Genomic DNA, 114032 nt, shown 5'->3' on the forward strand with positions numbered 1-114032 from the left:
ATAGCGGTGGCTCAGTTGAATATTCAGTGGCTGACACACCGCCTTCGCGGGCAAGCCCGCTCCCACAGGGATCTGTGCCAGGCGCTGATTTTTGTGGGCAATGCATGACCATTGTGGGAGCTGGCTTTCCTGCGATAGCGGTGGCTCAGTTGAATATTCAGTGGCTGACACACCGCCTTCGCGGGCAAGCCCGCTCCCACAGGGATCTGTGCCAGGCGCTGATTTTTGTGGGCAATGCATGACCATTGTGGGAGCTGGCTTGCCTGCGAAAGCGGTGGCTCAGTTGAATGTTCAGTGACTGACACGCCGCCTTCGCGGGCAAGCCCGCTCCCACAGGGATCTGTGCCAGGCGCTGATTTTTTGTGGGCAATACATGACCAGTGTGGGAGCTGGCTTGCCTGCGAAAGCGGTAGCTCAGTTGAATATTCAGTGACTGACACAACGCCTTCGCGAGCAAGCCCGCTCCCACAGGGGAATGTGTTCAGGCCAGCGCTTTCTCGTGGGTTTCAACCAAACTGTAGCGGTTCGCTGGCACTTCCAGGCCGAGATTGTCCCGTAGGGTGTGGCCGCTGTACTCGGTACGGAACAACCCTCGCTGTTGAAGCACCGGCACCACCCACTCAGTGAAATACTGCAGGCCATCCGGCAGTACCGAATTGATGATGAAACCATCGCTGGCGCCGCTCTCGAACCAGATCTGAATGGCATCCGCGACCTGTTCCGGGGTGCCGACAAAGTCGCGCTGGGGTCGCGAGAAACGCAGGGCCACTTCGCGCAGGGTCAGGCCTTCGTCACGGGCCAGTTGCTTGATACGTTCGGAGCCCCCTTTCTGGCTGTTGGCGCCCAGGTCGCCCAGTTCAGGGAAGGGCGCATCCAGCGGGTACTGGCTGAAATCATGGTCGTTGAACGGCCGGCCGAGGGCGACGATGGCGTCTTCCACAGTGACCAGCGCCACGGCTTGCTGGTAGCGGCTTTCCACTTCGGCGGCATCGCGCCCGACAATCGGGCGGATACCCGGCAGGATCGACAGGCTGTCCGGGTCGCGGCCAAAGCCCTTGGCGCGGCGTTTCAAATCGGCGCTGTAGGCCTTGGCCTCGTCGATAGTTTCCACATGCACAAAAATCGCATCGGCGTTTTCGGCGGCAAAGTTACGCCCATCCTCCGAAGTGCCCGCCTGGAAAATCGCCGGTTGGCCCTGGCGCGAACGCGCGATGTTCAGCGGGCCTTTGACCGAGAAGAATTCGCCCTTGTGGTTAAGCGCATGCAACTTGCCCGGAGTGAAGAATTCGCCGCTGTGCTTGTTATAGGCAAAGGCATCGTCCTCCCAGGAATCCCACAGGCCCTTGACGACATTCAGGTGTTCCTTGGCGATGCGGTAGCGCACGGCGTGGGGCGGATGCTCGGCCTTGCCGAAGTTATCGGCGGTGCCACTCAGCCACGAGGTGACCACGTTCCAGCCGGCGCGGCCGCCGCTGATGTGGTCCAGGGAGGCGAACTGACGTGCTACCTGGTAAGGCTCGGTATAGCTGACGGTCACGGTGGCGACCAGGCCGATGTGAGTGGTCAGCGCGGCCAGGGCCGAGAGGATCGTCAGCGGCTCGAAACGGTTGAGGTAATGGGGGCTGGACTTGGGGTGAATATGCAGGCTGTCGGCGATGAACACGAAGTCGAACCGGGCGGCTTCGGCCAGTTCGGTCTGCTGCTTGTAGAAGCCGAAATTCGTGCTGGCGTCGGGTTGTGCCTGCGGGTGGCGCCATTCGCCCCAACCGTGGCCGACACCGTGCACCATGGCACCGAGTTTCAATTGACGTGGCTTGCTCATGTTCTGCTCCTTAGCGCGAGGCTTGTTCGAGGGGGATACGCTTGGCGTTGAAGCTGGAATCGAAGCCCTGGGAGACGTCGATGTGTTGGCTCAGCAGGCCTTCTTTTACATAGGTGTCGGCGGTGGCTTGCAGGCCATGGATCACCGTATCGTCAATCGTGACCGGGGAAAGATGGGTGTCCTGGGCCACTTCGATATGCACGGCCAGTGGCAGGCCAGTGATCTTGGCTTGGGCAGCGGCGTATTGCTCGGGATGGGTATTGGCCCAGGCGTAGGCGCGATCAATGCGGGCGACAAAGTCGTCCAGTTGCACACGCTTGTCGGCAATGGCCTGGCCGGTAGCGGCGAAGTACAGATGATTGCTCAGCAGGTGCTTGCCGCTCACCAGCACGCGAGCATTGCTCTGTGAGGTGACCACGGTGGTGTAAGGGTCCCACGTCGCCCAGGCATCGGCGGTGCCGTTGTCGAGTACCAGCCGGGACTCGGCGGGCAGCAGGAAGATGAACTGCACATCCTGGGTGGTCAGCCCGGCATCGTTCAGGGCCTTGATCGCCAAGTAGTGCCCGATGGAGCCGCGTCCGGTGACGATTTTTTTGCCCTTGAGGTCGGCCGCGGTCTTGATCGGTGAATCCTTGGGCACCAGTAGCGCGGTGGTGTTACGGCCTTCGGCATGGATAATGCTGATCACCTTGATCGAGGCACCGGCGCCGAGGGCGAACACATAAGGGGCATCGCCCAGGGCGCCGACATCCACAGCGCCGGCGTTCAGCGCTTCGCCCAGGGGCGAGGCCGAGGGGAATTCCGACCATTTGATCTCGTAAGGCACGTTCTGGCTTTCGCCCGAGGCTTCCAGCAGTGCCTTGATCGTGGATTTCTGGTTGGCCACGCGCAGCGGTTGCAGGTCGCCAGCCTGGACGGTGGAAAGCAGGCCGAAGGCCAGGGCGGCGCCCCACAGCAGGCGTTTGAATGGGAGGGCATACAGCATGGGAAAAACTCCAGGCGTTGGGTAAAGGGAGATACCTCCGCCTGGAGAAGGGGTCGGTTGGGCGAAATGATGCAGCGCTGAATCAGATCACGTAGAAGCCATGGGTGCCGTCGCGGGCCAGTTGTTCCACGAGGCCGAACTCCCAATCCAGGTAAGCTTGCATGGCTTCCCGTGGGTTGTCGGTGCCTTCGTAGGGGCGGCGGTAGCGGTCGATACGCGGGGAAGCCAGGTGGCTTTCGCCTGACTCAAGGGGCAATTGCGCGTGGACCCAGCCGGCCGTGCCGTCCTGCAGTAAAAAGACCGGCTTGCCGGTGAGGGCCTCGACTTCCGGCACGGCCAGGCGCGCCAGTTGGCTGCTGCCGCAGGTCAACACGTAGCGCTGGGCGCTCGGTACCTTGCTCAGGGCCTCGGGCAGTTGCGCGCGCAGCACCCACCAGGCGCCCGGGATATGACGTTTCACGTAGTTGGCGCTGGCGGTGAAGTCCAGCACCTGCGTGTCGCCATGGCTGAGCCAGTCGGCAAGGGTGTGAGGGCTGATCAGTTCGGCCTGGGGCGGTGGCGGCGCTGGTGCGACCCATGCGCCGCGTTCGCTGAAGTGCGTGGCTTGCAGATCGTCCAGCACCGAGACCTGCCAGCCCAACTGGGCCAGCCATGACGCGGACATATTGGCGCGCACGCCGTCGTCGTCCACCAGTACCAGGTGCGCACCGCGCACACTGGCAACGTGGTCGGTCTCCTGCACCAGTTGCCCGCCCGGGGTGGCGCGGGCGCCCGGCAGGTGGCCGGCTTCGAATTCTTCTACGGTGCGCACATCGAACAGGTAGGTGGTGCGGGTCGCGTCCTGTTGCCAGCGCTGCAGGTCATTGAGCGTTGCACGTTTTACCCCGGCTTTGTCGGCAACACCACGGGCCTCTTGGGCGGCGAGCTGGCGATGGTTTTCCGCGGTCGGCGCAAAGCGGCGCGCCTGGCCATGGGCGAGGGTCTGCCCGGCCAAGGTCCAGCCGATGGTGCCGTTGCGCAGGGCTGCCACCGGGTTGGGAAGGCCGGCGTTGATCAACGACTGGGTGCCGATAATGCTGCGGGTGCGCCCGGCGCAATTGACGATAATGCGCGTGGCCGGATCGGGCGCCAGCTCACGGGCGCGCAATACCAACTCGGCTCCCGGCACGCTGATGCCGGTGGGGATGCTCATGGTCTGGTATTCGTCGAAACGGCGCGCATCGAGCACCACCACATCGGCCTGGCTGTCGAGCAGGGCCTGGACCTCTTCGGCGGCCAGGGACGGCGTGTGACGTTGGTTCTCCACCAGTTCGCCAAACGCCTTGCTGGGTACATTGACGTCGATAAACAGCTCGCCACCGGCCCGGCGCCAACCGTCCAGCCCATCCTCCAGCAGGCTGACCTGGGTGTAGCCCAGTGCAACCAGGCGTTCGGCGGCGCGGTGGGCCAGCCCTTCGCCGTTGTCGTACAGGGTGACCTGGGTATCGCGGCGTGGAATGCGCGCGTACACCTCCAGTTCCAGCTTGGACAAGGGGATATTCGCGGCGAACAGCGGGTGGGCCTCGGCAAAGGGGGCTTCCTCACGCACGTCGATCAGCGCGACTTCTTCACGTGCCAACAGGGCCTGGCGAATCTGCGCAAAGCTGCGGGTCGATAGGGTGGTCATAGGGCAGGGCTCTTTTCTTTGGACAGGTCCCAGATGTTCGGGAGATAGGCGTTGGAATAACCGGAGATAAACAGTTTTTCGCTGCCGTCGGGTTGATACACCGCCCGGCGCACCGCACCGATATTGGCGCCGTATACATGGATGCTGATGGACACCTGGTCGCCGTGGGCATTGCTGACCTGGTGGATATCGCCGACCTTGGGCGACACCGCCTCAACTTGGCCCGGCACCAATTGCACGGGTTCGCCTCGCGCTATCAGGCTGCCGCCCGGCGCCCGGGCAAACCCCTGGGAAACCTCCGCCCCGCGCAACATGCCGATCAGCCCCCACACCCTGTGATCATGAATCGGCGTGCGTTGCCCTGGCCCCCACACAAAGCTGACCACGCTGAATCGCTGGCGCGAATCGGCATGCAGCAAAAATTGCTGGTAGCGCTCGGGGTCGGGTTGGGCGAAGTCATCGGGCAGCCAATCATCGTGGCTGACCAGTTGCGCCAGCAGCTTGCCGCCACGGTGCAGCAGGTCGCCTTCACGCGGGTTGCCGTCGATCAATTCCGCCAGGGCGCCTATGAAGGCTCTGAGTCTCTCGGGGTGTCGGGCCTGGGTCATGACCATTCCATCGGGCTATTGGTATGCTTTTATCTAAGCATAATGTTTATTTTTAATATGCTATTTTTTAATGATTAGCTTATAGCCGGAGGTAATTTAGAACCGCTTTGAATAGTGTTAGACGTTATTGATCACTGGCTGGGCTATCCAGACCTGTGTGCGGCCACTATGCTTCACGCACATCTTAATGACTGATCTGTATGTGCGGCCCAAATGAAAATTGACGATATCGATGCCTTTGTCGAGGTGATTCGTTGCCAGTCCATCAGCCATGCCGCCGCGTCGTTGCAGCTGACCCAGCCAGCCATCACCCGCCGCGTGCAGAACTTCGAGCAGGCTCTGGGAGTGGAGCTGTTCGACCGCAACACCAAGCCCCTCAAGCCAACGCTGATCGGTACCCGTGTCTATGAGCAATGCCGGTTGATCCTGCGCGAGATGGATGCCCTGCGCGAACTGGTGGCCACCGATGCACCGCCCACCGGCGTGCTGCGCCTGGGCGTACCGCAGACCATCGGCGATGTGGTGCTGCTGGACGCACTCAAGCATCTGCGCAGCGAATACGCCGACTTGCGCGCCCAGGTTGCCACCGGCTGGGGCAGCCAATTGGTCGGCAAGATCGAACGCGGCGAACTGGATGCGGCGGTGGCGTTGTTCCCCGCGGGCAAGATCTTCCCGGACAACCTGGTCGGTGAGTCCATCGGCAAGATGGAGTTGGTAGTGGTCTGTGCCAAGGCGCAGTTGCCGAAGAAGCCTTGCAAGCTGGCGGACGTGTACCAGAGCGGTTGGATCCTCAACCCGGACGGTTGCGGGTTCCGTGCGGGGTTGCAACGCACCTTGTCTGACCAGGGCCTGGCGCTGCGGGTGAACCTGGAAACCTTCGGCACCGAACTACAACTTGGCCTGGTGGCCGACGGCCTCGGCCTTGGCCTGGTGCCACGTCCGTTGCTGGAACGCAGTGCTCATCGCGAGCACCTGGCGGCGATGCCCCTCAAGGACTTCAAACCGGTGATGGATTTGTGGCTGATCTATGCGCATTTTCTCGGCAATCTGCAGGGACCGGTGGATGCGTTTGGTCAATGGGTGGCAGATGCTTTGCACAAGATCCGCAGCGCTGCCTGACGCCCTGCCAGCCGACGCCTATCCACCTGACACCTCGCGAACCCAATGTGGGAGCTGGCTTGCCTGCGATGACGGCCTGCCAGCCGATATTTACCTACCTGACACCCCGCGATCCAGCTGTGGGAGCTGGCTTGCCTGCGATAGCGGCCTGACAGCCGACACAGGTTGTCAGACCGAGTGCATATCCATTCCTGCGGTAACGGCCACTTAAGGTTCCGCCCTGACGGCGGCTCACTTTCGAAAAGCGCGAAAGTAAGCAAAACGCTCTTGCCCCACCACTCGGCACCTCGCCTAGGCTCGGTGTGCCCGTAATCCGCCAGTGATTTGGGGGGGCCCAAATCCCTGTCGAATTCCGGCCAGCGTGGTTTAACGGGGCGCCTAAGATCAAAAGCAGATCAAGAGCGGCTCGCTTCGCATTGTGGTTTGTATCACTGCACGTCCACCCGCTGCACTTGCAACCCCAACTGTTCATACGCCTGCACATCCGGCGCGTCCCATTCGGTAATCAGCGTATGAATACGGCTGCAAGGCGCCACCACAAAGGGTTCCACCGCGCCGAGCTTGTCTGAGGTGGTCACGGCGATGACGTGGGACGCGCTGTCGAGCAAGGCTTGCTTGACGGCGACTTCACCAAAATGCAGCGAGGTGATGCCCACTTGCGGATGCAGTGCGCAAACCCCGGTGAACAACAGGTCGGCCTTGACGCTCTGGATCAGCCGCACCGCGTCATGGCCACCGGTGGAGAGCGTGGCGGGGTTGAGTTGGCCGCCGGCCAGGATCACTTTTATATGCGGATGGTCGGCCAGGGCGATGGCGATCATGGGGGATGGCGTGACCACGGTCAGGTGCAGTGCATGGGGCAAGCACTGTGCGATCTGCAAGGTGGTGGAGCCAGAATCGAACAGCACGATCTGGCCGTCTTCAACCCGGCCCGCCGCCACGCGGGCGAGGTGGCGCTTGACCTCGTTGGTTTCCTCGACACGGGTAAAGAAATCCTTGCCGGTGTCCTTGGGCCGGGGCAGGGCGCCGCCGTGTACGCGTTGCAACAGGCCGACGGCAGCGAGTTCGCCGAGGTCGCGGCGGATGGTGTCCTGGGACACGGCAAAATGCTCGACCAACTCGGAGGCGGTGACCTTGCCGTCGCGTTCCAGCAACAACAAGATCTTCTGTTTGCGCAGGGAAGGCAGGTCGATGGCTTGATGAGTGTTATGCATGTTTGTGCGCTTTATTGCGGGTTTGTGCGAGATTAATCGCCGGCCCATCTAAACGCAACGGCTGGTTGCCTACGCTCCTGCCGGTTACTCTCTGCGTTCAGTTCAGGGAGAGGTGACCCGATGCCGTTGATCACAACCATCGAAGACTTACGCAAGCTGGCGCAAAAACGTGTCCCCCGCATGTTCTACGACTACGCCGATTCCGGCTCCTGGACTGAGAGCACCTACCGCGCCAACGAAACTGATTTTGCGCGTATCAAGTTCCGTCAACGGGTGGCGCGCAATATCGACGAGCGTTCGATCCGCGCCAGCATGATCGGCCAGGACATGGCCATGCCCGTGGCGCTGGCGCCGACTGGCCTGGCGGGCATGCAGCATGCCGATGGCGAAATCCTCACTGCCCGTGCCGCTGCCGCGTTCGGGCTGCGCTACACCTTGTCGACCATGAGTATCTGTTCGCTGGAGGACATTGCCGAGCACGTCGGCCAGCCGTTCTGGTTCCAGTTGTATGTGATGCGCGACCGCAGTTTTATCGAGCAGTTGATCGAGCGCGCCAAGGCGGCCGGGGTGGATGCATTGGTGCTGACCCTGGATTTGCAGATTCTGGGGCAGCGCCACAAGGACTTGATCAATGGTTTGTCCGCGCCGCCCAAGCTGACCCTGCCGAACATTCTCAACATGATGACCAAGCCGCGCTGGGTGATGGGCATGCTGGGTACCCAGCGGCGTGGTTTCGGCAATATCGTCGGGCATGTGAAGGGCGTGGCCGACATGAGTTCGCTGTCGTCGTGGACCGCCCAGCAATTTGACCCGCGCCTGAGCTGGGACGATGTGGCGTGGATCAAGCGGTGCTGGGGCGGCAAGCTGATCATCAAGGGCATTCTCGATGTGGAGGATGCGCGCTTGGCGGCCGATTGCGGTGCCGATGCGCTGGTGGTGAGTAACCACGGTGGCCGCCAGCTTGATGGCGCGCCGTCGAGCATCAGCCAATTGCCGGCGATTGTCGAGGCCGTGGGCAACCGAATTGAAGTGTGGCTCGACGGCGGTATTCGGTCCGGCCAGGACGTGCTCAAGGCCATGGCGCTGGGCGCCAAGGGCACCATGATCGGCCGCCCGCATTTGTATGGGTTGGGGGCAATGGGCGAGGCGGGGGTGACCAAGGCGCTTGATATCATCGCCCGCGAACTGGACGTGTCGATGGCGCTCTGTGGCTATAAGGATATACGCGAAGTGAATCGCGAAATCCTGTTGCCCGGTACCTTTCCTGGAAGCACGGCTTGAGCAAAAAAAACGTAAAAATATAAAAAGAGTTGTCCACGAAAACCGTGGGTATCTCTGTGGATAACTTTGCGAAGGCCCGGCAGCGTTGGCGATTTCAGCGAAGATCATTATTTGATCAACTTGTATTTCGGGCCAACATGGCCAGGGTTTGCGCTTGACAGCCAAGCGCGAACCCAGTGCCGAAAAGCATATTTATGAGGCGTTATCGCGGCCTATGGAGTGTGTGACGACCTGGGCGGGCATCTTCGTACGCATCAGGTTTTCCAGCGCCTGCCCATAGCTGCGTCCGGCGAGGTTCATGCTGTTGTTATGGCTGGCACCTGGCACCAGCAACAGGTGTTTGGGTTGCTGCGCGGCTTCGAATAACTGCTGGCTGAAGCGCGGCGGCACGTAGCGGTCGTCAAGGCCGTGGACCACCAGCAGCGGCATGTGGATGTCGGCAATCTTGTCGATGGAATCGAACTTCTGCGACAGCAACCAGCGCACGGGCAATGAGGTGTTGGCAACGGCCGTGGCGACATCCGCCAGGGAGGTGAACGTGGACTCGATCACCAGCCCACGCACCGGCAATGGCACCTGCTTGCCCAACTCGGCAGCAAGATCGATGGCGACCGCGCCACCCAGGGAGTGCCCGTAGATCAGGCGCTTGCCGGGGTCTGGTTGCAGGGTCTGGAAACGCTCCCAGGCAATGCGTGCGTCCTCGTACACCGTGGCTTCCGAGGGCAGGTCGCCCTGGCTTTGGCCAAAGCCGCGATAGTCGATGGCCAGGACCGAAAAGCCCAGGGCATGCAATTGCTCGATGCGAAACAATTGGCCCGTGAGGTTCCAGCGTACCCCGTGCAGGTAGAGGATGGCGGGCGCGTCTTTGTTGGCTGCCGGGTACCACCAGCCATGAATGTTCTGCCCTGCTTTGAAACTGGCGGGCTTGAGTTCGAATTCCTGCACCGCCTTGGGCAGGCCGGTGTACCAGCCGGCGGTTCCCGGCTCGATGCGAAACACAAGTTCGCGCTCCTTGTGTTGCAACACGGCGCAGCCGACCGGCAGGCCGACAATCAACACGGCCATGCACAGCCAGACAAGCCAGCGCAGGCCCCGGCGGGGCATAGAAACAGAAGACATGAAGGTTCCAGAACAAAGGTGAAGCACGGGTTTTACCAGATGGCCTGGGCGGGTAGGCATTAATGCGACGGCCGTGACGGATGAAAGTGTTACAGCATTGAACAATCCTCGTGCGGGTTGATAGGGTGGACGGCTTGAACCTGCCCTACCTGCAAAGGCCCACACATGAACAACAGCCCCGTGCGCATCACCGCCGAAGAAACCCTCTCGGACAACTGGTACCTGCTGAAGAAATACAGCTTCGACCTGCGCCGTCGCGACGGCAGTTGGCAAGCTCAGACCCGCGAGGTATATGACCGGGGCAACGGTGCGACCATCCTGTTGTACAACCGTGAGCAACGCACAGTCTTGCTGATTCGCCAGTTCCGCATGCCCACGTTCGTCAACGATTACCCCGGCTACCTGATTGAAGCGGCGGCCGGTTTGCTCGATAACGCCAGCGCCGAAGAACGCATCCGCCTGGAGGCCGAGGAAGAGACCGGCTATCGCGTCGGGCATGTTGAGAAAATCTACGCGGCGTTCATGAGCCCGGGATCGGTGACGGAGCGGATTCACTTTTTTATCGGCGAATACCAGCCAGGCGACCGAGTGGGAGCGGGCGGAGGCCTGGAAGAAGAGGGCGAGGATATCGAGGTACTGGAGCTGGGCTTTGAGCAGGCACTGGCGATGGTGCAGAGCGGGGAGATTGTGGATGGCAAGACGATTATGTTGTTGCAGCATCTGGAGCTGCGAATGTTGAAAGAGGGGTGGTGAGGTATGCCTTCATGTGCATAGTTATCTACACAACTTCGGCACGACGCTAAATCTGTGGCGAGGGAGCTTGCTCCCGTGACGGCCTGGCAGCCGACAGATATAACTGATGCCCCGCGATCCAATGTGGGAGCTGGCAATTAGCAGACTGACGGTTATTGTCAGAAATTTCCCACAGGAGTACAAATGTACTCCATGACAAACCTGACTCCCCGCCGCACCGCCATCCTGACCTTCATTCGCGAACGCATCGCGCAACAAGGCCAGCCTCCCAGCCTCGCCGAGATCGCCGAGGCGTTCGGCTTCGCCTCTCGCAGCGTTGCCCGCAAGCATGTGGTGGCGCTGACCGAAGCTGGGTTTATCGAGGTCAACCCCCACCAGGCCCGTGGCATTCGCTTGCTCAATCAACCTGCGCGTCCCGAGTGGCTGGATGTACCGGTGCTCGGCCGTGTAGCGGCCGGTCGGCCGATTGGCGCCGATGCCGAGGTGCACAGCCGCTTGCAACTGGACCCCGCCACTTTCGCCAAAACCCCCGATTACCTGCTGCGGGTGCAGGGCGATTCGATGATTGAAGATGGCATTCTCGATGGCGACCTGGTGGGCGTGCGCCGCAGTGCCGAAGCCTTGAACGGGCAGATTGTGGTGGCGCGCCTGGACGGCGACGTCACCATCAAGCGTTTCGAGCGCAGTGGCGACAGGGTTCGCCTGTTGCCGCGCAACCCGGCCTATCAACCCATCGTGGTCGGGCCCGAGCAGGACCTGGCCATCGAAGGCGTGTTCTGCGGCCTGGTGAGGCAAGGCTGATGGGCGCCGTGGTTGCCCTGGACTCGCTGTTCAATGGCGGGCGAGTCTGGAAGGGCCGGCCCGCCGCGCCCCCGGCCAGCGTATATCCTACGGGGCTGGCGGCGCTGGATGCGGTGCTGCCCAGTGGCGGCTGGCCGGAATCGGCCTTGAGTGAAATCCTGATGGCCCAGGACGGGGTGGGCGAGTTGCAGCTGGTGCTGCCTACCCTGGCGCGCCTGTCGGCCCTGGGCGAGCGCATTGTGCTGGTGGCGCCGCCCTATACCCCCTATCCCCATGCGTGGCAGAACGCCGGGGTGGATGTGCGCCAGCTGTCTATCATCCGGGCCGAGGAGCGTGACGCGCTGTGGGCGGTGGAGCAATGCCTGCGTTCTGGCAGTTGCGGGGCGGTGTTGTGTTGGCCGCGCAAGGCCGATGATCGTGCCTTGCGGCGTTTGCAGGTGGCGGCCGAAACCGGGCAGACCCTGGCGTTTGCCTGGCGCTCCCTGAGCGAGGCGATCAATGCCTCGCCTGCCGCCCTGCGCCTGGCGGTCGAGGCCAGGCCCGCGCAAGTGCGGGTGCTCAAGTGCCGTGGCGGGCTGGCCCATCCGGCGCCAATTGCCCTGGCGGGGCATTGAGGTTGCCATGCGTTGGGTGTGTATTGTCTTCCCGCAATTGGCGCTGGACGGGGCACAGCGTGTGCATCCCGAACCCGAGCAGCCGCTGGCGCTGCTGGCCGGCACGCCGCAGCGGCGCGTGTTGCAAACCGTCAACGCCGCCGCCCGCGCCTTGGGCCTGCGCCCCGGGCAGTCGTTGACGGCAGCCCATGCCCTGGTCAAGCAGTTTGCCTGTGTCGAATACGACCCGCTGGAGATCGAGCGCCTGCAGCAGTTTCTGGCCGCCTGGGCCTACCGATTCAGCTCCCAGGTCAGCCTGTATTACCCACGGGCCTTGTTGTTCGAGATCGAATCGAGCCTGGGCCTGTTCGGGCCCTGGCCGCACCTTGAGGCGCGTTTGCGCAAAGAGCTGACCGAGCTTGGCTTTCGTCATCGCATCGTCGCTGCGCCCAACCCGGCGGCGGCGCGGATATTGGCAAACGGCTACGACGGCCTGGCCGTGGCCGATGACAGCGCCCTGATGCAGGCCCTGGCGTCGCTGCCTGTCGACCGTGCAGGCCTTGAACCCCAGGCCGCCACCGCCTTGTCGCGCATGGGCCTGCGCAGCCTGGCCCAGGTGCAGGCCTTGCCCCGGCATACCCTGGCGCGACGTTTTGACGCCAGCCTGCTCAAGCACCTCGACGCCCTGAACGGGCAACGGCCATTGGCCCTGGATTTTTATCAACCACCCGACCAGTTCGATGCACGCATCGAGTTGAATTTCGATGTGCAATCCCACCAGGCGCTGTTGTTCCCCTTGCGGCGCTTGACCGGCGATCTGTCCGCGTTCCTGTGCGGCCGTGACAGTGGTGTGCAGCGCTTTGACCTGCACCTGGAACATGCCCAGGCACAAGACAGCGTGATCAAGATAGGCCTGCTCAGCGCCGAGCGCGAGCCTTCGATGTTGTTCGAACTGGCCCGTGGACGCCTGGAGCAGGTACAGGTCACCGCGCCGGTGCGGGGTGTGCGCCTGGTGGCCGAGGACTTGCCGGTCTTCGTGCCGCAACGCCAGGACCTGTTCGACGACCGCCCGCAACAAACCCTGCCGTGGGAGCAGTTGCGCGAACGCCTGCGTGCACGCCTGGGGGATGAGGCGGTGCAGGGCCTGCGTTTTCAGGCCGACCATCGCCCCGAATGCGCCTGGCAGGCTGCGACCGACCACCAGGCGTGCCCGAGCTTGAACAAGGTCCGCCGCCCAGGCTGGTTATTGCCGCAACCGACCTTGCTGGCCGAACACGGCGTACAGATCCTGATGGGCCCGGAGCGCATTGAATCGGGCTGGTGGGATGGCGCCGATGTCCGCCGCGACTATTACCTGGTCCAGACCCGCGCCGGCCAGCAGGGTTGGGCCTATCGCACGGTGGGGCAAGGCGATGGGTTGTGGTTGCAAGGGTGGTTTGCATGAGCATCCCCTCAGATGGAGCGCACTTACTGTGGCGAGCAAGCTTGCTTGCGCTGGGGTGCGCAGCGCCCCCAATAAAAGCCGGAGACTGCTGCGCAGTCAGCGGGAGCAAGCTCCCTCGCCACAGCAAGCTCGCTCCAACAGGGGGTGGGGACGCATGAATTATGCCGAGCTGCACTGCCTGTCCAATTTCAGCTTCCAGCGTGGTGCCTCCAGTGCGCTGGAGCTTTTCGAGCGCGCCAAGCGCCAAGGCTACAGCGCCCTGGCGATCACCGATGAATGCACGCTGTCAGGCATCGTGCGTGCCTGGCAAGCCGCCAAAGCCGTGGACTTGCCGTTGATTATCGGCAGCGAAATGCACATCGAAAACGGCCCGAAACTGGTGTTGCTGGTAGAGAACCTGAGCGGTTACCAGCACCTGTGCCGGCTGATCACCCTGGCCCGGCGTCGGGCTGAAAAGGGCAATTATCGTCTGCTACAGGAAGATTTCCAGCAACCGTTGCCCGGCCTGTTGGCGTTGTGGGTGGCGCAAGACAGCGACACCCAGGCCAGCCTCGACTGGCTGCGCCGCACCTTCGACCAGCGCCTGTGGCTGGCGGTGCACCTGCACTGTGGGCAGGACGATGCGCGCCATCTGCAACAGCGCTTGCAACTGGCCCACAGCCTGCAAATCCCTGCCGTGGCCTGCGGCGATGTGCATATGCATGCGCGAGGCCGCCGTGCCCTGCAAGACACCATGACCGCCATCCGCCACCATGTGCCGGTAGCCGAAGCCGGCACGCGCCTGCACCCCAATGGCGAACGCCACCTGCGCAGCCTCGACGCGCTGGCGGCGCTGTACCCCCAGGCCTTGCTGGATGAAACCCTCGCCATCGCGCGGCGCTGCACCTTCGACCTCGGCCAGTTGCGCTATCACTATCCACGCGAGCTGGTACCCGCGGGGCATGACGCCCAATCCTGGCTGCGCACCCTCACCGAAGAAGGCATCGCCCAGCGCTGGCCCGAAGGCATCGACGACAAGACCTTGCAGCAAATCCATCGTGAACTGCAACTGATCAGCGAGCTGGGTTACGAAAGCTATTTCCTTACGGTGCATGACATCGTGCGTTTCGCCCGCAGCCGTTCGATCCTGTGCCAGGGCCGGGGTTCGGCGGCTAACTCGGCGGTGTGTTTTGCCCTGGGCATCACCGAAATCAACCCGAGCCTGACCAACCTGCTGTTCGAGCGCTTCCTGTCCAAGGAGCGCAACGAGCCGCCGGACATCGACGTGGACTTTGAGCACGAACGCCGCGAAGAGGTGCTGCAATACGTGTTCCAGCGCTATGGCCGCACCCGTGCAGCCTTGACGGCGGTAGTCAGCAGTTACCACGCCACGGGCGCGGTACGTGATGTGGCCAAGGCCCTCGGGCTGCCGGCGGACCAGATCAACGCCTTGGCCGATTGCTGCGGGCGCTGGAGCGATGAGGCGCCGCCGTTGGAGCGCCTGCGTGAAAGCGGCTTCGACCCGGACAGCCCACTGCTGCGGCGTGTCTTGACATTGACCCAGCAACTGATCGGTTTTCCGCGGCACCTGTCCCAGCACCCTGGCGGCTTTGTGATCAGCGAATACCCGCTGGACACCCTGGTGCCGGTGGAAAATGCGGCCATGGCCGAGCGCACCATTATCCAGTGGGACAAGGACGACCTCGACGCCGTCGGTTTGCTCAAGGTGGACATCCTTGCCCTGGGCATGCTCAGCGCGATCCGCCGCTGCTTCGATTTGCTGCGCCGACATCGCCACCGGGACTTGAGCCTGGCCACGATTCCCAAGGAAGACCCGGCCACCTACGCCATGATCAGCAAGGCCGACACCATCGGTGTGTTCCAGATCGAGTCGCGGGCGCAGATGTCGATGTTGCCCCGGCTCAAGCCGCAGACGTTTTATGACCTGGTGATCGAGGTTGCCATTGTGCGGCCTGGGCCGATCCAGGGCGGCATGGTGCATCCGTACTTGCGTCGACGGAATAATGAAGAGCCCACCACCTATCCGTCGCCGCAATTGAAAGCCGTGCTGGAACGCACCCTGGGCATCCCGCTGTTCCAGGAACAGGTGATGCAAATCGCCATGGTCGCCGCCGACTACAGCCCCGGCGAGGCTGACCAGTTGCGCCGCTCCATGGCCGCCTGGAAACGCCACGGCGGCCTGGAGCCGCATCAGCAGCGCCTGCGCACCGGCATGCTGAAGAACGGCTACACCGAAGCCTTTGCCGCGCAGATTTTCGAGCAGATCAAGGGCTTTGGCAGCTATGGTTTCCCGGAGTCCCACGCCGCCAGTTTCGCCTTGCTGACCTATGCCAGTTGCTGGCTCAAATGCCATGAGCCGGCGGCCTTCGCCTGCGCCCTGATCAACAGCTGGCCCATGGGCTTTTACAGCCCGGACCAGATCCTGCAGGACGCTCGGCGCCATCGCTTGCAGATCCGCCCGGTGGATGTGCAGGCCAGCGACTGGGAATGCAGCCTGGAGCCCATCGACGGCCAGCAACCGGCGATTCGCCTGGGCTTGCGCATGATCTCGGGGTTTCGCGAGGACGACGGGCGGCGTATCGAAGCGGCGAGGCAGCAGCGGCTGTTCAATGACATCGCTGACCTGGACGCGCGCGCCGGGTTGGATACGCGTGCCCAGGCGCTGCTGGCGGATGCCGGGGCCTTGCGCGCCCTGGCCGGCAACCGCCATCAGGCGCGCTGGGACGTGGCCGGTGTGCATCAGCAACTGGGCTTGTTTGCCGGCCTGCCGAGCCCCGATGAAACGCGGGTGGCATTACCCGAGCCCACGGTAGGCGAAGATTTGCACGCCGATTACGCCACCCTCGGTACCACCCTGGGGCCCCATCCCCTGGCGTTGTTGCGCGCCGAGTTACGCCGGCGCCGCTGCCGCAGTTCCCAGGAGTTGCTGACGGTGGAACATGGGCGCAACGTGAGTATCGCCGGGCTGGTCACTGGCCGCCAGCGCCCAGGCACGGCGAGCGGCGTGACCTTTGTCACCCTGGAGGATGAGTTCGGCAACCTCAATGTGGTGGTCTGGCGCGACCTGGCCGAGCGTCAGCGCCAGGCGCTGGTGGGCTCGCGTTTGCTCAAGGTGGACGGCCGTTGGGAGGCGGTGGGTGAGGTGCGGCATTTGATCGCGGGGCGCCTCACCGATTTGACGCCGTTGCTGGATGGAATGGTGGTGCGCAGCCGGGATTTTCATTGAGTTCCAGGGGTTTGTGCATTCCTCTGTGTTCAGGATGAAACCATCCACCGCTGGCGCGCTCCAAAACTTGCGACTGTCTTGTCCCTGCACAGAGCCCAATCATGCAATTTTTATCCAACCCCCATGGCTGTGAAGGCTGGGCCGGCGAAATGGCCCAGCGGATTCGCACGTTTGACTGGTCAAGTACCGACCTTGGCCCCTTGGATCAGTGGTCCACGAGCCTGGCTTGCACCGTGCAAATGATGCTCGCCTCACCCGTGCCGATGGTGATGCTGTGGGGGCGGGCGGGGTACATGATCTACAACGACAGCTATTCGGTATTTGCCGGCGGGCGCCATCCCTACCTCTTGGGCACTCCGGTAGAACTGGGCTGGCCGGAAGTGGCCGAGTTCAATCGGCATGTGGTGGATACGTGCCTGGCGGGCGGTACCTTGTCCTTCAATAACAAGGAGCTGGTGTTATCGCGTCACGGCCAACCGGAAAGCGTATGGCTGGACCTCTATTACAGCCCCGTGGCCGGGGACAACCAACAGCCGGCCGGGGTGCTGGCGATTGTGGTGGAAACCACCGAACTGGTGAAGTCCGAGCGGGTGCGCCAGGAGCTCACCCATAATCTGGAGCAACGCGTAGCCGCTGAAGTGCAGGCGCGGTCTGCCGCAGAAGACCAGTTGCGCCAGTCACAGAAGCTGGAAGCGATTGGCGGCCTGACCGGTGGCGTGGCCCATGACTTCAATAACCTGCTGCAAGTGATCGCCGGCAACCTGCATTTGCTCGCCCGGCATGAGCCGGACAATTGTCAGGTGCAACGTCGCGTCACCGCGGCCATCGCCGCCGTGGAGCGAGGGGCCAAGCTGTCGTCGCAACTGTTGGCCTTTGCCCGTCGCCAGCCCTTGTCTCCGGCGGTGTACAACCCGCAGCGCATCTACGCCGGCCTGGGCGAGCTGTTGCAACGGGCGTTGGGGGAAACCATTCATATCGACGTGCAACTGCCCCAGGACTCCTGGTGCATCAATGTCGACCGCAACCAGCTGGAAAACGCGCTGCTCAACCTGGCGATCAACGCCCGCGATGCCATGCAAGGCGAGGGTGTGATTCGTATCACCGGGGAAAACGTCATCCTCAACCCGGACGATTGCATCGGTAAAAGCATCAAGCCCGGCGAGTACGTGTGCCTGGCAGTGGCCGACACCGGCGTGGGCATGTCCGAGGCGACCCTCAAGCGCGCATTCGAACCCTTCTTTACCACCAAGCGCGAAGGCCACGGCACCGGCCTGGGGTTGAGCATGGTGTTCGGTTTTGTGCGCCAAAGTGGCGGGCACGTGGACATGTGGAGCGAGGAGGGCAAGGGCTCGGTGGTGCAGATGTATTTCCCCCACTGCCTGGAGCCTGAATGCTTCGACGACTACAGTGATGCGGACCTGCAAGGCGGTGGCCAGGAAACCATCCTGGTGGTCGAGGACAACGAAGGCGTGCGCCTGACGGTGGTCGAGTTGCTGCAGCAGTCGGGTTATACCGTACTGACCGCCGAGGATGGCGACCGCGCGATGCAAGTGTTGCAGCGCGGCGTGTCGCCGGACCTGATCTTCACCGATGTGGTGATGCCGGGTCGGGTCAAGAGCACCGACCTGGCCACCTGGGCCCGCGCTCAGAACCCGCCGGTGCCGGTGCTGTTTACCTCGGGTCACACCCGCGACATTCTGTCTTCCAATCATCTGCTCAGCGCCGATATCCACCTGCTGAGCAAACCCTACAGCCCCGATGCCCTGACCCAACGCGTGCGCAGGGTGCTTGGCGCAAGACAAGGTTGCCCATGACATCACAGCGCAACATCCCACCGCTCACCGCCCGGCAAACGGGCTTCGTCAGGGTGCGTGGCGCCCGTGAACATAACTTGCGCAATGTCGATGTGGATATTCCCCGGGACGCCCTGGTGGTATTTACCGGCGTGTCTGGCTCCGGCAAATCGTCCCTGGCGTTTTCCACGGTGTACGCCGAGGCCCAGCGCCGCTATTTCGAATCGGTGGCGCCGTATGCGCGGCGCTTGATCGACCAGGTCGGCGTGCCGGACGTAGACAGCATCGAAGGCTTGCCGCCTGCCGTGGCCCTGCAACAGCAACGGGGTACACCCAGTGCGCGCTCGTCGGTGGGCAGTGTCACCACCTTGTCGAGCTTGATCCGCATGCTCTATTCCCGCGCCGGCCGTTATCCGAAAGGGCAGGCCATGTTGTACGCCGAGGACTTCTCGCCGAACCTGCCCCAGGGCGCGTGCCCGCAATGCCACGGCCTGGGCCGCGTGTATGAAGTGACCGAAGCGCTGATGGTGCCCGATCCGTCCTTGACTATCCGCCAGCGCGCAGTGGCGTCCTGGCCGTTGGCGTGGCAGGGCCAGAACCTGCGCGACATCCTTGTGACCCTGGGTTATGACGTGGACATCCCGTGGCGCGAGCTGCCGAAAAAGCAGCGCGACTGGATCCTGTTCACCGAAGAAACCCCCACCGTACCGGTGTACGCCGGCTTCACCCCGCAGCAGACCCGCGAGGCGTTGAAACGCAAGCTCGAACCCAGCTACCAAGGCACGTTCAGCGGCGCTCGGCGCTATATCCTGCACACCTTCGCCCACACCCAAAGCGCGCTGATGAAAAAGCGTGTATCGCAGTTCATGCAAGGCAGTGCCTGCCCATTGTGCGAGGGTAAACGCCTGAACCAGGCGGCGCTGTCGGTGAAGTTTGCCGGGGTGGATATCGGTGAGCTGTCGCAATTGTCCCTGGCGCAATTGGCCGAGTTGCTGCAGCCGGTGGCCGCGGGGCAGGACACGATGAAGCTGTCGGTGGAAAAACGCCTGGCGGCCCAGCGCATCGCCCAGGACTTGCTCGAACGGGTCAACACCTTGATCGAACTGGGCCTGGGCTATCTGTCCCTGGAGCGCAGCACGCCGACCCTGTCGTCCGGGGAACTGCAGCGTCTGCGCCTGGCCACCCAATTGGGCTCGCAGTTGTTCGGCGTTATTTATGTGCTCGATGAGCCTTCGGCGGGCCTGCACCCGGCGGATGGCGAAGCATTGTTCACTGCGCTTGATCGTTTGAAGGCCGCGGGCAATTCGCTGTTTGTGGTGGAACATGACCTGGAAACCATGCGCCGCGCCGACTGGCTGATCGACGTGGGCCCGGCTGCCGGCGAACATGGCGGGCAAGTGCTGTACAGCGGGCCGCCAGCAGGGTTGGCGGATGTCGAGGCCTCGCAGACCCGCGAATACCTGTTTGCCTCACCTCGCCCGGCCAATGTGCCAAGCCGCGAGCCGGCCGGTTGGCTGAAGCTCAAAGGCGTGACGCGCAATAACCTGAAAGATTTGAACGTGGATTTCCCGCTGGGCCGTTTCACCGCGGTGACGGGGATTTCCGGCTCGGGCAAATCCAGCCTGGTCAGCCAGGCGCTGCTGGAATTGGTGGGCACGGCCCTGGGGCGTGTGCTGGAAAGCGACGACGAACCGAGCCTGGAAGATGCTGCACCGCAAGCCAGTGGCGGGCGCATCAGCGCCGGGCTCGAGCACATTCAGCGCCTGGTGCAGGTGGACCAGAAGCCCATCGGCCGCACGCCGCGTTCCAACCTGGCGACCTACACCGGGCTGTTCGACAACGTGCGCAAACTGTTTGCCGCCACGCCAGCGGCCAAGAAACGCAATTACGATGCCGGGCAGTTCTCCTTCAACGTCGCCAAGGGCCGTTGCCCGAACTGTGAGGGTGAAGGTTTTGTCAGCGTTGAATTGCTGTTCATGCCCAGCGTATACGCGCCATGCCCGACCTGTCATGGCGCGCGCTACAACCCCGACACCCTGGCGATCAAATGGCAGGGCTTGAACATCGCCCAGGTGCTGGGGCTGACGGTGGAGCAAGCGGTGCAGGTGTTTGCCGAGCAGCCGGGCATCCTGCGTTCGTTAGTCGTGTTGCGCGATATCGGCCTGGGTTATCTGCGCCTCGGGCAGCCGGCCACCGAGTTGTCGGGCGGTGAGGCACAGCGCATCAAGCTCGCTACCGAGTTGCAACGCAATGCCCGGGGCGCCACCTTGTATGTGCTGGACGAGCCGACCACCGGGTTGCACCCCAGGGACGTCGATCGTTTGCTCAGCCAACTGAACCAGTTGGTGGATGCGGGGCATACGGTGGTTGTGGTGGAGCATGAAATGCGCGTTGTGGCCCAAAGTGACTGGGTGATTGATATCGGGCCGGGAGCAGGGGACTTGGGCGGGAGAGTCGTGGCGTGTGGGGCGCCGCAGAAAGTGGCCAAGAGCAAGACCAGCCGGACTGCGCCGTTTCTTGCTCGGGAGCTGGTCTGACTGGAGGCTGGCCTTTTGTGGGAGCGGGCTTGCCTGCGATGGTCAGAGGTATCTACACAACTTTGTGGGCTGTAACGGCAGACGGTAACCACGATGCGAAGCGAGTCGCTCTTGATCTGCTTTTGATCTTAGGCGCCCCGTCAAACCACGCTGGCGGATTACGGGCACACCGAGCCTAAGCGAGGTGCCGAGTGGTGGGGCAAGAGCGCTTTGCTTACTTTTGTCTGGGCCGGCATTCCGGCTTTTCGAAAGTGAGCCGCCGTCAGGGCGGAACCCTAAGTGGCCGTTACCGCAGGAATGGATATGTACACGGTCCAACTGTGTTGACTGTCAGGCCGTCTTCGCAGGCAAGCCAGCTCCCACATTTGGATCGTGATGTGTCAGGTAGATCAGCGTCGGTTGGCAGGTCGTCACGGGAGCAAGCTCACTCTCCACAGGCCCAGCGTAGCGCCAAAATTATGTAGATACCTATGCTGCGATGGCGGTGGTTCAGCTGAAGATTCAGTGACTGACACACCGCCTTCGCGGGCAAGCCCGCTCCCACAGGGGATCTGTGCCGGGCGCTGATTCTGTGGGCAATACAAACCCGTATGGAAGCAGTGTTTGGCTCAGCGGATCGAGTCCAGCATGCGCCCCAACATGGCATCACATCCCGCCAATTGCGCTACGCTCACGAACTCGTCCGGCTTATGCCCCTGCTCCATGCTCCCGGGCCCGCATACCACGGTGGGAATGCCTGCCGCATCAAACAGCCCGCCTTCGGTGCCAAACGCTACGGTGCCGAACGCTTGCGAGCCGCAAAACGCCGCAATCAGCTGCGCCGCCTGGCTGTGCTCATCCGTGACCAGCCCCGGGTAGGCCGACAGCTCTGTGAACCGAATGGAGCTCTGCTTGCTGACCGCCTGCATACGCGGCAGTACCTGCTGCATGGCGTACGCTTGCAGTTCTTGAGCAACTTCAGCGGGGTCCGAGGCGGGCAGGGCGCGTACTTCAAAGTCAAAGCGACAATCGGCCGGGACGATGTTCAATGCCTTGCCGCCACTGATCAGGCCGGTCTGTACCGTGCTGAAAGGTGGGTTGAAACGTGGGTCCTGGTGCGAACGCAAGCGCTGGCCGATGCGCCCGAGTTCGCAGATCAGATCGGCGGCATGTTCGATCGCATTCACCCCCGAGGGCGCATACGCCGAATGACATGCTTGACCCTGTATGTCGCAGCGCATCGCCAACTTGCCCTTATGACCCAACACCGGTTTGAGTTCGGTCGGTTCGCCGATGATGCACAGCATGGGTTTCACCGGGCGCTGTTCCAGAACAGCGAGCAATGAGCGTACGCCCAGGCATCCGACTTCTTCATCGTAGGACAGGGCGATATGCACCGGCAGGCGCAACGGTGTTTTGACCAGTTCGGGTACCAACGCCAGCACGCATGCGACATACCCCTTCATGTCGGCAGTGCCGCGCCCGAACAGCTTGCCGTCACGCTCGGTCAACGTGAACGGCGGCAGGGTCCAGGGTTGCCCATCCACTGGCACCACGTCGGTATGCCCCGACAGCACGATACCTGGCAGCTCAACCGGGCCGACGCTGGCAAACAGGTTGGCCTTGGTGCGTTGCGCGTTGTAGACCAACTCGCTGGCGATGCCAAACCCGGCCAGGTAATCGCGCACAAACTCGATCAACTGCAGGTTGGACTCACGGCTGGTGGTGTCGAAGCCCACCAGCGTTTCCAGCAGGTCGCGGCTGCGGCTCATCGCTCGTCTCCGGCCACGCCGTAGCCGGGGGAGCGGTCGGGGGCGAGGGCGCGATCGATATAGTCCTGTACCTGTGGGCGGTAGGCGTCCCAGAGTTTTTGCAATTCGCCAATCGGCGCTTCGTCGGCCCAATCCACGCGCAAGTTGATGATCGGCCAAGTCAACTCGCCCACCACCACCAGCGCGGCGGAATGCACCGGGCCGGCTTCGCCACCGGCGGCGATGGCGGCATGCATCGCTGCCAGCAACCGGTCTGCGAGCTGGCCTTCGCCCTGTTCGAAGGCCGAGACCATCGCGGTGATGACTTCACGGTCGGCGAGCATATTGCCCGCCGCCACGCATTGCTCGCCCGATACCGCGTGATGGGTACCCAGGGTCTGGCTGCCGCTGAAATGCACGCTGCGGCCCAGGTGGTCTATCGCCGTCAGTTGCCGATACTGGCTGTAGCCGTTGCGGGTGAGTGCTTTGTCCACGGCATCGGCTGGGGCCAGGCCCTGTTCCAGCCCGTCGAGCACATCTGGGCCGAGGGCCGGCAAGGTGATGTTCTGGGTCGATACCGCGCCCACGCCGGGCCGCAGCCATGGGCAGCGAGCGCCTACGGCGATACTTGATGAGCTGATGGCGACGCCCAACTGGCCGGTTTCCGCGCAGCGGCCAACGATTGAAAAGGTCATGGTTAGCCTCCTTACTCTGGGATAACCGCGATCACATCGATTTCCATCAGCCACTGCGGCTGGCCCAGGGCCGAGACCACCAGCCCGGTGGAAATCGGGAATACGCCCTTGAGCCACTTGCCCACTTCCTGATACACCGGCTCGCGGTAGCGTGGGTCGATCAAGTAGGTGGTGGTTTTGACGATGTGGCTGAGGTCGCTGCCGGCTTCTTCGAGCAGTTGCTTGACGTTTTTCATCGCCTGCTCGGCCTGGGCCCGAGGGTCGCCGAGGCCCACCAGGTTGCCATCGAAATCAGTGCCCACCTGGCCGCGTACATACACGGTGTTGCCGGCGCGCACGGCCTGGCACAGGTCGTTATCCAGGCTCTGGTTGGGATAGGTTTCTTTGGTGTTGAACATGCGGATGCGAGTGTGAGTAGGCATCAAAAAACTCCAGGAAAAAGTGATCAGGCGCTGACAGGGGTCTGGCGGGCAACCGGCGCAGCTGCGCGGTACTCGAGGTACTGACGCTGGATAGCGATATGGTCGGCTACGTATTTGGCGTCGTGCCACACCCCCCAGATAAACGACGAGCCACGCCGCGATTGCCATGGCAAACCGAGGAAGTAGATGCCGGCTTCGCTGGATACACCGCGTTGGTGTTGCGGCTTGCCGGCGGCGTCGAAAGCGTTCACCTGTAGCCAGCTGTAGTCCACGGCAAATCCGGTGGCCCAGATGATCGAGGTGATGCCCGCTTGGGCCAGGTCCAGCGTCAGGATTGGCTGCTTGATGCATTCAGCGTCTGGAAACACGCGACGTGCTTCGGGCTCCTGGGGCAGGTCGAGACCATTGCGTTCGACATACGCGTCGGCCGCGTCCAGCAGGGCCCGGTAGTTCTCATCCCCGTGTGCCAGGTTTTCCACCAGGTTGGGTTGGAACGTCGCCACCGTGCCGTCGAAGGCTTGGGTCAGGCCAACCAGGGTCATGCCTTGCTGGGCCAGTTCACGGAAGTCGATGGTCTTGCCGCCGTGGGCGCCGCTCACAGCAATGGTCACGTGTTCACGGCCAGGTTTCATCGCCGCCTGGTCCCACTCGCCCAGAACCCCCAGCCACCAGCAGAAATCCCGGTTGCGATAGGCGCGGGGCGGGCGGTCATGGGCGCCTACCGACAGGTAGACCTGGCGACCGGCGCGCTGCAGTTCATCGGCGATTTGTACGCCGGAAGAACCGGCGCCCACCACTAATACGGCGCCTGCCGGCAGTTGCCCAGGGTTGCGATAGTCGGCGGAATGGATCTGGTGCAGAGCCGTGCCTGTAGGCGCTATGCCTGGAATCACGGGCTTCTGGAATGGCCCGGTGGCGGCGACCACGCGGTTGGCTTCGATCACACCTTCACTGGTGTGCACGGTGAAGCCGGGGCGGCCGATGTTACGTACCACTGACGTCACGTCCACGCCAGTGCGGATCGGCGCATTGAATTTGCGTGCGTAGGCTTCAAAGTAATCGGCGACACGCTCTTTTGGCGCGAAGCCATCGGCAGGGACGTCGTCGAATTCCAGACCGGGGAAGCGGTCATGCCAGGCCGGGCCGTTGGCGACCAACGAGTCCCAGCGCCCGGTGCGCCAGCGCTCGGCGATACGGCTGCGCTCCAGCACCAGGTGCGGCACGCCTTGCTTGCTCAAATGCTCGCTCATGGCCACGCCAGCCTGACCTGCGCCCACTACCAGCGTATCTATTTTTGTTATTGCTTGAGTCATGTGTCTGTCCTTGCGTAATGCAGTTGGATTCAGCTTGGGCATGACGTCAAGTTAGGGGGCGGGCGGTGATTAATAAAATATTATTAAGTTGGGAATTGAGCATAAATATCGGATGCAGAGGGGCTGTAGGAGCGAGCTTGCTCGCGAAAAACGTCAACGCTAACGCGTGTTTTCTGAATCAGCGCGGCGCCTGTGGTTTTCTCGCGAGCAAGCTCGCTCCTACAAACAGCTTAGAGCTCTCCGGAGTACTTCACCGCCGCCGCCGCCCGCGATGGTACCTTCAGGCTGCGCAGCAGGGACGACACATGGATGCGCACGGTAAACGGCGAGATATCCAGGGCCTTGGCGATTTCCTTGTTGGTCTTGCCCTGGGCAATCAGGCGCAACACTTCCTGCTGGCGGGTGGTAAGGGTATGAGTGTCCAGCGGCAGCAGGCCCGACGGCGCGAACTTGACCAGCACTTCGCCGGCACGTATCGCCAGCAGCGCCCGGCCGATCTCGTCCGGGGCGATGTTCTTGCCGATAAAACCGTCGACGCCCAAGGCCATGACTTGTTCGATCAGCGCAGGGTCGTCGACCATCGACACCACCACCAAGGTGGTGCGTCGCAGGTGCTGGCGCAGTTCGGCCAGTTGGCTGATGCAGGTCAGGCCGGGAAAGCGCAAATCGAGGATCAGGGTATCGACCTCACCCGCCTCGCGCAGCAGCGTATTCACCGTGGCCAGGTCGCCGGCCTCTTGCACCTGGGCGTCGGGCAGCAGGCGTTGCACGGTGCGCGCCATGCCTTCGCGAAACATGGGGTGGTCGTCGGCGATGATGATCCGGCCGGTCATGGCGAGCTCCTTCCTGGGGCCAGGTTGTGTCGAGGCATGCTACTTTACCAGCGGGCCAAGGGCCCCTTTTCTAAGATGATATGTCAAGGATATGACTATGAGTCCCGAGACCAACTCCGAACTCGATCAGGCTAACCTGCGCATCGTGGTGGCCACCATCGCCATTGTGTATATAAGCCTATTGGGTTTCCTGCCTGGGCAGTCGTTGGACACCTACCTGCCGGTGATCCTGTATATCTTCGTGTTCCTGCTGGCATCCATCGGGTTGCGCCAGGTGATCGCACGCTGGCCCGGGCATTATCCGGCGCGGCGGATCTTCGGCATGATCCACGACTACACGGGCACTTCGTTCGGCCTGGTGGTGGGCGGTGAGGCGGCATTGCCGCTGTATGCGGTGATGGTCTGGGTGAACCTGGGCAACGGCATGCGCTACGGTTCGCGCTACCTGGCAATTGCGACGGGGCTGGCGTTGCTGGCGCTGTTGATCGTGTACCAACTCACGCCGCTGTGGCAGGCGCAACCCTTCATGATGCTGATGCTGATGATCACCAGCACAGTGATCCCGGTGTACGCCCATATCCTGTTGGAGCGCACACGCAAGGCTTCCGAGCAAGCCATCGCCGCCAACCTGGAAAAGTCGCGCTTTCTTGCCCAGGCCAGCCATGACCTGCGCCAGCCGATCCACTCCATCGGCCTGTTCACTGCCTGCTTGCGCGAAGCCCGCTTGGGGGAGGACGAACAGCGCCTGGTAGACAATATCGACCGCTCTTTGCTTAACGTGTCGCAGTTGTTCCGTTCGATTCTCGATCTTTACACCCTCGACAACGGACGCCTGTTGCCCAAATACCAAGTGATTCACCTGGGTGACTTTCTCGCCGACCTGGTTCGCCAGAACGCCGAGGCTGCGCGTTGGGCCGGAGTGCAGTTGCGCTTGCGCGCCTGCGCTCACTGGGTGCTGGTCGACCCGGCCATGTTGGCAACGATGGTGCAGAACCTGCTCTCCAATTGCTTCAAATACGGCGCGCAACGACCAGTGCTGATCGGTGTGCGTGTTCGCGATAACGGCTTGGTGGTGGAGGTGCACGACCAGGGGCGGGGCATTGCCAGGGAGCATCTGTCAAAGGTCTTCGAAGAGTTTTATCGCGTGCGCCAACTGCGTGACAAGGACGTTGAAGGCGTGGGCCTTGGGCTGTCCATCGTCAAGCGCCTGGGGCAGTTGATGGGGTTGCAGGTGAGCCTGCGTTCGCGGGTGGGCCATGGCACCTCAGTGAGTCTGCATGGCCTGGCCCTGGCCACCGCGCCGCGTCAACCGGCAGTGCGTGACGATGCTCGCCAGGCCGGTCTGCTCAGCGGTCTGAAAGTGTGCCTGGTGGAGGATGACTACAACGTGCTGCTCGCCACCCAAGCCTTGCTCGAGCGCTGGGGGTGCGAGGTGCAGGCCGAGTCCACGGGGCAGGGCTTGGTCAGCGACTGCGACATCATCGTTGCCGACTACGATCTGGGCAACCATGCTACCGGCATTGAATGCATCGACCAGCTACGCGAGCAACGCGGCTGGGCGGTGCCAGCGCTGATCCTCACCGGGCACGATGTGGAGAAAATCCAGGCCGCGTTGCATGATCGTCAGATCGCTATCCTCTCCAAACCGGTACGCCCTGCGGAATTGCGCGGCACCCTGCGTGAGCTCAGTCAGGAAAAAATTACTGCATGAACGGCGTCAACCCATTGCCTTTGGCGCCCTTGGGCATGCAGTAGGCCGCGGGCTTCATCAGACCGAAGCTGGCAATTGCGAACGCGCCGCCGCTCGCACCGCTGGGCACGGAGCAGTTGTACTCGCCGGAGGCTGTGTTAGCGACGTAGTAGGTGGTCATGGAGTCGCTGCGCACATTGGAAATACGTTTTACCGGCTCACCCAGATTGGTTTCCGAAAGCTTCTTGAGATGATCTTCGGTGGGCTTGATATTGCTGCAACCGGCGACGCCGATGATCAAGGCGCCCACCAGGGCAAGACGAGTGACAGGGGAGTGGAGTTTCATGGTGCTTCTTCCTTGGGGTTGTTTTGGTTTTTCCAACGCGCAAAGAACCCGCGCGCACTGAGTGCGCGGTGTGGGTGAGAACGTTGGAAGTGCCGCGGAATATAGCGCCGCCGTGGGGTGGGGTCGATTAGCACAAATGGGCTAGTGGCAGTTTGAGGTCATGGAAGGAGCTTGCGATGCTGGAGATAAAACGTGCCACGCCGGATGACGCCGAGCGTGCGTTCGAGATTCGACGCGAGGCCATTCGCGGCCAATGCATTGGCGCCTACAGCGCTGAGCAAATGGCGCTCTGGACCCGAGGTCGCGCCAGCGATGGCTACAGCGTGTTGATGGAAAAACAGTTCTACATGGGCTGGCTGAATGACGAGCCTGTCGTCACCGGTATGCTCGATCTTGCCGACGGTGAAATAGGGGCCTTGTTTGTATTGCCCGCTTACATGGGGCATGGCCTTGGCAAGGCAATGCTTGCTCATCTGGAAGGCGTGGCACGCCAGCAAGCGATTGAACAGGTTGTGCTGGATGCGACCTTGAACGCGGTAAGTTTTTATAGAGCGTGCGGGTATGTAGGCGATGAGCAAGCGGTGTATCGCTCTCCGTCCGGGTTGGTGCTGGCGTGTGTGCCGATGGTGAAGCGGTTGCGGGTTATGAGTCCCGCTTGAATGCAGCGCGCAATTGCTTGATCACCTGTGCCACCTAGCCACCAGATGTTGGATCAGACCGCGTACATATCCGTTATTCGGGTAACGGTCACTTAGGGTTTCGCAATGACGGCGGCTCACTTTGCAAAAGCCGGGATGCCGGCCCAGGCCAAAGTAAGCAAAACGCTCTTGCCCCACCACTCGGCACCTCGCCTGCGTTCGGCTAGCGTGGTTTAACAGGGCGCCTGAGATCAAGAACAAGAGCGGCTTGCTTCGCATCGTAGTTAGCGGGGCGTTATCGCTCTGCCTAGCCGCCGGCTACTGGATTGCGCCAGTCGTCCGAACCGGACGTCCCGGCGACTTCGTGAGTCCAGATGATCTTGCGATAGCTGAAGTGCACGTCCTCCAGATGGGTGAAGTGGGCGTTGTCGGGGGCCTGGCAGTTGGGCATGCGCGATTGGATGTCCACGATGGTCGCGCCTTCCAGTTCAATGGTGAAGTAGTGCTCCAGGGTCCCGGAGTAAGAGCTGCGCAGCCATTCCAGCCGGCAGGACACTTCTTCGCCGGTAGTCAGGGCGCTGAACAGCAAGGGTGAGGATTTATCGAAAACCTTGCTGATCATCAGCGGTTTGTGCACGCGCTGACCGGTTGGCTGGCCGGATTGCGGGTCGCGAGGAATGATCACCTGGTGAGCAAATGCCTGTACCAGTATCTGGTCCTCATGACCTTCCTGATAAATGCTGCCTACCGAGTCCTGAGTAAATGTGCCAGCCGTAATCAAACCTTGTTTGACACCGGTGATGGAGAGATACGCGGGTGTTGGCATGACGGGTTTCCTTGCCTGATTGAGTAGGTATTGCCGAACAGCAAAAGCGCTGAAGGGGCAGAGGCCTATAACAAGAAGCGTGCCTGAAAGTATGAAAGCCAATGAAATAAAGACGAAGGCGGCTCTGTGTTCGTTTGTTCAGAGCTTATTGTCGAACGGTAGGTGGATTTCAGCGCTATTAGTTTCACGCCTGCGCGCACTTAGTTGCTCATGCCCTATAAGTTGTAAATGCGCGGCTGTCGGAGATAAAGCGTGGTTTTTTCCGATGAAGAGGTGCGCAAATAGTTGCGCATTCCTTTATTTGTTGGGTGTGTAGGACGTTTCTTAAGTTCCGTTCCGTTACTTGCTGATTGTTTTTGTCGTGGCTAAGGTTCACTCACTTCGATGAGTTTTGAATGGAAGTTCAAGGGCGTTTCGACAATGGCGTTAAGTCCTCCTATTTACCTCGGACGGATGTGTGCAACTCAAAATGGCTTATTCAGAAGAACTTTATGTTCATTACCGCAAGCTTGCACGGACAGCATGTTGCTCAAGCAGTTTTGTTGGTAGTGACGTGCGTTTTTCGAGCGAGTTTGAAGCGCTGGAGGCCGAGCTTGGCAAAGCCCAGTCTATCCATGTTGCGGGCCAGCCGGATTGGCAGAAGGTCAGCGAAGTCAGCGAGCATTTGCTGCGTGATCACTCCAAGGATCTACGCGTCGCCGTCTGGTTGGTCTGGGCCCTGTATCAACGTGATTCATTTGCCGGATTGCTGGCCGGTCTCGGTTTGCTGCGTGACCTGTGTGAGCTCCATTGGGAGCAGGTTTACCCTGGCAAGCTACGAACCCGTGCTGCGGCGTTTGGCTGGCTGGTGTCGCGCCTTGAGCAAGCGTTTGCACTCAACCCGTCGCTCAGCGATCAACGGCCTTTATTCCAGGCCCTGTTGGAACACCTGGCATGTCTCGACCAGCTATGGGGCGAAAAACTTGGAAGCGAGGCACCTTTGTTGCTGCCGATTCGCCGGCAATTGTCGGAGCGCTTGGCGCAGGGTGTGTCCGAACCTGGCGGTGTCGCGAACGTCATTGCCCAGGTCAAGCAGACGACCCAGTTGCCGAGTCCCGGGCAACCGATCAACAACGAAAAAGACGCGCACAGACTGCTGCGCACTTTACAGGAGCAGGCCCGCCCGTTATGTGCCTGGTGGTTGCGCCAGGACGCAACCGACCTGCGTGCCTTGCGCCTGGGTCGAACCTTGGCGTGGTTGATGCTCGTCAATTATCCCGACGCCAACAGTGAGCGAGTAACGGCGTTGCGCCCGTTGGTCGCGGACAAGCGCAAGCGCTATCAAGAGCGTCTCAGCCAAGGCCATCACGCCGATCTGTTGCCTGAGCTTGAGGTAAGCCTGGCGGGTGCGTTGTTCTGGTTGGATGGTTTGCGCATGGTCTGGGAGTGCCTGGACGCCTTGCATGCAAACCTGGCCATGACTGAACTGGAGATGCATTTGGCTCTGCTGCTGCAGCGCCTGCCGCACCTGCCTGAATATCGGTTCAACGATGGCACCCCCTTTGCCGACCCTGCGACAGGTGAGTGGATCGCGCTGCATGTGATGCGTCACGTGCACAAGCCCGAGCCCTCCCATGTTGTCGCCGACAGTGACACGCAGCCCTGGGAGACCACATTGCAAGCGGTGATGCCTTGTCTGCGAAAGGACGGCCTCAAGGCAGCAGTGGCCGTACTCAAGCAAGGGCTGCAGGCGGCGTGCGGTGATCGAGCGCGCTTTCATTGGCGCCTGGCGCTGGCCAGGTTGTGCGTGGCGGCTGGCAAGCATGAGCTGGCCAGGCTTCAGCTGGAAGAACTGGACCTTCAATTACAGCGCACAGGCCTGGAAAGTTGGGAGCCGGTGCTGACCTTGCAAATCGGCAAGCTTCTGTACCGCTGCTATGAGCTGTTGCCACAAACCCAGCCCATATGCGACTGCAAAGACGCACTGCATCGCAGGCTGTGCCATCTCGATCTTGAAGCAGTACTTGAATAGCGCCTCATCAAAAAGGAAAAGCACCATGGCCAAAGACGGTTCGGTAGCCCCCAAGGAACGTATCAATATTACTTTCAAACCCGCCGTCGGTGGGGCCCAGGAAGAAGTCGAGCTGCCGTTGAAGCTGCTGGTGCTGGGAGATTTTTCCCAGCGTGCGGACCCCCGCAAACTCGAGGATCGCAAGCCCATCGGTATCGACAAGCACACCTTTGACGAGGTGTTGGCCAAGCAAGCCTTGAGCCTGACGCTGAGCGTACCCAATCGCCTGCAGGATACCGCTGATGTGGAGGAGTTGCCGATCCAGGTGCAGATCAACGCCATGAGGGACTTCAACCCCGCAAACCTGGTCGAGCAGATCCCGGCGTTGCAAAAGCTGATGGCAATGCGTGAAGCCCTGGTGGCGCTCAAGGGGCCGCTGGGTAACACACCGAACTTTCGCAAGGCTATCGAGCAGGCATTGGCCAATGACGAATCCCGCGCTCGAGTCCTGGCCGAACTGGGGCTGGACAGCCCTCAAGCATTGCCGTTTCAGTAAAGGGACACTGACACCATGAACACGATTGAACACAGTTCGAAAATCGTACAAACCACCGAAACCTGCAGCATCCTCGATAACATCATTGCCCAGACCTTGCTCAGCGCCGACGATGAGGCTTACGGCATCGCCAAGCGCGGTGTGTCGGCGTTCATTGCAGAGCTGGTGAAGCCACATAACTGTGATGAGCCGGTAAAGAAACACCTGGTCGACCGCATGATTGCCGAGATCGATACCAAGCTCAGCCAGCAAATGGATGAAATCCTGCACCATCCGGACTTCCAGGCACTGGAGGCTTCATGGCGAGGCTTGCAGTTGCTGGTCGAGCGCACCAATTTTCGCGAAAACATCAAGATCGAGCTCTTGAATGTCTCGCGCCAGGACCTTCTGGACGACTTCGAAGACTCATCGGAGATCACCCAGTCCGGGCTTTACAAACATGTCTACAGCGCTGAATACGGCCAGTTCGGCGGACAGCCGGTGGGCGCAATCATTGCCAACTACTTTCTCTCGCCCAACGCACCCGACGTGAAGCTGATGCAGTACGCATCCAGCGTCGCCAGCATGGCCCATGCGCCTTTTATCGCCGCTGCCGGGCCCGGTTTCTTCGGTTTGGAAAGTTTCACAGGGCTGCCGGACCTGAAGGATCTGCGAGATCATTTCGAAGGTCCGCAATTTGCCAAGTGGCAAAGTTTCCGGCAGAGCGAAGACGCCCGTTATATCGGCCTTACCGTGCCGCGCTTTCTGTTGCGTACCCCGTATGACCCCCTTGAGTACCCAGTCAAGACCTTTGCCTACCAGGAGAATGTGGTTAATAGCCACGAGCATTACTTGTGGGGCAATACCGCGTATGCCTTTGCCACCCGCCTGACCGACAGCTTTGCGCGATTTCGCTGGTGCCCGAACATTATCGGCCCGCAAAGCGGCGGAGCGGTCGAGGACCTCCCGCTGCATCACTTCCAGAGCATGGGCGAGATCGAAACCAAGATTCCTACCGAGGTGCTGGTATCGGACCGACGCGAATACGAGTTGGCACAAGAAGGTTTCATCGCCTTGACCATGCGCAAAGGCAGCGATAACGCGGCGTTCTTTTCCGCCAGCTCCGTGCAGAAGCCCAAATCCTTTGGTATCAGTGAGGAGGGCAGGGCCGCAGAGCTGAATTACCGGCTGGGCACCCAATTGCCTTACATGATGGTAGTCAACCGCTTGGCGCACTACCTCAAAGTGCTGCAGCGCGAGCAGTTGGGCGCATGGAAAGAGCGCACAGACCTGGAGCTGGAACTCAACAAGTGGATTCGCCAGTACGTGGCGGACCAGGAAAACCCTAGTGCCGAAGTACGTGGGCGGCGCCCGTTGCGAGCTGCACGCATTGTCGTCAGTGATGTCGATGGCGAACCTGGCTGGTATCGGGTCAACCTGACTGTGCGCCCGCATTTCAAGTACATGGGGGCAGATTTCACTTTGTCCCTGGTCGGTAAGCTGGATAAAGAATGAGCAGAGGCTACGGCACGCCAGAGCACAGCAGCCTTTTCGAACGCCTCGAATGCGGTGCGTCGCCCCCGGAGGGCGGGGCGGCGTCCATTGCTGCCCATCTGGGGAAAATGCTCAGCACTCGCGCGGGCAGTGTCAAGACACTGCCTGATTATGGGCTGCCTGACCTCAATGACATGCGGCTTAGCTTGCATGAGTCCTTGAGCCAGTCGCGTCTACATATCGAGCGCTTTATCCAGGCCTATGAACCGCGGTTGACGAATGCACGTGTCAGGCTGTTGCCGGGGGCGCGTGAATCCCTGGAGTTGGCGTTTGCCATCGAGGCTGAGCGGGCCATTGACGGCATCCTGCAGCCCGTGGTGTTCCACGCCCGCCTCACGGATGCCGGGCGGGTTGAGGTTTTTACCGATGACGCTTGACCGATATTTTCAAAGCGAACTCAGTGCCCTGCGCCAACTGGGTAGGCGTTTTTCAGAGCGTAATCCCGCCCTGGCGCCGTTTCTCGCCGAGGCTGGCCAGGACCCGGATGTCGAACGCTTGCTGGAGGGCTTTGCTTTTTTGACTGCGCGCCTGCGCCAGAAGCTGGATGACGAACTGCCGGAGTTGACGCATTCGTTGATGCACTTGCTCTGGCCTCATTACATGCGGCCGATACCGGCCTTCAGCATCCTGCAATTCGATCCGTTGAAACGCGCTGGTCCCGGTGTTCGAGTGGGTCGGGACACCGCCGTGGAAAGCGCCACCATCCACGGCGAGCGTTGCCGGTTCCGTACATGCTACGCCACTGATGTCATGCCCCTGCAGCTCAGTGGCCTGGAATACCGGAGCCAGGGCGAAGGGGCCCGTCTGGATTTGCACCTGAGTATGAGTGTCGCAGGTAACTTCAGCGAGTTGGCATTTGATTCACTGCGCTTGCACCTGGCCGGAGATCCCTATGTCAGTCAGGGCCTGTATCTGAACCTGTTGCGTCATCTCGATGGGATCTGCCTGCTGCTACTGGATCACGATGGTCTGCCGATCATCGCCAGCGATGGCCAGCCCGTGACGCTACGGCTCGCTGCTGGCCAGGTCCGGCCGGTGGGGTTTTCCAAGGAGCAGGCGTTGATTCCTTATCCGCAAAATGCCCTGGGGGGGTATCGACACCTGCAGGAGTACTTTGCTTTTCCCGAGAAGTACCTGTTTGTCGACGTTGAAGGTCTGGGTGTGCTGCACACGCTGTCTCACGAGCTGCTCCGGCAGGCGCATGGCATGGTAATGCGCTTTGAACATCGCACTCACGGCCGTGAACCTCAGCGCCCCACCCTGGACAACATAAAGTTGTACTGCACGCCCATCGTCAACCTGTTCAAGCAGGATGCGATTCCTATTCGCCTGGATGGAAAGCAGGATGAGTACCTCTTGGTGCCTGGGGAATATACGCCGGGTAATGCCAGCGTCTTTTCCGTGGATCAGGTCACTGGGTGGCGCCCCGGTGGCTTGGGCTATCAAACCTACGTGCCGTTCGAGTCGTTTGAGCATGACTGCGACACTGAGCCCCTGGCGGCACCGCCCAGTTACAGCATTCGCCAACGCTCGTCGGTTCAACATGCCGGGCTCGATACCTGGATGGGGTTTGGCAACCGCCGCGAACGGGGCCATGAAACCCTCTCGGTCGAACTGACCTGTACTAATTGCAACCTGCCGCGCCAACTGCGTGCGGGTGATATCAATCTGCCCGGTGAGCAGACGCCGGAGTCGTTGACGTTCCGCAACATCACCGCGCCAACGGCGAGCTTCGCACCACCACTGGACCAAGACTATCTGTGGAAGCTCATCAGCAACATGTCGCTCAACTATTTGTCGTTGACCGATATCAATGCCTTGAGAGTGATTCTGGAGTCCTACGATTTGCCGCGTTATTACGATCGCCAGGCGCTGAAGGTCAGCCAGAAAAGAGTGGGCGCCTTGCGCTCCATCCGCCAAGAGCCAGTGGATCGCCTGCACCGGGGGCTGCCCATCCGAGGCGTGCGGATCGACCTGACGGTCGATTCCCAGGGCTTTGTTGGCCAGGGCGACCTGTTTGTATTCGCTTGCGTTCTAAATGAGTTTTTTGCGCTTTATGCCAGCCTCAATTCGTATCACGAGTTGCGGGTCATCAGCACACAAGGAGACGTGTATCTATGGCCATCCCAGATGGGACAGCAACCCCTGCTCTGACTCAGCTTTGTCGCGTTATCCGTGAGTACACGTTATTTCAGGCGGTTCTGCAGGTCACCGAGCATTTGCGCGAGGCCCATCCGCTTTTAGATGACGACGCGCTGTACGACCAGTTGGAATTCCAGGCCAACCCTGGTCTCGGGTTTGCCGCGCACGATATTGACCGGGTGGAGTTCTTTATGGATCAGGGCCAATTGCGCGCGCGCCTGCGTCTGAATGTGTTGGGGTTATTCGGTGCGGGGTCACCACTGCCCGCGTTTTATGGTGAGCAGGCATTCGCCGAGCGCTCGGGTGGCAACCCGACTCGGGATTTCCTCGACCTGTTCCACCATCGGCTGCATCGGCTGATGCTGCCGATCTGGCGCAAGTACCGCTATCGGGCGTGTTTCCGGGCAGGTGCCAACGATAGGTTTTCCGAGCAGATGTTTGCCTTGATGGGGCTGGGCGCAGCTGCGATACGGGGCGTTTGCCAAGTCGATTGCAAGCGCCTGCTGCCTTACCTTGGCTTGCTGAGTTTACGGGTGCATTCGGCGGCGTTGATCGAGTCGGTCCTGCGTTACTACTTCATGCACGAGGCGTTGTTTCTAGAGCAATGGGTTGCACGTACGGTCGAGGTCTGCCAGACGCAGCGCAATCATCTGGGGCGGGCCAATAGCGCTCTTGGCGATGACCTGATCCTGGGGCACCGCATCGCTGATCGAAGTGGCAAGTTCAGGGTGCATGTCCGGGCACTGTGCCGGGAGCGTTTCCACGATTTCCTGCCCACCGGAAGTGCCTACCAACCACTGCGTTCGCTGGTGCGCCTGACCCTGCGGGACCCCTTGGACTACGACCTGAGCCTGATGTTGGCGCAGGGCCAGATCAAGGCCTTGCATATTGGTGAGAACACGGTTTGCCGCCTGGGCTGGACCACTTGGCTGGCGCATGAACAGGCCGATGGCGTGGTCACGCTGACCCACAACTCATCAGGGATTAATGACCATGACTAATGCGGACCTGCAACAACTGATCGACGCGCTGTCGGCAAGACCGACACAGTGCTGGCCCTGGCGTGTTTCGACGAGTGCAGCCCATGACCGATAACCTGCTTGGTAAAGAGGCCGACCCGCTGGTTTATGTCGACGCGCTGTCTGCCTGTTTCACACGCTTGGGGTTCGAGCGCGATGAACATTCGTTACTTGAAGGATGCGTTACCGGGGCGGCACGGCTGAGCCAGTGTGAGCTCAGCCAGTTGTATCTGCTGGACGAAGTGTCCGGCCGGCTTGAACTGACCGCTCAACATATGGCCCAGATACCATCGCTCTCCGTTGCGCCTGCGTGTCCCGATCAGTCCCACCAAGGGCTGCTGCACGACACCTTGAACCAGGGCTCTGTCCTGAGTCTGGAGGATGTGCAAGACAGTGGGTATGACACCCGCTTCCTGCCGGCAATGGCGATACCCTGGCGTGCGCTATTGATCGTGCCGCTGCTCAGCCGATGCAAACGTATGACCGGTGTGCTGGTCTTCGCCCGCCAACAGTCGGTCCAGTTGCGAGGCTACGCCTCATCCTTGGGGCATTTGGGCAGCTTCGCCTTGAATCAGTTACTCGCACTGCGCGATATCCAGCCCATCGTTGGCACAAAGCGCAGATGCGACAAACTGTTGGCTGGAACATATGGCTTGATTGGCACCAGTGCGGCAATGGAACAGGCGTGCCGGCTGATCAGTAAAGTACTGCACACGTCTTATACCGTGCTGCTGCACGGTGAGACCGGCACTGGCAAGGAAGTGGTGGCCCGTGCCATCCATGCTGCCGGGCCGCGCAAGGCCAAGGCCTTTGTCGTGCAGAACTGCGCAGCGTTCCCGGAAGGGTTGCTTGAAAGCGAACTGTTCGGCTACCGAAAAGGCGCGTTCACTGGCGCCGAGCGCAATCACGCGGGGCTGTTCGACGCTGCGCATGGCGGTACGTTGCTGTTGGATGAGATCGGCGATATGCCGCTGTCACTGCAAGCCAAGTTGCTGCGGGTACTGCAGGAGGGCGAGGTTCGCCCACTGGGTGCCAGTGCAGCCCATAAGGTTGATGTCCGCATCATTGCTGCCACCCATCGCGACCTCGCGGCGATGGTTGCCGAGGGGCGCTTTCGCGAGGATCTCTATTATCGGCTTGCTCAGTTTCCCATCACTCTACCGGCCCTGCGCGAGCGAGACGGCGATGTACAGCAACTGGCGCGCTATTTCACGGACAAGGTTTGCGAAGCGCTGAAAAGGTCACCTGTCGATTGGTCGAATACCGCCCTTGATCAACTTTCCAGCCACAGCTTCCCCGGCAACATACGCGAGCTCAAATGCCTGGTGGAGCGCGCCGTGCTGTTGTGTGACGACAGCGTGATCCGACCGGAGCATCTGGCGCTGCCAATGACACTGACGCCAGCCGCTACCGATGAAGCGACCCTGCGCCAGCGCATGGAACGAGTGGAGCGCACGTTTTTGCTCGATTGCCTGCACAAGAATCGCGGTAATCGCACCCGTACGGCACGGGAGCTAGGGGTTGCCCGGCGTACGCTGCTCTACCGTCTTGCCCGCTTGAACATTCCCTTTGGCGATGCCAGGGAAGAACGCTGAATGACGCACCTTATTTTCACTATGGGAGAAAGCCGATGCCTGATCGTCCATGGCACATCGTCGTGCTTGTACTGTTTTTGCTGGGTGGCTGTAACGCCAACTATGTATTCGATGACGCTGAGTACCATCCTGTGGGTGACCCACAGGCGATCACTCGTGGCCGCTGAATGGAGGGTCATGAAGATGCAGCTTGTGTTTGAGATCTGCGCGCCCGAGAGCGAAAAGAACGTGCCCCTGGCCCGCAAAGTGTTTGACGTGAGCGGTGGCGTGATCGGCCGCGGCTCGGAATGTGATTGGGTAATACCTGACGCCAGCCGCGTGCTCTCCAGCCACCATGGACTGGTCGCATACCGCGAGGGCCGCTATTTCCTCACGGATATCAGCCGCAACGGAATCAGGGTGGCAGGGAGTCATGAGCGCCTGCGCAAGGGGCACGCGCGATTGATCAGTGATGGCGAAGTGTTCGAGTTGGGAGCGTTGACGATACGTGCGCGCTTGCTGGAGCCACCGCAACCTGCTGGCGGCCTGCAGGCCGCCTCGGCAGTAACGATCCCTGAAGACGCCTTCCTCTCGCTGGGCCCTTCGCATCAGTTGGACCTTGATTGCCGTATGCATGCCTTTTCGCAGGATCTGGAGGCATTGAACGAGTCCGCCGATGAGCAGCAAGTGTGGACGGATCGCTACGGGGCTGACCGGGAGCACGTGGTCTTCCCTCGTCGGGAAGAACCTGCGGTAGAGGTTGCTACGGTACAGGTAGCGATGACTGTGCCGACTGATGAAGAGTTCTGGCCACAATTTGCAGCAGCCTTGGGCCTGGACCTGAATACGCTCGATCAACCGGGTCGGCAAGCACTGGCGATCAAGGTGGCGCGCTTATTTCGCTTGACGATCGAAGGGTTGCAACAAAGTTTGCGCACCCGTGACGAATTGAATAACGAGTTGGATACAGCGCCGTTCGGCAGCCATGGTGTGGGCCTTAATCCCTTGAAAGCGTGTAGCGACATCGATGCTGCGGTAGCTGCGATGTTGGATATAAGTGCGTTAGGTCAGATGCCCGCTGTACAGGCTATTACCCAGGCTCACCGGGAACTGCAAGCGCATCAGATCGCACTGTTGGCCGCCTGTCGAAGCACCTTGCGCAACGCCCGTGCGGCCTTTGAGCCCAGCTATCTGTTGGGATGCTTCGAGTCCTCGGGCAAGTCGGTCGGGTTTTTCTCGGATGGTGGGCATTGGCGTGCATACCAGCGTCATTACCAGCGTCTGGTGGCGCAAGAGCGATTGAATGATCGTCCTTTGGGGGGCGACTTCGCCAAGGCCTATGAGGAGCAGGTGCGCCTGATCTCCAGCCTGCATATTGATTTTCCAGGATAATGCACATGTACCGAGTCACCCTTGCTTTGCTGTTGCTCATGTTCGGGCTATTGGCGGGTTGCAGCGCCGCCTCGCCTTTTTCTAAGCTGACCAAGCTAGACATGGCGCTGACCGCCAGTGAACTCGTCAACCCGGATCTGCATGGCCGCCCCTCGCCAGTTGTGGTGCAGTTGATTGAACTGCGCCAGGGCGTCGCTTTTGAACATGCCGACTTCTTCGGTCTGTATGGCAATGCGCAGCAGACGCTGTCCAAGGACTGGGTAAACAGCGACGAACTTGAATTGCGCCCTGGGGACCGCCTGGGGCTCAAGCTTCGTATCGGACCTGACAGTCGTTTCGTGGGGGTGCTGGCGGCTTATCGAGACCTGCCCAATGTCCAGTGGCGGCTACTGATCCCGCTGACCGTGCAACAACGTAACCGTGCTGATCTGGTATTGGATCAGACGGGTATCCGCGTTGCTGGCTCACTCGCCGGCCTGGAGGCGCAGTGACATGCAGGCTCAGAAAGTTATCTGGCAAGAAGGCATGCTGTTGCGGCCACAGCACTTGCAGCACAACGACCGTTACTATCACCAACAACTCACCCAGACGCGCTTGTTGGGCAGTGATACCTGGGGCTTGCTCACGCTGGAACTCAATTTGCAGTACCTCAAACTGGGCAAGCTGGTGGTCAACCAGGCCAGCGGCGTTTTGCCGGACGGTAGCCTGTTTGAGTTGAACGCCGGGATGGAACCTCTGGTGTTGCAGATACCAACCGACACGCGCAGACAAGGCGTTTTCCTGGCGCTCCCGTTGGCCAGTGGCAGTCACCTTGAAGTTCGCCAGCCAGGACAGAGTGATGTGCTGGCACGCTACGTCAGCTGCGAAGTGGAAGTGGGAGATGCCAATGCGGGTGTGGATACGCGTTGCCGGATCAACTGCGCACGTCCCGACTTACGTCTCCTGTTGGGCGAACAACCGCATGACGAGCACTTCGTCAAACTCAAGATTGCCCAGGTACTGGACGCCACCGGCGAGGGAGGAGTGAACCTGGATACAGCGTTCATCCCTACGTTCATTTTCGTGCAGGAGCATGGGTACGTGGCGTCGTGTCTCAAGGAGGTGATCGGCCTGCTTGTCAGCAGGGGCGATGCCATCGCTGAACGTATTCGTGGCGAGAGCACGACCGCAGGCACACAAATCGCTGACTTCCTGATGCTGCAAGTAATCAATCGTACCGAGCTGGAGCTTCGCCACTGCCTGAGCCAGGCCCGGGTGCGGCCCGAAGCAGTGTTCCGTGCGCTGGTGTCGCTGCTCGGTGAGTTATCAACGTTCGCCAGTGACAGTAAGCGTGCGCAGTTGAACGTTCATTACCAACACGGTGATCAGGGCGCCAGTTTTCGTGGGCTGATGGAGCAGGTGCGCTTGGTGCTGTCTGTGGTGTTGGAGCAACAGGCGATCAAGTTGGCTTTGCAGCCGCGCCAATATGGCGTCCTGGTATGCCCGGTCAGCGAGTTGAAACTGCTTGGTACGGCCACCTTCATTTTGGCGGCCACTGCGCAGTGTGAGGCGCAGGAGCTGCGCCAGCGTCTGCCGGCACACCTGAAAGTCGCGCCGGTTGAGCGCATACGTGAATTGGTCAACCTGCACTTGGCCGGTATCAAGGTCAAGCCGTTGCCAGTGGCGCCGCGACAGATTCCATTTCATGCCGGCAAGACCTACTTCATGCTCGATATGAGCGCCCGTGATATCGCACAACTGGAGCAGTCAGGTGGTTTCGCTTTCCACGTAGGAGGTGAGTTCGCCGGGCTTGAACTTGACTTCTGGGCCATCAGGAATTGAATGCCATGGAAAGTGAATGCACTCAAGATGAAAAAACCGTCCTGCTCGACCGGGAAAGTCATGGGCCAGCCCAAGGCCCCTTAACGGACTTCCCGTCGCCGCCGCGTTATGAGCAGCTGGAAGATCGCATGATCTACGCCGGCCTCAGGCTCGATACGCAAAGCTTCCAGGTTGGGCTCAACCCTATAGTCGACGCGGCCTGGGCGGTATTGTCCGAGGTCGTAGGGCTCAGGCGCTGCTCTGGCCGTGAAAGTTGGGACACGCTCAACGAGCGGTTGTCGTTGGCTGTCAATCAATTTGAAACCCACGCTTTGCAGGGCGGCGTGGAAAGCAGCCAGATAATATCGGCGCGTTATGTGTTGTGCAGTGTGATTGACGAGGCGGTCTTGATAACTCCGTGGGGGGCGCAGAGCGAGTGGTCGAAAAAGAGCCTGTTGAGCCGCTTTCATAACGAAACCTTCGGGGGCGAAAAAGTTTTCCAACTGCTGGAGCGGCTGTCGCGCGACCCCCTCAAGCACCTGGCGATGCTGGAGCTTTTGTACCTGTGCCTGTCTTTGGGGTTCGAGGGCAAATACCGGGTCATGGAGCGGGGCGCGTCACAACTTGAGGCTGTTCGTGATGCCTTGTATCGCCAGATCAGGCATGTACGTGGGGAACCTCTGAAGGCGCCGCTACTGCCTGTCATACAGGGGAAGGACCTGCACAAGCGGATCCGTGTCATTCCCGTCACCTGGTGTGTGGCATTCACCCTGAGCTGTTTGTTGGCTCTGTATACAGGATTTGCCTGGGTACTGAGCAAGGAGCGATCGAATGCACTGCAACCCCTTCAATTCTCGGCGTCGGACCTGATTCGTACGCCCTTGTAAACGCTGGAGCAATGAATGAGCGCATTCTTCAAAAGGATGGGCGCCGTGCTGGGCAGGGTTTGGGTTTGGAGCCTCCTGCTGGCGCTTTCCTGTGCGGCACTCGTGTGGTTTTTAGGGCCGCTGTTGGCAGTGGATGACTATCGTATCTGGCAGGGGACGACTGCTCGCCTGCTTACCATCAGCATCGTGTTTTTACTGTGGGGGCTGGTGATAGCGCTTACGGATACTGGTAGTGCTACCAGGCGCCAAAGGCCCCCGCGTCAGCAGCCGTTGAAGTGGGTTGAGGATGAGCGCCGTCAGGTAAGCGCTCGATTCAAAAACGCTGTGCATCTGCTGAAAACATCCAGCCATTATGGCGTGCATAACGCACGCTGGCGCGATGATCTGCCGTGGTACCTGTTGATCGGCGAGCAGGGCAGTGGCAAAACGCAGTTACTGGCTGCCGCCGGCTTGCCGTTGGCGCTCGACCCTGCCCAAAGTCGGCCAATGGGCAGTAGCGTTCATTGTGATTGGTACTTCGCCGCCGCAGGCGTACTCGTCGACACGCCGGGGCGCTACCTTACCCAGCCTGACAGTTCAGTGGATGCCGCAGGTTGGGCAACCCTGCTCAATCTGCTCAGATGGCGGCGCCGAGTGCGTCCGCTGAATGGTGTGGTGGTGACGCTGTCGGTCGACACGTTGTTGAGCATCAACGAGTACGACCTGGATCATCACGCACGCCGTGTGCACTCACGTTTGCAGGAGATCCAGCAGACGTTGCATGTGGATGTGCCGATCTACCTGGTTTTGACCCAGGCCGATCGGTTGTCGGGATTCGCTGAGTTCTTCGACCTGCCCTACGCAGAGAGTGCTGACAGCTTGCTTGGGCAGCACTTGGACGCCCATGTCGAGGATACTGACACTACGCAGGTTCGCCGGGCGGTCGAGGGATTGTTACAGCGCTTGAATAGTGAGCTGATCGGGCGATTGCACCAGGAGCGCAATGTCGAGCGCCGGGGGCAGATGCTGGGATTCCCCCAGCAGGTGGCACGAATAGGTGAACGCGTGAATCTGTTCGCTGAAATGGCGTTTTCCTCTCATCGCTACCAACCCATCAATGGTCTGCGAGGGATTTTCCTGACCTGCGCCGATGGCCGGCACCCGCGATTTGTGCAGGGCCTGTTCAGCCAGGCAATCTTTGCCGAAGCCGACCTCGCGGGCTTGCAGGCCGAGGAACGACAGCGAATCCGTTGGCGCCAGGGGTTGCAAGCGATGGCCGTAGCCTTGGTTATTGGCGGTGTCGGCGGGCTATGGTGGCACAGTTATGCCGTCAACCATCAACGACTGGCGCAGTTGGCTGCACTGGTAGCACTCCCGCCGCTTGGCTCGCAAGCCAGCGATGACAGCACGGCGCTGTTGGCGCTGTTGGATACGCGGCTGGCGGCGACCCGGGTTTTTCCCAGGTCGGCAGATGTGCGCCTGGTCGAGCACGCTGGGCTGTATCAGGGCGAGCTGAGTCGGCCCAGTGTCGAACACGCCTATGAGCAGGCACTGCACCAGCAATTGCTGCGTTGGATAACCGCCCAACTGGACGAGCAGGTATATGCCAGCCTGGGAGATCGGGACCGGCTATTGGACAATCTGCGCGCGTATTTGATGCTCAACGTGCGCGAGCGCCGTGAGACTGCTTGGCTGGCACAACATATGGCGAGACTCTGGTCGGAGCGTTTTGCCGGGGACCTGTCGACACAGAAGCGCCTGAATGATCACTTTGCGCGGCTGCTTGAGCGCCCGTTTGTCGGGCCGCTCAACGAGGAACGGGTGGCTCAGGCTCGCGAAGCACTGAGGGGCGAGTCATTGGCCGACGTGGTGTATCGGGTACTGCGCGAACAAGCCCGCGACCTGGAACCCTTGCGCCTGGCCGAGGGCAATGTATTCGCTGGTATCGCCCCCTCCGTACCGGGCTTCTATACCAAAAGGTATCTGCAGTACTTTGAGACGCAGGGTCCACGGTTGGTTGACACCATTGCCCGGGATAACTGGGTGCTCGGTGAGGGTACCGACCTGGGCCATCAAGATCTGAGTCGGCTGATGGCGCAATTGCAGCAGCGCTATTTCAGTGAATATGCCGATGCCTGGAGCGATGTTCTCGGCCGTATCACGCTGCAAGAGACCGACAGCCTACGCCAGGACGCCGAGCAGCTCATGAGCCTGACTTCGGCCCAGTCCCCTTTGATTCGGTTGTTGCAACAGCTGCGTGAAAACACGCGTTTGCTGCCAGGTCATGAGCTGCTCGATAAAGCAGTGCAACATCCTGCAGACGTGGCCAAGGCGGCGCTGGTGGCTGGGCCAGTGGCGTTTGCTGATGCTGCGCGGCGGGCGCTGCAACAAAAATTCGAGCCTTTGCATCAATTGCTGGATGAGCAGAACAACCCCGGAGCAGAGTTGACCCAGGCTTTGCGTCAGTTGGATGAACTGCACTTGCAACTGACGGCATTGAACCGTGACAGCGCACCCGAGCAGGCAGCCTTCCTGCGTGCCCGGCAGCGTATGGAGGGGCAGCAGGATGTGCTGGGTAGTCTGCGTGATGCCGCTGCGCGTCTGCCGCTACCCGTTGCCGGCTGGCTTGAGGGCCTGGCCGACGAGAGTTGGCGGCATTTGCTGGAGCAGGCCTATGTGCACGTCAACCAACGCTATCAGAGCGATGTACGTAGCCCTTACGCCAAGGCAATTGGACGACGTTACCCGTTCCATGCCAACGCGAGCAATGACGTAGCCCTTCATGATTTTCAGGAGTTCTTCAAGCCACGAGGGGTGATGGCGCGCTTTTATGAGAACTACCTGCGGCCTTTTATCAGTGTCGACGGCACTCGCTACCGATTGCGTGGGCTGGATGGCCAGAGCTTGCCGGTTTCGCGTTCGCTGTTGGAGCAATTGACAAAAACCCAGGCCATACGCCGCGGTTTTTTTACCGAGGACACGGAGGAGTTATCTGTGCGGTTTACCGTGGCGCCCTACAGCCTGGACCCATCGATCAGTCGTGCGATTCTGCGCGTGGGTGACCAGCAATTGGAGTATCGCCACGGTCCCATCGTACCCGTGGCGTTCCGTTGGCCCACCGATGCAGAGAATGGGCGCAGCAGTCTCGTCCTGGAGAAAGGCACTGAGCAGCGACCCTCGGGAATCGAGAAGAACACAGGGGCTTGGTCACTGTTCCGGTTCCTGGATCAGCTGCAGAGAGAGCCCGCCAGTGGGCAAAATGCTCAGGTTTTCAAGGCAGACCTCGCCGGCCTGCGCGTCAATTACCTGCTGACCAGCCAACGCACGCCTGTCCCGTTTGATGTGGATACATGGCGCACCTTTCGCTTGCCGGAGCAACTGTGAGGATGGCAGCCCCCTGGCGCAGCGCTGGTCGTACGCAGCAGGGGCAGGCGCGGCTGCGCAACGAGGATGCATTCCTGGACGACCCGCGCCGCAGCTGCTGGGCGGTTGCGGACGGCATGGGCGGGTATCGCAACGGGGATGTCGCCAGCCAATGGGTGGTCAGGCAGTTGGCAGCCGTGTCGGCTCAGGGCAACCTTGATCAGCGTATCCAGGCCGTTCGCAGCTGTTTGCAAGGCGTCAACCAAGGGTTGAGGCGTGCATGGACAGAACCTGGCGCACCTGGTGACGCGACGATGGGCAGTACCGTAGTTGCACTGCTGCTGGAGAAAGGCCGGGCGGCTTGTCTCTGGGCGGGGGACAGTCGCTGCTATCTATGGCGCGGGCAGAGTCTCTACCAATTGTCGAAGGACCATTCGTTGCTGCAGCGGCTCATGGACGAACGTCACCTCAGCGTCGCGCAAGCCCAGGCCTACCCCGATGCCAGGGCCTTGACCCGAGCCGTGGGCGCGGGTTCGCGGTTGCACCTTGAGGCATTGGAACTCAGTACCCGCCCAGGGGATGTATTTTTATTATGCAGTGATGGTTTGTATCAGGCCCTCAGCCATGTGGACCTGGGACGGGCGTTGAGTATGCAAACGCCCCAGCAGGCGGTGGATCGGCTATTTGCAGGGGCGTTGCGCAGGCCGGTACACGACGACCTGACTGCGGTTGTCGTGCAGCCTTGAGCGCGTCCCCACAAGCCTTGCGCCTGCTGGTTGGGCGTTATCACCTTGAGCATGTGTTGGGCAGAGGGGGTATGGGCGTTGTGTACCGTGCGCGCGACCTGCTGCACGAGCAATTAGGCGAGCGCTGTTCGAACGTGGCGCTCAAGCTGGTGGACGAATCCATTTCCCAATGTCCCGATGCGCATGTGTTGTTGTACAACGAGTTTGCGTTGACCCGCAGCCTTCGGCACGACCGCGTGGTACGGACGTTCTCGTTCGAAGTCGACACACACAGCCAGGTCGCGTTCTTCACCATGGAGTTGTTGCAGGGGCTGACCCTGGACCGTCTGCTGCTGGAATGCCCTTATGGGTTGCCCTGGCGCGAACTGCAACCCATCGCCTTGCAGTTGCTGGATGCCTTGGTCTACACCCACCAGCAAAACGTGCTGCACGGTGACGTCAAACCAGCCAATGTCATGGTGGGCGAGGAGGGCGTGCGCTTGTTCGACTTTGGGCTGGGCCATGCCGCCGGGCAGGCTGGGGTGGGTTTGCCGAGTGTCAGCCGCAGTCGTTTCAATGCCTGGACACCTGCCTACGCAGCCCCGGAACTGTTGGCCGGCGGGGCGTTGACCGCGGCCGCCGACTTGTACGGCGTGGCCTGCATCCTATACGAACTGGCCCATGGCAAGCGCGTTGGCGAACGCTGCGCAATGGACCGGCTGTCCCGGCCTGCGCAGTTGCCCAGGCATTGCTGGGCGGCATTACAGGCTGCGCTGGCGGTGGACCCGCAGCACCGAAGCATAACGGTCGCCGAGTTGCGCCAAGTCATGGGGCGCAATCGGCCACGCTGGCGCTTGTAGGGTAGAGGTCAAACGGCCAAGCCGTGCAACTGGCAGTACTCCAGCCATTCCATGCCCGCCATCTGTGCGACTTCTTTATGCACTTCACGGCGCTGGGCCTCGAAGGCTTCGGTGGAATCGGCCGTCAGCTTGAGGGTCAATTCCCAGGCGAACAGCTGTTGCTGTTCAGCGTGTGCCTCGAAGGCCTCATGCAGGCGTTCGGCGCGATACTGCGCCAGGGTTTCGCCCCTGGCCTGGGCTACCAGCGGGTTAAGACTGTCCAACTCGGCAGCGACCTGCGGTTGTTCGCGCAGGAACCTGTCCAGTGCAAGCTGATAAGTATCGTTAGGTGCCGACACAGGTAGACACCTTAACGCGAAGGATGAGAGCTGCCATCGGACGTGCGTGCGTTGAGGTGATGGCGGGCACGCTTGCGCGACCTGCGTCGCATCCAGTTCTGCAACGGCGCCAGCAAGAAAAACATCAGGTAGGCGATCAGCACCAGCGTCAGGTCTACCCAGGTTTCAGCCACAGGCCCGGTAAACAATTCAATGACGTTCTTGATCACAAACAGCAACACCACGCTGCACAACCACAGCACAATGGTGACGAATAGAGGACGCATGTTACTTGAGCGCTTGTCTTGCATAGTGAGGTTCTCTCCTTTGGCCTGTTGTCGTTCCAGGCAAGATTCCCTGAGTGCGTACCCATTATCAGACAGGTTGTAACATCGTTTAACACGCACAAACCGTGCGGATGATACCGACTCAGACAGCCTTAGGGGATGATTCAGGTCAGAAAGTTCGTTAAATCTGTAGGGAATTATCCTGGCAGCCCGGCATTCACTGGTAAAAAGCCGGGCTGGGAAGGGGATAAAGGCTTTCGCTTCGGCTATCAGGGCGTGTAGCGTTAGCGGTGTTTCCGGCCGCTGATCTTCAGCGGCAGTCGGTGACAGGCAGAGGACGGCCCATGGCGCACACCCTGTTCAAACTTTTCCTGACTCAGCGCCTGGCGGTCCTGGCCAGCACGGAGTCGTTGCGTGCAATTCGTGAGGGGCTGCTGTGGATTCTGCCGTGCCTGTTGGTGTCCGCCGGCTTCCTGATTCTGTCCGAGTGCGCCCTGGCGCTGGGGTTCGATCCCCAAGTGGTGAGTTTCCTGGCGGGGTTGCATAAACAGATCAGTTCGGTGATCCCACTGCTGGTCGCGGCCTCCATCGGTTATATGTTGGCGATTCAACACCGTCTGCCACAGCTGCCGGTTGCCTTTCTGTGCCTGGCCCATGTGGTGGTCGCCACCTTCGTGCTGCGTGAGTACCCGCGTGCTTCGGCCACATTCCTCCTGTTTATTGCCATTGCTTCGCCCTTGATCAACGTGCCGGCCATTGCCTGGCTGCACCGCTTTCGCTGGACACGCCTGGTCAACCAGGATCTGGTCGGCCATAACCTCAAGGGCACCATCAACATGGTGATACCCGGCGCACTCACGGCCTTGTCGTTGGTGACGGTGTTGTCGTTGCTGCTGTTGATCCCCCATGTGGCGCAAATCCAGGGGCCGCAGGTGCTTGATGCGTTGCAGACGCCTTACGGCAGCGGGTTGTTTGTGACACTGATGAATTCGCTGCTGTGGTTCTTCGGCATTCACGGCGTGTATGCCATGCAGCCGCTATTCGATGCCCTGGACCAAGCCGTAGCGCTCAATGGCGCAGCCTTGGCGGCGGGGGAGCCGGTGCTGTACTTGCTCAATAACGGCTTGCTGGGCAGTTTTGCGTTTATCGGTGGTTCGGGGGCAACCTTATGCCTGCTGCTGGCGATCCTGCTGTTTTCCAAAAGCCAGTCCATGCGCTTGCTGGCGGTGGCGAGTTTGCCGTTGTCGTTATTCAATGTGAGCGAGGTGCTGTTGTTCGGTTTGCCGATCATCCTCAACCCGCGCCTGTTTATACCGTTTCTACTGGTACCGGCGTTCAACGCGATGGTGGCGTTGATGGTGGTGCAACTGGGCTGGGTATCGCCGGCGGTGGCCAGCGTGCCGTTTACCGCCCCGGTGCTGCTCAATGCATACCTCAGCACCCACGGCGACGTGGCGGCGGTGGTGTTGCAGATCGTTCTGCTGGGGGCCGGGACGCTGGTGTATGCGCCCTACGTGAGAGCGATTCATCGCCAGTCCAGCGATGGCAGCACGGTGTATCTCAAATCTTTGGACATGACGTTCCGCGGCCTTGAGGAAAAAGGCCGTCTGCTAGAGTTCGACCCGGTGCTGGCCACCCACCAGACATTGGCCCGCCAGGCGGCTGAGTTGAACCGCATCCAGCAGATCAGCGATTACGAGTTCTATCTTGAGTTTCAACCCCAGGTCTCCACCCGCACCGGTTTATGCACCGGGTGCGAGGCGCTGATGCGCGCCCGGGACAGCCAGGGCACGGTGCATTCGCCGTGGGAGTTCCTGCAATGGCTGGCGCACGCCAGGCTGATGCCGGACGTGGATGTGTGGGTGGCATCCCAGGCCGTGCGCCAGTATCAGAAATGGCAGAAGGTGGGTTTTGAACTGCCGATGACCATCAATATTTCCAGCACCACACTAAAGGATGCCGCCTATGGCGACCGCCTGGTGGAAATTCTGGGCCAGGCCCGTGGGCAAGTTTCAGTGGAAATTACCGAAGACGCACTGGTCAGCGACATCCCGGCCACCCGCCAGACCATCCAGAAGTTGCAAGCCATGGGGGCCAAGGTCTATCTGGATGATTTTGGCACTGGGTTTTCTGCGTTGAGCTATCTGCACCAGTTTCCTGTGGATTTCATCAAGATCGACCGCAGTTTTGTGGTTGCCCAGCACGACCCTAAAGGCGCCCAGGTGCTCACCGGTATGTTGCGCTTCTGCGAGGCCCTGGACCTGGGCGTGGTAGTGGAAGGGGTCGAGACGGCTGAGCAATTGGCGTTCTTGAGTAACGGGCCTGAATTGTTTATCCAGGGCTGGTATTTCAGCAGGGCACTGCCTGGGGATCAGTTGCCGCGCTTTGTGCTTGAGCGCAGGGCGTTGGTCTGATGACCGACCCTCTCTACCTGGCACCCCGATCCAACTGTGGGCGCTGGCTCGCCGGCGACGGCCATAGGTAACTACACAACTTTGGTGCGACGCTGGACCTGTGGCGAGGGAGCTTGCTCCCGTGACGGACTGACAGCCGACGCTGATCTAACTGACGCACCGCGATCTAGATGTAGGAGCTGGCTTGCCTACGAAGACGGCCTGACAGCCGATACAGTTGGATCGTGTACATATCCATTCTTGCGGTAACGGCTACTTAGGGCTCCGCCCTGACGCCATCACCTCCCATCGCTAAGCCTTGAAAGAATTTTCCTACAGGTGTTGACCTTGCCACTACGGGAACCTTTAGGCTTTTTTCCGAGTATGTCCAACCACAAAAACAAGATTCAGGGGTTATCAATGGATACTGCTACCCTGCAACAACGCTCGGATTCCGATCTGTTCACCACCGCCTCGCGGCTGATGACGAATGCCTTGGAACCCGGCGCCAACTACACCCAGGTCACCCGCGCGCTGGAAGCGCTGCTCGCACTGACTCGACAAGGCCTGGCGGGAGACGCTGGCGCCTACGCGCACTATCAGTCAGCCTTGCTGCAATTGCACATTCCAGGTGACCCGCGCACCGAGCCGACCCGGCGCTGGATGGCCAGCGAGGTCTACCGCGTCGAAGATGAGTTCGCCGCCGACGTGCCGGGCTTCACCGCGTTGCCGGTGGAGGAGTTCCGTCAACAGGTCGACGCTGAAATCGCCGCACGTAGCCGGGTCAACCACCCGATGTCGGTACACCTGTTCCAAGGTACGCCGCCGGTGCAGGATGTGCGCTTCTTCCTGGAGCATCACTGGACCCGTTCCTACAACTTCTACAGCCTGCTGGCCGAACTGGCCTTTCGCTTCGAAGCCATCGAGGACGCCTCGGTGTTTTACCGCAACCTGTACGGCGAAGCAGGGGCTGAGACACCGGAGCGTTCGCACCCGGCGATGCTCGCCCATCTGATGGAGTATTTCGATATTCCGCTGGCCATCGACTTCCCCGCGCTGCATCCGCTGGAAAAGGCCTACCTGAATAATCGCATTCGCTGTGTGCGCCACACGGATGTCGCCTGGGGCCTTGCGCTGCTGTATGCGGTGGAGTCTGTCAGTTGCGTCAACCATCGGCGCATCTACGAGCTGTTGCAGCGCCTCGACGTTCCAGAGCAGCCCAGCGAATTCCACCGCTTGCATGGCACCCAGGATGAGATCGACACCGAGGAAATGTGGGCACTGATTGCCAAGTTCGCCAGCGAGGAGGGCTTTCAGCGCACGTTCATGCGCGCACTCAAGCGCCACTTCGAAATCAACAAAGCCTACTTCGACAGCCTGTGGCAGCAGATGCAGGCCCAACGCCTGTCTGCCTGAACGACCTGCGATCCGAAAACAAAAATAATGGAGCACATGATGAGCCCGCATAATTTTTCCCTGCCGCAATTGCAGAATATTCACACGGCCGAAGCCCGTCTGTTGGCGGAAGCCTTGAAGCCGGACGCGACGTTCAATCGCATCGAAATTGCCGCCAATATGCTGCGCGCCCTGTGCGAGACCGGCCAACGTGGCGACGCCGCGAATGCAGCGCAGTGCCAGCAATTGCTGTACATCCTGTCGCTGAGCGATGACGTGGCCACCGCCTCGACCCGGCGCTGGCTGGCCAATGCCGTCTATAGCGTGCAAGAGCGTTTCATGCCGTCAGCCGACCTGGCATCACCGTTGTCCGAGGCTGGTTTCCAGCAACGCCTGGAAGAGCAGATTGCCGCGCAGTCGCGGGAAAACCATCCGATGTCGCAGTATGTGTTTGAAGGCAAAGCCTCTCGCGCGCAATTGCAGGTGTTTCTGCGTCACCAGTGGTTCCGCACGTACCGCTTGTACCGGGATGCCGCCGACCTGCTGGTCAACCTGACCGACGTGGACGAAGCGGCCGCCCTGGCGCGTTATCTCTACGGCGAGTTGGGCGAAGAAGACGAGCGGCGCTCCCACCCCCGCCTGTTGGCCAAGCTGCTTGCCGCCGTGGGCCTGAATGCCGATTTCGAGGCGCTCTCGACGATGCCCGAGGAAATCGCCTACCTCAACAACCGCGCACGCTGTTTCCGCAACCCCGATGTCGGCTGGGGCCTGGCGGTGTTCTACATCACCGAACTGGTGGTGCCGGGCAACCACGGCAAGCTGTACAACGCCCTGCGCAACGCGGGCTTGAGCCAGGATGATGCGGAGTACTACGAAGTGCATATCAGCCTGGTGCCGCCGCGGGCCAAGCGTGAATGGGCACTGATCTCACGGCGTATTCCGGACCTCGGGTTCCAGAACGCGTTCCTGACGTCTTTGGCCGAGCACTTCCGGCTGGAGCGGGCTTACTACGATGCAGTCTGGGAAGAAGTACAGCGCGTGAAGTAGCCCTCCCTGGACAACCCGAGTAACTCGACATGCCAAGTCATATCACTGAATCCCGTATCCACGGGGGCGCTTACTCGTCCCCGGAATTTGCTGCGATCTTCTCTGATGCCAATCAGGTGCAGAAGTGGCTCGATGTTGAAACAGCGCTGGCGGCGACCCAGGCGCAGATGGGCCTCATCCCCCACGAGGCCGCCCGGGAGATTGCCCGGGTAGCCAGCGTGGAACTGCTGGACCTCGACGCGTTGGGGCGCGAAGGCCTGGAAACCGGGCACATCCTGGTGCCGACCCTGCGCGCATTGCAGGGGTTATGCGCCGATGGGCTGGGCGAATACGTGCATTACGGCGTGACCACCCAGGACATCCTCGACACCGGGCTGATCCTGCAAATCCGCGATGCCTGGGGCCTGGTGGTGCAGCGCTTGCGCGGGATCCGCGGGCATCTGCTCACGCTCGCCCTGCGCCATAAGCACACGCCGATGGTTGCCAGGACCCATGGTCAACACGCATTGCCCACCACGTTCGGCTACAAGGTGGCGGTGTGGGTCGATGAGATTGATCGACACCTTGAACGCTTTGAAGAAGCCTACGCCCGGGTGATGGTCGGCAACCTGACCGGCGCCGTGGGCACCCTGGCCGGGCTTGGCCCGCAGGGTTTGGAAGTGCAGCGCCGTACCCTGGAAAGCCTCGGCCTGTCGGCACCGTTGAGCAGTTGGCACAGCGCCCGCGACCGAATCCTGGAAGCAGCGTGGTTGCTGGTGCAGGCGTCGGCGACGTTGGGCCGTGTCGCCAATGAGATCTACCACCTGCAGCGCACCGAGATCGACGAAGTGCGCGAGGGGCGGCGAGCAGGGCAAGTGGGGAGTAGCACCATGCCCCACAAGCAAAACCCATCGACGGTGGACCTGATCAGCGCGCTGTCGCGGCTGGTGCGCGCGCAGATGGTTGCGCTGACCGACGCCGCTTTCCAGATGCACGAGCGTGACGGCACCACCTGGCGCATCGAATGGGCGGCCTTACCCGAGCTGTTCATTTACGCCGGTGCGTTGCTCGCTCGTATGGAAGGCTTGCTGCAGGCTGGGCTGCAGGTGCGTGAAGCGCGCATGCGCAGCAACCTGGACTTGCTGGGCGGGCTGATCCTGTCGGAGCGCGTGATGCTTGCGCTGGCGCCTCGGTGTGGCAAGCAGACGGCCCATCATCTGGTGCACGACATCGCCCTGCAGGCCCAGGACGCGGGCGTTTGCTTTCGCGACGCGCTGCTTGGCGACCCTCGGCTGCGCGGTTGTTTCAGCGCGCAAACGCTCGATGACTTGCTTGACCCGACAGCCTACACAGGGCTGGCGGCCGAGATGGTCGATCTGGTGGCAACTAAAGCACGACCTCGCGCTTCAGGCGATGGCGCTGAAGCAGTGATGGCAACCCAAGGCAATACCAGTCAGTCCCTGTACGCTACGGAGGGTATGTGATGGATGCGCAAACATTGGAAAAGACAGCCCGTGCGTCTTGCACCGCACGTTCGGACCACCCGGGCTTTGATCATGACGGCGAGCAATGCCGCCACGAACACAGCCACATCCTCGATTCGAAAACCCACGGTTCGGGTTATGCCGGCCCGCAGAGCCGCAAGATCTTCTGCAGTCATTGTCGCCTGCAACGTTGGCTGGACGTGGAAGCTGCGCTGGCCATGGCCCAGGCCGATGTCAACATCATCCCGCGCGAGGCGGCCCTGGAGATCGAAAAGGCCGCGTTGCTATCGGGCATCAATGTGCGCCAACTGGCCGAGGGCGTGGCTGCCACTGGGCATTCGCTGATGCCATTGCTGAGCGCCCTGCAAAAAAATTGTAGCCCCAGTGCCCGTGAATACGTGCATTACGGCGCTACCACCCAAGACATCCAGGACACCGCCCAATCCCTGGAGATGCGCGATGTGCTTGATGCGATGGATCAGGCCCTGGAGACTTTGCTGGGCAAGTTGTCGACCCTGGCCGATGCGCACCGTGACTCGCTGATGGTCGCCAGGACCCACTCGATTCCCGCTTTGCCGACCACCTTCGGGCTGAAGGTCGCCGGCTGGATCGATGAGCTGTTGCGCCACCGGCAGCGCTTGGCCGAAGCCCGCCAGCGTGTACTGGTGGTGCAACTGTTCGGCGGGGTCGGCACCATGGCGGCGTTCGGCCCGGACGCCATGCCGATGCTGGAGCGTTTTGCCCAGCGGTTGTCGCTGCAAGTGCCCCTGACAGGCTGGCATGTGTCCCGTGACCGCGTTGCGGAGTTCGTCAGCACCCTGGCCATGGTCACCGCCTCGCTGGCCCGCGTAGCCGATGAAATCCGTACGCTCAATCGTTGGGAAATCGCTGAAGTGGAAGTGGGCTGGAGCGACCAGCAGATCGGCAGCAGCACCATGCCGCACAAACGCAACCCCGAAGGCTGCGAGCAGGTGGTGGTGTTGGCACGGCTGGCCAAGGCCCAGGTCATGCTCGCGCTGGACGCGATGATTCTTGAGCATGAGCGCGATTACCGCGGTACGCGCTTGGAGTGGTGCGCGGTCGCGGACGTCTCCCACTATGCGCTGATGGCGCTCTCGATTCTGACCGAGACCATCGATGGGCTCACCGTGAATGTGCAGAAGATGGAAGGCACCGCCCAGGCCTATGGCGATGCCATCTGCACCGAAGCGGTGGTGTTCGAAATGGCGCGCAAGCTGGGCAAGAGCAGCGCCTACCAGATCATCTTCGAAGTATCCCAGGCCAGCCAGCGCAATCACGTGTCGATCCGCGAGGCAATCGAGGCCGATGCGCGGGTGCTTGCGGTCATGAATGACGGCGCCCTGGCCCGGCTGTTCGAGCCCCGTACGCACCTGGGCATGTCCGGGCGCATCGTTGACAACGTGCTGGCCAAACTCGCTGGCCACTAACCATTGATCTCTGAACAGATTCGCAAATTCATCAAGGAGCGACAGATGTCCAACGTTATGGAAGTTGATAAAGCCAAGGTCCAGCAGTTTTCGGCGCGCATCATGGAGGATTACGGCAACACGCTGCGCGGCGCCATGCTCTACATCGGCGACCAGCTCGGTTTGTTCAAGGCTTTGGCCGACGGCCAGGCGGTGACCCTGGAAGAGTTGGCGCACAAGACCGGCTACAACGCACGTTACTTGCGCGAATGGCTGGGCAGCATGGCCACCGGCAATTATGTGACCTACGACGCGCAAACCCGCCGTTACCAAATGCCCGCCGAGTTTGTGCCGGTGCTGGCCGATGAAGACTCGCCGTATTTTGCCGGTGGCATTATCCAGCTGAGCGTGCCGTTCGTGAGCATGGCGCCCAAGGTCATCGAGGCCTTCCGCCATGGTGGTGGTTGCGCTGAAGAGGCGTTCCCGCTGGAAACCTGGAAAGGCATGGAGCGCATGACCATGCCCTGGTACAAGCACTACCTGGTCCAGCACTGGATTCCATCCCTGGACGGCGTCGAAGAGAAGCTCAAGACCGGCGGCAGTGTGCTGGATTTCGGCTGCGGTGCGGGCCTTGCAGCGATCACCATGGCCAAGGCCTACCCCGAGGCGCGCATTGTCGGCTGCGATTTCCACCTGCCTTCCATCGAGTTGGCGCGGGCCAACGCCGAGGCGGCTGGCGTGGGTGACCGGGTGCAATTCGAGGTGAACGACTCCGATGCCTTGCGCGGCCAGCAATTCGACTTCGTGACCACCTTTGTGGTGATCCACGATGCCACCGACCCTCAGCAGATGCTCAAAGATTTGCGCGCCGCCACGGCCGAAGACGGTACCTACCTGATGGTGGAGCTCAACCTGTCCGAAGAACTGCACGAGAACATGAACTTGTTCGGGCGCGTCATGTACCCGCAGAGCACGCTCTATTGCATGACCTGTTCGCTGTCCCATGGTGGGGCAGGGCTGGGGGCATTCATGGGCGAGAAGCGTGCCCGCCAGATGGCTGAGGCAGCCGGGTTCAGCCGCTTTCGTAAAGTGCCTTCGCAGTGGCCACCGATGCCGGCGCTCTTCGAACTCAAGCCTTGATAGGAAGCATCCACGAGTCGCTTTGCGCAGTAAGGCAATTTAATGGCCCCTTTGTAACAAAATCCTCGCCAAAATCACTTTTATTTTCAGGTGGTTAGGTGAGGATGCAAATGCGCTCTGTGGGAATGATGCTGATTGCCTGCTCCCTGGCCGGCGGCGCGACTGTCGCGCAGGCCAGGGAATTGCGCGAGGGTGACAAGTACATGTGCAGTTGGGGCGCAGGCACGGCCGCCAGGGCCCAGGAGCTAAAGTTATCCGGCGTTTCGCTATACGCGGCCCGGCAGAAGATCCAGACCCTCAAGTTCAGCAAATCGTGGATGCGCATGATGGCCATGGGCATCACCGAGCAGACCTATGACAGCCGCTCAAGGCTCAAGCCCGAGGCGATTCGTCAAAGCTTTTACCAGGATTGCCTGCGCTACAAGGTCGCGCGCAAGTAATCCGTAGCCCGCACCAGCCGTGGGGCCTTTACAAATCCACGACAAACCCCGTGTGAGTATTTGCATACAATTGCGCACTTCTTGATGGAGGCGGGTATGCAAGTGCTGATTCGAACGGCGACACCTGATGACGTCGACACGCTGTGCGCGATTCGCACCTCGGTAGTGCAAAACCACCTGAGCCTTGAACAGATGGCTGGCCTGGGGATTACCCCGCAGGTATTGAGCGATACGTTGCGCGCAGCACCTTGCGGCTGGTCCGTTGTGGGGCCTGTCGATGGTGATGACGTTCGTTATGAAAAGCGCAGGGCGCCATAAGGCCATGAATGCCCCGGAGCCTCCATCATCCAACAGCTTGCGCTACCTCGCGGTGGGTGTGCTTGGCGTCGCCGTGCTGCTGGGGTTCTATTTCATTCAACTCAACGCCAAGGTCGACCGCCAGCGCGAAGAGGCGGCTGAACGCCTGACGCTGTGTCGTCATCTGGAGGCCGTGGTGGGCGCCACAGCTTCCAGTCGTGAGGCCCTTCAAGAAACATGCAAGCAGTTAAGTGAACAGTTAATTGAAAGCGCTGCGCCCGATTGATAACCATTTTTTCTACAGGGACTTACTGTCGTTACTTGCACCAAAAAGTAGCACGAGTACTGCATTCCACCTTAAAAAACATGTGGTTATTGAATGACTTACGACGCTTTCAATCCGACGAAAGGATTAAAATAATCTTGTTACATGTTTTTACAATCGCTACTATAGCCGGGCGTTCACCTCCCACGGTTTATGCATTTTTAAATCCCAAGTTTCCATCAGCTACTTGGGATTTTTTTTGCCCGCGATTTAATCTCGGCCTGTCGTTCATGGCCGGTGACGCCCTACAAAGTGAGGGCTGGCTAACACTTTTGCATTAATTGTCCGGCGGCCGGCAAAACCTTATCTATGCTGCTTGCATCACCTCAATCGGGTAGAACCCAGGGACGGGGGGCTGATCATGATTTCCATCACCGAATTCAACCGCATCATGGCCTCAGGCTTCCTGCCGCTTGCGTGCGAGTGCTGCCTCAACAGCGACGGCTCGCTGCGCATCAGCGTGTTCGAGCCCACGTCCGGTCGTGTCGACTTGCTGTTGACCCGTGTATCGCCCGAGGGCCTGGACAGCATCCGTGCCATCTCCAACCTGATTGGTGAGTTGCGTGCCGAGATAAAGGCCGGGCGCCGTGGGTTTGCTGCGGTAGGTTAGCGGCCGTCCAGCGCGTCAGAGGCGCCGCAGGAAGGATTTGACGATGTGGCGGGTGGCGTCCGTGGTGTCCAGCTCATCCAGGGCGCTGTAGGCATACCACTGGCAATCGACAATCTCGTTGCACGGCCGTGCCTCGTCGATATTGACCACCGAGGCCTCGAACACATGGTGGACGGTGTCGCGGGCCTTGAGCTCCTGCAGGTACAGCAAGCCGTCCACGTTTAAACCGGTTTCCTCTTCCAGCTCGCGTTCCGCCGCGCCTACCGGGCGCTCGTGCGCTTCTACTTTCCCGCCGGGCAATGCCCATTTTGATCTGGCTTTACGCACGAAGAGGATGTGCCCCTCATGTTCGCAAATGACAGTCGCCCTAATTTTCATCGGATGTGCCCCCGCGCCGGATGAATGTCATAAAAGTGTAATGCAAATGTCATGCTAAGTGGTTATGGCGCGCCAGGGCCGGTATGTGGATACTGCCCGATTGACGAATACGACCGAGGACATTAGATGAAGACCATACGCTGGGGCATGATCGGCTGTGGCAGTGTCACTGAATTGAAGAGTGGACCGGCTTTCTATAAAGCGCCAGGTTCGGCATTGGTCGCCGTGATGGGGCGGCGTGCCGAGGCGGTGCGCGATTATGCGGCGCGCCATGGCATTGCTCGTTGCTATACCGATGCCCAGGCCTTGATCGATGACCCCGAGGTGGATGCGGTCTACATCGCCACTCCGCCCGCCAGTCACCTTGAGTACGCCCTGAGAGTGGCCGCGGCGGGCAAACATTGTTGCGTCGAAAAGCCGATGTCGCTGAATGCTGAACAGAGCGCGTTGATGCAGCGCACATTCGAGCGCGCCGGGCTGCACCTGTTTGTCTCCTACTACCGGCGTTCATTGCCACGCTTCCAGCAAGTGCGCACCTGGCTGCAGGAAGGCCGTATCGGTGAGTTGCGCCACCTGACCTGGACCTTGTGCAAACCCGCTGCCGTAACAGACTCCGACGCCACCAATTGGCGCACCGATCCGGCCATTGCCGGTGGCGGTTACTTTGCCGACCTGGCGAGCCATGGGTTCGACCTGTTCCAGTACCTGGCCGGGGACATCGTCGAGGTCTCAGGCTTTTCGGCGCGACAGGCTGGGCGCTACGCGGCAGAAGATGCCGTGACGGCCTGCTGGACATTTGCCAGCGGTGCATTGGGCATGGGCTGCTGGAATTTTGTGGCGGACCGACGCGAAGACCGGGTCGAACTGATCGGCAGTCGCGGTCGTATTCAGTTTTCGGTGTTCGAGGACCAGCCGCTGCGTCTTGAAGGCGAGACCACCGAGGTGTTGGACGTGCCGTGTCACATCCATATTCAATGGCACCATGTCATGAACATGAACGCGCATATTCGTGGCCAGGCCGAGCATCCGTCGCTGGGCATCGAAGCGCTGAAGACCGATATCATCCTGGACAAGGTGTTACACCGTTACTCCCAGCATCCCTAGGCGTGGCGATAGCGTAAGGCTTTACTCTTTTAAAGGAATACCGGGATGAAATACTGGATGGTGGTGTGGCTGCTGATGGCCACCGCGGTAACGGCGGCGCCACGCAGCCAAGGGCAGGCGGGTGAGTTTGATTTCTATGTGCTATCGCTCTCGTGGTCACCCACGTTTTGCCTCACGCACCCAGGCAACGAGCAATGCTCAGGTAAAGGCTACGGCTTTGTGCTGCATGGTTTGTGGCCGCAATACGCGCGAGGAGGGTGGCCTGCGTCCTGCACACCGCAGACGCGCTTGAGCGAGGCAGAAATGGACAAGGGCGCGGCGCTGTTTCCCACCCGCACGCTGCTCAAGCATGAATGGGCCAAGCATGGCACCTGCAGTGGGCTGGAGCCGTTGGAGTATCTGGAGAAGACCGATGTGGCGCTCGGTGCGGTTGCCATTCCGCAGCAACTGCAGCCGTTCAATACGCCGCCGTCATTGCAGGCCCACGAGATCGAGGCGCTGTTTCGCGAAAGCAACCCACGCATGGGCAACCACGGTATGGCGGTGATCTGCAAGGGCAAGGTGCTGTCGGAAGTGCGGGTGTGCCTGACCAAGGATCTCGCGTTTGCCGGTTGCCCGCGCAGTGTGAAGAGCCAATGTCGGAGGGGCGATATTCGTATTCCCACCCAGCGCTGAGAGATGCCCTGGATCCCACTATGAAAGCTGGCTTGTTGGGTCGCCGTATCGCGGCGATGGCGGCGTGCCAGCCGATGGCTATCTACCTGACGCCTCCGCGATCCAACTGTGGGAGCTGGCTTGCCTGCGATAGCGGCCTGACAGCCAACACAGCTGGATTGTGTACATATCCATTCCTGCGGTAACGGCTACTTAGGGTTCCGCCCTGACGGCGGGTCACTTTCGAAAAGCGCGAAAGTAACCAAAGCGCTCTTGCCCCACCACTCGGCACCTCGCTTAGGCTCGGTGTGCCCGAACACAGGCTTGAATCCGTGGGCCGCCGCCACGCGCCATCCATGGCGCGGGGCGGCTAACCCGGCGTCCTGCCGGGTTACCCACGAATTCAAGCCTGCGTTCGGCCAGCGTGGTTTAACGGGGCGCCTGAGATCAAGATCAAAAGCAGATCAAGATCAAGATCAAGAGCGGCTCGCTTCGCATCGTGGTTACCTGTGGGCGGCACATTCGACATCTCTGTCGATTGAACGGCCGCCATCGCAGGCAAGCCAGCTCCCACAGTTGATCGCGGGGGCACTAATCAGATCAGCGTCCGTTTCTGAAGTACCCAGGGGCATTTTCTTCAATACCCTCGTGTCCCTGCGCGGTACCGTGATCTAAACCTCGTTTGGGATCACAAAAGGAACTGCAATGAGCTTGATTCTCTCCATGGCCGCCTTTGCCCTGGCCACGTCCATCACGCCGGGACCGGTGAATGTGGTCGCTTTAAGTTCTGGCGCACGTTTTGGTTTCGTCGCCAGCCAGAAACATGTCTTCGGCGCCGCCGTGGGTTTTACCTTGTTATTGGTGTTGATCGGCCTGGGGTTGCATGAAGTATTGGTGCGCTGGCCGATCCTGATTCAATTGATCCGCTGGGGCGGCGTGGCGTTTTTGTTGTATATGGCTTGGAAGCTGGCGGTGGATGATGGGCGGCTGGACGCTGACGGTGCGCACACCGCGCCGTCGATGTTGTATGGCGCGATCATGCAGTGGCTCAACCCGAAAGCCTGGCTGGCGTGTGTGGCAGGCATGGGGTTGTTCGTGGCCGATGGCGATGCGGCGCAGGTGTGGTTGTTTGCCGCGCTTTACCTGGTGATCTGCTACCTGTCGGTGGCGTGCTGGGCGTATGCGGGGACGTTTTTGCGCCGCTACTTGAACAACCCCAAAGGTGTGCGGCTGTTTAACCGCTCAATGGCCGCGTTGCTGGTGGCCAGTGTGGGTTATTTGCTGATGGCTTGAGGTTCTCGCGGTATTGCCCCGGCGTGGCCGCGAAGTGTTGTTTGAAGGTGCGCTGGAAGTGTGCCTGGTCGGCAAAGCCCGCGGCCAGGGCGACGTCGGCAATCAGTGCGCCATTGCGCAGTTGGCTGCGGGCGAACTGGATGCGGCGGTTGACCATGAAGGCGTGGGGCGTCAAGCCGTAATAGTGCTTGAATGCGCGGATCAGATAAGACGGCGACAGCTCGGCGGCCTGGCAGATGTCTTCGAGTTTCAAGGCCTGCGTGCAGTGGGCGCGGATGTAGTCGGCGGCGCGTTCCAGTTTGTGGTTGACCTCGCGTACCGGCGTCAACGAAGGATTCAGGCGCTGTTGCACCTCGGTGAAGTAACTCACCAGCGTGCTCTGTTTTTGCAGCAGTTCGGCCTGTTCATCCACTAGCGTGCGGTACAGGTCGAGCAAGCCGTGGTACAGCCCGGTGTCGCGAGTATGGGGTGTGTCGAATGGCCGGTAGCCCTGGTCGGTACTGAACCCCAGCTGGTATTGCAGGTCGGTCAGCCAGGGCGTGTCGAGGTACAGCATGTGGTAGGACCAGGGCTGGTCATGGATGGGGTTGCACGCATGCACATCGCCTGGGTTCATCAGCACCACGGTGCCGGCGCTGATTTCGAAGGTGTGCGCGCCGTAGTGGTAATAGCTGCAGCCCGTGGTGATCGCGCCGATGGAAAAATGCTCATGGGCGTGTCGGGTATAGGTGACCTTGCGCCCGTCGGCGATGCTGCGGGCTTCGATGAACGGCAGGCGTTCGTCGCGCCAGAAGCGCGGCGTGTCTGCGGGACGGGCGATTGGGCTGAGCGACATGGCGTTATTTCTCCTGCATTTTCACCCGCGTTACGTCAGGCCGGTACCAAAAAAGCGGCCTTGAGCAACTGCCGGGTATAGGCATGTTGCGGGTCGGCAAAAATAGCCTGGGCATCGCCTTGCTCCACCACCTGGCCTTGCTTGACCACCATCAATTGGTGACTCAGCGCCTTAACCACCGCCAGATCATGGCTGATAAACAGGTAGGTCAGGTTGTACTTGGCCTGCAAGCCGCGCAGCAACTCTACCACCTGGCGTTGTACCGTGCGGTCCAGGGCCGAGGTGGGTTCGTCCAGCAGGATCAGGCGCGGCTTGAGCACCAGCGCTCGGGCAATGGCGATGCGTTGGCGCTGGCCGCCGGAGAATTCATGGGGGTAGCGATGCCGGGATTCGGGGTCCAGGCCCACCTCCTTGAGCGCCGCGATAATCGCCGCTTCTCGTTCGGCGGGCGTGCCCATCTTGTGGATACGCAGGCCTTCGCCAACGATCTCGCTGACGCACATGCGCGGGCTCAGGCTGCCGAACGGGTCCTGGAATACCACCTGCATTTCCCGGCGCAACGGGCGCACCTGCTGTTGGCTGAGGCGGTCCAGTTGCTGGCCTTCGAAGCGAATCCCGCCCTGGCTGCCGATCAGGCGCAAAATTGCCAGGCCCAGGGTGGACTTGCCCGAGCCACTTTCGCCAACGATGCCCAGGGTTTGCCCCTGGGGCAGGCTGAAGTTGATGCCGTCCACGGCCTTGACGTAATCCACGGTATTTCGCAAAAAGCCTTTCTTGATCGGAAACCAGACTTTAAGGTCATCCACTTCCAGCAGCGGTGGGCCGACCGCGTTGTTGGCCGGACCGCCACTGGGCTCCGCCGCGAGCAGTTCCTGGGTGTAGGGGTGTTGGGGCGACTGGAACAGTGTCTCGCAATCGGCCTGTTCAACGATGCAACCTTGCTGCATCACGCACACACGGTGGGCGATGCGCCGTACCAGGTTGAGGTCGTGGCTGATCAGCAACAGCGCCATGCCCAGCCGCGCCTGCAGCTCCTTGAGCAATTCCAGGATCTTCAACTGCACGGTGACATCCAGCGCCGTGGTCGGCTCGTCGGCAATCAACAACTCCGGCTCGTTGGCCAGGGCCATGGCGATCATCACCCGCTGGCGCTGGCCGCCGGACAGCTCGTGGGGCAACGCCTTGAGGCGTTTGTGTGGCTCGGGGATACCCACCAGCTCCAGCAATTCCAACGTGCGCTCGGTGGCGACCTTGCCGGTCAGGCCCTTGTGCAGGCCGAGCACTTCGTTGATCTGTTTTTCGATGGAGTGCAGCGGGTTCAACGAGGTCATCGGCTCCTGAAAGATCATCGCAATGCGGTTGCCGCGTATATGCCGCAGGGTCTTCTCTTTGAGCGTCAGCAGGTCTTGCCCTGAATACTCGATAGTGCCCGACGGATGCCTGGCCAACGGGTAGGGCAGCAGGCGCAGGATCGAATGGGCGGTGACCGATTTGCCCGAACCGCTTTCGCCCACCAGCGCCAGGGTTTCGCCGCGCTTGATGTCGAAGCTCACGTGGTTGACCACCCGGTGATGATGCTCGCCGGTGACGAACTCGACACTGAGGTCGCGGATTTCGATCAGGTTGTCCGGATTCATCTCATTTCCTCGGGTCGAACGCATCGCGAGCGGACTCGCCGATAAACACCAGCAGGCTCAACATGATCGCCAGCACCGCAAAGGCACTCATGCCCAGCCACGGCGCTTGCAGGTTGGATTTGCCCTGGGCCACCAGCTCACCCAGCGACGGCGAACCTGCCGGCAGCCCGAAGCCGAGAAAGTCCAGGGCGGTCAGGGTGCCAATGGCGCCGGTAAGGATGAAGGGCAGGAAGGTCATGGTCGAGACCATCGCATTGGGCAGGATGTGGCGAAACATGATGGCGCCGTTCTGCATGCCCAACGCCCGCGCAGCCCGCACGTACTCCAGGTTGCGTCCGCGCAGGAACTCGGCGCGTACCACATCCACCAGGCTCATCCAGGAAAACAACAGCATGATCCCCAGCAGCCACCAGAAGTTGGGTTGCACGAAGCTGGCCAGGATGATCAACAGGTAGAGCACCGGCAAGCCGGACCAGATCTCCAGGAAGCGTTGCCCGGCCAGGTCGACCCAACCGCCATAGAAGCCCTGCAAGGCGCCGGCAATCACGCCGATGATTGAGCTGAGTATGGTCAGGGTCAGGGCGAAGAGCACCGACACGCGAAAGCCGTAGATCACCCGCGCGAGCACATCACGCCCCTGGTCATCGGTGCCCAGCAGGTTGACCGAGGACGGCGGCGCCGGGGCCGGGACTTTCAGGTCGTAATTGATGCTCTGGTAGCTGAACGGAATCGGCGCCCACAAGGTCCAGGCGTCCTTGGCTTTTAGCAGTTCCTGGATGTACGGGCTCTTGTAGTTGGCTTCCAGCGGGAATTCACCGCCGAAGGTAGTCTCCGGGTAGCGCTTGAGCGCCGGGAAGTACCAGCCGCCGTCGAAGTGCACCGCCAGGGGCTTGTCGTTGGCGATCAACTCGGCGCCCAGGCTCAGCACGAACAGCACCAGGAACAGCCACAGCGACCACCAGCCACGCTTGTTGGCCTTGAACCGCTCGAACCGGCGGCGATTGAGGGGGGACAGGTTCATCTCAATGCTCCCGGCTGGCAAAGTCGATACGCGGATCGACCAGGGTGTAGGTGAGGTCGCCGATCAGTTTCACGATCAGCCCCAGCAGGGTGAAGATAAACAGCGTGCCGAACACCACCGGGTAGTCACGGTTGATCGCCGCTTCAAAGCTCATCAGGCCCAGGCCGTCGAGGGAGAAGATCACTTCCACCAGCAACGAGCCGGTAAAGAAGATACCGATGAAGGCCGAAGGGAAACCGGCGATCACCAGCAGCATGGCGTTGCGGAACACGTGGCCATACAGCACGCGCCTGTTGGTCAGGCCCTTGGCCTTGGCAGTGACCACGTACTGCTTGTTGATCTCGTCGAGAAAACTGTTCTTGGTCAGCAGGGTCATGGTCGCGAAGTTGCCGATCACCAGGGCGGTGACGGGCAGCGCCAGGTGCCAGAAGTAATCGAGGATCTTGCCGCCCCAACTCAACTCCTCGAAGTTGTTGGAGGTGAGCCCGCGCAAGGGGAACCAGTCGAAATAACTGCCACCGGCAAACACCACGATCAGCAGAATCGCAAACAGGAACGCCGGTATCGCATAGCCGACGATGATCGCCGAGCTGGTCCACACATCGAAATGGCTGCCGTGGCGCGTGGCCTTGGCGATCCCCAGGGGGATGGACACCAGGTACATGATCAGGGTGCTCCACAACCCGAGGGAAATGGACACCGGCATCTTTTCCTTGATCAGGTCGATGACCTTGGCGTCTCGGAAAAAGCTGTCACCGAAGTCCAGCTGGGCGTAGTGCTTGACCATGATCCACAAGCGTTCCGGCGCCGACTTGTCGAAGCCGTACATCTTTTCGATTTCCTTGATCAGCGCCGGGTCCAGGCCCTGGGCGCCACGGTAGCTGGAACCGGCCACCGCGACTTCGGCGCCGCCACCAGCAATGCGGCTGGTGGCGCCGTCGAAGCCTTCGAGCTTGGCAATCATTTGCTCCACCGGGCCGCCGGGAGCGGCCTGGATGATGACAAAGTTGATCAGCAAGATCCCGAACAGCGTGGGGATGATCAGCAACAGGCGGCGAACAATATAGGCCAGCATTTAATCGCCTCCGCTCGCCGTATCGGCGCGTGTGTCCAGGGGGACGGCAGGTGTGACGTCGGGTTTGCTCCACCAGGTCGCGGTGCCGACGTCGTAGCGTGGCGAGACCTTGGGGTGGCCCAGGTGGTCCCAGTACGCCACGCGGAAGGTCTTGATGTGCCAGTTGGGAATCACGTAGTAACCAAACTGCAGCACACGATCCAGCGCCCTGGTGTGGGCGATCAGGCTTTGGCGCGAACCGGCGTCGATCAACTCTTCCACCAACTGGTCGACCGCAGGGTCCTTGAGGCCCATGTAGTTGCGGCTGCCGGGCTTGTCGGCGCTGGAGGATTTCCAGAACTCGCGCTGCTCGTTACCCGGCGAGGTGGATTGCGGGAAGCTGCCCACCAGCATGTCGAAGTCGCGCGAGCGCAGGCGGTTGACGAACTGTGAGACGTCCACGCGACGAATCACCAGATCGATGCCCAGGTCTGCCAGGTTGCGCTTGAACGGCAGCAGGATGCGCTCGAACTCGGTCTGGGCCAGCAGGAACTCAATGGTCACTGGCTTGCCGGTACTGTCTACCATTTTGTCGTCAACAATCTTCCAGCCCGCTTCCTGCAGCAGTTGGTAGGCCTCGCGTTGCTGGGTGCGGATCATGCCGCTGCCGTCGGTGTGGGACGGTTCGAACGCCTGGGTGAAGACTTCGCCAGGGATCTTGTCGCGCAGCGGCTCGAGAATCGCCAGCTCGTCCGGACCGGGTAGGCCGGTGGCGGCCATTTCCGAGTTTTCGAAATAGCTGCGGGTACGGGTGTAGGCACCGTTGAACAGCTGCTTGTTGCTCCATTCGAAATCCAGCAACAGGCTGATGGCCTTGCGCACCCGCACGTCCTGGAACATCGGCTTGCGCATGTTGAACACAAAACCCTGCATGCCGGTAGGGTTGCCGTTGGGGATTTCTTCCTTGATCAAGCGGCCTTCTTTCACCGCTGGAATGTTGTAGGCATTGGCCCAGTTCTTGGCGCTGAACTCCAGCCAGTAGTCGAACTGCCCGGCCTTCAAGGCTTCCAGGGAGACAGTGCTGTCGCGGTAGTAATCGGTGATGCGGGTATCGAAGTTGTAGAAGCCCTTATTGACCGGCAGGTCCTTGGCCCAATAATCCTTGACCCGCTCGTAGCGAATCATGCGGCCCGGCTTGACCTCGGCCACTTGGTAAGGCCCGCTGCCCAGGGGGATTTCCAGGTTGCCCTTGGAAAAATCCCGGCTGGCCCACCAGTGTTTGGGCAGTACTGGCAACTGCCCAAGGATCAACGGCAACTCGCGGTTGTTGGTGCGCTTGAACTTGAACAGCACGCGCAACGGGTCTTCGGCCACCACCTCATCGACGTCGGCGTAGTAGTTGCGGTACAGCGGGTTGCCTTCCTTGATCAGGGTCTGGAAGGTAAACACCACGTCTTCGGCGCGTATCGGGTGGCCGTCATGGAAGCGCGCTTCGGGGCGCAGATAGAAGCGCACCCAGCTGTTGTCCGGGGCTTTTTCGATCTTGCCGGCCACCAGTCCGTATTCGGTGATGGGTTCGTCCAGGCTCTGCATGGCCAGGGTGTCGTAGATCAGTGGCAGGTTGTCTGCCGGTACGCCCTTGCTGATATAGGGGTTGAGGCTGTCGAAGCCGCCCATGGCCGATTCGCGAAAGGTGCCGCCCTTGGGGGCGTCGGGGTTTACGTAGTCAAAATGCTTGAAGCCGGCGGGGTACTTGGGGGGCTCGTTGTAGAGAGTCAGCGCATGTTGTGGCGCGGCGTGCGCCGCAGTGCACAGCAACAGGCTGGCGAGCAGGGTAGTACGCAAGGACATCATTGGGCTTTCTCCGAAGCTTTCAGCCACCACGCGCTCAGACCCAGGCTGTAGGGCGGCGTGGTGACGAAGGCGAACCGGTTGCGGTACGCCAGGCGATGATAGTTGAGGTACCAGTTGGGAATGCTGTAGTGCTGCCACAGCAGCACCCGGTCCAGGGCGCGGCCGGCAGCCAGTTGTTCTTCGCGGGTCTGCGCCGCCAGCAGTTGGTCCAGCAGGTGGTCGACCACCGGGTTGGCGATACCGGCGTAATTCTTGCTGCCTTTGATTGCGGCCTGGCTGGAGTGGAAGTACTGCCACTGCTCAAGGCCGGGGCTCAAGGTCTGGTTGAGGGTCATCAGAATCATGTCGAAATCGAATTGATCGAGGCGCTGTTTGTACTGTGCGCGGTCCACGGTACGCAAGCGGGCGTCGATGCCGATGCGGGTCAGATTTTCGACATAGGGTTGCAGGATGCGCTCGAGGTTCGGGTTGACCAGCAGGATTTCCAGGCGCAGCGGTTGCCCGTCCTTATCCAGCAGGCGCTGCCCCGACAGTTTCCAGCCGGCCTCGCTGAGCAGGGCCAGGGCCTGGCGCAGGGTTTCGCGGGGGATGCCGCGGCCGTCGGTGTGCGGCAGGCTGAACGGCTGGGTGAACAGCGCGGCCGGCAGTTGGTCGCGGTAGGGCGAGAGCATCAACCACTCATGGCCCACGGGCAGGCCGGTGGCCGAGAACTCACTGTTGGGGTAATAGCTCACCGAACGCTTGTAGGCGCTGCTGAATAGCGTGCGGTTGGTCCATTCAAAATCGAACATCAGCCCCAGGGCTTCACGCACTTTGGCCTGGCTGAACGCCGGTCGCCGGGTATTCATGAACAGGCCCTGGCTCTGGGTGGGGATCTGATGGGCGATCTGCGCCTTGATCACATCGCCGCGGTTGACCGCGGGGAAGTTGTAGCCTGTGGCCCAATTCTTGGCCTGATGCTCGATATAAATATCGAATTCGCCGGCCTTGAAGGCTTCAAAGGCCACGTCGCTGTCGCGATAGAACTCCACTTCGACCTTGTCGTAGTTATAGAACCCCTGGTTGACCGGCAGGTCTTTGCCCCAGTAATCCTTGACCCGTTCAAACACCAGTTGCCGCCCAGGCGCAACCTTGGTGATGCGGTAAGGCCCACTGCCCAGGGGCGGCTCGAAGGTGGTGGCCTTGAAGTCACGGTTTTTCCAGTAATGCTGGGGCAGCACCGGCAACTCGCCCAGGCGCAGGATCAGCAAGGGGTTGCCGGCGCGCTTGAACACAAAGCGGATACGGTGAGGGTTGAGGATATCGACCCGGGCCACTTCCTGCAGGTTGGTGCGGTACTGCGGGTGGCCTTCGGTCAGCAGGGTGCGATAGGAAAACGCCACGTCATCGGCGGTGATCGGCTTGCCGTCGTGAAAGTGCGCTTCGGGGCGCAGGTTGAACACCACCCAACTGCGGTCCTCGCTGTATTCCACCGATTGGGCAATCAGGCCATAGCTTGAGGTGGGTTCATCGCCGGACGGCGCGTATTGCCCGGTGCCCACCATCAAGGGTTCATTGAGCTCGTTGACGCCGTACTGCAGGAAATTGGCGGTGGAAACCGGGCTTGAACCTTTGAAGGTGTAGGGGTTGAGCGTATCGAAGGTGCCAAATGCCATCACCCGCAATGTCCCGCCTTTGGGCGCTGCAGGGTTTACCCAATCGTAATGGGTGAATTTGGCCGGGTACTTGAGTGTGCCGAACTGCGCATAACCGTGGCTTTCGGTGATCGTCGCGTTCGCTGCAAAGCTCAAGGCCAGACTTATTAGTAGAAGGAGGGGACGCTTCAAGTCAGAGATCCGATCCAGGCGGCTTGGGCTTTATGATCGGTACAGTAACAGCTTGTTCCGGTTGGAAAAAGGCTGTCGGGAAGGCCATTTTGCGGACTGCAAGCTATTGGACGGTGTGAAGGTCAAATGTGGGAGCTGGCTTGCCTGCGATAGCATCACTGCGGTCTGACTGATAGACCGAGGTGCCTGCATCGCAGGCAAGCCAGCTCCCACACAAGCCAGCTCTCCCCGAGGTATTAGCGCGGCCCGGAAACCACCAGCATCTGCCCTGGTTTCAATGCCTGGCCGGTGCGCGGGTTCCAACGCTTGAGATGTTGCATCTCGACATTGAAGCGCTTGGCCACCATGTACAGCGAGTCACCTTTCTTGACCTTGTACTGCACCGGTTTTTTCGCCGCGACTTTACGCGTGTCCTGCATTACCAGGGTCTGGCCGACCTTGAGGGCCTGGCCGTTGAGCTTGTTCCAGCGCTGCAGGTCATGCACATCGACCTTGTTGGCCTTGGCGATCAGTGTGAGGTTGTCGCCACTGCGTACCTTGTAGCTGCGGGTACGCCCGGCAACCGCCTTGGTCTCGACTTCGTCGAACACCGGCTTCTTAGGGCGCATGCTCAGCAACTCTTCCGGCTTCATCGTCGAAAGGGTGCTGGTCAGCAGTTGGGCCTTGGAGGTCGGCACCAGCAGATGCTGGGGGCCGTCCAGGGTGGTGCGTTGTTTCAAGGCCGGGTTGAGCTGGAACAGTTCGTCTTCGTCGATCTCGGCCAGCGCGGCAACCCGTGACAGGTCCATGCTTTGCTTGACTTCAACGACCTCGAAGTACGGCGTGTTGGCAATCGGGTTCAGGTTGACGCCGTAGGCTTCGGGCGCCAGTACTACTTGGGACAAGGCCAGGAACTTGGGCACATAGTCCTTGGTTTCCTGGGGCAGAGGCAGGTTCCAGTAGTCGGTGGGCAGGCCGAGCTTTTCGTTGCGCTCGATCGCCCGGCTGACGGTGCCTTCGCCGGCGTTATAGGCCGCCAGGGCCAGCAGCCAGTCGCCGTTGAACATGTCATGCAGACGCGTCAGATAGTCCAGGGCGGCGGTGGTGGAAGCGGTGATATCGCGGCGGCCATCGTAGGCGCGGGTCTGGCGCAGGTTGAAGTAGCGCCCGGTGGAGGGAATGAACTGCCACAAGCCCACCGCATCGCTGCGCGAATAGGCCATTGGGTTGTAGGCACTTTCAATCACTGGCAGCAGCGCCAGTTCCAGGGGCATGTTGCGTTCTTCAAGGCGTTCGACGATGTAATGAATGTAGAGGCTGCCGCGTTCGCCGGCATTCTCCAGAAAGGAGGGGTTGCTGGCGAACCACAGGCGCTGTTGCTCGATGCGCGGGTTGACGCCGACACCGTCCTGCAATTGAAAGCCCCGACGCATGCGTTCCCAGACGTCCTGGGGTACTTCGGGGCTGGGCTTCTCTGATAGCCAAATAGGTTTTTGCTTGATCTTGGCAGCAAGATTCGGTTTGGGTTGCACGGTGGATTGTGCAGCGTAATGAGTCGATTGGCAGCCCGCCAGAGTTGCGGAAACGGCCACCGCCACGGCTTGAGCCAGGCGGGTCAATGCGTCTGAAGAAATGGATTTACGAATAGATGACGACATTGGCTGGAAGTAAGTTCCGGGCAAAAATGTCGGGCGATTCTAGAAAGCGCTTTGGTTCCGGTCAACCATTCAGAAATTACGTATCAGATTGCATCTGGTTAGAACTTATCTTTCCAAGCCCTCAAGCTAGCAAACACCTCGGCCCCAGAGCGGTTGTCGCGGCCGTTCCGTTCGTCCGCTTTTTGTTTAACGGATGTTTCAGCGGTGCGCAGAAAAGGGTTAGTACGTTTTTCCAAGGCCAGGTTGGAGGGCAGCGTCATCTCGCCACGGGCGCGAAGTTGGGCGACATTTTCCACACGTTCGGCGATGTCGGCATTGTGCGGTTCCACGGCTTGGGCAAATTTCAAGTTACTTTGCGTGTATTCATGGGTGCAGTACACCTGCGTATCGGCGGGCAGGGCGGCCAGGCGTTCCAGAGAGTTGTACATCTGTTCGGGTGTACCTTCGAACAGGCGACCGCAACCGGCGGCGAACAAGGTATCGCCACACAGCAATACGCCTTGGTGATAAAAGGCGATGTGGCCGAGGGTGTGGCCTGGCACGGCGTACACGTCGAAGTCCCAGCCCAGCACGCGGATATGGTCGTTATCGTGCAAGGCCACATCCCGCGCCGGGATCTTTTCGTTGGCAGGGCCATAAACCTTGGCGCCGGTGGCATTTTTCAGTTGCTCGACACCGCCTACATGATCATGGTGATGGTGGGTAACCAGTATGTCGCTGAGGCGCCACTCGGCATTCTGCTTGAGCCAGGCCAGCACTGGCGTGGCATCGCCGGGGTCGACCACGGCGCAGCGCTGGGTCGTAGGGTCTTGTAACAACCAGATGTAGTTGTCGGTAAAGGCGGGTAGGGCACTGATCTGTATCATTCTTCGATTCGCCAAGCTGAACACATTGGTGCATCTTAGAACGTCTAGGCGAGTTGGAGAATGCAATGACTGATAAAGCGTTCGCCCAGGCCGATCCTGAGTGGCTGGCCCTGATCAGCGCGGCCCGCGAATGGTTGTCCGGGCCGATTGGGCAGTTTTTGCTGGAAGAAGAGCGGCGCATGCTCGAAGACGAGCTGGGCCGGTTCTTTGGTGGCTACCTGGTGCATTACGGACCGTCGGCCGACACGCCTCCATCGGCGCCGCAGGTGCAACGCAATGTGCGCCTGGGTGCACCGTTGCCGGGCGTCGAGATCGTCTGCGAGGAACAGGCCTGGCCCTTGAGCGAACACGCCGCCGATGTGGTGGTGTTGCAGCACGGCCTGGATTTCTGCTTGTCACCCCACGGTTTGTTGCGCGAAGCGGCGAGCAGCGTGCGCCCTGGTGGCCATTTGCTGATTGTCGGCATCAACCCCTGGAGCAGTTGGGGCCTGCGCCGTGTGTTCGCCCATGACGGACTGCGGCAGGCGCGCTGCATCGCGCCATCACGGGTGGGCGACTGGCTCAACCTGCTGGGTTTCGCGCTGGAGAAACGCCGCTTCGGGTGCTATCGTCCGCCGCTTGCGACTGCCAAGTGGCAGGGCCGTCTGGCTGGTTGGGAACGCCGGGCAGGAGCCTGGCAGCTGTCGGGTGGCGGCTTCTATTTGTTGGTTGCACGCAAGATCGTGGTCGGGCTGAGACCGTTGCAGCAAGTGCGCCGCGAGCCGATCGGCAAGCTCGTGCCGATGCCGTTGGCCAAGGTCAACCGCGAACAAGGCGAACCGTAAAACCTCTTTTTGATTTCAGGCCGAATAACCGATGACCGATAGCGTAGAACTCTTCACCGATGGCGCCTGCAAAGGCAACCCGGGCCCAGGCGGCTGGGGCGCCTTGCTGGTGTGCAAGGGCGTGGAGAAGGAACTGTGGGGCGGCGAAGCCAATACCACCAATAACCGTATGGAATTGATGGGCGCCATTCGCGGCCTCGAAGAACTCAAGCGGCGTTGCAACGTACTGCTGGTGACCGACTCGCAATATGTGATGAAGGGCATCAACGAGTGGATGGTCAACTGGAAAAAACGCGGCTGGAAAACGGCGGCAAAGGAGCCGGTCAAGAACGCCGACCTGTGGCAATTGCTCGATGAACAGTGCAACCGTCACGACATCACCTGGAAATGGGTACGCGGGCACATCGGCCACCCTGGCAACGAGCGCGCCGACCAGTTGGCCAACCGTGGCGTGGATGAAGTGCGCGGGTACAAGCAGAGCTGAATCAACGACATCGCAGCGGCCGCTCGAGCCGCTGCTTCAACGCCGCCATCGCATGTGGCGAATCCACTTTGCTAAACCTTGTAAATAACTGTTGGGTGTCCACCGGTGGTTGGGGGCCATGGGCGCTTCGTTTACAGGGCGTGCTAATATCCCGCCCCTTGAACTGTACCGAACCGTTGAGAGCTGAACCCTGATGGCCATCCGATCTGTTGTACTCGATACCGAAACCACCGGCATGCCGGTGACCGATGGTCACCGGATCATCGAAATCGGCTGTGTCGAACTGATGGGGCGCCGCCTGACCGGCCGCCACTTCCACGTCTACCTGCAACCGGACCGCGACAGTGACGAGGGCGCGATTGGCGTCCACGGCATCACTGACGAATTCCTCAAGGGCAAACCGCGCTTCGCCGAAGTGGCCGATGAGTTCTTCGAATTCATCAATGGCGCCCAGTTGATCATCCATAACGCGGCGTTCGACATCGGCTTCATCAACAACGAATTTGCCCTGATGGGGCAGACTGACCGTGCGGACATCTCCCAGCACTGTACGATCCTCGATACCCTGATGATGGCCCGCGAGCGTCACCCGGGCCAGCGCAACAGCCTCGATGCCTTGTGCAAGCGCTATGGCGTCGACAACTCCGGCCGTGAACTCCACGGCGCCTTGCTTGACTCCGAGATCCTGGCCGACGTTTACCTGACCATGACCGGCGGGCAGACCAGCCTGTCCCTGGCCGGTAATGCATCCGATGGCAGCGGTTCGGCGGAAGGGTCGGGCAACCGCCCTTCGGAAATCCGCCGCTTGCCAGCTGATCGCAAGCCGACGCCGATCATCCGTGCCAGCGAGCAGGACCTGGCCGAGCATGCGGCAAGGCTGGAGGCGATTGCCAAGGCAGCCGGTGCGCCGGCGTTGTGGACTCAACTCACTCAGCAATAACCGCTCATGTAGGATCAGGCTTGCAGCCATGGGTACTTACACAGTTGCATCTGTGGCGAGGGAGCTTGCTCCCGTGACGGCCTGCCAGCCAACACCTATCTACCTGACGCTGCGCGATCAAACTGTGGGAGCGGGCTTGCCTGCGATAGCGGCCTGCTAGCCAACGCCTATCGACCTGACGCCCCGCGATCAAATTGTGGGAGCGGGCTTGCTCGCGAATGCGGCCTGACAGTCAACACGGTTGGATTGGGTACATCTCCATTCCTGCGGTAACGGCCACTTAGCGTTCCGCTCTGACAGCGGGTCACTTTGGAAAAGCCGGAATGCCGGCCCAGCCCACCCACATTTGGATTGCGGAGCCTCAGGTAGATAAGTGTCGGCTGGCAGGCCGCATTCGCAGGCAAGCCAGCTCCCACAGTTTGATCGCGGGGTGTCCGGCAGGTATGGCCCGGCAAGCGGGCCGTCACGGGAGCAAGCTCCTCGCGACTTATGTAGATACCTCTCGACCACCTGTGAAATCTTCATTCGCCACTTTTGCTTCCAGCTTCTACCCTTGTGCAAAGCCTCCGGAGTAAGAGTGCTCATGTACAAAGACCTGAAGTTCCCTGTTCTGATCGTGCACCGTGACATCAAGGCCGACACCGTTGCCGGTGACCGGGTTCGAGGCATCGCCAGGGAGTTGGAACAAGAGGGCTTCAGTATTTTTTCTGCGGTGGACTACGCCGAGGGGCGGCTGGTGGCCGCTACCCATCACGGTCTGGCCTGCATGCTGATTGCCGCCGAAGGCGCCGGGGAAAACACTCATCTGTTGCAGAACATGGTGGAGTTGATTCGCTTGGCGCGCCTGCGCGCACCCAACCTGCCGATCTTTGCGCTGGGCGAGCAAGTCACCCTGGAAAACGCCCCCGCCGATGCCATGAGCGAGCTCAACCAGCTGCGCGGCATCCTTTATCTGTTCGAAGACACCGTGCCGTTTCTGGCGCGCCAGGTCGCCCGCGCCGCACGCACTTACCTGGATGGCCTGTTGCCGCCGTTCTTCAAGGCGCTGGTGCAACACACCGCCGATTCCAATTATTCCTGGCACACCCCCGGTCATGGCGGTGGCGTGGCCTATCGCAAAAGCCCGGTGGGGCAGGCGTTTCATCAGTTCTTCGGGGAAAACACCCTGCGCTCTGACTTATCGGTATCGGTGCCCGAACTGGGCTCGCTGCTCGATCACACCGGGCCCTTGGCCGAAGCCGAGGCCCGCGCCGCGCGCAACTTTGGCGCCGACCATACGTTCTTCGTGATCAACGGCACTTCCACCGCCAACAAGATCGTCTGGCATTCCATGGTGGGGCGCGATGACCTGGTGCTGGTAGACCGCAATTGCCACAAGTCGGTGTTGCATTCGATCATCATGACCGGCGCGATCCCGCTGTACCTGTGCCCGGAGCGCAACGAGCTGGGGATCATCGGCCCGATCCCCCTGAGCGAATTCAGTCCTGAGTCGATCCGCGCCAAGATCGACGCCAGCCCCTTGACCCGTGGGCGACCACCGAAAGTGAAATTGGCGGTGGTGACCAACTCCACCTATGACGGCCTGTGTTACAACGCCGAACTGATCAAGCAGCAACTGGGCAACAGTGTCGAGGTGCTGCATTTTGATGAGGCCTGGTATGCCTACGCCGCCTTTCACGAGTTCTTCGCCGGGCGTTATGGCATGGGTACCTCGCGCACGCCGGACAGCCCCTTGGTGTTCACCACCCACAGTACGCATAAGTTGCTGGCGGCATTCAGCCAGGCGTCGATGATCCACGTGCAGGACGGCGGCGCACGGCAACTGGACCGTGACCGCTTCAATGAAGCCTTCATGATGCATATCTCCACCTCGCCGCAATACAGCATCATCGCGTCGCTGGATGTGGCCTCGGCAATGATGGAAGGCCCGGCCGGGCGCTCGCTGCTCCAGGAAATGTTCGACGAGGCCTTGAGTTTTCGTCGTGCCCTGGCCAACCTGCGTCAGCATATCGCGGCCGAAGACTGGTGGTTCTCCATCTGGCAGCCACCCTCGGTCGCGGGCATCGACCGGGTCGCCACGGCGGATTGGTTGTTGCACCCTGGGGATGAGTGGCATGGCTTTGGCGACGTGGTAGAGGACTACGTGCTGCTGGACCCGATCAAAGTCACGCTGGTGATGCCTGGCCTCAACGCCGGTGGGGCCTTGAGCGAGTGTGGGATTCCCGCTGCAGTGGTCAGCAAGTTCCTCTGGGAGCGCGGGCTGGTGGTGGAGAAGACTGGGCTGTATTCGTTTCTCGTGCTGTTTTCCATGGGCATTACCAAAGGTAAATGGAGCACCTTGCTCACAGAGCTGCTGGAGTTCAAGCGTAGCTACGATGCCAATGTCAGCCTGGCCACTTGCTTGCCGTCGGTGTATGCCCAAGGCCCGGCACGCTATCAAGGCCTGGGCCTGCGCGACCTTTGCGACCAGTTGCACAGCTGTTACCGTAGCAATGCCACGGCCAGGCACCTCAAGCGTATGTATACGGTATTGCCGCAAATCGCGATGAAACCCGCCGATGCCTACGACCAGTTGGTCAGGGGCGAGGTGGAGGCGGTCTGCATCGATGCCTTGGCAGGACGCATCGCCGCTGTGATGCTGGTGCCTTACCCGCCGGGCATACCACTGATCATGCCCGGCGAACGCTTCACCGAGTCAACCCGTTCAATCATCGATTACCTGGCATTTGCCCGCACGTTCGATAGCAGTTTCCCCGGTTTTGTCGCGGATGTGCATGGGCTGCAACACGAAGATGACGGCAGTGGCCGTCGTTATACCGTCGACTGCATCAAGGGTTAAGGAAGTCTATGCAAGCTGTAATGAACCCGAAGTATCCAGGGCTCAGTGTGCGAGTCGCCGACGAAGGTTTTGATGCCTATGTGTGGGGCAATGATTTCAGCTTTGAAGTCAGTGCCTATGGGGTGCCGCAAATGGGCCAGCGCGTCGAACAATGGCCGGTGGAAAAAGTGCTGCCGTACCGCAAGTGCTATGGCATCGACCCGGAAGAGTTCGCCAGTTTCCGTGATGCCGCCGACAGCTCGATCTTCATGGCGTACCTGGATGACCGCGCAGTGGGGCATATCGTGGTCAGCACCAACTGGAACGGTTTCGCCCATGTTGACGAGTTGGCCGTGGCGTTACCGGCGCGCCGACATGGCGTGGCCAAGTCGTTGTTGGACGTGGCGCAGTTCTGGGCTCGCAAGAAGAACCTGCCGGGCATGATGCTTGAGACCCAGAACAACAACCTCGGCGCCTGTCGCCTGTATGAGCGTTGTGGCTATGTAATGGGCGGCATTGATCAACTGCGTTATCGCGGGATTGACCCGCAAACCCGCGAGGTCGCGATTTTCTGGTATCGGTTGTTCAAGGCGCAGGTGGAGGCTGTCTGACCCCTGTAGGCGCGAGCTTGCTAGCTCCTACAGGGGCTTGGTGTCGTTGCCAAGCAGGCTTTCGGCTTTCTGGATGACGATTTCCAGCAGCGCATTCAATGCCGGGGAGGGTGCAGCGTCTTTCAAGGTCAGCGCATACAGGCTGACCACTATCGGTGGCGACACCGGGCACGCATCAAGCCCGGACTCGCGTGCACCCAAGGCGGTGAACGGGTCGACAATCGCCAGGCCTTCTCCGGCCTCCACCAGGCCGCGCATCATCGGGTAGGTTTGCACCCGCGTCTGCACCACGGGCAACGGCCGCAGGGCGTGCAGCTTGGCATCCAGCAAGCGACTGAGCGGGTCATGGCCTTCAAGGCCGATCAACGACTGGCCGGCCAACTCCTGCAGCGCAATGTATTTTTGCTTGGGCTTGAGCCAGCCATGGGGGGCCAGCAACTGCAATTTGCCTTGGGCCAGCACCGTGCTTTGGATGTGTGGATGCTCAGGGTCATGCAGGCTAAGGCCCACATCGGCTTCATGCAACAGCAGGCTGTTGATGATCTCGCCAACTGGCTGGCTCGACAGGTTGCACGGCATGTCCTGGAAACGTCGACGCAGCGCAGCAATGCTCTGCGGCAACAGTTGGTTGGCCAGCGGCGGCGTGCAGAGCGCGCGCAGGGGCGGCGCATGATGGTGTTTCAAGCGGCTGGCAAGGCGTTGCAGCGGCTCCAGGGTTTCGTACAGAGCAGTGATTTGTGCCTGCAATTCCAGGGTTTCCCGGGTGGCCTGCAAGCGCCCGCGCACGCTGGCGAACAGCATGAAGCCCAGTTGCTGCTCAGCGTCCTTGAGGGTGGCGTCTACTTCGCCCACGGGGAGTTGCAACCACTCGGCGGCGGTGCCGAGGTGGCCGGTCTGCAAGATGGCCTGAATCACTTCGATATGACGTAAACGCATGGCCGGAGTCTATGTGCAGTGCGCAGGGGATTCAATGGCGCAGGCCTTCGTGCGCAAAAAAGACTGCCGGGGTCGTCCCGGCCTATGGCGCTCAGCCAGGACCCCATTAGAATGGCGGGTCTGATCAGCAACGACCCCTGCCGGTTTCCCGGTACTTAAAATAAAAAACAGGTCTGGTCTCATATGCCTCTACCCTCGACGTTCTTCGGGGTAACGGCCAAGCAACTCGTGGTCCTGGTGACCGTGGGAGGCCTGGCGGCTTACTTCTTCAATCATCAGGATGAACCGACGCCGGACAACCTCGCACTGGAAGCCTTTATTCGCTCCCAGCAACAGGTGGGCGAGCAGGTGGGCGCAGTCGTGGGGATCACCCTGGTCAGGGAGGTGGAGGCTTACCCCGCGTACAATGCGGCAGGTTACAAGCGCTCGATGTTTACCGTGCAAGGGGAACACGGCCAGGTGCTGGTGACGCTCAAGCAAGACGAGCAGGGCATAGAGGTGACGCAGATCCGCCGCCCATGAACGTCCCCAGCCCAGTCGCCAGGACTGAGCAGGTGAACAAGGCAAGCGCTTACGATGCCAGAGTAGTTTCGGACTCGCGCACGAGAATGGTGCCCGACTGGATCAGTTTGAATTCATCACCTTCCAGCTTTTCTACACGGTCGCCAATGGCCAGCTTGTAGGTCGTGGTGGGCGTCGATCCGGCCACGTCGCCTTGCGCCGGGTTGGATTCCTGGAACTCATGCACCGAATACACGCGGCCTTCCGCGTCTCTGGCATGAAACTGTCCAACAAGTACTGCAGCCATCTGTTTAGAACCTCTGGAGATAAACACTCGATTTGCGGTTCTGTAGACCGTCAGGGAGCGGGGTAGTTTACCTATAAGAAAAAAATACTATTCGCTGATATTTTCAGACGCTTCCTACGCAAGTGCTTGCAAGGAAAACGGCGAGGAAATCCGCAAAACCCTCTGGTGAACGCGTCGCGAAGCCTCTATAACTACAGGCTCCTTTATTCAGAAGTCGGGAAACCTCAATGAGCAAGGTCTACACGATTGCCGTCCTGGTGGGCAGCTTGAGAAAAGAGTCGATCAACCGCAAGGTCGCCCTGGCCCTGGCCGAACTGGCCCCTGCCAATCTCAAGTTGAACATTGTTGAAATCGGCGACTTGCCGCTCTACAACGAGGACATCGACGGTGCAACACCGCCCGCAGCCTACAGTACTTTCCGCAAACAAGTGAGTTCATCCGACGCGGTGCTGTTCGTCACCCCCGAATACAACCGCTCCGTGCCGGCGGCCTTGAAAAATGCCATCGACGTGGGTTCGCGCCCATACGGGCAAAGCGCCTGGAGTGGCAAGCCGGGGGCGATCATCAGCGTGTCGCCGGGTGCCATTGGCGGCTTTGGCGCCAACCACCATTTGCGCCAGTCCCTGGTGTTCCTGGATGTGTGGTGCATGCAACAGCCGGAAGCCTACTTGGGCGGGGCAGGCAGTGTGTTCGATGAGGCGGGGAGGGTGTCGGAAAAGACTAAGCCGTTCCTGCAGGCATTCATCGATGCCTACGGCAAGTGGGTGGAAAAGCAGAAAGGCTGAAATTAGCCCGGCACCTGTAGGAGCGAGCTTGCTCGCGAAAAACTCGACGACAACGCGTTCATTCAGGATGTCAGCGTTACCGTTAGCGATCTTCGCGAGCAAGCTCGCTCCTACAGTAGGGGGTTATCGCAACCAGTTGGTGCGTGCCAGTTCGATAACCTCATCGCCACGCCCGCTCATCACCGCCTTGAGCATGTACAGGCTGAACCCCTTGGCCTGTTCCAGCTTGATGCTCGGCGGCATCACCAGTTCCTGAGTCGCGGTCACCACGTCCACCAACACCGGGCCATCGTGGGCCAGGGCACGGCGCAGTGCCGGTTCCAGGTCTTCGGATTGCTCCACACGTATGCCCAAAATGCCCATGGCATTGGACATGGCCGCGAAGTCCGGGTTTTTCAGCTCGGTGCCGGTGTCCAGGTAACCCGCAGCCTTCATCTCCATGGCGACAAAGCCCAGGGACGAATTGTTGAACACCACGAGTTTGACCGGCAATTGCAGCTGCGCAAGGGAAATGAAATCCCCCATCAACATGGTGAAACCACCGTCCCCGGACATCGAGATCACCTGCCGTCCAGGGAACGCCGCCTGGGCGCCGATAGCCTGAGGCATGGCGTTGGCCATCGAGCCATGGTTGAACGAGCCGATCAGCCGGCGCTTGCCGTTCATCTTCAGATAGCGCGCTGCCCACACGGTGGGTGAGCCGACATCGGCGGTAAAGATCGCATCATCATCGGCCAGTTCGCTGAGCAAGCGCGCCACATACTGGGGATGAATCGGCCGGCCGGCTTTGGACGGTTGCGCCAGGTCATCCAGGCCTTGGCGGGCTTTTTCGTAGTGCTTGAGGGAGGTCTCGAGGAAGCTGCGATCAGCCTTGCGGGTCAGGCGCGGCAACAGCGCGTCGATGGTTTCACTGACATCGGCGGCGATGCCCAGGTCCAAGGTCGCACGCCGCCCCAGGGCTTGGGGGTTGCGGTCCACCTGGATGATCCTGGCGTCGGTCGGATAGAACTGGCGATAAGGGAAGTCGGTGCCGAGCATGACCAAGGTGTCGCAATCGAGCATGGCGTGGTAGCCGGAGCTGAAACCGATCAGGCCGGTCATGCCGACGTCGAACGGGTTATCCCACTCCACGTGCTCCTTGCCCCGCAGTGCGTGAACCACCGGCGCGCCGAGGGCGTCGGCCAGCGCCACCACTTGATCGTGGGCACCGGCACAGCCGCTGCCACACAGCAGGGTGACTTTCTCGCTGCTCTGGAGCATGTCGGTGAGGCGCTGCAAGTCCTGCTCAACCGGCACGGTGCGCGGTGCGTGCAAGGCCGGCCACGGCTTGAGCTTATCTTCCACCTCCAGCAGCGACACATCCCCCGGAATCACCACCACCGCCACGCCTCGGTTGAGGATCGCCGAGCGCATGGCACGGTGCAGCACTTGAGGCATCTGTTCAAAGTTGCTCACCAGCTCGATAAAGTGGCTGCATTCCTTGAACAGTTCCTGGGGATGGGTTTCCTGAAAGTAATTCAGGCCAACCTCCGAGGACGGAATTTGCGCGGCAATCGCCAGCACCGGCACATGGTTGCGATGGCAATCGAACAAACCATTGATCAAATGCAGGTTACCCGGCCCGCAACTGCCAGCGCACACCGTCAACTCGCCGGTGGCCGCCGCTTCGGCACCGGCGGCGAAGGCGGCAACCTCCTCGTGGCGCACATGCATCCACTCGATGCTGTCCATGCTGCGCAGGGCGTCGGTCAGGCCATTCAGGCTGTCGCCGGTCAGCCCCCAGATACGCTTGATACCCGCTTGTTCCAGGGTGGTCGCCAACTGCTGGGCCAGGTTGATTTTCGCCATGAGGAACTCCAATCGTCAGTGAGGTTGAAAAACTGCTGATCAGTAGGGGACAGTTCAATCACGGCGAATGCTCCGCCTTTAATGTGAAGATTGCGTCATGCTTGCGCGGTATTGCCGCGTACGCCGCGCGATAAACCACTGGTCACAGGCCAATGCCAGCCAGGGCGCAACGTTGGGGTTGGGCAGACGGCCGCGGCTCAGGCGACGCATCTGGTCGCGCACCACGGCGAGGGTGGCGAGGGCGGCCAGCGGTTTGCGCTTCCATTCCATGGGCCGCAGTTGTGGGTTGAGGTCGCGACCTTCACGCCACTGTTTGATCAGTTGCGGCTCCAGGGTCAGGGCGGTGGCGATGCCGGCCATGGCGATGCCGCTGTCCAATACTTGCTGGACCACCGGTAAGCGGCGAATACCTCCGGTCACCATCAGTGGCATGGTGGCGATGCTCGCCATTTGCGTGGCGAAATCCAAAAAGTAGGCTTCACGGGCCAAGGTTCGGCCGTCTCGCGCCTCACCTTGCATGGCCGGCGCTTCATAGCTGCCGCCGGACAACTCAAGCAAGTCGATCTTCAGCGTATTGAGCATCTCCACTACAGCGCGTGCATCGGTCTCATCGAAGCCGCCGCGCTGGAAGTCTGCGGAATTGAGCTTCACCGACACACAAAATGATGGGCTGACGCTGGCACGTACGGCACGGACGACCTCCAGCAGCAGGCGTGCGCGGTTTTCCAAGGGGCCGCCCCAGCGGTCGGTGCGGTGGTTGCTCAAGGGCGAGAGGAACTGACTCAACAAATAGCCATGGGCGCCGTGGATCTGCACCCCGGTGAACCCGGCTTGCTCGGCCAGGCGGGCGCTGGTGGCGAAGCGCTTGATGACGTCCTGGATGTCATCTTCGGTCATGGCCTTGGGCTTGGCGAACATCTTGGAAAAACTGCCCACATCCAGCGCAATAGCCGAGGGTGCCAATGCTTGTTGACCGAGGTTGGCCATGGTCTGGCGGCCTGGATGGCTGAGCTGTACCCAGAAGTGCACACCTTTGGCCCGGGCTACGTCGGCCCATTCACGAAAACTGGCCAGGTGTTGCTCGTTTTCCAGCGCGACACCGCCAGGGCCGGTCATGGCGCGGCGGTCGATCATCACGTTACCGGTCAGCAGCAGGCCAGGCTCGCCGTCGGCCCAGGTCTTGTACAGCTGCTTCAAGGCTTTGGACGGTGCCTGATGCAGGTCCGCCATATTCTCTTCCATCGCGGCCTTGGCGATGCGGTTGGCGATGACTTGGCCGTTAGGCAGTTGCAGCGATTCGAACGGTGACATGGGTTAACTCCTGAGCAGGGGAGGTCTCAGGCTAAGCTTAAAGTTAACTTTAATGTCAAGCGGCAGTCGATCACACAGGATTGACGGGCGATGGAGCTGTAGGAGCGAGCTTGCTCGCTCCTACAAGGTGTCAGCGGCGGCGGAACAGCGGCAGTGGTTCATCGGTGGCCGCTTGATACGTCACCGAGAAGTCCTTGAGACTTTCCAGCGCTTCGTACGGGTCTTTGTCCGCGCGCAAGGCGAAGGCATCGAACCCGCAGCGGTGCAGGTAGAACAACTGGTCACGCAGCACGTCGCCAATGGCGCGCAATTCACCCTTGTAACCATAACGGTCACGCAGCAGGCGTGCGTTGGAGTAGTTGCGCCCGTCGGTGAAGGCCGGGAAGTTCAGGGCGATGACCTGAAAATGCTGCACGTCATCACCGATTTCTTCGGCTTCTTCATCGGCGTCCAGCCACACGCCCAGGCCGCCATCGCGGGCCTTGAGGGCATGGCCGTGCTCGCGCCACAGTGCCAGCGGCACGATCAGGTCGTCGCAGTTGGAGATGCCGTCGAAGCTCGCGTCCTTGGGCAGCAGGTGCCAGGTTTCGTCGACGACTGCGTTGTTCTTAATGATTCGCTGCATAGACACGCTCCTTGAACAGGTCGATGCCGATGCGCTGGTAGGTGTCGATGAAGCGCTCATCTTCGGTACGCTGTTCGATATACACATCGATCAGCTTGCCGATCACCTCCGGCATGGCTTCCTGGGCGAAGGATGGGCCGAGGATCTTGCCCAGGCTCGCATCGCGGCTGGCGCTGCCACCCAGGGACACTTGATAGAATTCTTCGCCTTTCTTGTCCACGCCCAGGATGCCGATGTGGCCGACGTGGTGGTGACCACAGGCGTTCATGCAACCGGAGATGTTCAGGTCCAGCTCGCCGATGTCGAACAGGTAATCCAGGTCGTCGAAACGGCGCTGGATCGACTCGGCAATCGGGATCGACTTGGCGTTGGCCAGGGAGCAGAAGTCGCCGCCCGGGCAGCAGATGATATCGGTCAGCAGGCCGATGTTCGGCGTAGCAAAGCCGCCTTCGCGCAGTTCGCCCCACAGGGTGAACAATTGGCTCTGTTCAACGTCCGCGAGAATGATGTTCTGCTCGTGGGAGGTGCGCAGTTGGCCAAAGCTGTAGCGCTCGGCCAGGTCGGCGACGGCATCCAGCTGCTTGTCGGTGATATCGCCAGGTGCAACGCCGGTGGGCTTGAGCGACAGGGTCACTGCCACGTAGCCGGGCTTCTTGTGCGCCAGGGTATTGCGCGTGCGCCAGCGGGCGAAACCTGGGTGTTGCTGGTCGAGTGCGGCCAACTCGGCGTCCTGATTGCTCAGGGCCTTGTACTCAGGGTCGACGAAGTGCTTGGCGACGCGGTGCACTTCGGCTTCGGTCAGGGTGGTCTGGCCGCCGCGCAGGTGTTCCATTTCGGCATCGACTTTCTGGGCAAACACCTCAGGGGTCAGCGCCTTGACCAGGATCTTGATCCGGGCCTTGTACTTGTTGTCGCGACGGCCATAGCGGTTGTAGACCCGCAGGATGGCGTCGAGGTAGCTCAACAGGTCCTGCCATGGCAGGAACTCGTTGATGAACGCACCGACCACCGGCGTACGACCGAGGCCGCCACCCACCAGCACACGGAAGCCCAGCTCGCCTGCAGCGTTGTACACCGGCTCCAGGCCGATATCGTGGACTTCGATGGCGGCGCGGTCCGAGGTCGAGCCATTGATGGCGATCTTGAACTTGCGTGGCAGGTAGGCGAACTCAGGGTGGAAGGTAGTCCACTGGCGCACGATTTCGCACCACGGCCGTGGGTCGATCAACTCGTCGGCAGCGACGCCGGCAAATTGGTCGGTAGTCACGTTGCGCAGGCAGTTACCGCTGGTCTGAATGGCGTGCATCTGCACGGTAGCCAGTTCAGCCAGGATATCCGGCACATCTTCCAGGGCCGGCCAGTTGAACTGCACGTTCTGGCGGGTGCTGATGTGGGCATAGCCTTTGTCGAAGTCGCGGGCGATCTTGGCCATCATTCGCGTCTGGCGCGACGTCAGTTGGCCATAGGGCACGGCCACCCTCAGCATCGGCGCAAAGCGCTGAACGTAAAGGCCATTTTGCAGGCGCAGAGGGCGGAACTCTTCTTCGCTCAGTTCACCTGCTAAGTAGCGTCGGGTCTGATCACGGAACTGCTTGACGCGGTCCTCGATGATGCGCTGATCGTATTCGTCGTATACGTACATATAGGTCCTGTTCTCGGCAAATCTGCGCGCACGGCCGCGCACTCCCAACGGAGCCGGCGCACGATACCAGTTTGCGTATATGCGCAAAAGTGATGTTTGGGTATATGCACATAACCAAACTGACTAATGAGAACAGTTATCGCGATACCCACATTTGTCATGGGGGCAAGACTGGTCTTTACTGTGGACGAGTCTTAGTGCAGTCACCTATAAAACCGACAAGAGGCGATGCGATGAGTAATTCCACCAAAGCCCGTAAACCTGACAGTACCGTTGATGCCTGGGCCATTTTGTTTCTGATCATTCTTGTGGTCGGCACCGCTGTATTTTGGGTCAGCCACCAGTAATAAAACCGTTGATTGAGCAGCGATTGGTTGTCGAGCAGCCAAGATGATGGCGGTCGATATTCAAGGTTCATCTGAGCGCCTGCAGTTGTCAGCGCCGCCAGCGCCGGTGGATTCCGTGCGCTGGCGGTCGTTGGCAAACCGGCGTCCTGTTTATGCGTTCAGTCTGCATCGGCGGCTGCGTTAAACACCGGCCAGGTACAGCACCAGCTTGACGATGCCAAACAGCGTCAAGGCAAACACCACCGTGAACGCAATGCCCAGGATCACAAAGTGGCTGGGTTTGCCATGGGTGAAATCGCGGGCGCGATTCTTGCCGCTTTGCACACCGAACGCGGCGGCCGTCACGCTGTGCAGCATCTGCCAGAAGGTCGGTGGTTTGTTATCGATTGGATCGTCCATAAACCCCTCGTCAACATGGTTCTCGTGCAGAGTATAGACAGTCTGTCGAGGCTCATTTGGAACCCAGTACCTCCAACCCCAGGAATAGCCGCTGATCAAGCGGTGGCTTGATCTCGGCTTTCTCCAGATTGACCACGGCGCGGTTGTCGGCACGCGCCTGTTCAATCAGTTCCCGGCGCGTATATCGCTGCTCACTCGGGGTTTTAAGGTGGCCGAAATCAGGTTGGGAGGGCGGTTGATCGGCGGATGAATAATGGAAATGGGCGTACCACAAAACATTGCCCTTACCCTTTATACCCGCCCTGATTTTGCTTTTGTCGCGTACTGCATACTCGGTGAGAAAGTCACCGGCCTTCAACGGCACGCGGCTGCTGACCAGGTTGATATCGACAAAGCCGTGCTGCCACAAATACTCGACGTTGGCCGCCTTGGGGCGTTGTAACTTGTACCCCTCGCTGCAACGTTCGCGGGCCTGCTGCGTCGCTTCGGCTGCCTTGGCGCGGTATTGCCCGATCAGCGCCTGAGCGCGGGGGGCTGTGGCGTGATCGCGCTGGAGCTCTTCGGCAAGGGCTTCAAGCTTTTCCGCGTGCTGGGTGAGCATCACATCCCATTCGTGAGGGGCGACCTCGTTCAGCCGGTCGGGTTGTTGCAGCTTGCGTTGTTGGAAGCGAATGCTTGCATCAATACTTGCCCGCTCCTCCAAGGCAGTTCGTGCGAGTGTTTCTATCGTCTTTAATGATCGCACGGCACGCGGCGCAGGTTTTACCTGCGCACGAGCCTGTACAACTTCGTTCCACAGGCCCTCGTTGGCGTGTTCATGATAAGTAGCGACGGTTTGCCCGGTGATTTCGTCCTTGATGTCGACGAACTCGCCTTCAACGCCCTCCTCGCGGGGGCGCAGTTCACCCACCAGCGTCTCCTGGTTGCGGGTCTTGATAACCTTGCGGGTGGCGGGTTTCTGTCGGGCGCTCCGGTGGGGGCGGGGCGCAGGGGCAAAGCCCTCTTCAGCGAGAATCAATTGGGCCAGTTGTGCTTCCAGGTCTGTTCGCGACTTGCCGAACTGTTCCATGAACGGTCCACGATACTGCTCTCGCAAAAGCGTGGAACCCATTTCAGCTAATGAGTTAACGGCGTTTTCCAGCCGATCGTACTGCTGGAGCGCATCCTTGAGGATGTCAATTTGTTCGGTCGGTGAGTAACCGCTGGTGGCACGCATTTCGGTGTGAGTGAGTATAGCGGTGGTGGCTCTGCGATCAGTGAGTACCTCCAGGAAAGGACGCTCCTCTGGCTTACCGGTATCAAGAGCACGATTAACTATCAATTCAACGAACGCTAACAGCATGTGCTGTTCTACGATGACGGAAGAAATAGTGCTGGAGGGCGTAAGCTGTCTCATCAGTTGCTCGCGCAACGCCTTACCCGCCTGCTGCAGAAAGTCTTCGACTTTTTCTGCCACGGTGAACATTTCCTTGAGCAGTTCCAATCGCTGCGTCGCGCCGTTGATGAATTCCTCATAGGCGTCGGTGATTTGGTCGGCAAGTTCATTGTCAAAACGGCGCAGGAGTTCGGCAAGGCTTTCGCCGCGTCCGGTTTCCAGCGTGTTGGAGATTTTTTGATGTAGATTCGAATATAACAACAATAAGTGAGTGTAGATGTTGGTGGCTGCGATATCGCGTCCTTCTTTGTATGAAGCTTGGGTTCGGTCTATATCCAGCAGCTCTCCAGCCAGGGCCAGGGTCCTTTCCTGCGTGGAAATAAATGCCTGCGTGTTTGCCTCGTAATGCTCGACCGCGACGGTCCACGCGTTTTTGGCGCGAATGGCTGAACGTTGCCTTTGGGCATAACGCTCTGCGATTCTGGGGCGCAGTGCGGGAAGTAACTCAGGGCTGGCAAGTCTGACCCAGTCCTCTCTCAAGGCCCGTTTGTGTTCTATCAGTTGTTCCTTGGCGCTTTTCAGTGCAGCGCTAAGCTGTCGCGCCTGCGACTCCAATGACTGTGCTTCAATGCGCAGGATTTCCAATCCTGAACTCAATTCCTGCAAGCGTTCCTGTCGTGTTGTGTTCCATTTGCCCAGCCGCTCTCTAGGCATACCACCTTCCAGCCGAGCCTGTCGGTCCAGCCGCCAATGACCCTGCCCATCGCTCACCAGCCTGAAGCCAGGATGATGAGGGTGCCGCGGATGCACCAGGTAGACTTCATCGAACCCAGGTACAACGCTGACCTGGAACAATAGCCCGCCCAGGCTGGCATGCCAGATGTCATCAATGCGGTAGAGGCCTTTAAGTGAACCGCTGGACTGCGGGAGCGGCAAAGGCTCGGGCCAAGGCACGTTGATATCAAGCAGTGCCCTCAGCCGCTCGCTGGCTTGAGCGCTTGCCAGCGAATGACTGAAGTCCAGGGCCGTGTGGCCCGAAGCCGGTGGCTCTCCGGGCAGCGAGACCGCGCCGGGGCGGATCGCTGGTAATTCGTGCGGCACGGCCAGGCCAGGCATACGACGCCAGGCTTGAAGGTGCAGGGCGCCTTCGTCTGCGCGCTGAGGCGACCACGGCTTGCTGGAAGGCGATGCGCCATGCAGCAACACCATCGCAGTATTGAGCAGCAGATCAATCAACGCCAACTCGCGGGTGGTGGGATCGCTGCTGTCCAGGCCTGCCAAGTCCTGCTCCAGGCTGGCAACCAGCACCAGGAACCAGCCGGCCAACATGGCTGGGCCCTGTACCAAGGGCAGCAGCAATGTATTGAACAACAGCCAGGCACCCTCCATCACAATGGCCCATCGGCTTTCGGTGTTGGAGATCGACTCGCGGTCCGCCAGGTCGACCAGTGCCCGTGCGGTGCTGCCGAACAGATGGTTGGGCAGTTGGCCGTTGAGCTGGGACTGGAGCCATTCACCGGCGCCGTCATCGACGGCCAGGGTCGCGGGCGCTGGTTTCTCGGGTCGGTTGAACTCGTCGCCGGGCAAGAAACGGATGATGTGCGGCTCTTTGATGCCGCCGTGTGCATAGATGGGGCGCGCCTTGTCCGACAGCCAGGTCAGCACGCTGTCCTGCAACACACCCGGTTCGGCGATGGCCTCCAGCAGCGCCTGGCGCGTGGGGTATTCGTAGAGGGACTCGGCGTACAGCGGTCGGTACAGCAAGTGTGGGCCGACCTGGGAGTCGCGAGGCTCAATGATAAACATATTATTTACTTCGTCCGGCGTGGCCCCGGCTTTGCGGCACAACGCCAGGGGGCGCAGGACGATTTCCTGATCGTTGACGAGTCTGAGCGAAGGCGTTTCTCCCATGAGCGCCTTGACATACTGATAACCCGTCACGGTCATGCCATGCTGCTGGCGGACCTTGAATTCCAGCGCCTGCATCGGCAGATGAGCCTTCAGTTCGCGAGTAAACAGCACCTCGCGGCGACGTGCCTCGACGGTATCGGACAGCAGCAGCTCTTTGAGGGCATTGGGGTAGGTGGTGCCGATATCGACGCGCTGGATCAGGCCGTTGCTGCCCATCAGATAGTCTTCATTCAACCAGCCAGGCAGTGGCGTGGCTGTTGTGGAAGACAGCTTCAACGTACCTTTGGGCTTGCCGGCCAGATTCTTCAGGGCCAGCTCCGTCAGGGACATGCGCACGTGTTCGATGATCCCGGCGCCGCCCGGATAACCCGCCGCTACCGCAAAGTCCAACTGCACCGCATCAGGGTCGAAATCGCCGTGATCAGCTTGCATTTGCTTGCGCAAGGCGACGCGGCTGAATGTGTGGATGTTTTCAATGCCCTCGTTGAACGATCGCCCCTGGTTTTTTTGCAGCACTTGCGCCATATCCTGCAAGTGGCGGTGATAGGCGAAACGATCCGCGGGCTCGGCTTGCTTGAGCCATTGCGGCAGTTGCTGGCTCACGGTGCCAAGGCGCTTGGTGTCGGGCAACTTGATGTCGGTAAAATACCTGGCCGGGTTGGTGATCATGTCCAGGCGTTGATCAAGTTCTTTTTCGTCTTGCCCCTGGAACGATAGGGTTGCCAGGTCTTCGAGTTGTTGGTTGAGGATCAGCCCGGCCTGTTGTTCAAACACGTTGGCGGCAGGTTCATTGCGGTGCCAGGTAAGGCTGTCGAACTCAAACTCGCGTTGCATCCTGCTCCCCCAGGCCTGGCTGAACGCCTCCAGCGAATCAAACGCCTGGATTGCGCCGGCTACGCTGTAGAGCAACACCTGTTTATCGCGTACCAATAACAGGTCCGGGGTCAATACCCGCACCGTCTTGCCGACGCGGGTGAGTGTGCTCTCGATGAAATATACGTAGGTGGCGGGTGAGGAGCGGGGCAGGCGCTCACGTTGCGCCGGCCAGGCGGCGACTACCGCCAGCATATCGCGCTGCACGTCGCTCAGCGGTGACTGGCTGGCCGCTGCGGCAATCATCTGACCATTGAGGAACTCTGCAAGCCACTGCCAGCGGCTGTTGCCATGATTGTCGACCTGGCTCCAGTAGTCGGCCAGATCGTGTTGCATGTACAAGTAAAGGGACGCGGGAAATTCGTCAAGAATCTGGGCGACCACCTGCATGTCGAGCGGCTGGCCATCCCCGGTCTTGAGCACGGCGGGGGGCTGTGTCGTGAGGAAGTACGGGCGCTCGCGGACGGTATGCAGGTCAAGTGGCTGTGGGTTCAGTACATGGGCGATAGCCACCTCCATGAGTGCGGGGTAGGTGTATTCACCATTGGCCTGAGGGCTGGCCAGTTTGACCGCGAGCAAGTCGAGGTTCAGCGACGGATATCGCTCCAGCATACGGCTGCGCAATGCTTTGAAGACGACGGAATACAGCGCCGGCCGCGTAGCGAAGCGCTCATGCACTGCCAGGGCGGGTAGTTGGCGAAAGGCTGAGTTTGACGAGGGAGTATTGGGTTCGGTCATGATGACATGCGTTTCCTGTGTAAAACCGGTTGTGCTGAGCTGCCGGTTCAGCGGACCGAGAATCGGTCCGACACAGGAAATCGCATTGAGTCATCGTAGGTGCGGTAAACGGTTACCGCAGCCAGTAGCAGCGTTACCTCAGTTGTCGTAGCCCAGATTCGGCGCCAGCCAACGCTCCGTCACGCTCAGGTCCTGGCCTTTGCGTGCCGTGTAGCTGGTGACCTGATCCTTGTCGACCTTGCCCACGGCGAAGTACTGCGCCTGGGGGTGGGCAAAGTACCAGCCACTGACCGCTGCCGCCGGGAACATCGCGTAGTGCTCGGTGAGAAACACGCCGCTGCGGCCGGCGTGCATTTCGTGGGCTTGGGGGTCGAGCAGTTGGAACAGTTGGGCTTTTTCGGTGTGATCCGGGCACGCCGGGTAGCCGGGGGCAGGGCGGATGCCGCTGTATTGCTCCTTGATCAGCGCCTCGTTGTCCAGTTGCTCGTCCTTGGCGTAGCCCCAGTGTTCTTTACGCACTTGCTGGTGCAGCCATTCGGCGCAGGCTTCGGCCAGGCGGTCAGCCAGGGCCTTGACCATGATCGAGTTGTAGTCATCGCCCGCGTCCTGGTAAGCCTTGGCCACTTCCTCGGCACCGATGCCGGCGGTGGTGATGAACCCACCGATGTAATCGGTCACGCCGCTGTCCTTGGGCGCGACGAAGTCAGCCAGGGAGAAGTTCGGCTTGCCGTCGGTCTTGATGATCTGCTGGCGCAGGTGGTGCAGCCTGGCAATAGGCTGGCCGTCGTCGCCGTAGACTTCCAGGTCGTCATCCTGCACTTGGTTGGTCGGCCAGAAACCGAACACCGCCCGGGCGCTGATGAGTTTCTCGTCGATCAACTTCTTGAGCATTTCCCGGGCATCGGCATACAGCGCGGTAGCCGCTTCGCCGACCACTTCATCGGTGAGGATGCGCGGGAACTTGCCGGCCAGGTCCCAGGAGATGAAGAACGGCGTCCAGTCGATGTACTCGGCCAGCACGTTGAGGTCGATATTGTCCAGCACCCTGGCGCCGGTAAAGGTTGGCACCACCGGGGTGTAGCTGCTCCAGTCGAACTGCGGCTTCTTGGCGATGGCTGCCGGGTAGCTCAGGCGCTCGGTGCGCGCACTGCGGTTGGAGGTGCGCTCACGTACATCGATATATTCCAGGCGGGTCTTCTCGACGAAACCGGCCTTCAGCTCCTTGGACAGCAACTGCGTGGCCACGCCCACGGCGCGGGAGGCGTCGGTGACGTAGATCACCGCGTCATTGCTGTACTTGGGCTCGATCTTTACCGCCGTGTGCGCCTTGGAGGTGGTGGCGCCGCCGATCATCAGCGGCAGGTGGAAATCCTGGCGCTGCATTTCGCGGGCCACATGCACCATTTCATCCAGGGACGGCGTGATCAGGCCGGACAGGCCGATGATGTCGCACTTCTGCTCCTTGGCCACCTGCAGGATCTTCTCCGCCGGCACCATCACGCCCAGGTCAACAATGTCATAGCCGTTGCAGCCGAGCACCACGCCGACGATGTTCTTGCCGATGTCATGCACGTCGCCCTTGACCGTGGCCATCAGGATCTTGCCCTTGGCTTCGGGCTTGTCGCCTTTTTCCAGCTCGATGAACGGGATCAAGTGCGCCACGGCCTGTTTCATCACCCGGGCGGATTTCACCACCTGGGGCAGGAACATCTTGCCGGCGCCAAACAGGTCACCAACGATGTTCATGCCCGACATCAGTGGGCCTTCGATCACTTCGATCGGGCGTGCGAACGACAGGCGCGATTCTTCGGTGTCTTCGACGATGTGCGTGGTGATGCCCTTGACCAGCGCGTGTTCAAGACGCTTGTTGACCTCCCAGCCGCGCCACTCTTCGGTCTCGGCTTCCTTGACGCTGCCGTCGCCCTTGTACTTGTCGGCAATGGCGAGCAGGGCGTCGGTGCCTTCGGGTGTGCGGTTGAGTACCACGTCTTCGACGGCGTCACGCAGCTCGGCGGGGATCTGGTCGTAGATCTCCAACTGGCCGGCATTGACGATACCCATGGTCAGGCCCGCACGGATCGCATGCAGCAGGAACACCGAGTGGATCGCTTCGCGCACCGGGTTGTTGCCGCGGAACGAGAACGACACGTTGGACACGCCACCGGAGGTCAGCGCATACGGTAGTTCGTCGCGGATATAGGCACAGGCATTGATGAAGTCGACGGCGTAGTTGTTGTGCTCCTCGATACCGGTGGCGACCGCGAAGATGTTCGGGTCGAAGATGATGTCTTCCGGCGGGAAGCCGACTTCGTTGACCAGGATGTCGTAGGAGCGTTTGCAGATTTCTTTCTTGCGCGCTTCGGTGTCGGCCTGGCCGGCTTCGTCGAACGCCATCACCACCACGGCCGCACCGTAGCGCTTGCACAGCTTGGCGTGATGAATGAACTGCTCCACGCCTTCCTTCATGCTGATGGAGTTGACGATGCCCTTGCCCTGGATGCATTTGAGGCCGGCTTCGATCACTTCCCACTTGGAGGAGTCGATCATGATCGGCACGCGGGAGATGTCCGGCTCGCCGGCGATCAGATTGAGGAAGGTCACCATGGCCTTCTTCGAATCCAGCATGCCTTCGTCCATGTTGATGTCGATCACCTGGGCGCCGGCTTCCACCTGCTGCAGGGCGACTTCGAGGGCTTCGGTGTAGTTGTCTTCGCGGATCAGGCGGGCGAACTTGGCCGAGCCGGTGATGTTGGTACGTTCGCCGACGTTGACGAACAACGAACTGCGGTCAATGGTGAACGGCTCCAGGCCCGACAGGCGGCAGGCCTTGGGAATGTCCGGGATCGGGCGCGGCGCGTAACCGGCCACGGCCTTGGCGATGGCTTCGATATGCCCCGGCGTAGTACCGCAGCAACCGCCGACGATGTTCAGGAAGCCGCTCTGGGCGAACTCTTCGATGACCTTGGCGGTTTGCGATGGCAGTTCGTCGTACTCGCCGAATTCGTTGGGCAGGCCAGCGTTGGGATGCGCCGACACATGGGTGTTGGCCTTGTTCGACAACTCCTCCAGGTAGGGGCGCAGTTCGCTGGCGCCGAGGGCGCAGTTCAAACCGACCGAGATCGGCTTGGCGTGCGCCACGGAGTTCCAGAACGCTTCGGTGGTCTGGCCCGACAGGGTACGGCCGGACGCGTCGGTGATGGTGCCGGAGATCATGATCGGCAGTTCCACGCCCAGTTCCTCGAACACCCCTTGCACGGCGAAAATCGCGGCCTTGGCGTTGAGGGTGTCGAAGATGGTTTCGATCAGGATCAGGTCGGCGCCGCCTTCGATCAGGCCCTTGGTGGCTTCGGTGTAGTTTTCCACCAGCTCATCGAAGGTCACGTTGCGGTAGCCGGGGTTGTTCACGTCCGGCGACAGCGAGCAGGTGCGGCTGGTCGGGCCCAGCACGCCGGCGACGAAGCGCGGTTTGGCCGGGTTCTCGTGGGTTTTGGCGTCGGCCACCTTGCGCGCCAGGCGAGCGCCTTCCACGTTCAGTTCATAGGCCAGTTCTTCCATGCCGTAGTCGGCCATGGAGATACGCGTGGCGTTGAAGGTGTTGGTTTCAAGGATGTCGGCGCCAGCGTCCAGGTACGCCTTCTCGATGCCGCCAATCACGTCGGGACGGGTCAGCACCAGCAGGTCGTTGTTGCCCTTGACGTCGCTTGGCCAATCGGCGAAGCGTTTGCCACGGTAGTCCTGCTCCTCGAGCTTATAGCTCTGGATCATCGTGCCCATGCCACCGTCCAGGATCAGGATACGTTCCTTGAGGGCTTGGTGAAGGGCTTGCAGGCGAGCGCTACGATCGGGCATGGGACTACTCTGGTCAGGCATTACGGAGGGCGTGAATCATAGCAAACCTGTGCCGATTTGGAGCATGTCCGGGTTGTGCATGAATATCGCTCATGTTGCTGGCGGTCATGGCCCGGTAGAATCACCGCCATTTCACAGACCGCACGCCTTGAATCGGGACCCGATACATGTCACTTCGTTTGATCGTCAGCGCCGTCCTGGCCTTGATAGCCAGTACTGCGCAGGCAGAGGGTCCCGCTTCGGCGATTTCCTATACCCGCGATATCCAACCGATCTTCACCGAGAAATGCGTGGCCTGCCACGCCTGCTACGACTCCGCCTGCCAGCTCAACCTTGGCAGCGCCGAGGGCGCCGCGCGCGGGGCAAGCAAAATGCCGGTGTATGACGGCGAGCGCAGCCAGGCCACGCCAACTACGCGGTTGTTTTATGACGCATTCGGTAAGCAGGCGTGGCAGCAGAAGGGCTTCTATTCGGTGCTGGACGCCCAGGGCAGCCAGGCTGCGCTGATGGCGCGCATGCTGGAGCTGGGGCACAACGCGCCGCTGGCGCCCAATGCCAAGCTGCCCGACAACATTGTGCTGGGGCTCAACCGCGAAAATATGTGCGCAACGCCCGGCGAATTCAATGCCTATGCTGGCGCTCACCCCAAGGAAGGCATGCCGTTGGCGGTCACCGGCCTGACCGATCAGCAGTACCAGACTTTGCAACGCTGGCTGGCCTCCGGCGCGCCGATTGACGAGCAGGGCCTGGCGCCGAGCGCCAGGGAAGCGTTGCAAGTGCAACAGTGGGAAAACCTGTTCAACCAGCCGGGCGCCCGGGAAAGCCTGGTGGCGCGCTGGCTGTTCGAGCATTTGTTCCTGGCGCATATCTATTTCGAGAACGGCGAGCCGGGGCATTACTTCCAGTGGGTGCGTTCGCGTACGCCCAGTGGCCAGCCGATTGACCTGATCGCCACCCGTCGCCCCAACGACGACCCGGGCACCCAGGTGTACTACCGCCTGTGGCCGGTGCAGGGCGTGATCGTGCATAAAACCCACATCACTTACCCCTTCAGCGCGGCGAAGATGGCGCGGATCAAGGCATTGTTCTACGCCGGCGACTGGCAAGTCACGGCCTTGCCAGGCTACGGCCCCGGCAGCCGCGCCAACCCGTTCGCGACATTCGAGGCGATCCCGGCCAAAGCGCGTTACCAATTCATGCTCGATAACGCTGAGTACTTCGTGCGTACCTTCATTCGCGGGCCGGTGTGCCGTGGGCAGATCGCTACGGACGTGATCCGCGATAACTTCTGGGCACTGTTCCAGGACCCCGACCACGATCTGTACATCACCGATGCGCGTTATCGCGGCCAGGCCACGCCGTTGCTGGCCATGCCTGGGCAGAATGACGACGTGGGCAGTGTGCTGAGCCTGTGGCTGGCCTATCGCGACAAGCGCAACCAGTACGAAGCCTTGCGCCGTGACAACTATGCAGACCTGCCTGCGCCGAGCTGGTCGACATTGTGGGCGGGCAATGACAACGCCTTGTTGAGCATTTTCCGCCATTTCGACAGCGCCTCGGTGACCAAGGGCCTGATTGGCGAGGTTCCGCAGACGATGTGGCTGTTCGACTACCCACTGCTGGAACGCACCTATTACCAGTTGGCGGTGAATTTCGATGTGTTTGGCAACGTCTCGCACCAGGCCCAGACCCGCCTGTATTTCGACCTGATCCGCAACGGCGCCGAGCAGAACTTCCTGCGCCTGATGCCTGCCGACACCCGCGAAGACTTCATGGACGACTGGTACCAGAACAGCGGCAAGCTCAAGCTGTGGCTGGACTACGAAGCGATTGACGATGACAAGGCCAGTGGTTTGCACCTGAGCGAGAAAGCCCCCAAGCGTGACTTCGCCAACCAATTACTGACCCGCTACGGCCATCTGAACGCCAGCCCCGACCCGATCAACCGCTGCAGCGGCGCGTTCTGCTCCCGCGACGGCATCGACCCGGCCTTGCAGGATGCCGAACAAGCGCTGAGCCGCCTGACCTCGCGGCCGGCCGCGGGGCTCAAGGTGATCGAGCAATTGCCCGAAGCCACGATGCTGCGCATCGAAACTGCCAGCGGCAAGCGCGAGGTCTACAGCCTGCTGCGCAACCGTGCCCACAGTAACGTGGCGTTCCTGCTGGGTGAGGCGTATCGCTATCAGCCGGGCCTGGACACTGTGACCATTTACCCTGGCGTGCTCAGCAGCTACCCGAACTTCATGTTCAATATCCCGGCCCGGCAAGTGCCTGAGTTTGTCGCGCAGATGGAACAGGCCAGGGACGCCAAGAGCTTCGAGAAAATCGTCGACCGCTGGGGTGTGCGGCGCAGCCATCCGTTGTTCTGGCAGTATTTCCACGACTTGTCGCAGTACATCCGCGAAACCACGCCGGTGGAAGAGGGTGTATTGGACATGAACCGCTATGAGAACCTATAACGAAGTGCATTGATCCGGTCATTTCTCCATGTGGGGCTGAAGCAGTCGGATATTTACCTACAGATTGGAAAGGGGTAGGCCGATGCTGATTTCAGTGCAGTTGTTGCGCGCGTTGGCTGCATGGGTGGTGGTGGGTCACCATGTCATGCAGCTGTTTTTCAACTTCGAGGCCCACAACGCCTTCGAGGACCTGTTGGTCGAAAAGGGCGGCGCCGGGGTGGACGTATTCTTCGTCATCAGTGGCTTGGTGATTTTCCTCGCGAGCGCCGATAAAGCGCTCACGCCCTGGCGCTTCATGCTGATGCGCGTGGCCAGGATTGCTCCGGCGTACTGGTTCTATACCGTGCTTTTGGCTGTGCTGGTCACGGTCATGCCCTGGATGTTCCCAGACGTTCAGCTAGAACTGGGTCATGCGCTCCTGTCGATGCTCTTTATTCCCGCGCAAAACCCGGCGGGCTACGGCGTGTATCCACTGCTGGATGTGGGCTGGACGCTGAATTTCGAGATGCTGTTCTACTGCCTGTTTGCTGTTGCGCTGCTGGTGCGTGAAGCCTATAGGCTGTGGGTGGTGGCGGTACTGCTGTATCTGCTGTGCTACGTCATTGGCCCCGCCTTTGACTTGGCCGATGGGTTTTACCGTAATGACATTGCTCTGGAATTTCTCATGGGCATGGCAATCGGCATACTTTACCGCCGCGGTCTGTGCCGAGCCAGGCCTTGGCTGGCGTTGCTGGGTGTCGTCGCGGCATTGGCAGCGATTTACCACGGCGCGGATGTACCCCGAGTATTGGAATGGGGAGTGCCCAGCGCCGTGTTAGTGATCAGTTGCGTGGCGCTGGAGCCTTACTTCCATGGTTCGCGCTTGATAAAACTGCTGGGGGACTGCTCCTACTCGGTCTATCTGCTACACGTACTGGTGCTGTGTGCTGGGCGCTGGGCCATCGAGCACAGGGCAATAGACCCCTATGCAATGATACCGGTGTGCATCGCCGTCATTGCGCTGGGCGCCTTGGCCAGTTACCAAGTTTTGGAGAAGGCTACGCATCGCAGGCTCAAACATTGGTTTGGCATTGATGATGCGTTACCCACAAGGCAAAAGCATTAGGACTGCCGTTTGGCGGCTCAAGGCGTCATGTATTTCCAGTAGGCTTTCCCATAGTCCATCAGCAACTCGGTCCCGGCAGGGATGTCCCGCCAAGCGACTATAAACACCATGTATTTGCCTACATACAAGGCACCGACATTTTCGATGCCGACGTCGGGCAGGTTGGGCACCTTGACCGCATTGATCAGGCTCAGCGTATTGCTGTTACCGTGGCCGCTGATAGTCGCGCCATGAGTGTGGGTTTGGAATAAGTACGTGCCGACGGCCGCTTCACCTTTTTCCAGTATCTCGGTATTGAGCGAGGCTTGATTCAAGTGCACCTTGCCGGTGTACGGCCCAATGACATCAAAACGTTTTATATCGGTTCGGGCCACCACCGACAGACCACGCTCCGGGCCCTCGGCCAGTTTCCTGACCTCCAGCAGTCGATCGAGTCTGCGATGATGGTTGCCTTCTTTAGAGATCCAGTCGCGGATACTCTTGGTTGCAGCCTCTTTGACTTCTACGTGTTGCAGGCCGGTGAACTCGTCGAAAAACTGGTTGGCGTCGGTGATCTCTATGTTTTGCAACGGACCTTCAAGTTCAAGGGTCAAGCTGCGCCTGACGTCGTTGGGGTCTTGCAGAATTGGCGCATTATTGTTGATTTTATGATCAAAAGACGCGGTGATTGAAGTGGATCGGCGCCGCGTGGTTGCGGTGTCTTCCTCCAGGCGCGGACGTTTTGAGCTGCTTGCGGTGGGCGGCGCAGGCCGCTTCCTGGCCACAGGCTCGTCCAGCGGGCTTCTTTGTCCGAACAGCCACCTTTCTCTACCGGCGCGGGTCATGCTGCCATTGTCATTGACGTAGTTGCTCCAGATAACCGGATTGAGGTTGTTCTGCTCGACAAATGCGTGCATGGACACCCTTGAATTGGGGGCGTTGTAGTGCTTGTTCCACTCTTGCAGGTGTTCGGGCTTCAGGTCGTCGAATTGTTCACCCCTGGCGTATTTGGCCAGTACCTTGCCTGCCGCTCTATAGGTGCCATCAAGGTTTACATGCTCGGCAAGGGCCACCGGGTCCAGGTTATGGTCGGCGGCGAAGCCCTCAAGGGTGAGGCTGTTGCGCTCGCGCTGGGACGCCTTGCTCCAGTGCTCCATATGCTCGTAAGTGACGCTGGTGCGGGCGGTTCCCGCGCGGTCTAGCATCTTTTGCCCCCGAGGTGTCAGGGTGTTGCGGCTGTTGACGAACTGCCGAAAGGCGCTGGGGTCCAGGTTGTAAGTGCTGACGAAGTTGTCCATGGTTTTTTTCAGGGCGTCTTCACTGGCTTCGGTCCATTTCAACAGCACTGAGGGCGTTACAACGCTTGGCGCATCCGGCGCGCCGCCCGTGAGCTTGATCGGGCCTGAATACCAATGACCGGGTTCCACCGACGACAGCGTGATCGACAAATCCCGGTTGGTCCTCGGATTGACCAGCACGATAGAAAAGCTGTTGTCGGCGCCTGTCGCGGCCTCCTGAATGAACCCATAGGAGTTGTCGCGGATCTGGTACACCGCGATTTTGCCCTTGTCATCGACATTACAGATGAACTTCTGGTTGTAGTCCGCCCGGGAGAAGATACCGCGCGCGTCGGGCTTGAGGCCTCTGATCAACTCCGGGTCAACGGCGTACTGACGGATCAACGGGCTGCCGTTGCTGATGACCGTGATCGGTTCTCTAAAGCGCGGTCCGAAGGCTTGGTTGGAGGCGGTATCGATCAAGCGATAATCCGGCGCGTCGAGGCTGCCGACGTTACGCATCGGGACATTGGCGAAGCCGTCCACGGTAAACAGTTGATCGCCCGCCTGCAGCGGCTTCCAGCTGTCAGGGTCGACCGAGCGCATATGCCTTGCGGCGATCGTCCCATCGCGCAGCTGGGCGATACCCCGTTTTGCCTGGCGCATCAGTTTGTGGCTCAGCTTGAGCAAACCAAAGCGCGCGAGCCTGAGCAGGCTTGGGAGGGCGGCCAGGGGGTTGAGTTCCTGGAGTGTAGCGATCACCAGTTTTCCGGTCAGTTTCGCCAGTTTGGGCAATGCCAGGCGCAGACCGGTTTTACCCGCCTGGATGAGCAAGCGAGTCGAGCCAGCCACATACCGGCCCACCGGCAGCGCGAAAGCCACGATGTCGATGAACAGGCTGGCGACACCGGATTTGATGCGCTGGGGATCGCCGGAAGCGATGTCGTCGATGCCGCCCCAGAACGGCACAAATATCTTGCCCCAGAACGCCAAGTCTTCGAGTACCTCAGCGGGGATGTCCACTTCCCGCGTGTCTTTACGGGTTTTTTCCAGCAGGGCCTGTTCGTCGCAGAAGAACAGCTCGCGGGCAATCATGCTCGCCAGGGTTTCACTGCGCGGCGCATACAGCGTGTTGGGCGCGAACGATTGGATACGCGGCCCTGCGTCGATGGCAGGCAGTGTCTCGCCGACTTGTTCAACGATCAACTCGGCTTTTTTGCCTGGTCTGGGCGCTTTGTTCTCGCGGTAGGCCTCGCGATCAAATGGCACGTCGGTGGCCAATCGGTATTTGCACCAGCTCATGGCGTCGCGTAGCTCTACCACTTTGCCGTTCAGCGGTAGGCTTTGCAGGTCTTTACGTCGACGCAGCAGACCGGCGAAGGGGAATACCTCGATGTAAATGGCATGGAAGGGCGAGCGGGGCTTGACGATGCGTAGGATAAAACCTGTCCGGTAGCGAATGGCATCGGTCTTGGCTTTGGTTTCATATTCGATGGGCACCTTGTTCAGGGCTTCTCTTAATGAATACACGGTGATCTCGTCCTGATCCACATTCAGAGTCGCGCTGCCCAGGTGGGCAAGCAATGATTGGATTAAGGTCTTATAGGCGTTTCTCGGCACCTGGAGGGCTTCGTGAAAGGCTTTGTCGTACTCCGTGTCCGAGGCAAAGCGCCAACGGCTGGGCAGTTTGAGTTTGAGGTTCTGAACCGCGTTGAACATCTCGGATTCATGCTGCTCCAGTGCAGTGACGGCCTGGGTGAGCTCGTCGCGGGAGGGGCCCGACGATCGGTTGGCGATCAGGCCGTTGGCCTGCGCCCATTGCACGGTGGGGCCCAATTTGGCCGCTGCGACCAGTGCCTGTTGTTTGATGTCATCGCCACTGGCGCGAAAGTGTTCCGCCGCCAGGTTGAGCAATTGTTCGAAACTCATGTGGCGCGATGAGCCAGGTGCAATCGTTTCGGCCAGCAGAAAGCCGCTTCTGAAATTGACCCAGGTACTGGTGGCAGCGTAGGGCAGGTCATCGGGAATATCGGCCACCCACACTTCACTGGCGACATTGGCCTTGATCACGCACACGGCCAATAGCGCTGCGTCAGTGCTGATCGACAAGTCGTGGTGATAGCGGCTGATCAGGTTTTGGCGGATCGCCTTATAAGATGCCCCCGGCGAGATGAATAACTTCAATTCGTTATCCACCGGCGAATCGGGGTTGGGGATGATCGTCAGCCACAGCGCGCGCCACAGTAATTTCACCCGTACCGGGTCTGGGCAGATTTCGTCCTTTTGGCTGCCATACCAGTCCAAGGCCTTGGCGATCCGTTCGCCCAGCGCCAGGTTATCGGGGCTATTGAGCAATTGCTCAAGCAGCACGGTGGGGGTGGTGGTGAGCATGTCCTGCTGTGAGGCGGTAAATGTTTCGGGCAATACATGACGGAACAGCGATTGACGTGTTTGTGTTTCGATCTGGCGGATAACCTCTTTGATTTTCTGGTCGGCAGGCGCATCCAGCAAGTGCTGCAAATCGCTGAGGTCGCCTTCGTGTCCGAGTTTTCTCAGGGTGTGGTGTTCCTGCAAGCCAGCGAGAACCGCTTTCCACTGTTCGCGGGTTTTGGGCTGTGACGGGATGATCGAGTAATACTTGAGCACCAGGTCAAACCGCACCGAGCCATCACTTTTAAGGCCGTTCCCCACACGCCGGTTGATATCCAGCAACACGTCGGCGTCGATGTACCAATAGGTGGGTATATGGCGCAGGATCACCGAATGGTCGGCGATGCTGAACGTCTCGGCAGGGTCGGGTATCGGTGCGCGCACGCTGCTGAGCATGGTGGAGAGCAGGTCGTAAAGAAAGTCCCGGCCGAGAATGGAAGCATCTGGTTCGGGCTTTTCCCGCAGGAACTGCTGAAAGTCTTCATCGGCTTCCAGCTTTGCCAAGACACGAAAGGCTTCCTTGCATTCGCGATGCAGTTCGCTGTTGTGCGGCGGGGAGTAGTACACCTCGGCGGCGGATGCCGTCAGCGAGCTTTGTGCCGTCACGAAATCAATCAGATGGTCCAGATGCGCTTGCTGTTCCGGCAAACCCTTGAAATAGAAACTCTGCAACGCGTTATTCATTCAATCCTCACAATCCGTAGTCGAAGAGGATTCACTCTATTGAGCCGGGTTTTGCCGGGGGGGCTATATAGGTAGGCACAGGTTTTTGCAGAAATGGCCAGGTGTCACGATGCGTCAGGTCAACAGAGACAAGTCTTTCCCGACAAAAATACTAGGACTTTGTACCTGCGTAATAATTTGGCGTAAACTGCGGGCAAGCCTGTGAGGAGTTTCCATGACTGCCATAACCATTACCGACGCCGCCCACGATTACCTGGCTGACCTGCTGTCCAAGCAGAACACCCCGGGTATCGGCATCCGCGTCTTTATCACCCAGCCCGGCACCCAGTACGCAGAGACCTGCATCGCGTATTGCAAGCCCGGCGAAGAAAAGCCTGAAGACACCGCCCTGGGGCTCAAAAGCTTCACCGCGTATATCGACGCCTTCAGCGAAGCCTTCCTTGACGACGCAGTGGTCGACTACGCCACCGACCGTATGGGCGGCCAGTTGACCATCAAGGCCCCCAACGCCAAGGTGCCGAACGTCAATGCCGACAGCCCGGTCAATGAGCGCATCAACTACTACCTGCAAACCGAGATCAACCCGGGGCTGGCCAGTCATGGCGGCCAGGTAAGCCTGATCGACGTGGTGGATGACGGTATCGCCGTGTTGAAGTTCGGCGGTGGTTGCCAGGGCTGCGGCCAGGCGGACGTGACCTTGCGCGAAGGTATCGAGCGCACCCTGCTCGAACGCATCCCGGAGCTCAAGGGTGTACGTGATGTGACCGACCACACGCAGAAAGAAAACGCCTACTACTAAGTAAGGTGTTCACTGCGAACATAAAAAACGGCGCCCCGTGAGCGCCGTTTTTTATTCTCTAAATTCAGTAAGTTATAGGGTATATCTAACAAATAAGATCAAGTGTGGGAACATTGCTTCAGGGGCGATAGAGGTGCGTATGCCCTGCGCGGTACAGCGACGACTCGCTGAAACTGTCACTGGCCAACACCCGGCCCACCACAATCAGCGCTGTACGCCGAAACCCCTTCGCCGCGACTTTCTCGGCAATGTCGCTCAGCGTACCTAGCACCCAATCCTGATCCGGCCAGGTGGCACGGTGTACCACGGCAATCGGGCAGTCCGCGCCGTAGTGCGGCAGCAGTTCGGCGACGATCTTTTCCAGATGATTGACCCCCAGATGAATCGCCATCGTGGTGCCATGCCGCGCCAGGCTGTCGAAGTCTTCACCGCGGGGCATGCTGGTTTTATCGGCGTAACGGGTCAGGATCACGCTTTGGGCAATGTCCGGCAGGGTCAGTTCGGTCTCCAGCAAGGCCGCGCACGCCGCGACCGCCGTGACCCCTGGAATGATCTGGAAAGGGATGCCCAGCTCACGCAAATGGCGTATTTGTTCACCAATCGCCCCATACAGGCTGGGATCGCCGGAGTGCACCCGCGCCACATCCTGGCCTTTGGTATGGGCCGTCTTGATCAACTCGATGATCTGTTCCAGGTGCAGCTCGGCACTGTTGACCACCTGGAGCGCCTGATGACCTTCCAGTACGGCGGCGGGCACCAGCGAGCCGGCGTAGATGATCACCGGGCAACTGCGGATCAGCCGCTGGCCTTTGACGGTGATCAATTCCGGGTCGCCGGGGCCGGCGCCGATAAAGTAGACGGTCATGGAGAAGTCCTGTTCAAAAACGGGCGAGCATGAACACAGCTCATGCTCAAGAGCGGCAATTATCGGAATTTTAACCTGCGCAGGCCAATGCAAGGGTGGCCTGTGCGCTTTTCTGGCGGGTGATCAGCAGGCGCGCGGGGCCATTGGACAGGTGCTCGGCCAGGGCCAGCGCGGCGCTTTCGGCCACCCCATAACAGCCGGTATGGGCAAACGCCAGTGTTGAGCGATGGCTCAGCCGATGTTCATAGCCTGCCAGTTGCTCGGCGCTGAAGCACTGCAAGGGCAGGTTCAACCGCTGGGCCAGCGCCAGCAGCCCAGGTTCATCGCGCTTGCGATCAATGCTTGCCAGCGCAGTTATGCGTGAGCGATCAATGCCTGCCGCGGCCAGGGCTCCGTCCAGCAACGCCAGCAGGCTGTGAACCTCACAGCCACGCTGGCAGCCCAAACCGACAACCAGGATCATGCCGAGTATTGGTCGTCGCGGTTGCGGCGGAACAACCAGGCGCTGATCAGGCCCAAGGCCAGCCAGAAGGCGACGTTGGTCAATTGCGAGGCGATCTTGAACTGCGCTTCGAGCGCCTCAGGGGCCAGCATCGAATGTACCTCAGGTTGCGGCGCGCCGATGACGTGGGGTACGGCAAGGATCGCCAGCCCAAGGCCTTTCAACAGCCAGTTGCGGCCGAACACGATCAGCGCCAGGCCTGCAGCGGTGGCGGCTGCGGTGCCGATCCACCAGGTCTGACGCAGTGTCAGGTCAGCCGCCGCAGTGCCCGGCAGTTCCGGCGGCAGGCCCAGGGTGGGTGCCAGTACAAAGGTCGCGTAGCCGGCCAGGCCCCAGAGCAGGCCTTGGGCGGTGCGGGTCGGCGCACGTAGCGTGTAGAGGCCGGCGAGCATCAGTGCAAAGCCTACGGCCACCACCAGGTTGCCTCCAGTGGTGGACAACACACGCTGCCAGCCATCTTCCGGCTCCCAGGCTTGGGCATCGTGGCTGTGGGCAGCAGCGCCAGCGGCGTGCTCGTGCACCACTTCAGCGGCTGGCGGGGCTTTTTCAAAGCTTTCCGCCTGCAGAATCAGCGGTGCCACCCAGAAACTTTGCAGCAGGGTCAGCAGCAAGGCAGCCAAAAGCCCAGTGAACCCTGCGGTTTGCGCAATACGCTTGATCATGTCGGCAGCTCTCAATGGCACGGGAACGCGGCGCTGTGGCGGGTATCGTGGGCGGCGTTGTGCACCGCCTCAATATGCGAGAACCCGGCGAAATACACCAGGCACGCACCGAGGATCGACGCACCGATGGCGGCGGTCAGGCGTTGGCTGAGGGTGGCGGTGCTAGTGGCGGTGTGCGAAGTGCTGCTGATGATCGACATGGCGCGTCCCTTTCAGGTGTCAGGGTGAAACGAGCGCATGAAAACCCCACGCGCCAGGCACGCAGGGTTCTGAACAGCGCCCGCCCACCGCGGGTTTGTTATCTGAATTTTTCGGGCCGGTCTCCGGGCTTGCGAGGGGCGGCTCTGGAAAGAGTCCTCCTGAAAGCATCGCCTTCCCATGCAAAAGCACAGTGGCCGTGACGCTTCGCTCGCTTACCGTTGCGGGGGCAGCACCGGACTGGTCATAGGTCTATGACGCACCGGTTTCCCGTTTCACCCTGTGAAGGGCACCCGAAACAAGGCGTGTAGGAGAGCATGGGCCGGGACGGTAGTCAAATGCTGCAAGCCCCTGTAGCCTTGCACCTTCGAGGTTCTTCGGCCCAGGCCGAAGCTAAGAAGGGAACGCGGTTCAAGCCGCGGCTGCCCCCGCAACTGTGAAGGGTTCAGTTGACTGCCACGCCACTGCCGATAGGGCGGGAAGGCGCAGTCAGCGTTGGTCGCAAGACCTGCACACCCCAAGCCAGGAGACCTGCCTCGCAACCGATTTTCCAATTCAACCGGGCGGGGTGATCCGGTGACGAAATCCGCTGCTGCGCGCCGCCGCAGGGCCTGTCGTCCCGTATGCCCGCCCCAAAGGGCATCCGATGAAAACACTGGCCAAACTTCCCGTCACCATCGTTACCGGCTTCCTTGGCTCGGGCAAAACCACGCTGTTGCGCCATATGCTCGACAACGCCCAAGGCCGTCGCATTGCGGTGATCGTCAACGAGTTCGGCGAGCTGGGCATCGACGGTGAAATCCTCAAGCAGTGTTCTATCGGTTGCACCGAAGAAGAAGCCAATGGCCGCGTCTACGAGCTGGCCAACGGTTGCCTGTGCTGCACCGTGCAGGAAGAGTTCTTCCCGGTGATGCGCGAACTGGTCGCCCGTAGCGGTGACCTGGACCATATCCTCATCGAAACCTCGGGCCTGGCCCTGCCCAAGCCGTTGGTGCAAGCCTTCCAGTGGCCGGAAATCCGCAGCGCCTGCACCGTTGACGCGGTGATCACCGTAGTCGACAGCCCAGCCGTGGCCGCCGGTACCTTTGCCGCCTTCCCGGACCAGGTCGACGCCCAGCGCAAACTCGACCCTAACCTGGACCACGAATCACCCTTGCACGAACTGTTCGCCGACCAACTGGCCAGCGCCGACCTGGTGATCCTCAACAAAAGCGACCTGATCAGCGCCGAAGACCTGGCCCGCGTGCGCCTGGAAGTCGCCGAAGAACTGCCGCCCGCGGTGAAGATCATCGAAGCCAGCAGCGGTCGCCTGCCCCTGGACGTGCTGATCGGCCTGGGCGCCGGTTCCGAGGAGCATATCGACGGGCGTCACAGCCATCACGACCATCACCACGAGGGTGAAGACGACCACGATCACGATGCCTTCGACTCTATCTCCATCGACTTGCCCCAAGCCGATGAGGCGCTGCTGCTCGACGCCCTGACCCAATTGGTGGTGCAGCACGGCATCCTGCGGGTGAAAGGGTTCGCCGCGATCCCCAACAAACCGATGCGCCTGCTGATTCAGGGCGTGGGCACGCGCTTTGACAAACACTTCGACCGTGCCTGGGGCGCTGACGAAGCACGCACCACGCGCCTGGTGCTGATCGGCCAGGAACTGGACGCCGCCGGCCTCGAAGCGCAATTGCGCGCTGCCCTCAGCGTTTAACCATGCACCTGCTCAGGACCCAACCCGGTGGTTTCGTCGCGGACGACAATATTGCCGACCTTGGCCAGACCCCCGCTGAACTGGTGATCCTGTGCAGCGGCGATTCCAGCCTGGCGCTGCTCGCCGAAGCCGCCCAGCAATTGCCCGAGGATTACCCCAGCCTGCGCCTGGCCAACCCGATGCAAGTGCAGAACCATGCCTCGGTCGACCTGTACGTGGACGAGGTATTGCGCCACGCCAAGGTCATCCTGCTGTCATTGCACGGCGGTATCGGGTATTGGCGCTACGGCATCGAGCGCCTGGTGGAGTTGGCCGAACGCGGTGTCACCCTGATCCTGGTGCCGGGTGACGACCGCCCGGACCCGGAACTCAGTGGCCTGAGCACCGTTGCTGCCGAACACCGCGAGCGCCTGTGGCACTTCCTGCGCCAAGGTGGCCTGGGCAATGCCCTGGATTTTTACCATTGCCTGGCCAGTGCCCATCTGGGCTGCGACTATGCCTGGGCCGAGCCGCAAGCGCTGCCGCGCACGGCGATCTATCACCCGCACTCCGCCAATGCCCGCCTCAATGACTGGCAGGCCGATTGGCACGCCGATTGGCCCGTGGCTGCGGTGCTGTTCTATCGCTCCCATTTACAGGCGGCCAATACCGGTTTTATTGATGTGTTCTGCCAGCGCTTACAGGCGGCGGGTCTCAACCCGTTGCCTGTCGCGGTGGCCAGTTTGAAAGAACCCGGCTGCCTCTCGGTGGTCGAGGACCTGCTGGATGACGTGCAAGCCGCGGTAATTCTGAACACCACCGGCTTTGCCCAATCGAGCCCGGAAGCGCCGCATTTGCGCCCGTTTCGCCGTAATATCCCGGTGATCCAGGCGATCTGCGCCCAGGACAACCAACCCGGCTGGCAGGCCAGCGAACAAGGCCTGGGGCCCCGCGACCTGGCGATGCACATTGCCTTGCCGGAGTTGGACGGGCGCATCATCAGCCGGCCGATCAGTTTCAAGGACCTGGCCTGGCGCAGCGAGCGCAGCCAGTCGGACGTGGTGTGCTACCGCGCAGCGCCCGAACGCATGGATTTTGTCGCTGAGCTGGCACGCCGTTGGGTCGAGTTGGCGCGGGTGCCCAATGCCCAGAAAAGGATTGCGTTGATCCTCGCCAACTACCCGACCCGCGACGGTCGCATCGGTAACGGCGTGGGCCTGGACACCCCGGCGGCAGCGCTGAATATCCTGCGCGCCTTGCAAACCGAGGGCTACCCGGTGGCGGAGCGGCTGCCCGACAGCGGCACCGCGCTGATCCACGAACTGCTCGGCGGCGTCACCAACGACCTCGACAGCCTCGACCTGCGCCCCTGCCATCAAAGCCTGGGCCTTGTGGAATACCAGGCGATGTTTGATCGCTTGCCAGCGTCCAATCGTCAGGCCGTGCTGGCGCGTTGGGGCGCCCCGCAAAACGATCCGATGTGCCGCGATGGCCGCATGATGATCGCCGGCCTGCGCTTGGGCCTGACCTTCGTCGGCATCCAGCCGGCCCGGGGTTACCAGGTAGATGCCAGCGCGGTGTACCACGACCCGGACCTGGTGCCGCCCCATGGCTACCTGGCGTTCTATTTCTGGCTACGCCATACCTACGGCGCCCACGGCGTGATCCATGTGGGCAAGCACGGCAACCTGGAGTGGCTGCCCGGCAAAGGCGTGGGCCTGTCGGAGCACTGCTGGCCGGATGCATTGCTGGGGCCGCTGCCGAATGTCTACCCGTTTATCGTCAACGACCCGGGTGAGGGCGCCCAGGCCAAGCGGCGCACCCAGGCCGTGATCATCGACCACCTGATGCCGCCGCTGACCCGCGCCGAAACCTACGGCCCGCTGCGTGACCTTGAGTTATTGGCCGACGAATATTACGAGGCGCAATTGCTCGACCCGCGCCGTGCGCTGGAGCTGCAAAAAGACATCCTCAAGCTGGTGCGCGAAACCCGTATCGACCAGGAGCTTGAACTGGGCAGTGAGGCGGACGCGGCGGTGTGGCTGCCGCGCCTGGATACCTACCTGTGCGACTTGAAGGAATCGCAGATCCGCGATGGCCTGCATATCTTTGGCGAGTCGCCCGAGGGCCGTTTGCGTATCGACACCTTGCTGGCGCTGTTGCGCATTCCCCGTGGCGATGGCCGGGGCCCGCAGTCGAGCCTGCTGCGTGTGTTGGCCAAGGCATTCGACCTGGGGTTTGATCCGCTCGATTGTGCACTGGCCGAGCCCTGGACGGGGCGGCGCCCGTTGGTGTTGCAGAAGATTGACGATCAGCTGTGGCGTACGGCCGGGGATACCCGTGAGCGTCTGGAATTGTACGCGGCGCGCTTGATCGAGCAGGCATTGGAAGGCCCCATCGAACAGTTGGAAGAGCCCGGCTGGCAGGAAGTGAAGTCGGTGATCGAAAGCCTGCGCATTGTCGTCGCGCCACGCCTGGATGCCTGCGGCCCCGCGGAGATGCGCGGCTTGCTCGATGCCTTGAGTGGGCGCTTTGTCCCGGCAGGGCCCAGCGGTGCGCCGAGTCGCGGTCGGCTGGATGTGCTGCCTACGGGGCGTAACTTCTTTACCGTGGACGTACGCAACCTGCCAACCACCACGGCGTGGCGTCTCGGTTTCCAGTCGGCCAACCTGATTCTTGAACGGCACCTGCAAGACCATGGCGACCACCTGCGCCAGCTCGGCCTGTCGGTATGGGGCACCGCGACCATGCGCACCGGCGGTGACGATATCGCCCAGGCCATGGCACTGATGGGCGTGCGCCCGGTATGGGCCACTGGCAGCCAGCGGGTGGACGATTTCGAGATCCTGCCGATCAGCTTATTGGACCGCCCGCGGGTGGACGTGACCCTGCGCGTGTCCGGGTTTTTCCGCGATGCGTTTGCCAACCTGATCCGCCTGTTCGATGCGGCGGTGCAAGCGGTGGCGGCCCTGGATGAACCCGACGACATGAACCCGCTGGCTGCCAAAGTGCGCAGTGAACGCCAGGCATTGCTTGAGGCGGGCCTGGATGAAGGTGCCGCGGCCAAGCAGGCCGGCTGGCGCATTTTCGGCGCCAAACCGGGTGCCTATGGCGCGGGCGTGCAGGGCGCGATTGACGGGCGCTTGTGGCAGAGCCGCGAGGACTTGGCCGAGGTCTACCTGAACTGGGGTGGCTACGCCTACGGGGGGGCTGACGAAGGCACTGCGGCCCGCGAGCAATTTGCCCAGCGTTTGAGCCAGGTGCAGGCGGTGTTGCAGAACCAGGACAATCGCGAGCACGACTTGCTCGACTCCAACGACTACTACCAATTCCAGGGCGGCATGCTGGCCGCCGTGGAAACCCTGAGCGGCGAAAAGGCCGCCAGCTACCATGGCGACCACAGCCAGCCGGACGTGCCGAAAATCCGCACCTTGAAGGAAGAGCTCAACCGGGTGATCCGTTCCCGTGCGGCCAACCCCAAGTGGATCGAGGGCGTGAAGCGCCATGGCTATAAAGGCGCGTTTGAAATGGCCGCGACCGTGGACAACCTGTTCGCCTTCGACGCTACCACCGCGCTGATTGACGATCACCAATACGCCTTGCTCGCCGATGCCTACCTGCTGGACCCTGACACCCGTGCCTTTGTGCAACAGCACAACCCCGATGCCCTGCGCGACATGACCGAGCGCATGCTCGAAGCCCAGCAACGTGGCTTGTGGCAGGCCCCGGGGGCGTACCGCGAAGCCTTGGAAAACCTGTTGCTGGACATAGAAGAAGACAGCTGATGACTGATACTCCGCATTTCCCACTGTCCGCGGTGGTCGGCGCTGATGACTTGAAGCTCGCGCTGTGCCTGGCCGCCATCGACCCGAAGGTCGGCGGCGTGCTGATCGAAGGGCCACGGGGCATGGCCAAGTCGACTCTGGCCCGTGGGCTGGCAGACCTGTTGGCCAGCGGGCAGTTTGTAACCTTGCCCCTGGGCGCGACCGAAGAGCGCCTGGTCGGCACCCTGGACCTGGATGCCGCGCTGGGCGAAGGCCGCGCGCAATTCTCCCCGGGTGTGTTGGCGAAGGCTGACGGTGGGGTGTTGTACGTGGATGAAGTCAACCTGCTGGCCGACCACTTGGTGGACCTGCTGCTGGACGTAGCCGCCAGCGGCACCAACTTGATCGAACGCGACGGGATTTCCCATCGCCATGCGGCGCGCTTTGTACTGATCGGCACTATGAACCCGGAGGAGGGCGAGCTGCGCCCGCAGTTGCTCGACCGCTTCGGCTTCAACGTGGCCTTGAGCGGGCAGACCTTGCCCGCCGAGCGTGGGCAGATCATCCGACGTCGCCTGGATTTCGACACCGACCCGGCGGCGTTCTGCGCGCAGTGGGCGCCAGCGCAAGCTGCCTTGCGCGAACGCTGCACCCTGGCACGGGCACGGCTAGACAGTATCGCCCTGGATGACCAGGCGTTGGCCCGCATCACCGAGCGCTGCTTTGCCGCTGGGGTCGACGGCCTGCGTGCCGACCTGGTCTGGTTGCGTGGCGCCCGTGCCCATGCGGCGTGGCGTGGCGCCGTCGCTATCGAGCAGGAAGATATCGACGCGGTGGCGGAGTTCGCCTTGCGCCATCGACGTCAGCAGCAAGCGCCGATAGGCGCGCCGCCCCAGCCGGATGACGGGCCGTCATCGTCACCCTCTGACACCTCGCCTGGCCAAGGCCAGTGGGGCGATATGCCCGCACCTGGCTTGCCCACGGGCGCACGCCGCGATGTACCCACCTGGCCAAAAAAGCCCTAGGCATCCGCCCCCGACCTGACGCGGGGGCGGATGCCCGGCCCCAGGCGGGGCGATTGAACACCGGCCGGCAGGGCAAGGCCCGCAGCGCACAGCGCGGGGCGATCAATTGGCCGGGCACGTTGCTGGATGGGCGGCCGCAATGCCGTGAGGACCTGCTGTTCCACCTGCGTAGCCGGTCGGCTCCCGAACTGTGGTTGGTGATAGTCGATGCCTCGGCATCCACGCGGCGCCATCGGGCGTTGACCGATGCCAAGGGGTTGTTGGCCCAGCTGTTTGACGACGCTTATCGGCAACGGGCGCGCATGGCGTTATTGACGGCCAGCGGGCAATCGCCGAAGTGGCAGGTACAAGGCTTGAAGGCGGCGAAAGGCTTGGTCGACTGGTTGGGGCAGTTAGGGGCAGGCGGGGGCACGCCGCTGCTGGCTGCGCTGACCGAGTCGGGGCATTGGTTGGCGGCACGGCGCAAGCGCTATCCCGCCGAGCAACAGAAGTTGCTGGTGGTGACCGATGGGCGGCTCAAGGCGATTGGCGCGCTGCCGCGATTGGAGTGCCCAGGCATGTTGATTGACATCGAGCGTGGGCCGATCAGGTTGGGGCGGGCTGAGGCATTGGCGGTGGGGTTGCAGTTGGAGTATCAGCACATCGATAAGCTGTAGCGCCTGGGCTATCGCCATCGCAGGCAAGCCAGCTCCCACAGGGATAGGCGGCGCGTCAAACGGTGTGGCTTCAGTTGGATTATCAGCACATCAATAAGCTGTAGCGCCTGGGCTGTCGCCATCGCAGGCAAGCCAGCTCCCACAGGGATAGGCGGCGCGTCAAACGGTGTGGCTTCAGTTGGATTATCAGCACATCAATAAGCTGTAGCGCCTGGGCTGTCGCCATCGCAGGCAAGCCAGCT

The 114032-nt window shown here is 60.7% G+C and carries 92 protein-coding genes and 2 riboswitches; of the genes, 53 read left to right on the forward strand and 39 right to left on the reverse strand.

Annotated features, from left to right (window positions below; all coding sequences use genetic code 11):
* Window positions 1–481: 481 nt before the first annotated feature.
* The 4 genes from GIV35_RS07925 to GIV35_RS07940 all read right to left on the reverse strand — a co-directional run bounded on the left by GIV35_RS07925 (window position 482) and on the right by GIV35_RS07940 (window position 5081).
* Window positions 482–1822, reverse strand: coding sequence for an LLM class flavin-dependent oxidoreductase (locus tag GIV35_RS07925; protein WP_236265841.1), 1341 nt, complete (start codon window positions 1820–1822; stop codon window positions 482–484).
* A 10-nt stretch (window positions 1823–1832) separates the two neighbouring features.
* Window positions 1833–2807: an ABC transporter substrate-binding protein gene (locus GIV35_RS07930; protein WP_236265842.1), complete on the reverse strand. Its 975-nt coding sequence runs from the start codon at window positions 2805–2807 to the stop codon at window positions 1833–1835.
* 82 nt (window positions 2808–2889) lie between these two features.
* A complete protein-coding gene (locus GIV35_RS07935) occupies window positions 2890–4473 on the reverse strand; it encodes a rhodanese-related sulfurtransferase (protein ID WP_223024642.1) in 1584 nt (527 codons plus the stop codon).
* A complete protein-coding gene (locus tag GIV35_RS07940; RefSeq protein ID WP_105227097.1) occupies window positions 4470–5081 on the reverse strand; it encodes a cysteine dioxygenase in 612 nt (203 codons plus the stop codon). Before GIV35_RS07940 ends, GIV35_RS07935 begins: the two co-directional genes overlap by 4 nt.
* A gap of 213 nt (window positions 5082–5294) precedes the next feature.
* Here GIV35_RS07940 and GIV35_RS07945 point away from each other — a divergent pair, with 213 nt between their 5' ends.
* Entirely contained in the window at window positions 5295–6200 is a 906-nt protein-coding gene (locus GIV35_RS07945) for a LysR family transcriptional regulator (protein WP_236265255.1), read from the forward strand.
* Window positions 6201–6628: 428 nt separating this feature from the next.
* On the opposite strand, the gene GIV35_RS07950 is transcribed toward GIV35_RS07945, so the two are convergent.
* Window positions 6629–7414 carry a DeoR/GlpR family DNA-binding transcription regulator gene (locus GIV35_RS07950; protein ID WP_236265256.1) on the reverse strand — a complete coding sequence of 262 codons (786 nt, stop codon included), beginning with the start codon at window positions 7412–7414 and terminating at the stop codon, window positions 6629–6631.
* A 120-nt stretch (window positions 7415–7534) separates the two neighbouring features.
* On the opposite strand from GIV35_RS07950, the gene GIV35_RS07955 reads away from it, so the two are divergent.
* On the forward strand, window positions 7535–8695 hold the full coding sequence (locus tag GIV35_RS07955) for an alpha-hydroxy acid oxidase (RefSeq protein ID WP_014718172.1): 1161 nt from the start codon (window positions 7535–7537) through the stop codon (window positions 8693–8695).
* Between the two features lie 192 nt (window positions 8696–8887).
* Here GIV35_RS07955 and GIV35_RS07960 read toward each other — a convergent pair whose 3' ends face one another.
* Entirely contained in the window at window positions 8888–9814 is a 927-nt protein-coding gene (locus GIV35_RS07960; protein ID WP_198716144.1) for an alpha/beta hydrolase, read from the reverse strand.
* A 165-nt stretch (window positions 9815–9979) separates the two neighbouring features.
* On the opposite strand from GIV35_RS07960, the gene GIV35_RS07965 reads away from it, so the two are divergent.
* From GIV35_RS07965 to uvrA, 7 genes are all read left to right on the forward strand, one after another.
* Window positions 9980–10567 (forward strand): NUDIX domain-containing protein, encoded by a 588-nt coding sequence (locus GIV35_RS07965; protein ID WP_034125680.1) that lies wholly within the window; start codon window positions 9980–9982, stop codon window positions 10565–10567.
* 183 nt (window positions 10568–10750) lie between these two features.
* Window positions 10751–11368, forward strand: coding sequence for a transcriptional repressor LexA (gene lexA, locus GIV35_RS07970; protein ID WP_236265258.1), 618 nt, complete (start codon window positions 10751–10753; stop codon window positions 11366–11368).
* Window positions 11368–11982 carry a translesion DNA synthesis-associated protein ImuA gene (imuA, locus tag GIV35_RS07975; protein ID WP_236265260.1) on the forward strand — a complete coding sequence of 205 codons (615 nt, stop codon included), beginning with the start codon at window positions 11368–11370 and terminating at the stop codon, window positions 11980–11982. Before lexA ends, imuA begins: the two co-directional genes overlap by 1 nt.
* Before the next feature lie 7 nt (window positions 11983–11989).
* Complete coding sequence (locus tag GIV35_RS07980) at window positions 11990–13405, forward strand: Y-family DNA polymerase (RefSeq protein WP_236265262.1); 1416 nt, start codon at window positions 11990–11992, stop codon at window positions 13403–13405.
* A 154-nt stretch (window positions 13406–13559) separates the two neighbouring features.
* On the forward strand, window positions 13560–16631 hold the full coding sequence (locus GIV35_RS07985; RefSeq protein WP_236265263.1) for an error-prone DNA polymerase: 3072 nt from the start codon (window positions 13560–13562) through the stop codon (window positions 16629–16631).
* A gap of 101 nt (window positions 16632–16732) precedes the next feature.
* The gene (locus GIV35_RS07990; RefSeq protein ID WP_223024558.1) at window positions 16733–18445 is read left to right on the forward strand and encodes an ATP-binding protein; all 1713 of its coding nucleotides are present in this window, start codon (window positions 16733–16735) and stop codon (window positions 18443–18445) included.
* Window positions 18442–20961 (forward strand): excinuclease ABC subunit UvrA, encoded by a 2520-nt coding sequence (gene uvrA / locus GIV35_RS07995; RefSeq protein ID WP_105227090.1) that lies wholly within the window; start codon window positions 18442–18444, stop codon window positions 20959–20961. The genes GIV35_RS07990 and uvrA overlap by 4 nt, the downstream gene beginning before the upstream one ends.
* Window positions 20962–21569: 608 nt before the next feature.
* Here uvrA and argE read toward each other — a convergent pair.
* From argE to GIV35_RS08020, 5 genes are all read right to left on the reverse strand, one after another.
* Entirely contained in the window at window positions 21570–22712 is a 1143-nt protein-coding gene (argE, locus tag GIV35_RS08000) for an acetylornithine deacetylase (protein ID WP_236265238.1), read from the reverse strand.
* Window positions 22709–23386 carry a DUF1028 domain-containing protein gene (locus tag GIV35_RS08005; protein ID WP_200648947.1) on the reverse strand — a complete coding sequence of 226 codons (678 nt, stop codon included), beginning with the start codon at window positions 23384–23386 and terminating at the stop codon, window positions 22709–22711. Before GIV35_RS08005 ends, argE begins: the two co-directional genes overlap by 4 nt.
* Before the next feature lie 11 nt (window positions 23387–23397).
* Window positions 23398–23808, reverse strand: coding sequence for a RidA family protein (locus GIV35_RS08010; protein ID WP_014718154.1), 411 nt, complete (start codon window positions 23806–23808; stop codon window positions 23398–23400).
* A gap of 23 nt (window positions 23809–23831) precedes the next feature.
* Complete coding sequence (locus GIV35_RS08015; RefSeq protein WP_419789563.1) at window positions 23832–25163, reverse strand: flavin-containing monooxygenase; 1332 nt, start codon at window positions 25161–25163, stop codon at window positions 23832–23834.
* A gap of 188 nt (window positions 25164–25351) precedes the next feature.
* Complete coding sequence (locus GIV35_RS08020) at window positions 25352–25954, reverse strand: LuxR C-terminal-related transcriptional regulator (RefSeq protein WP_236265235.1); 603 nt, start codon at window positions 25952–25954, stop codon at window positions 25352–25354.
* 97 nt (window positions 25955–26051) lie between these two features.
* On the opposite strand from GIV35_RS08020, the gene GIV35_RS08025 reads away from it, so the two are divergent.
* Window positions 26052–27665 carry an ATP-binding response regulator gene (locus GIV35_RS08025; RefSeq protein ID WP_105227085.1) on the forward strand — a complete coding sequence of 538 codons (1614 nt, stop codon included), beginning with the start codon at window positions 26052–26054 and terminating at the stop codon, window positions 27663–27665.
* Here the strand turns inward: GIV35_RS08025 and GIV35_RS08030 are convergent.
* Window positions 27655–27990, reverse strand: a complete 336-nt coding sequence (locus GIV35_RS08030) for a hypothetical protein (RefSeq protein WP_198716135.1) — start codon at window positions 27988–27990, stop codon at window positions 27655–27657. The two genes, GIV35_RS08025 and GIV35_RS08030, sit on opposite strands and share 11 nt — an antisense overlap.
* Before the next feature lie 176 nt (window positions 27991–28166).
* Between GIV35_RS08030 and GIV35_RS08035 the strand changes: the two genes are divergently transcribed.
* The gene (locus tag GIV35_RS08035; protein WP_213153098.1) at window positions 28167–28649 is read left to right on the forward strand and encodes a GNAT family N-acetyltransferase; all 483 of its coding nucleotides are present in this window, start codon (window positions 28167–28169) and stop codon (window positions 28647–28649) included.
* 286 nt (window positions 28650–28935) lie between these two features.
* Here the strand turns inward: GIV35_RS08035 and GIV35_RS08040 are convergent, their stop codons facing one another.
* Entirely contained in the window at window positions 28936–29454 is a 519-nt protein-coding gene (locus GIV35_RS08040; protein ID WP_236265234.1) for an Hcp family type VI secretion system effector, read from the reverse strand.
* Between the two features lie 469 nt (window positions 29455–29923).
* Between GIV35_RS08040 and tssA the strand changes: the two genes are divergently transcribed.
* The 15 genes from tssA (at window position 29924) to GIV35_RS08115 (ending at window position 47274) form a co-directional block, all read left to right on the forward strand.
* Entirely contained in the window at window positions 29924–31465 is a 1542-nt protein-coding gene (gene tssA / locus GIV35_RS08045) for a type VI secretion system protein TssA (protein WP_236265232.1), read from the forward strand.
* Between the two features lie 25 nt (window positions 31466–31490).
* Window positions 31491–32000 (forward strand): type VI secretion system contractile sheath small subunit, encoded by a 510-nt coding sequence (gene tssB / locus GIV35_RS08050; RefSeq protein ID WP_105227081.1) that lies wholly within the window; start codon window positions 31491–31493, stop codon window positions 31998–32000.
* A 15-nt stretch (window positions 32001–32015) separates the two neighbouring features.
* Entirely contained in the window at window positions 32016–33494 is a 1479-nt protein-coding gene (tssC, locus tag GIV35_RS08055; protein ID WP_223023014.1) for a type VI secretion system contractile sheath large subunit, read from the forward strand.
* The gene (tssE, locus tag GIV35_RS08060) at window positions 33491–33910 is read left to right on the forward strand and encodes a type VI secretion system baseplate subunit TssE (RefSeq protein ID WP_105227079.1); all 420 of its coding nucleotides are present in this window, start codon (window positions 33491–33493) and stop codon (window positions 33908–33910) included. Before tssC ends, tssE begins: the two co-directional genes overlap by 4 nt.
* A complete protein-coding gene (gene tssF, locus GIV35_RS08065) occupies window positions 33900–35687 on the forward strand; it encodes a type VI secretion system baseplate subunit TssF (RefSeq protein WP_236265231.1) in 1788 nt (595 codons plus the stop codon). Before tssE ends, tssF begins: the two co-directional genes overlap by 11 nt.
* Window positions 35651–36676 carry a type VI secretion system baseplate subunit TssG gene (gene tssG / locus GIV35_RS08070; protein ID WP_236265229.1) on the forward strand — a complete coding sequence of 342 codons (1026 nt, stop codon included), beginning with the start codon at window positions 35651–35653 and terminating at the stop codon, window positions 36674–36676. The genes tssF and tssG overlap by 37 nt, the downstream gene beginning before the upstream one ends.
* Window positions 36677–36759: 83 nt before the next feature.
* On the forward strand, window positions 36760–38289 hold the full coding sequence (locus GIV35_RS08075) for a sigma-54-dependent Fis family transcriptional regulator (RefSeq protein WP_236304268.1): 1530 nt from the start codon (window positions 36760–36762) through the stop codon (window positions 38287–38289).
* Between the two features lie 35 nt (window positions 38290–38324).
* Window positions 38325–38456, forward strand: a complete 132-nt coding sequence (locus GIV35_RS08080; RefSeq protein WP_034126102.1) for a hypothetical protein — start codon at window positions 38325–38327, stop codon at window positions 38454–38456.
* A 10-nt stretch (window positions 38457–38466) separates the two neighbouring features.
* Window positions 38467–39660, forward strand: a complete 1194-nt coding sequence (gene tagH / locus GIV35_RS08085) for a type VI secretion system-associated FHA domain protein TagH (RefSeq protein ID WP_236304269.1) — start codon at window positions 38467–38469, stop codon at window positions 39658–39660.
* A 5-nt stretch (window positions 39661–39665) separates the two neighbouring features.
* Window positions 39666–40151, forward strand: coding sequence for a type VI secretion system lipoprotein TssJ (tssJ, locus tag GIV35_RS08090; protein WP_105227074.1), 486 nt, complete (start codon window positions 39666–39668; stop codon window positions 40149–40151).
* Window position 40152: 1 nt separating this feature from the next.
* Complete coding sequence (gene tssK / locus GIV35_RS08095; RefSeq protein ID WP_213153102.1) at window positions 40153–41481, forward strand: type VI secretion system baseplate subunit TssK; 1329 nt, start codon at window positions 40153–40155, stop codon at window positions 41479–41481.
* A 5-nt stretch (window positions 41482–41486) separates the two neighbouring features.
* A complete protein-coding gene (icmH, locus tag GIV35_RS08100) occupies window positions 41487–42347 on the forward strand; it encodes a type IVB secretion system protein IcmH/DotU (RefSeq protein ID WP_200648938.1) in 861 nt (286 codons plus the stop codon).
* 15 nt (window positions 42348–42362) lie between these two features.
* Entirely contained in the window at window positions 42363–45710 is a 3348-nt protein-coding gene (tssM, locus tag GIV35_RS08105; protein ID WP_236265007.1) for a type VI secretion system membrane subunit TssM, read from the forward strand.
* Between the two features lie 2 nt (window positions 45711–45712).
* Window positions 45713–46435, forward strand: a complete 723-nt coding sequence (locus tag GIV35_RS08110) for a PP2C family protein-serine/threonine phosphatase (protein ID WP_105227070.1) — start codon at window positions 45713–45715, stop codon at window positions 46433–46435.
* On the forward strand, window positions 46432–47274 hold the full coding sequence (locus GIV35_RS08115) for a serine/threonine-protein kinase (RefSeq protein WP_105227069.1): 843 nt from the start codon (window positions 46432–46434) through the stop codon (window positions 47272–47274). The genes GIV35_RS08110 and GIV35_RS08115 overlap by 4 nt, the downstream gene beginning before the upstream one ends.
* An 8-nt stretch (window positions 47275–47282) precedes the next feature.
* On the opposite strand, the gene GIV35_RS08120 is transcribed toward GIV35_RS08115, so the two are convergent.
* A complete protein-coding gene (locus GIV35_RS08120; protein ID WP_198716125.1) occupies window positions 47283–47612 on the reverse strand; it encodes a DUF6388 family protein in 330 nt (109 codons plus the stop codon).
* An 11-nt stretch (window positions 47613–47623) separates the two neighbouring features.
* Window positions 47624–47878 carry a hypothetical protein gene (locus GIV35_RS08125; RefSeq protein ID WP_232914494.1) on the reverse strand — a complete coding sequence of 85 codons (255 nt, stop codon included), beginning with the start codon at window positions 47876–47878 and terminating at the stop codon, window positions 47624–47626.
* Window positions 47879–48222: 344 nt separating this feature from the next.
* Between GIV35_RS08125 and GIV35_RS08130 the strand changes: the two genes are divergently transcribed.
* The 10 genes from GIV35_RS08130 (at window position 48223) to GIV35_RS08175 (ending at window position 58415) form a co-directional block, all read left to right on the forward strand.
* A complete protein-coding gene (locus GIV35_RS08130; protein ID WP_198716124.1) occupies window positions 48223–50292 on the forward strand; it encodes an EAL domain-containing protein in 2070 nt (689 codons plus the stop codon).
* Window positions 50293–50691: 399 nt separating this feature from the next.
* A complete protein-coding gene (locus tag GIV35_RS08135; RefSeq protein WP_096144279.1) occupies window positions 50692–51687 on the forward strand; it encodes an HOASN domain-containing protein in 996 nt (331 codons plus the stop codon).
* Window positions 51688–51726: 39 nt separating this feature from the next.
* Window positions 51727–52713 carry an HOASN domain-containing protein gene (locus tag GIV35_RS08140; protein WP_236265011.1) on the forward strand — a complete coding sequence of 329 codons (987 nt, stop codon included), beginning with the start codon at window positions 51727–51729 and terminating at the stop codon, window positions 52711–52713.
* A gap of 29 nt (window positions 52714–52742) precedes the next feature.
* A complete protein-coding gene (gene purB, locus GIV35_RS08145; protein ID WP_054920866.1) occupies window positions 52743–54176 on the forward strand; it encodes an adenylosuccinate lyase in 1434 nt (477 codons plus the stop codon).
* Window positions 54176–55624 (forward strand): class-II fumarase/aspartase family protein, encoded by a 1449-nt coding sequence (locus tag GIV35_RS08150; protein WP_105227063.1) that lies wholly within the window; start codon window positions 54176–54178, stop codon window positions 55622–55624. The genes purB and GIV35_RS08150 overlap by 1 nt, the downstream gene beginning before the upstream one ends.
* Window positions 55625–55669: 45 nt before the next feature.
* On the forward strand, window positions 55670–56743 hold the full coding sequence (locus GIV35_RS08155) for a class I SAM-dependent methyltransferase (RefSeq protein ID WP_014718237.1): 1074 nt from the start codon (window positions 55670–55672) through the stop codon (window positions 56741–56743).
* Between the two features lie 110 nt (window positions 56744–56853).
* On the forward strand, window positions 56854–57183 hold the full coding sequence (locus GIV35_RS08160; RefSeq protein WP_003191756.1) for a hypothetical protein: 330 nt from the start codon (window positions 56854–56856) through the stop codon (window positions 57181–57183).
* A 96-nt stretch (window positions 57184–57279) separates the two neighbouring features.
* The gene (locus tag GIV35_RS08165) at window positions 57280–57501 is read left to right on the forward strand and encodes a hypothetical protein (RefSeq protein WP_105227062.1); all 222 of its coding nucleotides are present in this window, start codon (window positions 57280–57282) and stop codon (window positions 57499–57501) included.
* A 4-nt stretch (window positions 57502–57505) separates the two neighbouring features.
* The gene (locus GIV35_RS08170; protein WP_105227061.1) at window positions 57506–57766 is read left to right on the forward strand and encodes a hypothetical protein; all 261 of its coding nucleotides are present in this window, start codon (window positions 57506–57508) and stop codon (window positions 57764–57766) included.
* Window positions 57767–58166: 400 nt separating this feature from the next.
* Window positions 58167–58415: a DUF1652 domain-containing protein gene (locus tag GIV35_RS08175; RefSeq protein WP_198716117.1), complete on the forward strand. Its 249-nt coding sequence runs from the start codon at window positions 58167–58169 to the stop codon at window positions 58413–58415.
* 15 nt (window positions 58416–58430) lie between these two features.
* On the opposite strand, the gene GIV35_RS08180 is transcribed toward GIV35_RS08175, so the two are convergent.
* Window positions 58431–58793, reverse strand: a complete 363-nt coding sequence (locus GIV35_RS08180) for an NUDIX hydrolase (RefSeq protein WP_014718243.1) — start codon at window positions 58791–58793, stop codon at window positions 58431–58433.
* Window positions 58794–58919: 126 nt separating this feature from the next.
* Here GIV35_RS08180 and GIV35_RS08185 point away from each other — a divergent pair, with 126 nt between their 5' ends.
* From GIV35_RS08185 to GIV35_RS08195, 3 genes are all read left to right on the forward strand, one after another.
* The gene (locus GIV35_RS08185; RefSeq protein WP_236265013.1) at window positions 58920–59897 is read left to right on the forward strand and encodes a Gfo/Idh/MocA family protein; all 978 of its coding nucleotides are present in this window, start codon (window positions 58920–58922) and stop codon (window positions 59895–59897) included.
* Window positions 59898–59942: 45 nt separating this feature from the next.
* A complete protein-coding gene (locus tag GIV35_RS08190) occupies window positions 59943–60572 on the forward strand; it encodes a ribonuclease T2 family protein (RefSeq protein ID WP_105227058.1) in 630 nt (209 codons plus the stop codon).
* A gap of 684 nt (window positions 60573–61256) precedes the next feature.
* Complete coding sequence (locus tag GIV35_RS08195) at window positions 61257–61844, forward strand: LysE family translocator (RefSeq protein WP_054897493.1); 588 nt, start codon at window positions 61257–61259, stop codon at window positions 61842–61844.
* Here the strand turns inward: GIV35_RS08195 and GIV35_RS08200 are convergent.
* The 8 genes from GIV35_RS08200 to gloB form a co-directional block, all read right to left on the reverse strand.
* The gene (locus GIV35_RS08200; RefSeq protein WP_236265281.1) at window positions 61786–62679 is read right to left on the reverse strand and encodes an AraC family transcriptional regulator; all 894 of its coding nucleotides are present in this window, start codon (window positions 62677–62679) and stop codon (window positions 61786–61788) included. The two genes, GIV35_RS08195 and GIV35_RS08200, sit on opposite strands and share 59 nt — an antisense overlap.
* A gap of 35 nt (window positions 62680–62714) precedes the next feature.
* On the reverse strand, window positions 62715–64316 hold the full coding sequence (locus GIV35_RS08205; RefSeq protein ID WP_200648876.1) for an ABC transporter ATP-binding protein: 1602 nt from the start codon (window positions 64314–64316) through the stop codon (window positions 62715–62717).
* A gap of 1 nt (window position 64317) precedes the next feature.
* Entirely contained in the window at window positions 64318–65337 is a 1020-nt protein-coding gene (locus tag GIV35_RS08210) for an ABC transporter permease (protein WP_003190688.1), read from the reverse strand.
* Window position 65338: 1 nt separating this feature from the next.
* Window positions 65339–66412 (reverse strand): microcin C ABC transporter permease YejB, encoded by a 1074-nt coding sequence (locus tag GIV35_RS08215; protein ID WP_236265282.1) that lies wholly within the window; start codon window positions 66410–66412, stop codon window positions 65339–65341.
* On the reverse strand, window positions 66413–68245 hold the full coding sequence (locus GIV35_RS08220; RefSeq protein WP_236265283.1) for an extracellular solute-binding protein: 1833 nt from the start codon (window positions 68243–68245) through the stop codon (window positions 66413–66415).
* Window positions 68242–70071, reverse strand: a complete 1830-nt coding sequence (locus GIV35_RS08225) for an extracellular solute-binding protein (RefSeq protein ID WP_223024516.1) — start codon at window positions 70069–70071, stop codon at window positions 68242–68244. Before GIV35_RS08225 ends, GIV35_RS08220 begins: the two co-directional genes overlap by 4 nt.
* Before the next feature lie 236 nt (window positions 70072–70307).
* Window positions 70308–71708 (reverse strand): transglycosylase SLT domain-containing protein, encoded by a 1401-nt coding sequence (locus GIV35_RS08230; RefSeq protein ID WP_003190692.1) that lies wholly within the window; start codon window positions 71706–71708, stop codon window positions 70308–70310.
* Window positions 71709–71806: 98 nt separating this feature from the next.
* Window positions 71807–72574, reverse strand: coding sequence for a hydroxyacylglutathione hydrolase (gene gloB, locus GIV35_RS08235; RefSeq protein ID WP_034126075.1), 768 nt, complete (start codon window positions 72572–72574; stop codon window positions 71807–71809).
* Window positions 72575–72639: 65 nt separating this feature from the next.
* Between gloB and GIV35_RS08240 the strand changes: the two genes are divergently transcribed.
* From GIV35_RS08240 to GIV35_RS08260, 5 genes are all read left to right on the forward strand, one after another.
* Window positions 72640–73398 carry a class I SAM-dependent methyltransferase gene (locus GIV35_RS08240; protein ID WP_034126074.1) on the forward strand — a complete coding sequence of 253 codons (759 nt, stop codon included), beginning with the start codon at window positions 72640–72642 and terminating at the stop codon, window positions 73396–73398.
* A gap of 31 nt (window positions 73399–73429) precedes the next feature.
* Window positions 73430–73882: a ribonuclease HI gene (rnhA, locus tag GIV35_RS08245; protein WP_003173571.1), complete on the forward strand. Its 453-nt coding sequence runs from the start codon at window positions 73430–73432 to the stop codon at window positions 73880–73882.
* A gap of 199 nt (window positions 73883–74081) precedes the next feature.
* Window positions 74082–74822 carry a DNA polymerase III subunit epsilon gene (dnaQ, locus tag GIV35_RS08250; protein WP_164692278.1) on the forward strand — a complete coding sequence of 247 codons (741 nt, stop codon included), beginning with the start codon at window positions 74082–74084 and terminating at the stop codon, window positions 74820–74822.
* 583 nt (window positions 74823–75405) lie between these two features.
* On the forward strand, window positions 75406–77661 hold the full coding sequence (locus GIV35_RS08255; protein ID WP_054897499.1) for an Orn/Lys/Arg decarboxylase N-terminal domain-containing protein: 2256 nt from the start codon (window positions 75406–75408) through the stop codon (window positions 77659–77661).
* A gap of 20 nt (window positions 77662–77681) precedes the next feature.
* Entirely contained in the window at window positions 77682–78251 is a 570-nt protein-coding gene (locus GIV35_RS08260) for a GNAT family N-acetyltransferase (protein ID WP_019820276.1), read from the forward strand.
* 27 nt (window positions 78252–78278) lie between these two features.
* Here the strand turns inward: GIV35_RS08260 and GIV35_RS08265 are convergent, their stop codons facing one another.
* Window positions 78279–79187, reverse strand: a complete 909-nt coding sequence (locus GIV35_RS08265; protein ID WP_236265832.1) for a LysR substrate-binding domain-containing protein — start codon at window positions 79185–79187, stop codon at window positions 78279–78281.
* Between the two features lie 183 nt (window positions 79188–79370).
* Between GIV35_RS08265 and GIV35_RS08270 the strand changes: the two genes are divergently transcribed.
* Window positions 79371–79709 (forward strand): hypothetical protein, encoded by a 339-nt coding sequence (locus tag GIV35_RS08270; RefSeq protein ID WP_014718262.1) that lies wholly within the window; start codon window positions 79371–79373, stop codon window positions 79707–79709.
* A 49-nt stretch (window positions 79710–79758) separates the two neighbouring features.
* Here GIV35_RS08270 and GIV35_RS08275 read toward each other — a convergent pair whose 3' ends face one another.
* Window positions 79759–79995 (reverse strand): hypothetical protein, encoded by a 237-nt coding sequence (locus tag GIV35_RS08275; RefSeq protein ID WP_105227050.1) that lies wholly within the window; start codon window positions 79993–79995, stop codon window positions 79759–79761.
* A gap of 227 nt (window positions 79996–80222) precedes the next feature.
* Here GIV35_RS08275 and GIV35_RS08280 point away from each other — a divergent pair, with 227 nt between their 5' ends.
* On the forward strand, window positions 80223–80780 hold the full coding sequence (locus GIV35_RS08280) for an NADPH-dependent FMN reductase (RefSeq protein ID WP_105227049.1): 558 nt from the start codon (window positions 80223–80225) through the stop codon (window positions 80778–80780).
* A 123-nt stretch (window positions 80781–80903) separates the two neighbouring features.
* Here GIV35_RS08280 and poxB read toward each other — a convergent pair whose 3' ends face one another.
* The 8 genes from poxB to metH all read right to left on the reverse strand — a co-directional run bounded on the left by poxB (window position 80904) and on the right by metH (window position 95698).
* Window positions 80904–82628 (reverse strand): ubiquinone-dependent pyruvate dehydrogenase, encoded by a 1725-nt coding sequence (gene poxB / locus GIV35_RS08285; RefSeq protein ID WP_236485854.1) that lies wholly within the window; start codon window positions 82626–82628, stop codon window positions 80904–80906.
* Between the two features lie 78 nt (window positions 82629–82706).
* Window positions 82707–83939: an NADH:flavin oxidoreductase/NADH oxidase family protein gene (locus GIV35_RS08290; protein ID WP_223024518.1), complete on the reverse strand. Its 1233-nt coding sequence runs from the start codon at window positions 83937–83939 to the stop codon at window positions 82707–82709.
* Between the two features lie 130 nt (window positions 83940–84069).
* A complete protein-coding gene (locus tag GIV35_RS08295; protein WP_003190711.1) occupies window positions 84070–84564 on the reverse strand; it encodes a DUF934 domain-containing protein in 495 nt (164 codons plus the stop codon).
* Window positions 84548–86206 carry a nitrite/sulfite reductase gene (locus GIV35_RS08300; protein ID WP_003190712.1) on the reverse strand — a complete coding sequence of 553 codons (1659 nt, stop codon included), beginning with the start codon at window positions 86204–86206 and terminating at the stop codon, window positions 84548–84550. The genes GIV35_RS08295 and GIV35_RS08300 overlap by 17 nt, the downstream gene beginning before the upstream one ends.
* A 178-nt stretch (window positions 86207–86384) precedes the next feature.
* Complete coding sequence (locus tag GIV35_RS08305; protein WP_236265775.1) at window positions 86385–86690, reverse strand: hypothetical protein; 306 nt, start codon at window positions 86688–86690, stop codon at window positions 86385–86387.
* Window positions 86691–86733: 43 nt separating this feature from the next.
* Window positions 86734–86952 carry a DUF2970 domain-containing protein gene (locus GIV35_RS08310; protein WP_057702850.1) on the reverse strand — a complete coding sequence of 73 codons (219 nt, stop codon included), beginning with the start codon at window positions 86950–86952 and terminating at the stop codon, window positions 86734–86736.
* A 52-nt stretch (window positions 86953–87004) separates the two neighbouring features.
* A complete protein-coding gene (locus GIV35_RS08315) occupies window positions 87005–91849 on the reverse strand; it encodes a dermonecrotic toxin domain-containing protein (RefSeq protein ID WP_213153112.1) in 4845 nt (1614 codons plus the stop codon).
* Between the two features lie 138 nt (window positions 91850–91987).
* Window positions 91988–95698 (reverse strand): methionine synthase, encoded by a 3711-nt coding sequence (gene metH / locus GIV35_RS08320; RefSeq protein ID WP_236304425.1) that lies wholly within the window; start codon window positions 95696–95698, stop codon window positions 91988–91990.
* Between the two features lie 167 nt (window positions 95699–95865).
* Between metH and GIV35_RS08325 the strand changes: the two genes are divergently transcribed.
* Window positions 95866–98157, forward strand: coding sequence for a fatty acid cis/trans isomerase (locus tag GIV35_RS08325; RefSeq protein ID WP_236265300.1), 2292 nt, complete (start codon window positions 95866–95868; stop codon window positions 98155–98157).
* An 82-nt stretch (window positions 98158–98239) separates the two neighbouring features.
* Window positions 98240–99262, forward strand: a complete 1023-nt coding sequence (locus GIV35_RS08330; protein ID WP_105227044.1) for an acyltransferase family protein — start codon at window positions 98240–98242, stop codon at window positions 99260–99262.
* A 17-nt stretch (window positions 99263–99279) separates the two neighbouring features.
* Here the strand turns inward: GIV35_RS08330 and GIV35_RS08335 are convergent, their stop codons facing one another.
* Window positions 99280–103632: an SET domain-containing protein gene (locus GIV35_RS08335; protein ID WP_236485860.1), complete on the reverse strand. Its 4353-nt coding sequence runs from the start codon at window positions 103630–103632 to the stop codon at window positions 99280–99282.
* 214 nt (window positions 103633–103846) lie between these two features.
* Here GIV35_RS08335 and nfuA point away from each other — a divergent pair, with 214 nt between their 5' ends.
* Window positions 103847–104431, forward strand: coding sequence for a Fe-S biogenesis protein NfuA (gene nfuA, locus GIV35_RS08340; protein ID WP_003190728.1), 585 nt, complete (start codon window positions 103847–103849; stop codon window positions 104429–104431).
* 118 nt (window positions 104432–104549) lie between these two features.
* Here nfuA and cobM read toward each other — a convergent pair whose 3' ends face one another.
* From cobM to GIV35_RS08360, 4 genes are all read right to left on the reverse strand, one after another.
* Window positions 104550–105296: a precorrin-4 C(11)-methyltransferase gene (cobM, locus tag GIV35_RS08345; protein ID WP_236265297.1), complete on the reverse strand. Its 747-nt coding sequence runs from the start codon at window positions 105294–105296 to the stop codon at window positions 104550–104552.
* A 70-nt stretch (window positions 105297–105366) separates the two neighbouring features.
* On the reverse strand, window positions 105367–105759 hold the full coding sequence (locus tag GIV35_RS08350) for a cobalamin biosynthesis protein (protein WP_105227041.1): 393 nt from the start codon (window positions 105757–105759) through the stop codon (window positions 105367–105369).
* The gene (locus GIV35_RS08355) at window positions 105756–106460 is read right to left on the reverse strand and encodes a CbtA family protein (protein ID WP_223024524.1); all 705 of its coding nucleotides are present in this window, start codon (window positions 106458–106460) and stop codon (window positions 105756–105758) included. Before GIV35_RS08355 ends, GIV35_RS08350 begins: the two co-directional genes overlap by 4 nt.
* An 11-nt stretch (window positions 106461–106471) precedes the next feature.
* Complete coding sequence (locus GIV35_RS08360; RefSeq protein WP_003190735.1) at window positions 106472–106660, reverse strand: CbtB domain-containing protein; 189 nt, start codon at window positions 106658–106660, stop codon at window positions 106472–106474.
* A 97-nt stretch (window positions 106661–106757) separates the two neighbouring features.
* Window positions 106758–106970: riboswitch (cobalamin riboswitch) on the reverse strand.
* Between the two features lie 41 nt (window positions 106971–107011).
* Window positions 107012–107211: riboswitch (cobalamin riboswitch) on the forward strand.
* 93 nt (window positions 107212–107304) lie between these two features.
* Between GIV35_RS08360 and cobW the strand changes: the two genes are divergently transcribed.
* The 4 genes from cobW to GIV35_RS08380 are packed head-to-tail and all read left to right on the forward strand — an operon-like array spanning window position 107305 to window position 113790.
* Complete coding sequence (gene cobW / locus GIV35_RS08365; protein WP_236265296.1) at window positions 107305–108366, forward strand: cobalamin biosynthesis protein CobW; 1062 nt, start codon at window positions 107305–107307, stop codon at window positions 108364–108366.
* A 2-nt stretch (window positions 108367–108368) separates the two neighbouring features.
* Entirely contained in the window at window positions 108369–112130 is a 3762-nt protein-coding gene (cobN, locus tag GIV35_RS08370) for a cobaltochelatase subunit CobN (RefSeq protein WP_236304421.1), read from the forward strand.
* Entirely contained in the window at window positions 112130–113134 is a 1005-nt protein-coding gene (locus tag GIV35_RS08375; RefSeq protein ID WP_105227037.1) for an ATP-binding protein, read from the forward strand. Before cobN ends, GIV35_RS08375 begins: the two co-directional genes overlap by 1 nt.
* 53 nt (window positions 113135–113187) lie before the next feature.
* Complete coding sequence (locus tag GIV35_RS08380; protein ID WP_105227036.1) at window positions 113188–113790, forward strand: vWA domain-containing protein; 603 nt, start codon at window positions 113188–113190, stop codon at window positions 113788–113790.
* The last annotated feature ends 242 nt before the right edge of the window (window positions 113791–114032 follow it).

The sequence above is a fragment of the Pseudomonas sp. PA-1-6B genome (assembly GCF_021609545.1).
Taxonomy (GTDB): domain Bacteria; phylum Pseudomonadota; class Gammaproteobacteria; order Pseudomonadales; family Pseudomonadaceae; genus Aquipseudomonas; species Aquipseudomonas fluorescens_BV.

Bases quoted from the DNA above. Each gene is read 5' to 3' on its own strand.
- GIV35_RS07925 (WP_236265841.1), bottom strand. From the start codon at position 1,822: ATGAGCAAGCCACGTCAATTGAAACTCGGTGCCATGGTGCACGGTGTC.
- GIV35_RS07930 (WP_236265842.1), bottom strand. From the start codon at position 2,807: ATGCTGTATGCCCTCCCATTCAAACGCCTGCTGTGGGGCGCCGCCCTG.
- GIV35_RS07935 (WP_223024642.1), bottom strand. From the start codon at position 4,473: ATGACCACCCTATCGACCCGCAGCTTTGCGCAGATTCGCCAGGCCCTG.
- GIV35_RS07940 (WP_105227097.1), bottom strand. From the start codon at position 5,081: ATGACCCAGGCCCGACACCCCGAGAGACTCAGAGCCTTCATAGGCGCC.
- GIV35_RS07945 (WP_236265255.1), top strand. From the start codon at position 5,295: ATGAAAATTGACGATATCGATGCCTTTGTCGAGGTGATTCGTTGCCAG.
- GIV35_RS07950 (WP_236265256.1), bottom strand. From the start codon at position 7,414: ATGCATAACACTCATCAAGCCATCGACCTGCCTTCCCTGCGCAAACAG.
- GIV35_RS07955 (WP_014718172.1), top strand. From the start codon at position 7,535: ATGCCGTTGATCACAACCATCGAAGACTTACGCAAGCTGGCGCAAAAA.
- GIV35_RS07960 (WP_198716144.1), bottom strand. From the start codon at position 9,814: ATGTCTTCTGTTTCTATGCCCCGCCGGGGCCTGCGCTGGCTTGTCTGG.
- GIV35_RS07965 (WP_034125680.1), top strand. From the start codon at position 9,980: ATGAACAACAGCCCCGTGCGCATCACCGCCGAAGAAACCCTCTCGGAC.
- lexA (WP_236265258.1), top strand. From the start codon at position 10,751: ATGTACTCCATGACAAACCTGACTCCCCGCCGCACCGCCATCCTGACC.
- imuA (WP_236265260.1), top strand. From the start codon at position 11,368: ATGGGCGCCGTGGTTGCCCTGGACTCGCTGTTCAATGGCGGGCGAGTC.
- GIV35_RS07980 (WP_236265262.1), top strand. From the start codon at position 11,990: ATGCGTTGGGTGTGTATTGTCTTCCCGCAATTGGCGCTGGACGGGGCA.
- GIV35_RS07985 (WP_236265263.1), top strand. From the start codon at position 13,560: ATGAATTATGCCGAGCTGCACTGCCTGTCCAATTTCAGCTTCCAGCGT.
- GIV35_RS07990 (WP_223024558.1), top strand. From the start codon at position 16,733: ATGCAATTTTTATCCAACCCCCATGGCTGTGAAGGCTGGGCCGGCGAA.
- uvrA (WP_105227090.1), top strand. From the start codon at position 18,442: ATGACATCACAGCGCAACATCCCACCGCTCACCGCCCGGCAAACGGGC.
- argE (WP_236265238.1), bottom strand. From the start codon at position 22,712: ATGAGCCGCAGCCGCGACCTGCTGGAAACGCTGGTGGGCTTCGACACC.
- GIV35_RS08005 (WP_200648947.1), bottom strand. From the start codon at position 23,386: ATGACCTTTTCAATCGTTGGCCGCTGCGCGGAAACCGGCCAGTTGGGC.
- GIV35_RS08010 (WP_014718154.1), bottom strand. From the start codon at position 23,808: ATGCCTACTCACACTCGCATCCGCATGTTCAACACCAAAGAAACCTAT.
- GIV35_RS08015 (WP_419789563.1), bottom strand. From the start codon at position 25,163: ATGCCCAAGCTGAATCCAACTGCATTACGCAAGGACAGACACATGACT.
- GIV35_RS08020 (WP_236265235.1), bottom strand. From the start codon at position 25,954: ATGACCGGCCGGATCATCATCGCCGACGACCACCCCATGTTTCGCGAA.
- GIV35_RS08025 (WP_105227085.1), top strand. From the start codon at position 26,052: ATGAGTCCCGAGACCAACTCCGAACTCGATCAGGCTAACCTGCGCATC.
- GIV35_RS08030 (WP_198716135.1), bottom strand. From the start codon at position 27,990: ATGAAACTCCACTCCCCTGTCACTCGTCTTGCCCTGGTGGGCGCCTTG.
- GIV35_RS08035 (WP_213153098.1), top strand. From the start codon at position 28,167: ATGCTGGAGATAAAACGTGCCACGCCGGATGACGCCGAGCGTGCGTTC.
- GIV35_RS08040 (WP_236265234.1), bottom strand. From the start codon at position 29,454: ATGCCAACACCCGCGTATCTCTCCATCACCGGTGTCAAACAAGGTTTG.
- tssA (WP_236265232.1), top strand. From the start codon at position 29,924: ATGGCTTATTCAGAAGAACTTTATGTTCATTACCGCAAGCTTGCACGG.
- tssB (WP_105227081.1), top strand. From the start codon at position 31,491: ATGGCCAAAGACGGTTCGGTAGCCCCCAAGGAACGTATCAATATTACT.
- tssC (WP_223023014.1), top strand. From the start codon at position 32,016: ATGAACACGATTGAACACAGTTCGAAAATCGTACAAACCACCGAAACC.
- tssE (WP_105227079.1), top strand. From the start codon at position 33,491: ATGAGCAGAGGCTACGGCACGCCAGAGCACAGCAGCCTTTTCGAACGC.
- tssF (WP_236265231.1), top strand. From the start codon at position 33,900: ATGACGCTTGACCGATATTTTCAAAGCGAACTCAGTGCCCTGCGCCAA.
- tssG (WP_236265229.1), top strand. From the start codon at position 35,651: ATGGCCATCCCAGATGGGACAGCAACCCCTGCTCTGACTCAGCTTTGT.
- GIV35_RS08075 (WP_236304268.1), top strand. From the start codon at position 36,760: ATGACCGATAACCTGCTTGGTAAAGAGGCCGACCCGCTGGTTTATGTC.
- GIV35_RS08080 (WP_034126102.1), top strand. From the start codon at position 38,325: ATGCCTGATCGTCCATGGCACATCGTCGTGCTTGTACTGTTTTTGCTG.
- tagH (WP_236304269.1), top strand. From the start codon at position 38,467: ATGAAGATGCAGCTTGTGTTTGAGATCTGCGCGCCCGAGAGCGAAAAG.
- tssJ (WP_105227074.1), top strand. From the start codon at position 39,666: ATGTACCGAGTCACCCTTGCTTTGCTGTTGCTCATGTTCGGGCTATTG.
- tssK (WP_213153102.1), top strand. From the start codon at position 40,153: ATGCAGGCTCAGAAAGTTATCTGGCAAGAAGGCATGCTGTTGCGGCCA.
- icmH (WP_200648938.1), top strand. From the start codon at position 41,487: ATGGAAAGTGAATGCACTCAAGATGAAAAAACCGTCCTGCTCGACCGG.
- tssM (WP_236265007.1), top strand. From the start codon at position 42,363: ATGAGCGCATTCTTCAAAAGGATGGGCGCCGTGCTGGGCAGGGTTTGG.
- GIV35_RS08110 (WP_105227070.1), top strand. From the start codon at position 45,713: ATGGCAGCCCCCTGGCGCAGCGCTGGTCGTACGCAGCAGGGGCAGGCG.
- GIV35_RS08125 (WP_232914494.1), bottom strand. From the start codon at position 47,878: ATGCGTCCTCTATTCGTCACCATTGTGCTGTGGTTGTGCAGCGTGGTG.
- GIV35_RS08130 (WP_198716124.1), top strand. From the start codon at position 48,223: ATGGCGCACACCCTGTTCAAACTTTTCCTGACTCAGCGCCTGGCGGTC.
- GIV35_RS08135 (WP_096144279.1), top strand. From the start codon at position 50,692: ATGGATACTGCTACCCTGCAACAACGCTCGGATTCCGATCTGTTCACC.
- GIV35_RS08140 (WP_236265011.1), top strand. From the start codon at position 51,727: ATGAGCCCGCATAATTTTTCCCTGCCGCAATTGCAGAATATTCACACG.
- purB (WP_054920866.1), top strand. From the start codon at position 52,743: ATGCCAAGTCATATCACTGAATCCCGTATCCACGGGGGCGCTTACTCG.
- GIV35_RS08150 (WP_105227063.1), top strand. From the start codon at position 54,176: ATGGATGCGCAAACATTGGAAAAGACAGCCCGTGCGTCTTGCACCGCA.
- GIV35_RS08155 (WP_014718237.1), top strand. From the start codon at position 55,670: ATGTCCAACGTTATGGAAGTTGATAAAGCCAAGGTCCAGCAGTTTTCG.
- GIV35_RS08160 (WP_003191756.1), top strand. From the start codon at position 56,854: ATGCGCTCTGTGGGAATGATGCTGATTGCCTGCTCCCTGGCCGGCGGC.
- GIV35_RS08165 (WP_105227062.1), top strand. From the start codon at position 57,280: ATGCAAGTGCTGATTCGAACGGCGACACCTGATGACGTCGACACGCTG.
- GIV35_RS08170 (WP_105227061.1), top strand. From the start codon at position 57,506: ATGAATGCCCCGGAGCCTCCATCATCCAACAGCTTGCGCTACCTCGCG.
- GIV35_RS08175 (WP_198716117.1), top strand. From the start codon at position 58,167: ATGATTTCCATCACCGAATTCAACCGCATCATGGCCTCAGGCTTCCTG.
- GIV35_RS08180 (WP_014718243.1), bottom strand. From the start codon at position 58,793: ATGAAAATTAGGGCGACTGTCATTTGCGAACATGAGGGGCACATCCTC.
- GIV35_RS08185 (WP_236265013.1), top strand. From the start codon at position 58,920: ATGAAGACCATACGCTGGGGCATGATCGGCTGTGGCAGTGTCACTGAA.
- GIV35_RS08190 (WP_105227058.1), top strand. From the start codon at position 59,943: ATGAAATACTGGATGGTGGTGTGGCTGCTGATGGCCACCGCGGTAACG.
- GIV35_RS08195 (WP_054897493.1), top strand. From the start codon at position 61,257: ATGAGCTTGATTCTCTCCATGGCCGCCTTTGCCCTGGCCACGTCCATC.
- GIV35_RS08200 (WP_236265281.1), bottom strand. From the start codon at position 62,679: ATGTCGCTCAGCCCAATCGCCCGTCCCGCAGACACGCCGCGCTTCTGG.
- GIV35_RS08205 (WP_200648876.1), bottom strand. From the start codon at position 64,316: ATGAATCCGGACAACCTGATCGAAATCCGCGACCTCAGTGTCGAGTTC.
- GIV35_RS08210 (WP_003190688.1), bottom strand. From the start codon at position 65,337: ATGAACCTGTCCCCCCTCAATCGCCGCCGGTTCGAGCGGTTCAAGGCC.
- GIV35_RS08215 (WP_236265282.1), bottom strand. From the start codon at position 66,412: ATGCTGGCCTATATTGTTCGCCGCCTGTTGCTGATCATCCCCACGCTG.
- GIV35_RS08220 (WP_236265283.1), bottom strand. From the start codon at position 68,245: ATGATGTCCTTGCGTACTACCCTGCTCGCCAGCCTGTTGCTGTGCACT.
- GIV35_RS08230 (WP_003190692.1), bottom strand. From the start codon at position 71,708: ATGTCGTCATCTATTCGTAAATCCATTTCTTCAGACGCATTGACCCGC.
- gloB (WP_034126075.1), bottom strand. From the start codon at position 72,574: ATGATACAGATCAGTGCCCTACCCGCCTTTACCGACAACTACATCTGG.
- GIV35_RS08240 (WP_034126074.1), top strand. From the start codon at position 72,640: ATGACTGATAAAGCGTTCGCCCAGGCCGATCCTGAGTGGCTGGCCCTG.
- rnhA (WP_003173571.1), top strand. From the start codon at position 73,430: ATGACCGATAGCGTAGAACTCTTCACCGATGGCGCCTGCAAAGGCAAC.
- GIV35_RS08255 (WP_054897499.1), top strand. From the start codon at position 75,406: ATGTACAAAGACCTGAAGTTCCCTGTTCTGATCGTGCACCGTGACATC.
- GIV35_RS08260 (WP_019820276.1), top strand. From the start codon at position 77,682: ATGAACCCGAAGTATCCAGGGCTCAGTGTGCGAGTCGCCGACGAAGGT.
- GIV35_RS08265 (WP_236265832.1), bottom strand. From the start codon at position 79,187: ATGCGTTTACGTCATATCGAAGTGATTCAGGCCATCTTGCAGACCGGC.
- GIV35_RS08270 (WP_014718262.1), top strand. From the start codon at position 79,371: ATGCCTCTACCCTCGACGTTCTTCGGGGTAACGGCCAAGCAACTCGTG.
- GIV35_RS08275 (WP_105227050.1), bottom strand. From the start codon at position 79,995: ATGGCTGCAGTACTTGTTGGACAGTTTCATGCCAGAGACGCGGAAGGC.
- GIV35_RS08280 (WP_105227049.1), top strand. From the start codon at position 80,223: ATGAGCAAGGTCTACACGATTGCCGTCCTGGTGGGCAGCTTGAGAAAA.
- poxB (WP_236485854.1), bottom strand. From the start codon at position 82,628: ATGGCGAAAATCAACCTGGCCCAGCAGTTGGCGACCACCCTGGAACAA.
- GIV35_RS08290 (WP_223024518.1), bottom strand. From the start codon at position 83,939: ATGTCACCGTTCGAATCGCTGCAACTGCCTAACGGCCAAGTCATCGCC.
- GIV35_RS08295 (WP_003190711.1), bottom strand. From the start codon at position 84,564: ATGCAGCGAATCATTAAGAACAACGCAGTCGTCGACGAAACCTGGCAC.
- GIV35_RS08300 (WP_003190712.1), bottom strand. From the start codon at position 86,206: ATGTACGTATACGACGAATACGATCAGCGCATCATCGAGGACCGCGTC.
- GIV35_RS08310 (WP_057702850.1), bottom strand. From the start codon at position 86,952: ATGGACGATCCAATCGATAACAAACCACCGACCTTCTGGCAGATGCTG.
- GIV35_RS08315 (WP_213153112.1), bottom strand. From the start codon at position 91,849: ATGACCGAACCCAATACTCCCTCGTCAAACTCAGCCTTTCGCCAACTA.
- metH (WP_236304425.1), bottom strand. From the start codon at position 95,698: ATGCCCGATCGTAGCGCTCGCCTGCAAGCCCTTCACCAAGCCCTCAAG.
- GIV35_RS08325 (WP_236265300.1), top strand. From the start codon at position 95,866: ATGTCACTTCGTTTGATCGTCAGCGCCGTCCTGGCCTTGATAGCCAGT.
- GIV35_RS08330 (WP_105227044.1), top strand. From the start codon at position 98,240: ATGCTGATTTCAGTGCAGTTGTTGCGCGCGTTGGCTGCATGGGTGGTG.
- GIV35_RS08335 (WP_236485860.1), bottom strand. From the start codon at position 103,632: ATGAATAACGCGTTGCAGAGTTTCTATTTCAAGGGTTTGCCGGAACAG.
- nfuA (WP_003190728.1), top strand. From the start codon at position 103,847: ATGACTGCCATAACCATTACCGACGCCGCCCACGATTACCTGGCTGAC.
- cobM (WP_236265297.1), bottom strand. From the start codon at position 105,296: ATGACCGTCTACTTTATCGGCGCCGGCCCCGGCGACCCGGAATTGATC.
- GIV35_RS08350 (WP_105227041.1), bottom strand. From the start codon at position 105,759: ATGATCCTGGTTGTCGGTTTGGGCTGCCAGCGTGGCTGTGAGGTTCAC.
- GIV35_RS08355 (WP_223024524.1), bottom strand. From the start codon at position 106,460: ATGATCAAGCGTATTGCGCAAACCGCAGGGTTCACTGGGCTTTTGGCT.
- GIV35_RS08360 (WP_003190735.1), bottom strand. From the start codon at position 106,660: ATGTCGATCATCAGCAGCACTTCGCACACCGCCACTAGCACCGCCACC.
- cobW (WP_236265296.1), top strand. From the start codon at position 107,305: ATGAAAACACTGGCCAAACTTCCCGTCACCATCGTTACCGGCTTCCTT.
- cobN (WP_236304421.1), top strand. From the start codon at position 108,369: ATGCACCTGCTCAGGACCCAACCCGGTGGTTTCGTCGCGGACGACAAT.
- GIV35_RS08375 (WP_105227037.1), top strand. From the start codon at position 112,130: ATGACTGATACTCCGCATTTCCCACTGTCCGCGGTGGTCGGCGCTGAT.